Origin of the sequence: Aeromonas sp. 603607 (genome assembly GCF_049171595.1) — a bacterium.
Classification (GTDB): domain Bacteria; phylum Pseudomonadota; class Gammaproteobacteria; order Enterobacterales; family Aeromonadaceae; genus Aeromonas; species Aeromonas veronii.
The window spans coordinates 171,794-284,444 of record NZ_JAAKOV010000002.1; the positions used below are offsets into that span (position 1 = coordinate 171,794).

Annotated in this window: 109 protein-coding genes, 2 tRNA genes and 1 pseudogene (2 of these 112 cut by a window edge); 64 read left to right on the forward strand and 48 right to left on the reverse strand. The window is 58.2% G+C overall.

All coding sequences use genetic code 11. From position 1 onward, the window contains the following. On the forward strand, positions 1 to 131 hold the end of the coding sequence (locus G5315_RS03760; RefSeq protein ID WP_421332490.1) for a TldD/PmbA family protein. Its footprint begins 1,210 nt before the window's first position; 131 of the gene's 1,341 nt are visible here — the last part of the coding sequence; its start codon lies off the left edge, out of view; the stop codon is at positions 129 to 131. Positions 132 to 215: 84 nt separating this feature from the next. Here G5315_RS03760 and G5315_RS03765 read toward each other — a convergent pair whose 3' ends face one another. Further along, positions 216 to 710, reverse strand: a complete 495-nt coding sequence (locus tag G5315_RS03765) for a zinc ribbon-containing protein (protein WP_005348075.1) — start codon at positions 708 to 710, stop codon at positions 216 to 218. Between the two features lie 145 nt (positions 711 to 855). On the opposite strand from G5315_RS03765, the gene leuS reads away from it, so the two are divergent. From leuS to lipA, 14 genes are all read left to right on the forward strand, one after another. Further along, positions 856 to 3,432 (forward strand): leucine--tRNA ligase, encoded by a 2,577-nt coding sequence (leuS, locus tag G5315_RS03770; protein WP_421332491.1) that lies wholly within the window; start codon positions 856 to 858, stop codon positions 3,430 to 3,432. 113 nt (positions 3,433 to 3,545) lie between these two features. Beyond that, on the forward strand, positions 3,546 to 4,028 hold the full coding sequence (gene lptE / locus G5315_RS03775; protein ID WP_421235955.1) for an LPS assembly lipoprotein LptE: 483 nt from the start codon (positions 3,546 to 3,548) through the stop codon (positions 4,026 to 4,028). Next, the gene (gene holA / locus G5315_RS03780) at positions 4,028 to 5,065 is read left to right on the forward strand and encodes a DNA polymerase III subunit delta (RefSeq protein WP_421332494.1); all 1,038 of its coding nucleotides are present in this window, start codon (positions 4,028 to 4,030) and stop codon (positions 5,063 to 5,065) included. Before lptE ends, holA begins: the two co-directional genes overlap by 1 nt. After that, positions 5,059 to 5,709, forward strand: a complete 651-nt coding sequence (nadD, locus tag G5315_RS03785) for a nicotinate-nucleotide adenylyltransferase (RefSeq protein WP_257691315.1) — start codon at positions 5,059 to 5,061, stop codon at positions 5,707 to 5,709. Before holA ends, nadD begins: the two co-directional genes overlap by 7 nt. Positions 5,710 to 5,812: 103 nt before the next feature. After that, complete coding sequence (rsfS, locus tag G5315_RS03790; protein WP_005335165.1) at positions 5,813 to 6,154, forward strand: ribosome silencing factor; 342 nt, start codon at positions 5,813 to 5,815, stop codon at positions 6,152 to 6,154. 19 nt (positions 6,155 to 6,173) lie between these two features. Continuing rightward, positions 6,174 to 6,641, forward strand: a complete 468-nt coding sequence (rlmH, locus tag G5315_RS03795; protein WP_005335166.1) for a 23S rRNA (pseudouridine(1915)-N(3))-methyltransferase RlmH — start codon at positions 6,174 to 6,176, stop codon at positions 6,639 to 6,641. Between the two features lie 103 nt (positions 6,642 to 6,744). Then, positions 6,745 to 8,667, forward strand: a complete 1,923-nt coding sequence (mrdA, locus tag G5315_RS03800) for a penicillin-binding protein 2 (RefSeq protein ID WP_421332495.1) — start codon at positions 6,745 to 6,747, stop codon at positions 8,665 to 8,667. Continuing rightward, positions 8,660 to 9,763, forward strand: a complete 1,104-nt coding sequence (gene rodA / locus G5315_RS03805) for a rod shape-determining protein RodA (protein WP_421332496.1) — start codon at positions 8,660 to 8,662, stop codon at positions 9,761 to 9,763. Before mrdA ends, rodA begins: the two co-directional genes overlap by 8 nt. Next, a complete protein-coding gene (mltB, locus tag G5315_RS03810) occupies positions 9,763 to 10,761 on the forward strand; it encodes a lytic murein transglycosylase B (protein ID WP_064339577.1) in 999 nt (332 codons plus the stop codon). Before rodA ends, mltB begins: the two co-directional genes overlap by 1 nt. Next, the gene (locus G5315_RS03815) at positions 10,703 to 11,683 is read left to right on the forward strand and encodes a septal ring lytic transglycosylase RlpA family protein (protein ID WP_421290205.1); all 981 of its coding nucleotides are present in this window, start codon (positions 10,703 to 10,705) and stop codon (positions 11,681 to 11,683) included. Before mltB ends, G5315_RS03815 begins: the two co-directional genes overlap by 59 nt. 184 nt (positions 11,684 to 11,867) lie before the next feature. After that, a complete protein-coding gene (locus tag G5315_RS03820) occupies positions 11,868 to 13,064 on the forward strand; it encodes a D-alanyl-D-alanine carboxypeptidase family protein (protein ID WP_216953014.1) in 1,197 nt (398 codons plus the stop codon). Between the two features lie 292 nt (positions 13,065 to 13,356). After that, complete coding sequence (gene ybeD, locus G5315_RS03825) at positions 13,357 to 13,620, forward strand: DUF493 family protein YbeD (RefSeq protein ID WP_005348100.1); 264 nt, start codon at positions 13,357 to 13,359, stop codon at positions 13,618 to 13,620. A 62-nt stretch (positions 13,621 to 13,682) separates the two neighbouring features. Next, the gene (lipB, locus tag G5315_RS03830; RefSeq protein WP_216953013.1) at positions 13,683 to 14,360 is read left to right on the forward strand and encodes a lipoyl(octanoyl) transferase LipB; all 678 of its coding nucleotides are present in this window, start codon (positions 13,683 to 13,685) and stop codon (positions 14,358 to 14,360) included. Further along, positions 14,357 to 15,322 carry a lipoyl synthase gene (gene lipA, locus G5315_RS03835; protein WP_139740976.1) on the forward strand — a complete coding sequence of 322 codons (966 nt, stop codon included), beginning with the start codon at positions 14,357 to 14,359 and terminating at the stop codon, positions 15,320 to 15,322. The genes lipB and lipA overlap by 4 nt, the downstream gene beginning before the upstream one ends. 106 nt (positions 15,323 to 15,428) lie before the next feature. On the opposite strand, the gene G5315_RS03840 is transcribed toward lipA, so the two are convergent. Both G5315_RS03840 and G5315_RS03845 read right to left on the reverse strand, forming a co-directional pair. After that, positions 15,429 to 15,989, reverse strand: a complete 561-nt coding sequence (locus tag G5315_RS03840; RefSeq protein WP_227342061.1) for an NUDIX domain-containing protein — start codon at positions 15,987 to 15,989, stop codon at positions 15,429 to 15,431. A gap of 7 nt (positions 15,990 to 15,996) precedes the next feature. Continuing rightward, positions 15,997 to 16,797, reverse strand: coding sequence for a DUF2989 domain-containing protein (locus G5315_RS03845; protein WP_227342060.1), 801 nt, complete (start codon positions 16,795 to 16,797; stop codon positions 15,997 to 15,999). 211 nt (positions 16,798 to 17,008) lie between these two features. On the opposite strand from G5315_RS03845, the gene G5315_RS03850 reads away from it, so the two are divergent. Beyond that, complete coding sequence (locus G5315_RS03850; protein WP_227342059.1) at positions 17,009 to 18,442, forward strand: glyceraldehyde-3-phosphate dehydrogenase; 1,434 nt, start codon at positions 17,009 to 17,011, stop codon at positions 18,440 to 18,442. Positions 18,443 to 18,529: 87 nt separating this feature from the next. Beyond that, complete coding sequence (locus G5315_RS03855; RefSeq protein WP_421263024.1) at positions 18,530 to 18,823, forward strand: YeaC family protein; 294 nt, start codon at positions 18,530 to 18,532, stop codon at positions 18,821 to 18,823. 250 nt (positions 18,824 to 19,073) lie between these two features. Here the strand turns inward: G5315_RS03855 and ansA are convergent, their stop codons facing one another. Continuing rightward, positions 19,074 to 20,081 (reverse strand): asparaginase, encoded by a 1,008-nt coding sequence (ansA, locus tag G5315_RS03860; protein WP_005335195.1) that lies wholly within the window; start codon positions 20,079 to 20,081, stop codon positions 19,074 to 19,076. A gap of 446 nt (positions 20,082 to 20,527) precedes the next feature. Here ansA and gltS point away from each other — a divergent pair, with 446 nt between their 5' ends. Next, positions 20,528 to 21,727, forward strand: coding sequence for a sodium/glutamate symporter (gltS, locus tag G5315_RS03865; RefSeq protein ID WP_005348115.1), 1,200 nt, complete (start codon positions 20,528 to 20,530; stop codon positions 21,725 to 21,727). Positions 21,728 to 21,951: 224 nt separating this feature from the next. On the opposite strand, the gene G5315_RS03870 is transcribed toward gltS, so the two are convergent. Beyond that, positions 21,952 to 23,823: a methyl-accepting chemotaxis protein gene (locus G5315_RS03870; protein ID WP_421332555.1), complete on the reverse strand. Its 1,872-nt coding sequence runs from the start codon at positions 23,821 to 23,823 to the stop codon at positions 21,952 to 21,954. A 256-nt stretch (positions 23,824 to 24,079) separates the two neighbouring features. Here G5315_RS03870 and prfB point away from each other — a divergent pair. The 5 genes from prfB (at position 24,080) to G5315_RS03895 (ending at position 31,255) form a co-directional block, all read left to right on the forward strand. After that, positions 24,080 to 25,178, forward strand: a protein-coding gene (prfB, locus tag G5315_RS03875; protein WP_100645262.1) for a peptide chain release factor 2 whose coding sequence is annotated in 2 segments (ribosomal slippage) — positions 24,080 to 24,154 and positions 24,156 to 25,178 — 1,098 coding nt in all. Because the reading frame shifts where the segments join, the coding sequence is not laid out codon by codon here. 16 nt (positions 25,179 to 25,194) lie between these two features. Then, positions 25,195 to 26,730, forward strand: a complete 1,536-nt coding sequence (gene lysS / locus G5315_RS03880) for a lysine--tRNA ligase (RefSeq protein ID WP_005335201.1) — start codon at positions 25,195 to 25,197, stop codon at positions 26,728 to 26,730. A gap of 226 nt (positions 26,731 to 26,956) precedes the next feature. Next, entirely contained in the window at positions 26,957 to 28,747 is a 1,791-nt protein-coding gene (locus tag G5315_RS03885; RefSeq protein ID WP_421332497.1) for an assimilatory sulfite reductase (NADPH) flavoprotein subunit, read from the forward strand. Further along, complete coding sequence (cysI, locus tag G5315_RS03890; protein WP_421332498.1) at positions 28,747 to 30,471, forward strand: assimilatory sulfite reductase (NADPH) hemoprotein subunit; 1,725 nt, start codon at positions 28,747 to 28,749, stop codon at positions 30,469 to 30,471. Before G5315_RS03885 ends, cysI begins: the two co-directional genes overlap by 1 nt. Next, positions 30,461 to 31,255: a phosphoadenylyl-sulfate reductase gene (locus G5315_RS03895; protein ID WP_421332499.1), complete on the forward strand. Its 795-nt coding sequence runs from the start codon at positions 30,461 to 30,463 to the stop codon at positions 31,253 to 31,255. The genes cysI and G5315_RS03895 overlap by 11 nt, the downstream gene beginning before the upstream one ends. Before the next feature lie 79 nt (positions 31,256 to 31,334). Here G5315_RS03895 and folA read toward each other — a convergent pair whose 3' ends face one another. From folA to G5315_RS03915, 4 genes are all read right to left on the reverse strand, one after another. After that, a complete protein-coding gene (folA, locus tag G5315_RS03900) occupies positions 31,335 to 31,826 on the reverse strand; it encodes a type 3 dihydrofolate reductase (protein ID WP_421263023.1) in 492 nt (163 codons plus the stop codon). Positions 31,827 to 31,844: 18 nt separating this feature from the next. Further along, positions 31,845 to 32,312 (reverse strand): threonine/serine exporter family protein, encoded by a 468-nt coding sequence (locus G5315_RS03905; RefSeq protein ID WP_026035076.1) that lies wholly within the window; start codon positions 32,310 to 32,312, stop codon positions 31,845 to 31,847. Then, positions 32,309 to 33,106: a threonine/serine exporter family protein gene (locus G5315_RS03910; protein ID WP_005348133.1), complete on the reverse strand. Its 798-nt coding sequence runs from the start codon at positions 33,104 to 33,106 to the stop codon at positions 32,309 to 32,311. Before G5315_RS03910 ends, G5315_RS03905 begins: the two co-directional genes overlap by 4 nt. A gap of 235 nt (positions 33,107 to 33,341) precedes the next feature. After that, entirely contained in the window at positions 33,342 to 33,677 is a 336-nt protein-coding gene (locus G5315_RS03915; protein WP_421332501.1) for a DUF3135 domain-containing protein, read from the reverse strand. Between the two features lie 382 nt (positions 33,678 to 34,059). Here G5315_RS03915 and mog point away from each other — a divergent pair, with 382 nt between their 5' ends. Then, entirely contained in the window at positions 34,060 to 34,590 is a 531-nt protein-coding gene (mog, locus tag G5315_RS03920) for a molybdopterin adenylyltransferase (RefSeq protein WP_421332502.1), read from the forward strand. A gap of 83 nt (positions 34,591 to 34,673) precedes the next feature. Here the strand turns inward: mog and G5315_RS03925 are convergent, their stop codons facing one another. The 7 genes from G5315_RS03925 to trmB form a co-directional block, all read right to left on the reverse strand. Beyond that, a complete protein-coding gene (locus tag G5315_RS03925) occupies positions 34,674 to 35,075 on the reverse strand; it encodes a DUF2541 family protein (RefSeq protein ID WP_129503427.1) in 402 nt (133 codons plus the stop codon). A 170-nt stretch (positions 35,076 to 35,245) separates the two neighbouring features. Then, the gene (locus G5315_RS03930; protein WP_129503426.1) at positions 35,246 to 35,455 is read right to left on the reverse strand and encodes a YgdI/YgdR family lipoprotein; all 210 of its coding nucleotides are present in this window, start codon (positions 35,453 to 35,455) and stop codon (positions 35,246 to 35,248) included. 113 nt (positions 35,456 to 35,568) lie between these two features. Next, complete coding sequence (locus tag G5315_RS03935) at positions 35,569 to 36,744, reverse strand: S8 family peptidase (protein WP_421172129.1); 1,176 nt, start codon at positions 36,742 to 36,744, stop codon at positions 35,569 to 35,571. Positions 36,745 to 36,868: 124 nt separating this feature from the next. Then, positions 36,869 to 38,164, reverse strand: a complete 1,296-nt coding sequence (locus tag G5315_RS03940; RefSeq protein WP_139730845.1) for a sulfurtransferase — start codon at positions 38,162 to 38,164, stop codon at positions 36,869 to 36,871. 29 nt (positions 38,165 to 38,193) lie between these two features. Continuing rightward, positions 38,194 to 39,114: a glutaminase B gene (glsB, locus tag G5315_RS03945; RefSeq protein ID WP_421332505.1), complete on the reverse strand. Its 921-nt coding sequence runs from the start codon at positions 39,112 to 39,114 to the stop codon at positions 38,194 to 38,196. Positions 39,115 to 39,236: 122 nt separating this feature from the next. Continuing rightward, entirely contained in the window at positions 39,237 to 39,569 is a 333-nt protein-coding gene (locus tag G5315_RS03950; RefSeq protein ID WP_005348158.1) for a YggL family protein, read from the reverse strand. A gap of 48 nt (positions 39,570 to 39,617) precedes the next feature. Then, entirely contained in the window at positions 39,618 to 40,331 is a 714-nt protein-coding gene (gene trmB, locus G5315_RS03955; RefSeq protein WP_005335228.1) for a tRNA (guanosine(46)-N7)-methyltransferase TrmB, read from the reverse strand. A 274-nt stretch (positions 40,332 to 40,605) separates the two neighbouring features. Between trmB and G5315_RS03960 the strand changes: the two genes are divergently transcribed. Next, the gene (locus tag G5315_RS03960) at positions 40,606 to 41,673 is read left to right on the forward strand and encodes a M28 family metallopeptidase (RefSeq protein WP_144714311.1); all 1,068 of its coding nucleotides are present in this window, start codon (positions 40,606 to 40,608) and stop codon (positions 41,671 to 41,673) included. A 205-nt stretch (positions 41,674 to 41,878) separates the two neighbouring features. Further along, on the forward strand, positions 41,879 to 43,060 hold the full coding sequence (locus G5315_RS03965) for a PLP-dependent aminotransferase family protein (protein WP_144714308.1): 1,182 nt from the start codon (positions 41,879 to 41,881) through the stop codon (positions 43,058 to 43,060). 75 nt (positions 43,061 to 43,135) lie between these two features. Here G5315_RS03965 and G5315_RS03970 read toward each other — a convergent pair whose 3' ends face one another. After that, a complete protein-coding gene (locus tag G5315_RS03970; RefSeq protein ID WP_201946350.1) occupies positions 43,136 to 44,665 on the reverse strand; it encodes an EAL domain-containing protein in 1,530 nt (509 codons plus the stop codon). A 252-nt stretch (positions 44,666 to 44,917) separates the two neighbouring features. Between G5315_RS03970 and G5315_RS03975 the strand changes: the two genes are divergently transcribed. After that, a complete protein-coding gene (locus tag G5315_RS03975) occupies positions 44,918 to 45,823 on the forward strand; it encodes a TIGR01777 family oxidoreductase (protein WP_216953000.1) in 906 nt (301 codons plus the stop codon). 126 nt (positions 45,824 to 45,949) lie between these two features. On the opposite strand, the gene G5315_RS03980 is transcribed toward G5315_RS03975, so the two are convergent. Continuing rightward, positions 45,950 to 48,397 (reverse strand): ABC transporter permease, encoded by a 2,448-nt coding sequence (locus G5315_RS03980; protein WP_421332507.1) that lies wholly within the window; start codon positions 48,395 to 48,397, stop codon positions 45,950 to 45,952. 36 nt (positions 48,398 to 48,433) lie between these two features. Further along, positions 48,434 to 49,129, reverse strand: coding sequence for an ABC transporter ATP-binding protein (locus G5315_RS03985; protein WP_421332509.1), 696 nt, complete (start codon positions 49,127 to 49,129; stop codon positions 48,434 to 48,436). 56 nt (positions 49,130 to 49,185) lie between these two features. Here G5315_RS03985 and G5315_RS03990 point away from each other — a divergent pair, with 56 nt between their 5' ends. Continuing rightward, positions 49,186 to 49,797 (forward strand): arylesterase, encoded by a 612-nt coding sequence (locus G5315_RS03990; RefSeq protein ID WP_421332511.1) that lies wholly within the window; start codon positions 49,186 to 49,188, stop codon positions 49,795 to 49,797. Positions 49,798 to 49,813: 16 nt separating this feature from the next. Here the strand turns inward: G5315_RS03990 and G5315_RS03995 are convergent, their stop codons facing one another. After that, positions 49,814 to 53,269, reverse strand: a complete 3,456-nt coding sequence (locus tag G5315_RS03995) for a NahK/ErcS family hybrid sensor histidine kinase/response regulator (RefSeq protein WP_421332513.1) — start codon at positions 53,267 to 53,269, stop codon at positions 49,814 to 49,816. 346 nt (positions 53,270 to 53,615) lie between these two features. Between G5315_RS03995 and G5315_RS04000 the strand changes: the two genes are divergently transcribed. The 3 genes from G5315_RS04000 to G5315_RS04010 are packed head-to-tail and all read left to right on the forward strand — an operon-like array spanning position 53,616 to position 55,668. After that, positions 53,616 to 54,227 (forward strand): DUF2975 domain-containing protein, encoded by a 612-nt coding sequence (locus tag G5315_RS04000; RefSeq protein ID WP_421205065.1) that lies wholly within the window; start codon positions 53,616 to 53,618, stop codon positions 54,225 to 54,227. Positions 54,228 to 54,234: 7 nt separating this feature from the next. Continuing rightward, positions 54,235 to 54,444 (forward strand): helix-turn-helix domain-containing protein, encoded by a 210-nt coding sequence (locus G5315_RS04005; protein WP_201949611.1) that lies wholly within the window; start codon positions 54,235 to 54,237, stop codon positions 54,442 to 54,444. Positions 54,445 to 54,450: 6 nt separating this feature from the next. Next, positions 54,451 to 55,668 carry a hypothetical protein gene (locus tag G5315_RS04010; protein WP_421332515.1) on the forward strand — a complete coding sequence of 406 codons (1,218 nt, stop codon included), beginning with the start codon at positions 54,451 to 54,453 and terminating at the stop codon, positions 55,666 to 55,668. A gap of 77 nt (positions 55,669 to 55,745) precedes the next feature. Here G5315_RS04010 and G5315_RS04015 read toward each other — a convergent pair whose 3' ends face one another. After that, entirely contained in the window at positions 55,746 to 56,900 is a 1,155-nt protein-coding gene (locus tag G5315_RS04015; RefSeq protein WP_421332516.1) for a 3-phenylpropionate MFS transporter, read from the reverse strand. A gap of 289 nt (positions 56,901 to 57,189) precedes the next feature. Then, positions 57,190 to 59,295, reverse strand: a complete 2,106-nt coding sequence (locus G5315_RS04020; RefSeq protein WP_421332517.1) for a TonB-dependent hemoglobin/transferrin/lactoferrin family receptor — start codon at positions 59,293 to 59,295, stop codon at positions 57,190 to 57,192. 193 nt (positions 59,296 to 59,488) lie between these two features. Here G5315_RS04020 and G5315_RS04025 point away from each other — a divergent pair, with 193 nt between their 5' ends. Genes G5315_RS04025 through G5315_RS04035 form a run of 3 tightly spaced genes read left to right on the forward strand, consistent with a single transcriptional unit; the run spans position 59,489 to position 61,461 of the window. Beyond that, the gene (locus tag G5315_RS04025; RefSeq protein WP_421332518.1) at positions 59,489 to 60,460 is read left to right on the forward strand and encodes a ChaN family lipoprotein; all 972 of its coding nucleotides are present in this window, start codon (positions 59,489 to 59,491) and stop codon (positions 60,458 to 60,460) included. 25 nt (positions 60,461 to 60,485) lie between these two features. Beyond that, entirely contained in the window at positions 60,486 to 61,040 is a 555-nt protein-coding gene (locus tag G5315_RS04030; protein ID WP_005348211.1) for a cysteine hydrolase family protein, read from the forward strand. Between the two features lie 37 nt (positions 61,041 to 61,077). Further along, on the forward strand, positions 61,078 to 61,461 hold the full coding sequence (locus G5315_RS04035) for a hypothetical protein (protein ID WP_421332520.1): 384 nt from the start codon (positions 61,078 to 61,080) through the stop codon (positions 61,459 to 61,461). An 87-nt stretch (positions 61,462 to 61,548) separates the two neighbouring features. On the opposite strand, the gene hutZ is transcribed toward G5315_RS04035, so the two are convergent. Together hutZ and hutX are read right to left on the reverse strand one after the other, a co-directional pair. After that, positions 61,549 to 62,106: a heme utilization protein HutZ gene (hutZ, locus tag G5315_RS04040; RefSeq protein WP_005335257.1), complete on the reverse strand. Its 558-nt coding sequence runs from the start codon at positions 62,104 to 62,106 to the stop codon at positions 61,549 to 61,551. Beyond that, positions 62,103 to 62,615, reverse strand: a complete 513-nt coding sequence (gene hutX, locus G5315_RS04045; protein ID WP_005362516.1) for a heme utilization cystosolic carrier protein HutX — start codon at positions 62,613 to 62,615, stop codon at positions 62,103 to 62,105. The genes hutZ and hutX overlap by 4 nt, the downstream gene beginning before the upstream one ends. 170 nt (positions 62,616 to 62,785) lie before the next feature. Here hutX and G5315_RS04050 point away from each other — a divergent pair, with 170 nt between their 5' ends. The 5 genes from G5315_RS04050 to pepE all read left to right on the forward strand — a co-directional run bounded on the left by G5315_RS04050 (position 62,786) and on the right by pepE (position 68,050). Continuing rightward, positions 62,786 to 63,637, forward strand: coding sequence for a heme/hemin ABC transporter substrate-binding protein (locus tag G5315_RS04050; protein ID WP_040066746.1), 852 nt, complete (start codon positions 62,786 to 62,788; stop codon positions 63,635 to 63,637). Then, the gene (locus G5315_RS04055; protein WP_005335261.1) at positions 63,634 to 64,665 is read left to right on the forward strand and encodes a FecCD family ABC transporter permease; all 1,032 of its coding nucleotides are present in this window, start codon (positions 63,634 to 63,636) and stop codon (positions 64,663 to 64,665) included. Before G5315_RS04050 ends, G5315_RS04055 begins: the two co-directional genes overlap by 4 nt. Positions 64,666 to 64,676: 11 nt before the next feature. Next, a complete protein-coding gene (locus G5315_RS04060) occupies positions 64,677 to 65,489 on the forward strand; it encodes a heme ABC transporter ATP-binding protein (protein WP_216950248.1) in 813 nt (270 codons plus the stop codon). 230 nt (positions 65,490 to 65,719) lie between these two features. Further along, positions 65,720 to 67,081 (forward strand): endonuclease/exonuclease/phosphatase family protein, encoded by a 1,362-nt coding sequence (locus G5315_RS04065; protein ID WP_421332521.1) that lies wholly within the window; start codon positions 65,720 to 65,722, stop codon positions 67,079 to 67,081. 243 nt (positions 67,082 to 67,324) lie between these two features. Further along, a complete protein-coding gene (pepE, locus tag G5315_RS04070) occupies positions 67,325 to 68,050 on the forward strand; it encodes a dipeptidase PepE (RefSeq protein ID WP_335827128.1) in 726 nt (241 codons plus the stop codon). Between the two features lie 120 nt (positions 68,051 to 68,170). On the opposite strand, the gene G5315_RS04075 is transcribed toward pepE, so the two are convergent. From G5315_RS04075 to dnaB, 3 genes are all read right to left on the reverse strand, one after another. Then, positions 68,171 to 68,590: a secondary thiamine-phosphate synthase enzyme YjbQ gene (locus G5315_RS04075; RefSeq protein WP_323907444.1), complete on the reverse strand. Its 420-nt coding sequence runs from the start codon at positions 68,588 to 68,590 to the stop codon at positions 68,171 to 68,173. After that, a complete protein-coding gene (alr, locus tag G5315_RS04080) occupies positions 68,590 to 69,663 on the reverse strand; it encodes an alanine racemase (RefSeq protein WP_204480045.1) in 1,074 nt (357 codons plus the stop codon). The genes G5315_RS04075 and alr overlap by 1 nt, the downstream gene beginning before the upstream one ends. 191 nt (positions 69,664 to 69,854) lie before the next feature. After that, positions 69,855 to 71,249, reverse strand: coding sequence for a replicative DNA helicase (dnaB, locus tag G5315_RS04085; protein ID WP_026035132.1), 1,395 nt, complete (start codon positions 71,247 to 71,249; stop codon positions 69,855 to 69,857). 363 nt (positions 71,250 to 71,612) lie between these two features. Between dnaB and G5315_RS04090 the strand changes: the two genes are divergently transcribed. After that, positions 71,613 to 72,473, forward strand: coding sequence for a Tim44 domain-containing protein (locus G5315_RS04090; protein ID WP_005335275.1), 861 nt, complete (start codon positions 71,613 to 71,615; stop codon positions 72,471 to 72,473). 214 nt (positions 72,474 to 72,687) lie between these two features. Here G5315_RS04090 and ushA read toward each other — a convergent pair whose 3' ends face one another. Continuing rightward, on the reverse strand, positions 72,688 to 74,412 hold the full coding sequence (ushA, locus tag G5315_RS04095) for a bifunctional UDP-sugar hydrolase/5'-nucleotidase UshA (protein WP_421332523.1): 1,725 nt from the start codon (positions 74,410 to 74,412) through the stop codon (positions 72,688 to 72,690). A gap of 268 nt (positions 74,413 to 74,680) precedes the next feature. Here ushA and G5315_RS04100 point away from each other — a divergent pair, with 268 nt between their 5' ends. From G5315_RS04100 to G5315_RS04110, 3 genes are all read left to right on the forward strand, one after another. Further along, on the forward strand, positions 74,681 to 75,025 hold the full coding sequence (locus G5315_RS04100) for a DUF2956 domain-containing protein (protein ID WP_206877835.1): 345 nt from the start codon (positions 74,681 to 74,683) through the stop codon (positions 75,023 to 75,025). A gap of 143 nt (positions 75,026 to 75,168) precedes the next feature. Further along, complete coding sequence (locus G5315_RS04105; RefSeq protein WP_107684268.1) at positions 75,169 to 75,504, forward strand: hypothetical protein; 336 nt, start codon at positions 75,169 to 75,171, stop codon at positions 75,502 to 75,504. Positions 75,505 to 75,616: 112 nt separating this feature from the next. Continuing rightward, on the forward strand, positions 75,617 to 76,486 hold the full coding sequence (locus G5315_RS04110; protein WP_421332525.1) for a hypothetical protein: 870 nt from the start codon (positions 75,617 to 75,619) through the stop codon (positions 76,484 to 76,486). Between the two features lie 54 nt (positions 76,487 to 76,540). On the opposite strand, the gene G5315_RS04115 is transcribed toward G5315_RS04110, so the two are convergent. Next, positions 76,541 to 77,947, reverse strand: a complete 1,407-nt coding sequence (locus G5315_RS04115) for a sigma-54-dependent transcriptional regulator (RefSeq protein ID WP_005348258.1) — start codon at positions 77,945 to 77,947, stop codon at positions 76,541 to 76,543. A 151-nt stretch (positions 77,948 to 78,098) separates the two neighbouring features. Then, the gene (fkpA, locus tag G5315_RS04120; protein ID WP_005335283.1) at positions 78,099 to 78,902 is read right to left on the reverse strand and encodes an FKBP-type peptidyl-prolyl cis-trans isomerase; all 804 of its coding nucleotides are present in this window, start codon (positions 78,900 to 78,902) and stop codon (positions 78,099 to 78,101) included. A gap of 118 nt (positions 78,903 to 79,020) precedes the next feature. Between fkpA and G5315_RS04125 the strand changes: the two genes are divergently transcribed. Continuing rightward, positions 79,021 to 79,989, forward strand: a complete 969-nt coding sequence (locus G5315_RS04125) for a hypothetical protein (RefSeq protein ID WP_421332526.1) — start codon at positions 79,021 to 79,023, stop codon at positions 79,987 to 79,989. Between the two features lie 14 nt (positions 79,990 to 80,003). Beyond that, positions 80,004 to 80,219, forward strand: a complete 216-nt coding sequence (locus G5315_RS04130) for a SlyX family protein (RefSeq protein ID WP_158111350.1) — start codon at positions 80,004 to 80,006, stop codon at positions 80,217 to 80,219. 100 nt (positions 80,220 to 80,319) lie between these two features. On the opposite strand, the gene slyD is transcribed toward G5315_RS04130, so the two are convergent. Both slyD and G5315_RS04140 read right to left on the reverse strand, forming a co-directional pair. Further along, positions 80,320 to 80,991, reverse strand: coding sequence for a peptidylprolyl isomerase (gene slyD, locus G5315_RS04135; protein ID WP_421332527.1), 672 nt, complete (start codon positions 80,989 to 80,991; stop codon positions 80,320 to 80,322). 143 nt (positions 80,992 to 81,134) lie between these two features. Then, positions 81,135 to 81,338, reverse strand: a complete 204-nt coding sequence (locus G5315_RS04140) for a YheV family putative zinc ribbon protein (RefSeq protein ID WP_005335287.1) — start codon at positions 81,336 to 81,338, stop codon at positions 81,135 to 81,137. 39 nt (positions 81,339 to 81,377) lie between these two features. Between G5315_RS04140 and G5315_RS04145 the strand changes: the two genes are divergently transcribed. The 3 genes from G5315_RS04145 to G5315_RS04155 all read left to right on the forward strand — a co-directional run bounded on the left by G5315_RS04145 (position 81,378) and on the right by G5315_RS04155 (position 84,141). Further along, positions 81,378 to 82,037 (forward strand): hypothetical protein, encoded by a 660-nt coding sequence (locus G5315_RS04145; RefSeq protein WP_266134383.1) that lies wholly within the window; start codon positions 81,378 to 81,380, stop codon positions 82,035 to 82,037. A 153-nt stretch (positions 82,038 to 82,190) separates the two neighbouring features. After that, positions 82,191 to 83,090 carry a chemotaxis protein gene (locus G5315_RS04150; protein WP_227342036.1) on the forward strand — a complete coding sequence of 300 codons (900 nt, stop codon included), beginning with the start codon at positions 82,191 to 82,193 and terminating at the stop codon, positions 83,088 to 83,090. A gap of 64 nt (positions 83,091 to 83,154) precedes the next feature. After that, on the forward strand, positions 83,155 to 84,141 hold the full coding sequence (locus G5315_RS04155) for a hydrolase (RefSeq protein WP_337072491.1): 987 nt from the start codon (positions 83,155 to 83,157) through the stop codon (positions 84,139 to 84,141). Here G5315_RS04155 and G5315_RS04160 read toward each other — a convergent pair. After that, entirely contained in the window at positions 84,120 to 85,220 is a 1,101-nt protein-coding gene (locus G5315_RS04160) for a membrane-associated sensor domain-containing protein (RefSeq protein ID WP_421332528.1), read from the reverse strand. The two genes, G5315_RS04155 and G5315_RS04160, sit on opposite strands and share 22 nt — an antisense overlap. A gap of 145 nt (positions 85,221 to 85,365) precedes the next feature. Here G5315_RS04160 and G5315_RS04165 point away from each other — a divergent pair, with 145 nt between their 5' ends. Genes G5315_RS04165 through G5315_RS04175 form a run of 3 tightly spaced genes read left to right on the forward strand, consistent with a single transcriptional unit; the run spans position 85,366 to position 87,061 of the window. Then, positions 85,366 to 85,590: a YheU family protein gene (locus G5315_RS04165; RefSeq protein WP_216952980.1), complete on the forward strand. Its 225-nt coding sequence runs from the start codon at positions 85,366 to 85,368 to the stop codon at positions 85,588 to 85,590. 52 nt (positions 85,591 to 85,642) lie between these two features. Further along, positions 85,643 to 86,512, forward strand: a complete 870-nt coding sequence (locus G5315_RS04170) for a phosphoribulokinase (RefSeq protein WP_157162054.1) — start codon at positions 85,643 to 85,645, stop codon at positions 86,510 to 86,512. 15 nt (positions 86,513 to 86,527) lie between these two features. Further along, positions 86,528 to 87,061: a DUF4136 domain-containing protein gene (locus tag G5315_RS04175; protein ID WP_216952979.1), complete on the forward strand. Its 534-nt coding sequence runs from the start codon at positions 86,528 to 86,530 to the stop codon at positions 87,059 to 87,061. Between the two features lie 159 nt (positions 87,062 to 87,220). On the opposite strand, the gene G5315_RS04180 is transcribed toward G5315_RS04175, so the two are convergent. Then, entirely contained in the window at positions 87,221 to 87,517 is a 297-nt protein-coding gene (locus tag G5315_RS04180) for an MliC family protein (protein WP_216952978.1), read from the reverse strand. Between the two features lie 97 nt (positions 87,518 to 87,614). Beyond that, a complete protein-coding gene (locus G5315_RS04185; protein WP_421332530.1) occupies positions 87,615 to 88,019 on the reverse strand; it encodes an OsmC family protein in 405 nt (134 codons plus the stop codon). A gap of 300 nt (positions 88,020 to 88,319) precedes the next feature. Between G5315_RS04185 and crp the strand changes: the two genes are divergently transcribed. The 4 genes from crp (at position 88,320) to G5315_RS04205 (ending at position 92,140) form a co-directional block, all read left to right on the forward strand. Then, positions 88,320 to 88,958, forward strand: a complete 639-nt coding sequence (crp, locus tag G5315_RS04190) for a cAMP-activated global transcriptional regulator CRP (RefSeq protein WP_005335304.1) — start codon at positions 88,320 to 88,322, stop codon at positions 88,956 to 88,958. 125 nt (positions 88,959 to 89,083) lie between these two features. Beyond that, positions 89,084 to 89,884 carry a putative RNA methyltransferase gene (locus tag G5315_RS04195; protein ID WP_421332531.1) on the forward strand — a complete coding sequence of 267 codons (801 nt, stop codon included), beginning with the start codon at positions 89,084 to 89,086 and terminating at the stop codon, positions 89,882 to 89,884. Positions 89,885 to 90,227: 343 nt separating this feature from the next. Next, positions 90,228 to 91,334 carry a porin gene (locus tag G5315_RS04200; protein WP_216952975.1) on the forward strand — a complete coding sequence of 369 codons (1,107 nt, stop codon included), beginning with the start codon at positions 90,228 to 90,230 and terminating at the stop codon, positions 91,332 to 91,334. 176 nt (positions 91,335 to 91,510) lie between these two features. Next, positions 91,511 to 92,140 (forward strand): murein L,D-transpeptidase catalytic domain family protein, encoded by a 630-nt coding sequence (locus tag G5315_RS04205; protein ID WP_216952974.1) that lies wholly within the window; start codon positions 91,511 to 91,513, stop codon positions 92,138 to 92,140. A 73-nt stretch (positions 92,141 to 92,213) separates the two neighbouring features. On the opposite strand, the gene G5315_RS04210 is transcribed toward G5315_RS04205, so the two are convergent. Beyond that, on the reverse strand, positions 92,214 to 92,645 hold the full coding sequence (locus tag G5315_RS04210; protein WP_216952973.1) for a universal stress protein: 432 nt from the start codon (positions 92,643 to 92,645) through the stop codon (positions 92,214 to 92,216). Positions 92,646 to 92,838: 193 nt separating this feature from the next. Between G5315_RS04210 and G5315_RS04215 the strand changes: the two genes are divergently transcribed. Then, positions 92,839 to 93,588 (forward strand): substrate-binding periplasmic protein, encoded by a 750-nt coding sequence (locus tag G5315_RS04215; protein ID WP_421263018.1) that lies wholly within the window; start codon positions 92,839 to 92,841, stop codon positions 93,586 to 93,588. 18 nt (positions 93,589 to 93,606) lie between these two features. Here G5315_RS04215 and G5315_RS04220 read toward each other — a convergent pair whose 3' ends face one another. Further along, positions 93,607 to 94,059 (reverse strand): RNA methyltransferase, encoded by a 453-nt coding sequence (locus tag G5315_RS04220; RefSeq protein WP_421332534.1) that lies wholly within the window; start codon positions 94,057 to 94,059, stop codon positions 93,607 to 93,609. A 204-nt stretch (positions 94,060 to 94,263) separates the two neighbouring features. Here G5315_RS04220 and G5315_RS04225 point away from each other — a divergent pair, with 204 nt between their 5' ends. Then, complete coding sequence (locus G5315_RS04225) at positions 94,264 to 95,355, forward strand: PfkB family carbohydrate kinase (protein ID WP_421332535.1); 1,092 nt, start codon at positions 94,264 to 94,266, stop codon at positions 95,353 to 95,355. After that, positions 95,349 to 96,257 carry a pseudouridine-5'-phosphate glycosidase gene (locus G5315_RS04230; RefSeq protein WP_421332536.1) on the forward strand — a complete coding sequence of 303 codons (909 nt, stop codon included), beginning with the start codon at positions 95,349 to 95,351 and terminating at the stop codon, positions 96,255 to 96,257. Before G5315_RS04225 ends, G5315_RS04230 begins: the two co-directional genes overlap by 7 nt. Positions 96,258 to 96,343: 86 nt before the next feature. Here G5315_RS04230 and G5315_RS04235 read toward each other — a convergent pair whose 3' ends face one another. Then, positions 96,344 to 97,069: a carbonic anhydrase gene (locus G5315_RS04235; RefSeq protein ID WP_421332556.1), complete on the reverse strand. Its 726-nt coding sequence runs from the start codon at positions 97,067 to 97,069 to the stop codon at positions 96,344 to 96,346. 418 nt (positions 97,070 to 97,487) lie between these two features. On the opposite strand from G5315_RS04235, the pseudogene G5315_RS04240 reads away from it, so the two are divergent. Next, positions 97,488 to 98,465: pseudogene (locus tag G5315_RS04240) on the forward strand (cytochrome-c peroxidase). 52 nt (positions 98,466 to 98,517) lie between these two features. On the opposite strand, the gene G5315_RS04245 reads toward G5315_RS04240, so the two are convergent. The 3 genes from G5315_RS04245 to G5315_RS04255 form a co-directional block, all read right to left on the reverse strand. After that, complete coding sequence (locus G5315_RS04245; RefSeq protein WP_421332538.1) at positions 98,518 to 99,792, reverse strand: alpha/beta hydrolase; 1,275 nt, start codon at positions 99,790 to 99,792, stop codon at positions 98,518 to 98,520. 426 nt (positions 99,793 to 100,218) lie between these two features. After that, positions 100,219 to 100,294, reverse strand: a tRNA-Asn gene (locus tag G5315_RS04250). Between the two features lie 4 nt (positions 100,295 to 100,298). After that, positions 100,299 to 100,374: transfer RNA gene (locus G5315_RS04255), tRNA-Phe, on the reverse strand. 667 nt (positions 100,375 to 101,041) lie between these two features. Between G5315_RS04255 and G5315_RS04260 the strand changes: the two genes are divergently transcribed. The 3 genes from G5315_RS04260 (at position 101,042) to G5315_RS04270 (ending at position 106,162) form a co-directional block, all read left to right on the forward strand. Then, complete coding sequence (locus G5315_RS04260) at positions 101,042 to 102,268, forward strand: tyrosine-type recombinase/integrase (protein ID WP_421332539.1); 1,227 nt, start codon at positions 101,042 to 101,044, stop codon at positions 102,266 to 102,268. Positions 102,269 to 102,312: 44 nt separating this feature from the next. Next, on the forward strand, positions 102,313 to 104,613 hold the full coding sequence (locus G5315_RS04265; protein ID WP_421332540.1) for a DUF927 domain-containing protein: 2,301 nt from the start codon (positions 102,313 to 102,315) through the stop codon (positions 104,611 to 104,613). Between the two features lie 325 nt (positions 104,614 to 104,938). Beyond that, positions 104,939 to 106,162 (forward strand): PD-(D/E)XK nuclease family protein, encoded by a 1,224-nt coding sequence (locus tag G5315_RS04270; RefSeq protein ID WP_421332541.1) that lies wholly within the window; start codon positions 104,939 to 104,941, stop codon positions 106,160 to 106,162. 299 nt (positions 106,163 to 106,461) lie between these two features. Here the strand turns inward: G5315_RS04270 and G5315_RS04275 are convergent, their stop codons facing one another. Then, positions 106,462 to 106,761, reverse strand: coding sequence for a cyclic-phosphate processing receiver domain-containing protein (locus tag G5315_RS04275; protein ID WP_042865034.1), 300 nt, complete (start codon positions 106,759 to 106,761; stop codon positions 106,462 to 106,464). After that, a complete protein-coding gene (locus G5315_RS04280; protein WP_103255213.1) occupies positions 106,758 to 107,543 on the reverse strand; it encodes an SIR2 family NAD-dependent protein deacylase in 786 nt (261 codons plus the stop codon). Before G5315_RS04280 ends, G5315_RS04275 begins: the two co-directional genes overlap by 4 nt. On the opposite strand from G5315_RS04280, the gene G5315_RS04285 reads away from it, so the two are divergent. Next, positions 107,454 to 107,735, forward strand: coding sequence for a hypothetical protein (locus G5315_RS04285; protein ID WP_190285571.1), 282 nt, complete (start codon positions 107,454 to 107,456; stop codon positions 107,733 to 107,735). The genes G5315_RS04280 and G5315_RS04285 overlap by 90 nt on opposite strands. A gap of 306 nt (positions 107,736 to 108,041) precedes the next feature. Beyond that, the gene (locus G5315_RS04290) at positions 108,042 to 108,350 is read left to right on the forward strand and encodes a hypothetical protein (RefSeq protein ID WP_421332543.1); all 309 of its coding nucleotides are present in this window, start codon (positions 108,042 to 108,044) and stop codon (positions 108,348 to 108,350) included. Positions 108,351 to 108,856: 506 nt separating this feature from the next. On the opposite strand, the gene G5315_RS04295 is transcribed toward G5315_RS04290, so the two are convergent. From G5315_RS04295 to G5315_RS04315, 5 genes are all read right to left on the reverse strand, one after another. Next, the gene (locus G5315_RS04295; RefSeq protein ID WP_042865035.1) at positions 108,857 to 109,153 is read right to left on the reverse strand and encodes a hypothetical protein; all 297 of its coding nucleotides are present in this window, start codon (positions 109,151 to 109,153) and stop codon (positions 108,857 to 108,859) included. 548 nt (positions 109,154 to 109,701) lie between these two features. Then, positions 109,702 to 109,881 carry a hypothetical protein gene (locus tag G5315_RS04300; RefSeq protein WP_029304370.1) on the reverse strand — a complete coding sequence of 60 codons (180 nt, stop codon included), beginning with the start codon at positions 109,879 to 109,881 and terminating at the stop codon, positions 109,702 to 109,704. 126 nt (positions 109,882 to 110,007) lie between these two features. Beyond that, complete coding sequence (locus tag G5315_RS04305) at positions 110,008 to 110,901, reverse strand: helix-turn-helix transcriptional regulator (protein WP_421332544.1); 894 nt, start codon at positions 110,899 to 110,901, stop codon at positions 110,008 to 110,010. 323 nt (positions 110,902 to 111,224) lie between these two features. Further along, entirely contained in the window at positions 111,225 to 111,671 is a 447-nt protein-coding gene (locus tag G5315_RS04310) for a hypothetical protein (protein ID WP_421332545.1), read from the reverse strand. A 145-nt stretch (positions 111,672 to 111,816) separates the two neighbouring features. Then, on the reverse strand, positions 111,817 to 112,651 hold the 3' portion of the coding sequence (locus G5315_RS04315; RefSeq protein WP_421332546.1) for an MBL fold metallo-hydrolase. 56 nt of this gene lie beyond the right edge of the window; 835 of the gene's 891 nt are visible here — the last part of the coding sequence; the start codon falls outside the window, past its right edge; the stop codon is at positions 111,817 to 111,819.

Below are 112,651 nucleotides of genomic sequence, written 5' to 3' on the forward strand. Positions count from 1 at the left end.
CGGTGGCGGGCAACTTCTATCGCCTGCTGGGCGAGCTGGAAGCGGTCGGTGATACCCTGCACCACAACGACGGCAAGGGCTTCTACGCCCCGCTGATCCGTTTTGGCGGCCTCTCCGTCGCGGGCAAGTAAACGCCCCGACGAAACCTGCAAGCAAGAAAAAGGCGCCTGATGGCGCCTTTTTGCTCGTTATCTCGTCCACATTGATGGCATGACTCAGGGCGAAAGCGGCTCGCGGTGATACTCGGCGCAGCCACACTCGGGGCAGGTATCGAGCTGCTCGGGGTGCAGCACGGTATGGCGCCAGCCACACTGGTCGCACACCATGACCCCGAGCCCCACCCAGTCACCCGCTTCGTAAACACCCTTATGCTCCAGCTCGTCGGCCAGCTCGCGCCACTCCACCTGGGCGCGGTCGGTCACATCCGCCAGCCAGGACCAGGCGGTGTCTTTGAGGGCCAGCATAAAGGCAGACTCTTCCACCTGCGCACTATCGTCATGGCGCCCCTCGTCATAGTTGCCCAGATCCCGCTTCACGTACTCGGCGATGAGCGCCAGTTCGTCCTGGGTCAGGTCGCTGGCAGCCTCCAGATAGGCCTGCACCTTGGCAATCATCCGGTTGAGGCGCTCCCCCTGGAACTCTTCAGTCTCTTGCCACTGTTTTTGCAGCTCGGCAATGAAGGCTTCGTACCCTTTTTGACGTTTGTCCATGGCTCTAACTCCTCTACTAAACCCTGATCTGGCCCGGCTTAAGGCCCAAGGGACGCTGGCGGTTGTTGCCGCCGCAGGATATGGGTATTCTATTGCGATTTCCCAGCTGATTTATCTATTCATTTCACAGATCCGGATGTCACCAATGCAAGAGCAATACGTTCCCCAATCAATCGAACCAGCAGTGCAAAAGCACTGGGATGCCAAGAAAACCTTCAAGGCCGTGGAGAAGGTAGACAAGGAGAAGTTCTACTGCCTGTCCATGTTCCCCTATCCGTCTGGTCGACTACACATGGGGCACGTTCGTAACTACACCATAGGTGATGTGATCTCCCGTTATCAACGCCTCAATGGCAAGAACGTGCTGCAACCCATAGGTTGGGATGCATTCGGTCTGCCGGCCGAGAACGCCGCGATCAAAAACAATACCGCACCGGCGCCCTGGACCTACGAAAACATCGAATACATGAAGAACCAGCTGAAGATGCTGGGTCTGGGTTATGACTGGGATCGTGAAGTCGCCACCTGCAAGCCGGACTACTACCGCTGGGAGCAGTGGTTCTTCACCAAGCTCTACGAGAAGGGTCTGGTCTACAAAAAGACCTCCTCTGTCAACTGGTGCCCGAACGACATGACCGTACTGGCAAACGAGCAGGTTGTCGACAACTGCTGCTGGCGCTGTGACACCCCGGTGGAGCAGAAAGAGATCCCCCAGTGGTTCATCAAGATCACCGACTACGCCGAAGAGCTGCTCAACGACATCGACAATCTGGAAGGCTGGCCGGAGATGGTCAAGACCATGCAGCGCAACTGGATTGGCCGCTCCGAAGGGGTCAACATCAGCTTCGCCATCGAAGGTCAGGCTGAGCAGCTGGAGGTCTACACCACCCGTCCGGACACCTTCATGGGCGTCACCTATGTCGGTATCGCCGCCGGTCACCCGCTGGCGCTGCAAGCAGCCCAGAACAATCCGGAGCTGGCCGCCTTCATCGAAGAGTGCAAGAACACCAAGGTAGCCGAAGCAGAACTGGCCACCATGGAGAAGAAGGGCATGGCCACCGGCCTCTATGCCATTCACCCGCTGGATGGCCGCAAGGTACCGGTCTGGGTCGCCAACTTCGTGTTGATGAACTACGGCACCGGCGCCGTGATGGCGGTTCCGGCCCACGATCAGCGTGACTTCGAATTCGCCACCAAATATGGCCTCGACATCAAGGCTGTGATCAAGCCTGTTGATGGCAACGTCGACGTGAGCGAAGCCGCTTACACCGAGAAGGGCGTGCTGTTCAACTCCGGCGAGTTCGACGGTCTCGACTTCCAGGGCGCCTTCGATGCCATCGCCAGCAAGCTGGAAGGGCTCGGCAAGGGCAAGCGTACCGTAAACTACCGTCTGCGTGACTGGGGTGTCTCCCGTCAGCGTTACTGGGGCGCCCCCATCCCGATGCTGACTCTGGCCGACGGCACAGTAGTGCCGACCCCGGAAGACCAACTACCGGTGCTGCTGCCGGAAGATGTGGTGATGGACGGCATTCAGAGCCCGATCAAGGCTGACGCCGAGTGGGCCAAGACCACTTACAACGGTCAGGAAGCGTTCCGCGAGACCGATACCTTCGACACCTTTATGGAGTCCTCCTGGTACTACGCGCGCTACTGCTCCCCGGACTACGACAAGGGCATGCTGGATCCGGCTGCTGCCAACCACTGGCTGCCGGTGGATCAGTACATCGGCGGTATCGAACACGCCTGTATGCACCTGCTCTACGCCCGCTTCTTCCACAAGCTGCTGCGTGACGCGGGTCTGGTCAACAGCGACGAGCCGTTCAAGCGCCTGCTCTGCCAGGGCATGGTGCTGGCCGATGCCTTCTACTTCAAGGACGAGAAGGGCGGCAACGTCTGGGTCAGCCCGACCGACGTCAAGGTAGAGCGTGACGAGAAGGGTCGCATCACCAAGGCCATCGACAACGAAGGCCGTGAAGTGCTCCACTCCGGCATGACCAAGATGTCCAAGTCCAAGAACAACGGCATCGACCCGCAGCTGATGGTCGAGCGTTACGGCGCCGATACCGTCCGTCTGTTCATGATGTTCGCCTCTCCGGCAGAGATGACGCTGGAGTGGTCCGACTCCGGCGTAGAGGGTGCCCAGCGCTTCCTGCGTCGCCTGTGGCGCGTCACCTTCGAACACGTCTCCGGTGGCGCCGTTGCCGCGCTGGATGTGGCGGCTCTCACCAACGAGCAGAAAGCGGTACGCCGTGAACTGCACAAGACCATCGCCAAGGTAAGTGATGACGTGGGTCGCCGTCAGACCTTCAACACCGCCATCGCCGCCATCATGGAGCTGATGAACAATCTCTCCAAGCTGGGCAACGACGAGCAGGACCGCGCCCTGATGCAGGAAGCGCTGGAAGCTGTGGTAGTCATGCTCTACCCCATCACTCCGCACATCGGCTTCGAGCTGTGGAAGATGCTGGGCAAGGGCGACGACATCGATCACGCAGCCTGGCCGGTGGCCGATGAAGCGGCCATGGTCGAGACCGAGAAGCTGGTAGTAGTACAGATCAACGGCAAGATGCGCGGCAAACTGACCGTGCCGGCCGAGATCAGCCAGGCCGACGTCGAGAAGCTGGCGATGGCCGATGCCTCCGTGCAGAAGTTCACCGACGGGCTGACCGTGCGCAAGGTGATCTATGTACCTGGCAAGCTGCTCAATATTGTCGCTAACTAATTGGCTGCCAACTGATTGGTTACCAACTGATCATTGCCAATCTGTAACAGCAAACGGATGATAACGGCGGGCCCTGCGCCCGCCGCTTTCCCTTAATGCAAAGAGGATTTTCTATGGGCACCATCTTCACCCGCTGGATGGCCATCGTGCTGGCTGGTCTGCTGCTGCAAGGCTGCGGCTTTCACATGCGCGGCAACGGCATCCCGGCCGAGCTGATGACCATGAAGGTCGTGGGCGACAACAAGAGCGACTTCTACCGGATGGTTACCACCCGTCTGAAGGCCTCTGGCGTGACCCTGGCCGACAAGGAGGGCATTCCGGTGCTCACTCTGGGCGGCGTAGGCAGCACCAGTCAGGTCGCCTCGGTCAACGCGCTGGGGACGGACACCGAATATGTGCTGGGCTTTGGTACCCAGTTCACCATCTCGGTACCGGGCAAGCCGACTCAGGTCTTCCCGATCAACTTCAACCGCAGCTTCCTCAACAAGCCGGATGCAGCGCTCGCCTCCTCCCGTGAGCAGGAGCAGCTCAACCGCGAAATGCAGGAGCAGGCGGCCAATCAGGTGATCCGGCAGTTGAGTCAGGTCAGCTTCTGATGCGGATCTACCCGGAACAATTTGGTGACCACCTCAAAGCAGGGCTTCGGCCCTGCTATCTCGTTTTTGGCGACGAGCCCTTGCTGCGACTGGAGGCCATCGATGCCATTCGTCAGATCGCCCGCAAGCAGGGTTTCGATGAGCGCCACACCTTCGTGGTGGAGCAGGGGCTGGACTGGAATCAGGTCTACGATGCCTGTCAGGCGATGAGCCTCTTCTCCGCCCGCCAGATCATCGAGCTGGAGCTGCCCGCCAAGGTGGACAAGGATCTCGCTGCCCGCATCAGCGAAATTGGCAAGCAGCTTCATCCCGACCTGCTGCTGGTGCTGAGTGGCGGTCGCCTCAACCAGACCCAGATGAAGGCAGCCTGGTTCGACAAGCTCTACCAGATTGGCACCTATGTGCCGGTCAACCATCCGGAGCCCAAGTTCTTCCCGCGCTGGATGAGCGCCCGTTTTGCGCGTTTCGGCCTCAAGGCGCTGCCGGATGCCATCAACTTCATGTGCCACTCCTACGAGGGCAACCTGCTGGCCGCCAGTCAGGAGATCGAGAAGCTGACCCTGCTCTCGCCGCCCCAGCCCATCAGCGTCACCTATCTGCAAGAGACCATTATCCGCCACGCCCACTTCACCCCGTTCCAGCTGGTCGATACCCTGCTGGAGGGCAAGGTGAACCGGGCCCAGCGCATTCTGGCCGCCCTGCGGGCCGAAGGCACCGAGCCGGGGATGCTGGCCTGGACCCTCTGCCGCGAGCTGGAGCAGCTGACCGAACTGTCGCTGGCGATGCGCAACGGCCAGCCGCTGGGTGAGCACTTCAGCCGCCTGCGCATCTGGCAGAGCCGCCAGCAGCTCATTCAACAGGCGCTGACTCGTCTCCCCTTCGCCAAGTTGCAACAACTATGGCAGCTGATGGCGCAACTGGATGGCGCCCAGCGCCGCTTTGATACCGAACAGGCGTGGCTGAAGCTGCAGACCATTGCCCTCGGCTTTCGTGATGGCACCCCGCTGCCGCTGGTGATGGAGAGCAGCCCGTGCTGAAGGCGCCTGTCGGTTTGCTTGGCGGCACCTTCGACCCCATCCATATCGGTCATCTTCGCCCGGCCATCGAGGCGCGCGATGCTCTCGGGCTGGCCGAAATGCGGCTGATCCCGAACCATATCCCGCCCCACCGCGCCAATCCGTTCTGCTCCAGCGAACAGCGTCTCGCCATGGTCAAACTGGCGGCGGCAGAGAACCACCACTTTGTGGTGGATGAGCGGGAGCTGAGACGGGACAAGCCCTCTTACACCATCGATACCCTGATCGAGCTGCGTCATGAACTGCCCGATACGCCGCTCTGTTTTCTGATGGGGATGGATTCCCTGCTGAGCCTGCCAAGCTGGCACCGCTGGCAGGAGCTGCTTGACCATGCCCATCTGGTGGTGAGCGTGCGGCCGGGCTGGCAACCGGATTATCCGGCCGGGGTGGCACAGCTGCTGGCGCGCCATCACACCGCGGATGCCAACGCGCTGCATCAGCGTCTGGCCGGTCATATCTGGCTGGCGGACAACCAGCCCATCGAACTGTCAGCCACCCGACTGCGAGCCTTGCTGGATGCGGGACAAGACACCCGCTACCTCTTGCCCGAGTCGGTTGCGCACTATATTGATCAACAGGGGCTCTACCGCGCCAACCGCCGCTAGCCCCTGTCGTTATCCCGCCCCACCCGATGGGAAACGGGAGTGACCATGATATAATCCGCCGCCCTGACGCAAACGCTGCGCGCCGGAATACAGGAGAGACTCATTGCAAGGCCAAGAATTGCATGCCTTTATCATCGACAAGATCGATGACATGAAAGGCCGCGACATCATCACCCTCGATGTACGCGGCAAATCCAGCATTACTGACACCATGATCATCTGTTCCGGCAACTCCAGTCGTCACGTCAGCGCCATTGCCCACCATCTGGCCAGCGAGGCCCGCCACGCGGGTCTGGATCTGCTGAGCGTGGAAGGGCAACTGAGCGGTGAATGGGTGCTGGTAGATATGGGCTCGGTGATCGTGCATGTGATGCAGGATGAACACCGTGACTTCTACCAACTGGAAAAGCTGTGGAGCGGTGCCGCTCAAATGAATACGCAATAAGAGCACAAGTGTAACGACCATGAAGATCCAGTTGATTGCGGTGGGCACCAAGATGCCCGCCTGGGTAGAGCATGGCTTCGAAGAGTATCGTCGCCGCTTCCCCAAAGACATGCCGTTTGAACTCGTCGAGATCGGCGCTGGCAAACGGGGCAAAAATGCCGACATTCCCCGCATCCTGCAGAAGGAAGGGGAAGCCATGCTGGCGGCTGCGGGGCGCTCGCGCATCGTTACCCTCGACATTCCGGGCAAGCCCTGGACCACGGAGCAGCTGGCCACCCAGCTGGAGGCGTGGAAACTCGATGGCCGCGATGTGGCCCTGCTGGTCGGCGGACCGGAAGGCTTGTCCCCCGAGTGCAAGGCTGCTGCCGAACAGAGCTGGTCCCTGTCACCGCTCACCCTGCCCCATCCGCTGGTACGGGTACTGGTGGCCGAGAGCCTCTACCGCGCCTGGAGCATAACGACCAATCATCCGTATCATAGAGAGTGAGCCATGCGTCTCTGGAGTCTCACCTCTCATATTCACCCCTATCACAGAGAGTGAACAATGCAGTTCCTGCTCTTATTGCCCCCAAGGGTCTTGAGGTAAAGGCATGCTGAAACAACGCATCGAAATGCGCGATCACAGTGCCGAGGGCAATCTGTTCTTCCGGCGCACCCTGGTAGCCTACATCGGCATCGTCGTGCTGATGCTGGTGCTGCTGGGCAATCTCTATTATCTGCAGGTCGAGTCCTACGACACCTACCAGACGCGTTCCAACTCCAACCGCATCCGGGTAGTGCCGGTGGCGCCACCCCGGGGTCTCATCTACGACACCAACGGCGTGCTGCTGGCGGAGAACCGCCCTGTCTACAGTCTGGAAATCGTCCCGGAAGAGACTAGGGATCTTGAAAAAACCGCTGACCAGCTGATCACCCTGCTGGGTCTGCCGGAAGGCACCAAGGAGAAGTTCCTCGCCGAAGTGAAGCGCCAGCGCCGCTTCAAGCCGGTCGCCCTCTACGAGAAGCTGACCGAATATCAGGTGGCCCTCTTCTCGGTCAACCAGCACAACTACCCGGGTGCCAGCATCGAGGCCTACCTCAAACGCTACTACCCGTTTGGTGACACTCTCACCCACGCTTTGGGCTATGTGGCCAAGATCAACACCCGTGACGTAGAGCGCCTCGAGAAGGAAGAAAAACTCGCCAACTACGCGGCCACCAAGGATATCGGCAAGCAGGGGGTGGAGAAGTATTACGAGGATGAGCTGCACGGTGTGGCGGGCTATCAGGAGGTCGAGGTGAACAACCGCGGCCGGATTGTCCGCACCCTCAAGTTCCAGCCACCTATTCCGGGCAAGGATATCTACCTCAATATCGACGTCCGGATGCAACTCAAGGCCCAGCAACTGCTGGCTGGCCAGCGCGGAGCCATCGTGATGATGGACCCGAAAACCGGCGCCATCCTGGCCCTGGAGTCGAGCCCCAGCTACGACCCCAACCTGTTCGTGACCGGCATCTCCAGCGCCAACTACTCGGCGCTCCTCAACGATCCGGCGCGGCCGCTGGTGAACCGCACCACTCAGGGCATTTATGCCCCTGCCTCCACCGTCAAGCCCATGATGTCCATCATGGGTCTCAACGAGGGGGCCATCACCCCGGGCTACCGCTATTTCGGCGGCCCTAGCTTCTCCATTCCCGGTACCACCAAGAAGTTTCGTGACTGGCGCCGCTGGGGTCATGGCTGGCTCGACGTCTATCGCGCCATCGAGGTCTCGGCAGATACCTACTTCTACGATCTCGCCTATCGAGTCGGCATCGACAAGATCCACAGCTACATGACCAAGTTTGGCTTCGGTCAGTACACCGGGGTCGATCTTTATGAAGAGACCAAGGGTGTCATGCCGTCCCGTGACTGGAAAATGGCCCGTTGGCGCCAGCCCTGGTATCAGGGTGACACCATATCTGTCGGTATCGGTCAGGGCTACTGGAGCGCCACCCCGCTCCAACTGGCCAAGGCGATCAGCATCCTGACCCAGAATGGTCACGACGTCACCCCGCACCTGCTCAAGAGCACAGCCTCCCAGGCGGGGGTGGTCGATGCCCCCATCAACCCCAATATCGCCCTCAAGCTCAAGAACGACAGCTTCTGGAAAGTGGCGCAGGATGGGATGTGGCGAGTCAACCATGGCAGTGAAGGCAGTGGCCGTCACTCGTTTGCCAAGGCGCCTTACTCCTCAGGCGGCAAATCGGGCACAGCCCAGGTAGTCGGTTTGAAGGAAAATCAGGTTTACAACATCAAGACGGTCAAGGCGGAGCATCGCGATAACGCTTTGTTCGTTGCTTATGCCCCCTTCGAGGCACCCAAAGCGGTGGTAGCTCTGGTACTGGAAAACTCCATCGGAGGTGGTGGTGGTCGAGCTGCATCGCCCATTGCACGCCAGATGCTGGATGCCTATCTGCTGCCCCCTGATCCGCAACTGCCACCGGCACCGGAAAAGCCGTCCCAACCGAGTGAGGTCGCTCCCAATGAGTAATTCTGCCCGCCAGCAGAGCATCTGGTACAAGCTGCATATCGACTTGCCCCTGCTGCTCGGTCTGCTGGCCGTGATGACCCTCTCCATGGTGGTACTCTACTCCGCCTCCGGTCAGGATATGGACTCTATCGTGCGCCAGCTGGTGCGCGGCGGCCTCGCCTTTGCCCTGATGATCGGCCTGGCCCAGCTGCCCCCCTCCCTCTACGCCCGCTGGTCGGTGCCGCTGTTCGCCGTGGTGGTGCTGATGCTGATTGCGGTGGACGTGTTCGGCCACATCGGCAAGGGGGCCCAGCGCTGGCTCGATCTGGGCTTTATGAAGTTCCAGCCCTCCGAGGTGATGAAGCTCTCCATGCCGATCATGGTGGCCGCCTGGCTCAGTCGCCACTCGCTGCCCCCCAAGTTCAGCCATGTGGTGATCGCCCTCATCATGGTGCTGCTGCCCACCCTGCTGATCGCCGCGCAGCCTGACCTTGGCACCTCCATTCTGGTGGCCGCCTCCGGCTTCTTCGTCATCTTCCTGGCGGGGCTCAGCTGGTGGCTGATCGGCTTGGCGGTCCTGCTGATGCTGGCCTTTATGCCGGTACTCTGGTTCTTCCTGATGCACGACTACCAGCGCCAGCGGGTGCTGATGCTGCTCGACCCGGAGAAAGACCCGCTCGGCCGCGGCTATCACATCATCCAGTCCAAAATTGCCATCGGCTCCGGCGGCGTCTTCGGCAAGGGGTGGCTGCAAGGGACCCAGTCCCAGCTGGAGTTCCTGCCCGAGCGCCATACTGACTTCATCTTCGCGGTATTCAGCGAGGAGCTCGGTCTGGTGGGGGTTGCCCTACTGCTGGTGCTCTACCTCTACGTCATCAGCCGCTGCCTGTTTATCTCGATGCAGGCCCAGAACAGCTTCGAGCGACTGCTGGGCGGCGCCATCACCCTCACCTTCTTCGTCTATGTGTTCGTCAACATGGGCATGGTGAGCGGCATCTTGCCGGTGGTAGGGGTGCCCCTGCCGCTGGTGAGTTATGGCGGCACCTCCATGGTGACCCTGATGGCCGGCTTTGGCATACTGATGTCCATCCAGACTCATAGAAGACTACTCGCCTGATGAGACGGGTTGGATTGCTGCTCTCGCTCGCCACCACGATGGCGACCGCCGCCGTGGCGCCGGATCGGTTGGCCCTGCTCGCCGAACAGCAGCAGGTGCCGCTGGCGGAGTTGCAGGCGGCCGTCGCCCGCGCCCAATTACGGCAGGAGGTGCTCGACACCATCAGCAAGCCGTGGGAGGCCAAACCCTGGCATCGCTACCGGCCGCTGTTCGTTACCCCGGATCGCATCCGTGATGGCCAGCAGTTCTGGCAGCAACATGCCGAGACACTGGCCCGCGCGGAGCAGACCTATCGGGTGCCCGCCTCGCTCATCGTGGCCATCATAGGGGTCGAGACCTTCTACGGTCGCCAGATGGGCCGTCATCCGGTGCTCGATAGCCTCTACACCCTGGGGTTCCACTACCCGGAGCGCAGCGACTTCTTTGCCAAGGAGTTTGCCCAGCTGGTGGTGCTGGCCAAAGAGGAAGGGTGGCAACTCGATGCCCTCAAGGGCTCCTATGCCGGCGCTATGGGGATGGGGCAGTTCATGCCCTCCAGCTACCGCCACTACGCCGTCGATTTTGACGGGGATGGCAAGCGGGACCTGTTTGCCAACCCGGTCGATGCCATCGGCAGCGTGGCCAACTATTTTGCCAGCCACCAGTGGCGCTGGGGCGAATCCGTGGTGGAACCGGCCCAGATTGGGTTGATGGCAGTTGAACCTCTACTCAGGCCTGAGCCCGAGTTAACACAACAGTGGTCAGAACTGGCGGCGGCAGGGATTGAGCTCGCCACGCCGCTGGCCCCACAGACGCCGGTCAAGTTGCTGGCGTTTGCCCAAGCCGATGGACCGGAATACTGGGTCGCACGGCATAACTTTTATGTGATCACCCGTTACAATCGCAGCCCACTCTATGCGATGGCGGTGTATCAACTTAGCCAAGCCATTCAGGAAGCGTATGCATCTTCGTCACAAACTCCTCCCGCTCAGCCTGAGCTTGTTGCTGGCCGCCTGTAGCAGCCAGCCGGAACAGAGCGCCCCCGTCGAGCCGCAAGCACCGGTCAGCAAGCCACCCGTTATCGAGATCCCGCAAGCCACCGGCGCCATTCCGCGCCCCGAGCCCCTGAGTGCCAGCGGCAACCGGGACTACTGGATCGGCAAGCAAAAGCACGAGGTGTGGCGCGATATCAAACACTACAGCGAAGAGGGCACCGCCAGCTGGCTATCGCCGGATCTGGACGGCCAGAAGACCGCCAACGGCGATGTGCTGGACAGCAAGCTGTTCAGTGCCGCCCACCGCAACCTGCCCATCCCGAGCTATGTGAGGGTCACCAATCTGGACAACGGGCTGGAGACCATAGTGCGGGTCAACGATCGCGGCCCCTTCAACAGCTCGCGCCTGATCGACCTCTCCTACGCAGCGGCCAAGCAGCTGGAGATGGTCGACAGCGGTGAGGCCCGAGTACGGCTGGAGCTGATCAGCGACACTCCGGATCAGATGGTGATCATGGAGCCGATGAAGCCCATCGAGATGACCCCGACCACTCCGGCTGCGGCCTCCAACACGCTGTCGCAAGATGGCTTCCTGGGTGAACCAACCGCGCTGGCGATGGCCACTCCCGCTGCCGAACCCGCTCCCGTCAAGGCCCCCGCCGCCAAACCCGCCAAAGCGGCACCTGTCAATCCAGCTCCCGCCAAGGCCGCAGCTCCTGCCAGCAGTGGTGATAGCAAGATGATCCAGGTACTGGCCAGCGGCTCCCGGGATCGGGCCGAGGCGATGGGCAAGGTGATGACCCAGCGTTACGGCGTGCCCTACCGGATCGATGCCCATGGCGCCATTTTCCGGGTGCTGATTGGCCCGGTCGCCGCCGACCAGCAGGCAAGTGTGCTGGAAAAAGTACGTCAGGGCGGACTGGAACAGGCCTTTATCGTGCCCTGATCCCTCCTCTGACAGCGGCGGTGACCAATCTCCCGGCCCCGCCATCACGTCGCTTTATGGCGTGATGGCAGGGATTGATGGATAAAAAACCAGTCATGATCGCCATGTCGGACTATAACCTGCGGGCGCATCTGGTATAGTTAGGCCCGCATTTTATCCCCATCTGGCTCGCAGGAATTTCAAGATGTCCAAATTTGCCCGTTCAGTTCTTCTGGCCTCACTGATCAGCGTAACCGCTCAGGCCAATACGCCGGTGCCGACACCCACGCCGAACGCCAACCCAGTGGTGGTTCCCGCCGCGCCGGAGATCTCCGCCAAGGCCCATATCCTGATCGACTACTACTCCGGTCAGGTGCTGGCCGAGCAGAACGCCGACGAGCGTCTGCCCCCTGCTAGCCTGACCAAGATGATGACCTCCTACATCGTTGGCGACGAGCTGCACAAGGGGAACATCAAGGGCACCGACATGGTGACCATCAGCCAGAACGCCTGGTCCAAGAACTACTCAGACTCCTCCAAGATGTTTATCGAGGTGGGCAAGCAGGTCTCTGTCGATGACCTGAACAAGGGCATCATCATCCAGTCCGGCAACGATGCCTGCGTCGCCATGGCCGAACATCTGGCCGGCAGTACCGACTCCTTCGCCAGCCTGATGAATGCCTGGGCCGCCAAGCTCGGCATGAAGGACACCCAGTTCAAGAACCCCCACGGTCTGGATGAAGAGGGTCACTACAGTACAGCCCGTGATATGGCCCGCCTGGGTCAGGCACTGATCCATGATCAGCCGGAGGAGTACAAGATCTACTCCCAGAAATCCTTCGTCTTCAACGGTATCACCCAGCACAACCGCAACCGCCTGCTGTGGGATCAATCCCTGCAAGTGGATGGCATCAAGACCGGCCACGTCAGCCAGGTCGGCTATAACCTGGTCTCCTCTGCCACCAACAACGAAGGCATGCGCCTGATCGCCGTGGTACTGGGCGCCAGCAGCGAAGCCTCCCGCGCCGCCGAGAGCAAGAAACTGCTCACCTACGGCTTCCGCTTCTTCCAGAGCCTGACTCCGTACAAGGCAGGCACCGAGCTGGTCACCCAGAAGATCTGGATGGGCGACAAATCTGAAGTGAAACTGGGCGTCGACAAGGATGTCTCCGTGCTGGTCACCCGCGGTCAGGGCAACAACCTCAAGGCAGACTTCCAGCTCGACAGCGAGCTGAAAGCCCCGTTGGCCAAGGGTCAACGCGTTGGTACCGTGTTCCTGAAGCAGGGTGACAAAGAGATCAAGCAGGTACCGCTGGTCGCTCTGGAAGAGGTGCAGGAAGGTGGCTTAATGAGCCGTCTGTGGGACTACCTGGTACTGCTGGTCACCAGCTGGTTCAAGTAATCCGACGCACAATCCTCACCAAACAGCGGCGCCAACAGGCGCCGCTGCTGTCTGCGCCGGACAATGGCAGTGAATAACCCTGTAAACTGCAGGTTCCGCCTTACCCTGATTTGTGGTAAAAAGCAGCACTTCCATCCTTGTCTGACCGCTCCCGGCCTTGATCCCGGAGTGTGCGGCGCCCATATAGGGTTTAGCCGCACCCATACAGACTTGAAATGGCGGCCTCCAAGGGCCATCGGCCACTAGCCATCCAAGATGAAGTCATCATGCTGATGACGAAAAAGGTGAGTAAATGAATACCAAGTTTGATGAACTGCTGGAGTTTCCCTGCAAATTCCCGTTCAAGGTACTCGGCATCGCGGATCCTGCGTTGCCGGATATGGTGGTTGAAGTGCTGCAGCAGCATGCTCCGGGCACCTACAGCCCGACCGTCCAGCCCAGCTCCAAGGGCAACTATCACTCGGTTCGCGTGACCGTGACTGCCCAGAGCAAAGAGCACATCGAAGCGATGTACACTGCGCTTGGCAAGATCGAGCTGGTGAAATACGTACTGTAATTTCTCTCTCGCCCCGTTCTGCGGGGCGACTGTTTTTGGCCGCAGCACGCCACGAGGACACCATGTCATCCCAGATCCCCGCTCAGCACAGCCTGATAGTCAGGCAGCTGGGTCGCCGCCCCTACCAGCCGGTATGGGACGCCATGAAAGCCTTCACCGACAACCGCACCAGCGACACCCCGGACGAGTTCTGGGTGGTCGAACATGACCCCGTCTACACCCAGGGCCAGGCCGGCAAGGCCGAACACCTGCTCAATCCGGGCAATATCCCGGTGGTGCAGAGCGATCGCGGCGGTCAGGTGACCTATCACGGCCCGGGCCAGCTGGTGCTCTACGTCCTGGTGGATGTCCGCCGCTGCAAATTCTCGGTGCGCGAGCTGGTGACCGCGCTGGAAACAGCCATCATCAACACCCTGGCCAAAAGCAATATCCAGGCCTATGCCAAGGCAGATGCCCCCGGGGTCTATGTGAAAAATGACCTTGGCATGGAGGCCAAACTTGCCTCGCTGGGACTGCGCATCCGCAAGGGTTGCTCGTTCCACGGGCTGGCCCTCAACATCAACATGGACATGACCCCCTTCCTGCACATCAATCCGTGCGGCTATGCGGGCATGGCCATGACCCAGACCAGCGCCCTGGGCGGCCCGCAGAGCGTGGCCGAGGCGCAATCCATTCTGGTGGCCGAACTGGCCAGCCTGATTGGCTATCAGACAATAACAAACACCGAGAGTGAATCATGAGCAAACCCGTTCGTATGGAGCCGGGCGTCAAGCTGCGCGATGGCGACAAGATGGCCCTGATCCCGGTGAAATTCATGCCGGATCCCAACGAAGAAATCCTTCGCAAGCCGGACTGGATGCGGATCAAACTCCCCCCTTCCAGCCAGAAGATCGAACACATCAAGAGCACCTTGCGCAAGAACAAGCTGCACTCGGTCTGTGAAGAGGCTTCCTGCCCCAACCTGGCGGAGTGTTTCAACCACGGCACGGCCACCTTCATGATCATGGGCGCGATCTGCACCCGTCGCTGCCCCTTCTGCGACGTGGCCCACGGCCGCCCGCTGGCACTCGATCCGGAAGAACCGAAGAAGCTGGCGCTCACCATCAAGGAGATGAACCTCAAGTATGTGGTGATCACCTCGGTGGACCGCGACGATCTGCGCGACGGCGGTGCCCAGCACTTCGCCGACTGCATCCGCGAGATCCGCGAGCACAGCCCGCAGACCCGCATCGAGATCCTGACCCCGGACTTCCGTGGCCGGATGGAGCAGGCCCTTGAGGTGTTCCGCGAAACGCCGCCGGACGTATTCAACCACAACCTGGAAACTGCGCCGCGCATGTATCGCGTCGCTCGCCCGGGTGCCGACTACAAGTGGTCGCTGGAGCTGCTGCGCCGTATCAAGGAGATGCACCCCCATGTACCGACCAAGTCCGGTCTGATGATGGGCCTTGGCGAGACCAACGAAGAGATCGTCGAGGTGCTCAAGGATCTACGCGCTCACGGCGTCAACATGCTGACCCTGGGTCAGTATCTGCAGCCAAGCCGCCACCACCTGCCGGTCAAGCGCTACGTGCCGCCAGCAGAGTTTGACGAGCTGAAAGATGTCGCCATGGAGCTGGGCTTTACCCACGCCGCCTGCGGTCCTTTCGTGCGCTCCTCCTATCACGCGGATCTGCAAGCCAAGGGCGAAGAGGTCAAGTAACCTCGCACGATAGAGCGGCCAGTAACCGCCACCCTCGCAATGAAAAAGAGCGCCTATTGGCGCTCTTTCTGTTGGTGTCACTGACCGTTGCAGCTTGATCTACTCATCAGCCGTGGTCGAAGACCCCCTGCTGATGCCAGCGTTGCAACTGGGCCAACACCCGGGTCTCTCGCGCCGTCCACTGGGGACAGGGCCCCGCCAGCTGGGTCTTGTTGGTCTGCAGCGCTTCGTCGAGGCCAAACCAGCCGGGCACGAAGCCAAGGCGGATCTCGTAGGGCTGTGGCTGTGGCTCCACCAGTTGATCACCAATCCGGCACAAGTAGTACAGCGAGCGGATGCAGTAGGCATCGAACCCCGGCTCGCGGGCGGCGCGGTATTCCCGGGTCTCGCCAAGCAGGGTCCCTACTTCCAGCAACTCGGCACCGCACTCCTCCTTCAGCTCGCGGGCCAGCGCCACATGGTGGTTTTCCCCCGCTTCAACGCCGCCGCCAGGAAACATCAGATCACCGTTGACCCGGGAGTGGACCAGCAGCAACTCGTCGCCACGGAGTACTACGGCACGTACCGTAAGGCGTTCCAGGGTATGGCCATCGGTGATCACCTCGCCATGGACAAACGAGAGGGAAAAAGGTGCGGGCCAGCAGCTGGCCGGGGATAGTGCAATCATCAGAGCCTCAGTGCCGATAGCTGCCATGTTTCAGTTGATCGACTATTTCAGCCGCTCGCACGTCGTAGGCATCCTGATCTGTTTTGCTCAGGGTGTGATAAATACCAAAACGCCTGGCAGAGACCTCTGGCGCATCCTGAAAAGACTCACTCACCTTGCCCCACAGATAGGCCAGCCCGTACTGCTTCTGGCCCATATAGAGGGTGCTGAGGGAGGTGAGCAGGCGGCTGTTTATCTTGTCACCTTCCCGATAGAGGGAGAGGCCGTGATGCATGATGGAAATAGCTTTCTCGGGATCGCTCTTGGCGTAGGCTCCGCCAAGGGCCAGCTGAAGTTCCGGTTCGTCGAGCACCTTGTTACCTTCCAGCGCCATAAACTGCTGACGGGCCAGCTCGTTGGTGTTGTTGGTCCAGTGCCAGAGCAGCAAGTAGGGATCCTGCGAGTTGCGGGTGGCCACATCGAGCTGGGCCAACTGTTCGCCAGCCGCCAGCATCCCCTCCACCCGTGGGCTCTTCTGCTCGCGGGCATTCTTATACTCGATGTTGGTAGAGCGCTCGGCACACTTAAGATAGCGCTCAAGGTTGCGCATCAGCTCGTACTTGCGCCGATCCGTTCCCTCCTCCTTGAGATAGAAGCGGCTGCGGATCACATCGGTACGCTCGTAGCGACACCAGCCATCGTCCACCAGATCCTGACAGAGCTCGGCATGGTTGCTGCAGATATTGTGGATCCGATCGTCATTGCAGCCAGCTACGGCAAGGCCGACTGAAAGCATGATGAAGGTCTGTCGCAGGGGGAAATTGGCCATGATTCACATCTTGTTGGTAACGCGGGTTGGTAACAACTGAAGCCTCTGTCGGCCACCACCGGCTAGCAAACCGGTTACATATCCATTACAATGCGCGCGCCATATAAGGCCGCGATTGCAGAATAATATAACGAAATATAGACCCCTACACTGATCTGCATTCGACGAATTTTCTATTTACACCAACAACGTGAAATAAAGGATCTGGTCAATGACCCACGAGCACTACTTGCAAGCGTGGCAGGAGAGCCAGGAGCTCGCCGAAGCCATGCAACCCTTGATTGGTCGCCTCTACCGACAACAAGGGGTCGAGATCACCCTCTACGGCCGCCCACTGCAAAACGCCTCCACCATCGATATCCTCAAGGCCCACCGGGTCGTCCGCCGCCACCAGGGCGCTCCCCTCCCCATCCAGCAAAGCTTCCCCCTGCTTCAGGCCATCGTTGCCCTCAAACCCACCGCTGCCGAGGTAGACCTTGGCAAGCTGGCAGTCGGCTACTGGCAGGATCATCAGGATGAGGCGGGGATCGAGGACTATCTGCAAGCGCGACTGGCACCGGCCCTTGGCCGCAACCAGATGCCGCAGCCGACCGACGTGGTGCTCTACGGCTTTGGCCGTATCGGCCGCCTGCTGGCCCGCCTGCTGATCGAGCGTACCGGCGCCGCCAATCCGCTGCGCCTGCGCGCCATCGTGGTACGCGGTGGTCGCGACGGGGATCTGGAAAAACGCGCCAGCCTGCTGCGCCGCGACTCGGTACACGGTCCCTTCAATGGCTCCATCGAGGTGGATGTGGAGCGCAGCGCCATCATCGCCAACGGCACCTTCATTCAGGTGATCTACGCCAATAGCCCGGCTGACATCGACTACACAGCTTACGGCATTCACGATGCGCTGATCGTCGACAACACCGGGGTCTGGCGCGATGAGGCTGGCCTCTCCGAGCACCTGAAAGCGCGCGGTGCTGGCAAGGTGCTGCTGACCGCCCCCGGCAAAGGGGAGATGAAGAACGTGGTGTTCGGGGTCAACCATGAGGTGATAGGCCCGGATGACAAGATCATCTCCGCCGCCTCCTGCACCACCAACGCCATCACCCCGGTGCTCAAGGTGATGCAGGAGCAGTACGGCATCCGCCACGGCCACGTGGAGACGGTCCACTCCTACACCAACGATCAGAACCTCATCGACAACTATCACAAGGGGGAGCGGCGCGGTCGCAGCGCGGCCCTCAATATGGTGATGACCAGCACCGGCGCCGCCAAGGCGGTGACCAAGGCGCTGCCGGAACTCAAGGGCAAGCTGACCGGCAACGCCATCCGGGTGCCCACACCCAATGTCTCGCTGGCCATCATCAACCTGTCGCTGGAGCAGGCCACCGATCGGGAGAGCCTCAACGCCTATCTGCAGCAGATTGCGCTAAGCTCGGAGCTCCATCGCCAGATCGACTTCAGCGCCAGCACCGAACTGGTCTCCTCCGACATGGTGGGTTCCCGCTATGCGGGCATCGTCGACTCCCAGGCGACCATCGCCGAGGGGGATCACTGTGTGCTCTACGTATGGTATGACAACGAGTTCGGGTACAGTTGTCAGGTAGTGCGGGTGATGGAGCAGATGGCTGGCGTAGTCCGCCAGGATCTACCTGCATAGACCCCGATAGGGTTTACCTGCACAGCCCGCCAGGATCTGCCGGGCTAACCCCGCAGTTTATGGCTCAATAGTTCAAGGAGAGGTCGAATGTCGTTTCAACAGGGTGAGTTTTTGCAAGCAATCAGGCAGATGCCCGCAGAGGTGTACGAGCGGCTCAAGACCGCAGTCGAGCTGGGCAAGTGGCCCGATGGCAAGCCCCTGACCGACGAGCAGAAGGCCACCTCCCTGCAAGCCGTGATGGCCTGGCAGGCGATGCACCTCGACAACCCCGAACATATGAACATCGGCCGTGACGGCGAGATCGTGATGAAGAGCAAGAGCGAGCTCAAGCGTCAGTATCGCGACGAGGAAGAGATAGTCCGGGTCGACCTCCACCACTGAGGCAGGCCACACGTCACTGATCGCGGTAACGAAACGAATGAGGGGAGCCATAATGGCTCCCCTCTTTTTCCACTCTCCCCATGGTGGGGAGGTCAGAAGCTGTTCACGACCTGTAGCGAGAAGACGTCAGCAAGGTGAAGAGCAGCGCAGGAAGCGGAGCGTATAGATATACGTGAGCCTCTGGTTCACAAACACGCGAGCAGCACATGAGCCTTGATCACGGCTTCGCAGTAAGATCGTGGACAGTTTCTCAGGGAGTCAGCTCCCCACGCAGGGACTGCTGCATCAGCTCGCGAATGCGGTGGGATGGCAAGTCTTGGCTCAGCAGGAAGTGCAGCTTGGTGAGTGCAGCTTCAGCGGTCATGTCAAAGCCCGAGATCACCCCAGCCCGCGACAGGGCGTTGCCGGTGGCATAGCCCCCCATATTGACCTTGCCGTGCAGGCACTGGCTCAGGTTGACGATGATGACGCCGCGGGCCGAAGCCTCGGAGAGCAGCGCCAGCATGGCCGGGTTTTGCGGCGCATTGCCGACCCCGAATGACAGCAGGATCAGCGCCTTCACCGGCTGTTGCAGGATGTTGGCGATCACCTCGCTGGAGATCCCCGGATAGAGGGTCACCACGCCGATGGGCTGGGGGGTGATGTCGTGCAGCACCAGCGGCCGCTCGGAGGGCACGCCCAGCTCGCCCGCCTCCAGCGAGATGGCGATCCCGGCATTGAGCAGCGGCGGATAGTTGGGGGAGTCGAAGGCGTGGAAGCCGTCTGCATGCACCTTCTTGCTGCGGTTGCCGCGATAGAGCTGGTTGTTGAAGAACAGCGTCACCTCGTGGATCGGGTAGTTGGCCGCGATATAGAGGGCGTTGAGCAGATTCTGCTGACCGTCGGAGCGCAACTCGGCCAACGGGATCTGGGAGCCGGTGATGATGACCGGCTTGTGCAGATCTTCCAGCATGAAAGAGAGCGCCGAGGCGGTGAACGACATGGTGTCGGTGCCATGCAGGATCACGAAACCATCGTATTTCTCGTAGTTGTCGCGAATATCCTCGGCGATACGCTGCCAATCCGCCGGGGTCATGTCGGAGGAGTCGATGAGGGGCGCATATTCGTGGATATGGTAATCCGGCATCTCGGGGCGGTGGAACTCGGGCATCCGCGCCAGACAGTCTTCCATAAAGCCCGCCATCGGCACGTAGCCGTGATCGGAACGCTGCATCCCAATGGTGCCGCCTGTGTAGGCAATGTAGATAGACTTCTTCACACCCTCTCCTCTTGATGAAGTGAACACCTCCGGAACATGAACCATGTCGGAGTGAACCACAATGTCAACGCCCGCCAGCGCCTCTGCGTGCAGCGGAAACCGGCGAATTATAGAGACTGGCGCCCCAAATGACAGCCGTTCCATGCACCCTTTTCGGCTTTTCTGCCCTCTACCCACATAGTGTTAAATGTCACAATAAACCACTAAAACGAGCATTAATACGACAAAGATGGAATTAAACGATGCTTTTTGCTACAATCCGCCGGATTTTACTAAAATCTCATCTGGATGCCTGAGCATTTCAGGCCCGCACAAGCCCCATCTTTCCTGGGGCGGGGAGATGTTTCCCCTTCTTTGCTGGCACATAAGCCACACTGTTTTCATCCCGGCTGAATCTGTAAGTCTTTTGCTATGAAAGACACAGCCAATCAACATGGGAGTACTGAATGTTACAACTTGATTCCTACGCAACGCTGGTCGCTGCCACTCTGGTATTGCTGCTTGGCCGGGTGTTGGTTACCCGAGTCGGGCTGCTGCGTACCTTCAACATCCCCAAACCGGTAGCCGGCGGCCTGGTGGTAGCGCTGGTACTGCTACTGCTGCGCTCCACCCTGCAGATGGAGCTGCAATTTGATACCAGCCTGCAAACCCCGCTGATGCTGGCCTTCTTCGCCTCCATCGGTCTCTCCGCCGATCTCGCCAGCCTGAAACGCGGCGGCAAGGCGGTGGTTACCTTCCTGATGGTGGTCACCGGCCTGCTGCTGGTGCAGAACAGTCTGGGTGTCGGTCTGGCGACCCTGCTCGGTCTGGATCCCCACATGGGGCTGCTGGCCGGCTCCATCACACTCTCCGGCGGCCACGGCACCGGGGCTGCCTGGAGTGCCACCTTCTCCGAGAAATATGGCGTGCAATCCGCCGCCGAACTCGCCATCGCCTGTGCCACATTCGGTCTGGTGCTGGGCGGCCTGATCGGCGGCCCGGTGGCTCGCTATCTGGTGAAGAAAGTGCAGGTGCCCGGTGAGGAGCACAATCAGGATGAGGCCCCCCAGGGCTTCGAAATGCCCGACATGGAGCGCCCCCTCACCACTTTCAGCGTTATCGAAACGCTGGCGCTGATCGCCATCAGCCTCAAGGGCGGCGAGTTGCTCTCTGCTTCCCTCAAAGGGGGTGCCTTCGAGCTGCCGATCTTTGTCTGCGTGCTGTTTGTCGGCGTGCTGCTGCGCAACGTCCTGACCCTGCTGAACTGGCATGAGGTGAGCGATCGAGAAGTTTCCCTGCTGGGCAACGTCAGCCTGTCGCTGTTCCTCGCCATGGCGTTGATGAGCCTGAAACTGTGGGATCTGGCCAGCCTGGCGCTGCCCATCTTCATTTTGTTGGCCGCCCAGACCGTGGCGATGGCGCTCTACGCCATCTTCGTCACCTTCCGGGTGATGGGTAAAAATTACGATGCAGCCGTGCTGGCGGCGGGTCACTGTGGCTTTGGCCTGGGGGCCACCCCGACAGCCATCGCCAACATGCAGGCCATTACCCAGCGCTTCGGTCCCTCCCACCTGGCGTTTCTGGTGGTGCCCATGGTGGGCGCCTTCTTTATCGACATCATCAACGCCATGGTGATCAAGCTGTTTATGGCGATGCCATTCCTGTAATTCCCTTTCCGTCAGACGTATATGATCAGAGCCCACCTTTCGGTGGGCTCTTTGTTTGTTCTCTACTCGCCAGCTGACGCAGGCAGAGCCGGGGCTCGTATCCGCCATCAAGGTGACCCGCGAGCAACCCGAACTACCCGGAATCCCCCGGACAACAAAAAGCCCCGCACTCGACAGAGGGCGGGGCTTGTTTATCTCAGCCGGAACAGGCCGTGAGTTGCACCTTACAGGATAAAGGTCGACACCTGCTGGTTCAGGTCAGCAGCACGCCCTTTGAGGCTGTGGGCCTGATCCAGATCGCGCATGGCGGCGGCGGTGATCTCGTCACTCACATCCTTGATGGCGGTGGTGTTCTGGGTGATCTCGCCGGTCACCTGAGTCTGCTCCTCGGCGGCAGTGGCGATCTGACCCGCCATGTCGGAGATGAGGGAGATGGCGCTGGTGATCTCTTCCAGCGCACGCACCGCCTGATCGGCATCCTGCACGCTGTTGTCCGCCAGCCCCTGACTGGTCTGCATCAGGCTCACCGCGCGGGCAGTGGTCTGTTGCAGGGTCTCGATGGTGGACTGGATCTGCTGGGTGGAGTCCTGGGTACGACGTGACAGCACCCGCACCTCGTCAGCGACCACCGCAAAACCACGACCCTGCTCACCGGCGCGGGCCGCTTCAATGGCCGCGTTCAACGCCAGCAGGTTGGTCTGCTCGGCAATCCCCTGAATGGTGGAGAGGATGCTGGTGATGGCCTGCGCGTGACGGCTCAGCTCGCCGATCACCTCGGTCGCCTGCCCCACCTCTTCAGCCAGACCATTGATGGACTGGCGGGTCTTGTTCACCAGCATCTTGCCCTGCTCACTGCTCTGTGCAGATTGCTGGGCAGCGGCGGCGGTGTTCTCGGCGTTGCCGGCGATCTCCATGGTGGCGCTCGCCATCTCGGTGACCGCAGTGGCGACCATGGTCACCTCCTGCTGCTGACGCTGCAACTCGTCCACCGCGGCCTGGTTGGTAACCAGACTGCGCTCGGCATCGGCGTTCAACTCGTTGGCCAGCTGACGGATATTGCCGATCAGCTGATGCTGGCTGCCGACGAAACGGTTGAAGCTGTTGGCCAGTTGGCCCACTTCGTCGTTGGCGTCGATCTTGATGCGCTGGGTCAGATCGCCGTTACCATCGGCAATGCGGGCCAGCGCCTGGGAGACCTTGGTGAGCGGGCCAAGCAGCATGCTGACCAGCCAGGAGATAGCGAGGATGCTGCCCACCAGCACCAGCAGCGCCATCCCCAGCTGGGTCATCAGCAGGGAGGAGAGCGGCGCTTCCAGCGCTGCCTTGTCCAGCACCAGCACCAGTTCCCAGTCTGTGTCGGGAATATCAGCCGCCCACAGCAGCTTGTCGCGACCTTCGCTGTCGAAGTAGGCCGGAACCAGATCCTTGCTCGACTTGCTCTGCTCAATCAGCGCATTGGTCAGATCGTTGTCGATCTCGCTGGCCGGTTTCATCGCCTTGGCGGCATCCTTGTAGGCGATGATGGTGCCATCCTTGTGCATCATGATGGCGAAACCATCGGCAGGCAGTTGCATCTTGGTCACGTCTTCCACCAGCGAGGCGATGGAGAGGTCACCACCGACGACCCCGCCAGAAACCGGCTGGGCCAGGGTCACCACCATGATGTTGTAAGCCACATCGAGATAGGGTTTGGTGACAATCAGGCCACCTTTGCTCATCGCCTCCTGATACCAGCCACGGGAGCGCGGGTCGTAGCCATCGCGGTTGATGGAGGGATCGGAGTCATTCATCTTGCCGCTGCTCTCACCGAAATAGGTGAGCTGGAAACGGCCGGAAACTTGTGCCTGTTGCAAGGCATTGAGGGGGTCGACACCGGCCTTGTTGCCAAGCGCCTGAATGACGTCGCGACGGGCGGCGAGCCAGTCGCTGACACGCTCGGCCTGCTGGGTGCCCAACCGCTGCAACTGCTCCTGGCTGCCTTGCAGCAACAGACTCTTCTGGCTGCTATAGCTCTGCCAGGAGAGCAACGAGATCACCAGCGAAAGGGCGATCACCACTGACAACAGTATCTTCTGCTTGAGTGACAGGTTTTTCATCATGTGTTCTTCTTATTGAGGTGAGGAGCGGGTTTTTCCCTAAATTGCACAACACTACACGTAGTCATTAGCGACCCGAATGGCCAAAACTGAACCTGAAAATGGGTCGGCGGGCGATATTTTCTACCGAGGTGGAGAAAAGTGCACCAGAAATTGACGGCATGAGCCGCACAAGCCAAGGCAACCCTGTTTATTCCTTCCACAATTGGCTAGAATATCCCGTTTTTAAATCACATCGACCCTGAGAGTTTTCACGATGTTCGAAGTTAATCCCGTATTAAATAAACTTAAGGAGCTGTCTGAGCGGACCGAGCTTCTTAGGGGGTACCTTTGACTATGACGCCAAGAAAGAGCGTCTAGAAGAGGTCAACGCCGAGCTGGAACAGCCGGACGTATGGAATGAACCCGAGCGCGCACAGGCGCTGGGCAAAGAGCGCGTCGCGCTGGAAAACGTAGTCGGCACCATCGACACCCTGACCCAGGGCGTGGATGACGTCGAGATGCTGGTGAGCCTGGCCGTGGAAGGAGAAGACGAAGAGACCTTCAACGAAGCCATCGCCGAATCCGAGCAACTGGAAGCCAAGCTGGTGGACCTCGAGTTCCGCCGCATGTTCTCCGGTCAGCACGACGGCTCCGACTGCTATATCGATATTCAATCCGGCTCCGGTGGTACCGAAGCGCAGGATTGGGCCAACATGGTGCTGCGCATGTACCTGCGCTGGGGCGATGCCCACGGCTACAAGCCCGAGCTGATTGAATGCTCCGAAGGCGACGTGGCTGGTATCAAATCCGCCACCATCAAGTTCACCGGCGAATATGCATTCGGCTGGCTGCGTACCGAAACCGGCGTACACCGTCTGGTTCGCAAGTCTCCGTTCGATTCCGGTGGCCGCCGTCACACCTCCTTCTGTTCTGTGTTCGTCTACCCCGAGATCGACGACGATATCGATATCGAGATCAACCCGGCGGATCTGCGGATCGACGTCTACCGTGCCTCCGGTGCCGGTGGTCAGCACGTTAACCGAACCGAATCCGCGGTACGTATTACCCACGTTCCGACCGGTGTCGTGGTACAGTGCCAGAACGACCGTTCCCAGCACAAAAACAAAGACCAGTGTATGAAGCAGCTGAAAGCCAAGCTCTACGAGCTGGAAATTCAGAAGCAGAACGCTGAGAAACAAGCCCTGGAAGAGACCAAGTCTGATATCGGTTGGGGCAGCCAGATCCGTTCCTATGTGCTGGATGACTCCCGTATCAAGGATCTGCGCACCGGCGTCGAAACCCGTAATACCCAATCGGTGCTCGACGGTGACTTGGACAAGTTTATCGAAGCCAGCCTGAAATCAGGTCTGTAAACAAGCAGGAATCACCATGTCTGAACAAACCATCACTCCGGAAGTCGACCAAACTCTCGAACTCAACAACGAGATGACCGAGCGTCGTTCCAAGCTGGCCGCCCTGCGCGCCCAGGGTAATCCTTTCCCCAACGACTTCCGTCGCGACAGCCTCTCTGGCGATCTGCACGCAGAGTTCGACGACAAAAGCGCCGAGGAGCTGACGAGCCTGGGTAAACGGGTGAAGATTGCCGGTCGCATCATGACCCGCCGGATCATGGGCAAGGCTTCTTTCGCCACCCTGCAGGACATGGCCGGCAAGATCCAGGTCTACGTCACCCGTGACGACCTGCCGGAAGGTTTCTACAACGAGCAGTTCAAGAAGTGGGATCTGGGCGACATCGTGGGTGTCGAAGGTACCCTGTTCAAGACCCAGACCGGTGAGCTCTCCGTTCACGTTTCCGATATCCGCCTGCTGACCAAGGCACTGCGTCCGCTGCCCGAGAAGCACAAAGGCCTGACCGACCAGGAAGCTCGCTGCCGCCAGCGCTACCTGGATCTGATCGCCAACGAAGAGTCCCGCAAGACCTTCATGATCCGCACCCAGGTGGTTGCCGGTATCCGCAAGTTCTTCAACGAAAAGCGCTTCATGGAAGTGGAAACCCCGATGATGCAAGTCATTCCGGGTGGTGCCTCCGCGCGTCCGTTCGTCACTCACCACAATGCGCTGGACATCGACATGTACCTGCGTATCGCTCCGGAGCTCTATCTGAAGCGTCTGGTAGTCGGTGGCTTCGAGCGTGTCTACGAGATCAACCGCAACTTCCGTAACGAAGGTATCTCGGTTCGTCACAACCCCGAGTTCACCATGATCGAGTTCTACATGGCCTACGCCGACTACATCGATCTGATGGACCTGACCGAAGAGCTGCTGCGCACCCTGGCGCAGGACATCCTGGGCGACACCAAGATCCGTTACGCCAAAGAGGGCGAAGAGGGCCTGACCATCGATTTCGGTCAGCCGTTCCAGCGCCTCACCATGGTCGAGTCCATCCTGAAGTTCAACCCGGATGTGACCCTGGATGATCTGGCTACCCTCGAGAGCGCCAAGGCCGTTGCCAAGCGTCTGCACATCGAGCTGATGAAGGGGTGGGAGCTGGGCCACGTGATCACCGCGATCTTCGAAGAGACCGTGGAGCACATGCTGCTGCAACCGACCTTTATCACCGAGTACCCGGCAGCCGTTTCTCCGCTGGCTCGTCGCAACGACGTGAACCCGGATGTAACCGACCGCTTCGAATTCTTCATCGGTGGCCGCGAGCTGGCCAACGGCTTCTCCGAGCTGAACGATGCAGAAGACCAGGCCAAGCGCTTCCAGGATCAGGTTGATCAGAAAGAAGCTGGCGACGACGAAGCCATGTTCTACGACGCCGACTTCGTCACCGCGCTGGAACACGGCCTGCCGCCGACTGCCGGTCAGGGTATCGGTATCGACCGTCTGGTGATGCTGTTCACCAACAGCCACACCATCCGTGACGTCATTCTGTTCCCGGCCTTACGTCCACAAAAGTAAGATCCGCAGAAGTAAGGCCCACAGAAGCCAGCTACATCCCTTGGGTCAATCCCGAGCGTGATAGCCAATAAAAACGCCCCGCAACAGCGGGGCGTTTTTCTATCTCCTTTACCGCAAAATCACTTTCAAAATTCAATAATGGAATAAAGAAGATATTTTTATTCTTTGTTGTTAGCCAACACGCCCTTTAATCTGGCCAAAAATCAGACCATGGAAGACGCGTGTGATGCAATTGAAGGATTCCCCATTCAACCTCTCCCCCCTCTCTGACGAGCAGCAACGTCAGCTGGGTCAGGTACTCTCGACCCTCAATACCCAGCAACTGGCCTGGGTGAGCGGATATCTCTACGGCCTCTCCCAGACCGGTCAGCAGAGCGTTGTAGCCAGCGCCGCCGTGGCTGCGCCCAGTGGCAGCCTGACCATACTCTACGGCTCCCAGACCGGCAACGCCAAAGGTGTAGCCAGTGCCATCAAAGCGCAGGCCGAGGCCCGCGGTCTACCGGTCACCCTCGCATCGATGGCCGACTACAAACCCAAGCAGCTCAAGAAAGAGAGCCACCTGCTGGTGGTAGTGAGCACTTACGGGGAGGGTGAACCGCCGGAGAGCGCCGTCGACCTGTTCGAGCAGCTTAAAAAAGGCAAGATCGGCAAGCTGGACGGCCTCAAGTTCGCGGTGCTGGGGCTGGGTGACAGCTCCTACGAATTTTTCTGCCAAACCGGCAAAGATTTTGACAACTTCCTCGCCAGCGCTGGAGCCGAGCGCATTTATGAGCTCGCCAGCCTCGATGTGGATTATCAGGATGCCGCCAAGAGCTGGAGCGAACAGGCACTCAATGCCATTGCCGCGACCCTCTCCGCCGGTACGGCCAGCAGCAGCGTGACAAGCGCTGTGCAGCAGGCGGTTGGCCACAGCCAGTACAGCAAGGAGAATCCCTTCCCTGCCCGCCTGTCGGTCAATCAGAAGATCACCGGCCGGGATTCCACCAAGGATATCCGCCATATCGAGATCAATCTGACCGACTCCGGCCTCACCTATCAGCCGGGAGATGCCCTCGGTGTCTGGTTCGACAATGACGCCGAACTGGTGGGCGAAGTGCTGGCCCTGACCGGCCTCTCTGGTGATGAAGCCACGGCCCACGGCACCTTGCGCGCCGCCCTGACCACTCACTTCGAACTGACCCGGCTGCACGGCGGCTTTATCACAGGACTCGCTGACATATCGGAGAACGCGGCGCTGAAAGACTTGGCAGGTGACAAGGCCCAGGTCAATGCACTGGTGGCCTCCGCTCAGGTGGTGGATGTGCTGAAACGCTTCCCGACCGCGCTCACTGCCGAGCAGCTGGTTGGCCTGCTGCGCCCCCTCACCCCGCGCCTCTACTCCATCGCCTCCGCCCAGAGCGAAGTGGAAGAGGAGGTGCACCTGACCGTCGGTGTGGTACGTTACCCGCAGGAAGATGGCACTGTGCGCTCTGGCGCAGCCTCCTCCTATCTGGCGGATCGGCTGATTGAGGATGGCGAGGTGCGGGTATTCGTGGAGCACAACGACAACTTCCGCCTGCCCGCCAATCCCGACACACCCGTCATCATGGTGGGCCCAGGCACCGGCATCGCCCCGTTCCGCGCCTTTATGCAGGAGCGGGAAGCTCAGGGCGCGGAAGGCAAGAACTGGCTCTTCTTCGGCAACCCCCACTTTACCCAGGATTTCCTCTATCAGGTGGAGTGGCAGCGTTATGTGAAATCGGGGCTGCTGTCGAAGATCTCCCTGGCCTTCAGCCGGGATCAGGCCAACAAGATCTATGTGCAGGACCGCCTGCGCGAGGCCGGGCTTGAGCTCTACCAGTGGCTGGAAGCAGGCGCTCACTTCTATGTGTGTGGCGACGCCAACAAGATGGTCAAGGATGTGCAGGAAGCCCTGCTGGATGTAATTGCCGAACACGGTCACAAGAGCCGTGAGGAAGCAGAAGAGTATTTGAGCGAATTGCGTCGTGCCAAACGTTATCAAAGGGATGTCTATTGATGAGCAAACAACCTCTTTCTCACCCAAAAGCGGGACCGGTCGAAGGACCGCTGGCCGACAACGAGCGCCTCAAGCGCGAGAGCAACTTCCTGCGCGGCACCATAGAGCAGGATCTGCAGGATCCGCTCACCGGCGGCTTCAACGGCGACAACTTCCAGCTGATCCGCTTTCACGGCATGTATCAGCAGGATGACCGCGACATCCGCCCGGAGCGCGCCGCCCAGAAGCTGGAACCGCTGCACAACGTCATGCTGCGTGCCCGCCTGCCGGGTGGGATCATCACCCCGGCCCAGTGGCAGATCATCGACAAGTTCGCCGAAGAGCACAGCCTCTACGGCAGCATCCGCCTGACCACCCGTCAGACCTTCCAGTTCCACGGGGTATTGAAGCGCGACATCAAGCTGATGCACCAGACCCTTCACAGCACCGGCATCGACTCCATCGCCACCGCCGGCGACGTGAACCGCAACGTGCTCTGCACCAGCAACCCGGTGGAGTCCGAGCTGCATCAGGAAGCCTACGAGTGGGCCAAGAAGATCTCCGAGCATCTGCTGCCCAAGACCCGCGCCTACGTGGAAATCTGGCTGGACGGTGAAAAACTGGGGCAGGACGAGGAGCCGATCCTGGGTTCCAACTACCTGCCGCGCAAATTCAAGACCACTGTGGTGATCCCGCCTCACAACGACGTGGATATCCATGCCAACGATCTCAACTTCGTGGCGATTGCCGAACACGGCAAGCTGGTGGGCTTCAACGTGCTGGTGGGCGGTGGCCTGGCCATGACCCACGGCGACACCAGCACCTATCCACGCAAGGCCAGCGACTTTGGCTTTATTCCGCTCTCCCACGTGCTGGAGGTGGCGGCTGCAGTGGTCAGCACCCAGCGCGACTGGGGTAACCGGGTCAACCGCAAGAACGCCAAGACCAAGTACACCCTTGAACGGGTTGGCGTCGAAGCCTTCAAGGCCGAGGTGGAGAGCCGCGCCGGCATCCAGTTTGGCGAGGTGCGTCCCTACGAATTCACCAGCCGTGGCGATCGCTTCGGTTGGGTCGAGGGGATCGACGGCAAGCACCACCTCACCCTGTTTATCGAGAATGGCCGCCTGCTGGACTTCCCGGGCAAGCCCCTCAAGACCGGCATGCTGGAGATCGCCAAGGTGCATCAGGGGGATTTTCGCCTGACCGCCAACCAGAACCTGATCATCGCAGGGGTGCCTGCCAGCGAGAAGGCCCGCATCGAGGGGCTGGCGCGCCAGTACGGCCTGCTGGATGACGGCGTGAGCGAGCAGCGCAAGCAGTCCATGGCTTGTGTGGCCCTGCCCACCTGCCCGCTGGCGATGGCCGAGGCGGAGCGCATGCTGCCAGCGTTTGTCACCGACATCGAGGGCTTGCTCACCAAGCATGGGCTGGCGGATGACGCCATCATCTTCCGGGTCACCGGCTGCCCCAACGGCTGCGGCCGCGCCATGCTGGCGGAAGTGGGTCTGGTGGGCAAGGCGCCCGGCCGCTACAACCTCCATCTGGGGGGCAATCTGGAGGGGACCCGCATTCCGCGCCTCTATCAGGAGAACATCACCGAGCCGCAGATTTTGGCCGAACTCGACGTGCTTATCGGCCGCTGGGCCAAAGATCGCCACGCTGGCGAGTGCTTTGGTGACTTCGTCATTCGCGCCGGCATCATAGCCCCGGTCATCGACTCCGCGAGGGACTTCTATGCCGCTTAATCAGCCGCTTAATGTCACTGAAGATGGCCGCCTTGACCTGCAGGCGCTGCTGGCCCTCGGCCGTGAGGAGCAAGTCGAGGCACTCGCGCCCCTCAACCGGGAGCTGGATACCATGAGCTCCCCCGAGCGGGTGCGCTGGGCTCTGGCCAATCTGCCAGGGGAGCATGTGCTCTCATCCAGCTTCGGCATTCAGGCGGCACTGATGCTCCATCTGGTAAGCCGCGAGCGGGCCGATGTGCCGGTGGTGCTGACCGATACCGGTTATCTCTTCCCCGAGACCTACCGCTTTATCGACGAGCTGACCGAGCGGCTCGCCCTCAACCTCAAAATCTACCGGGCCGAGCTCAGTCCGGCCTGGCAGGAGGCCCGCTTCGGCCTTCTGTGGGAACAGGGAGTAGAGGGGATCACCCGCTACAACCAGCTCAACAAGGTAGAGCCGATGGACCGCGCCCTGAACGAGCTGGGTGCCCGCACCTGGTTCTCCGGCCTGCGCCGGGAGCAGTCCGGCAGCCGGGGCAAGCTGCCGGTGCTGGCCATCCAGCGCGGCCGCTTCAAGTTCCTGCCGGTGATCGACTGGAGCAACAAGGACGTCTTCTACTACTTCAAGGAGTTCGACCTGCCCTACCACCCGCTGTGGGAGCAGGGCTACCTGTCGGTGGGCGACGTGCACACCACCACCAAGTGGGAGCCCGGTATGAGCGAGGAGCAGACCCGCTTCTTCGGCCTCAAGCGCGAATGCGGTTTGCACGAGGAAAATGGCGAGAACGACGGCTCAGGCATCTAATTCCGTCTTGAAAACCCAACAGAACAACAAGGGCATCCGAAGATGCCCTTGTTGTTATTTGCCCATTAGCATTCGTCCGTCAGCGGCGCTGCCAGGTCTCAAAGCTATAGGGGCACGGGTTCTTCTCATCGGCAGGGTGGCTATCGCACTCAATCCGTTGCCACTGGCCATCGTCAAAAGCGGGGAAGCGGGTATCCCCCTCCACCGCCAGATCGATGCGGGTCAGGTAGAGACAATCCGCGCTCGGCAACATCTCGGCATAGAGATGACCACCACCGATCACCATCAACTCCTCCACCGAGCTGCCTGCCAACAGCGCCAGCGCCGCCTCGACGGAGCCCACCACCTCAATGCCCTCAGCCTGATAGTCGGGATTGCGGCTGATCACCAGATTGCGCCGTCCGGGCAGCGGTCGTCCGATGGATTCGAAGGTCTTGCGCCCCATCAGCACCGGCTTGCCCAAGGTAACTCGCTTGAAGTGGGCTAGATCCGCAGGCAGATGCCAGGGCATCTGATTGTCCAGACCTATCACCCGATCGTGGGCCATGGCGGCAATCATGGAAATCTTCATGGGGCCTCTCACCGTCTGTCAGATTATGGGGCGGTTACGGTACACGACCAGAGAGGGGATCGCCAAACCGAAACTGAGGGCACCGACGATAAAGAGCGCCTTGAGGCCGTTCTCCACCGCACTCTGGATCAACTCCATGGTCACGCCGTTGATGTTGAGCTCTACCACCGCAATCATGGTCTTGAAGGCATAACTGCCCGGGATCATCGGAATGATGGAGGCAACGCTGAACACCGGACGCGGCGCCAGCAGACGGCGCGACCAGTAGACGCAGACAAAGCCGACCGTGGTGGCCGCCGCCAGCGTCGCCCACTCGATGGGCATACCATAGTGGATCAGCAGGGTACGCAGGCTGTGGGCCAGCGCGCCGCCCATGGCGCAGTACTTCAGCATCCGTGGTGGCACATTGAACAGCATGGCAAACCCCACCGCCGGAATGGAGGACCAGAAGGCATCCTTGGCCAGTAGCCAGAGCAAATCCATCATACTTTCCACCCCCAGATACCGGTGACCGACATGGCCAAAATGATACCTATGGCGGCGCTGATAGTCAGCAGGGTCGCGGTCCCCCAACGGGCCAGCCCCATGTTGAAGTAGCCCTTCACCATGTCTGAGACCGCATTGATCAGCGGAAAGCCCGGCACCAGCAGCAGCACGCTGGCCGCCATGGCGAGATAAGGCTGGTCACCCCAGTTAAAGAAGGTGGCGCTGGAGGAGAGCAAGGTGGCGATAAAGCCGGTAGCGGCAAAGTTGATGAGCGGGCTATGGTGATGGCGGGCCATCAGCTGGCGCACCCGCATCGCCACGGCAGACGAGAAACAGGTCACCAGGAAGATGGGCCAGTCACCGCCAAACAGCAGGCTAAAAGCACCACATGAGAGCCCCACCATGGGGACCACCAGCCAGGGGTGATAGTGAAAGGGGACGATGGCCTCGAGGCGCTGGCGCACTTCACGGGCACCGATCAGCTCTTTCTCCGCCATGATGCAGATCCGCTGGATCTCGCACACCACCTGCATGTTGATGCCATGTTCGCGCACCCGCCGGGTAGTGGTAACACAGCCCCCCTGATAGAGGCTGGTGAGCACGATGGCACTGGAAGAGATGGCCATCTCGACACTCTCCAGCCCCAGCGCCATCCCCAGCCGCACCGTGGTCTGCTCGATGATCCTGCTCTCCGCCCCGAACTGGGCCAACATCTGACCCACCTTGACGATAATGCGGGTGATCTCTGTCTGTTGCTCCCGCGACAACACCCGTCTTGGTGTGATACTTCTCATAATCCCTTCGAGTCGTAGCAATAAAAATTTCGGCCATATTAGCCTAACTTTTACTGTTATTCATCCACCCCTATCACAACCTGACTAATTAGTTATTACAAGAAGGAGAAAAGAAATTACATCACAAATACATTACGACTAACATTAAAAATCATAACAATCAGGTCGCCAGCAATTCCCTTTATTATGGCCTCACCGATTTGGCTGAAATATCAACCAAGGGGGTTATTGCAGATTATTTGCGACGTCGATAGTCAGCCAGATGGATTATTTTACCACTGCCATCGCTTTCAGGCGGAGGGTCCCCCTCTTCTCTGAACTGGCTCATTTCGCTGCGCATCAAATAAAAAGATTCCCGCATCATGTTGGTAATCCGGATACAGCTATCAAGATTGTTTTTCGCCAGACGGCGCTGACCATCAATCTTGAACTGCAACCCGCGCAGACGGCGCTGCTGATCGGGGCTCGCTCGGGCCATCAACTGGTCGATCTGCTGCTCCAGAATCGCATCCAGCTGGGAGGGCTCACTCGCGGCCAACTCCTTCAGGGTGTCAAAATCAGGCAACTCCATATGCCCTCCTTGGCGACTATTGCTGGCTCTACAACTTGAGGAACCAGCCATATAAAACTTTATATACGACCGAGCGGCAAAGAGCTCACCACACCACTCAGGTAATCGTTATTAAAATGGCAACCATGATGAAAATCATCCATTGAAATAACATGCAGAAACAAACATTTGCTTAAAAAAGAAAGAGCATGCAAAACACTTAGACATTTTAGGCTGCTTTTTTATGTTTTTTATTTCCAATAAAAGTCGGGATAAATTAATTTTGCTTCATTCGACTCTTTATCATCCATAAAATGACCAGTAGCTCCTTCCGACGATTTAACATATCTCACTGATTATGTTATTTTAATTGCCACTTTTATCGGACATTCAAGAGCAGACCATGAGCAAGGCAAAAATCGGTATCGTCACCGTCAGCGATCGCGCCAGCGCGGGCATCTATGAAGACCTCTCCGGCAAGGCCATCATCGACACCCTGAACGCCTATCTGACCTCGGAGTGGGAACCTGTCTATCAGGTGATCCCCGATGAACAGGATCAGATTGAAGCGACCCTGATCCGGCTGGCGGATGAAGAGCAGTGTTGTCTCATCGTCACCACAGGCGGCACCGGCCCGGCCAAGCGGGATGTCACGCCGGAAGCGACCGAAGCGGTGTGTGATCGAATGATGCCGGGCTTTGGCGAGCTGATGCGGGCCGAATCCCTCAAGTTTGTGCCGACCGCCATTCTGTCGCGCCAGACTGCCGGGCTGCGCGACGATACCCTGATCGTCAATCTGCCGGGCAAGCCCAAATCGATCTGCGAGTGTCTGGATGCAGTATTCCCCGCCATCCCCTACTGCATCGATTTGATGGAAGGGCCGTATCTTGAGTGCGATGAAACTGTCATCAAGCCATTTCGGCCGAAAAAATAGCAAAGCCGACCATAAAAAATAATGGCGAGCCACGGCTCGCCATTATTTTTAGCTCATCTGTTTGCGCAGACAAAATGCATCGATTATTTACGGCCGAATACTTTTACGCCCGCTTTGCTGCGCTCTGAATTACCGTACACTTCGATCTTTTTCACACAACGACGCGAACCCAGTGATTTCCACTCGGTCTCTTTATCACTGCTCATCTCCCGATCGAAGCGAATGGTTTTGGTACGATCACCACCATAGGTCACCACCACCCGATCCAGGGTCAAATCACGTTCCGCCTTCACCTTGATATATTTGGTCTGACGGCAAATCACCAAAGGAATTGTCGCACCATGATCACCGGCCCCCAGCAAAATAGTCCGCCCCAGCGTGAACTGATCATCGCCAGCATGGCTGGCTGACGCCACCACCAGCAAGACACCACCCAGCAGGGTGCGCGCGGAAAAACGGGAATTCCAGATAGACATCAGGGACATAACACCTCCAATAAAAAACGGAGTGCAATAATACGGACCGAACCATAACGGAAGCTGTACCCGAACGCGCATTTGCGGCGAAAGAGGGGCGATTGCCTGGAGAAAATGGAGGAATTTGCCGGTAAAAATGTGAAGGGCCGCATATTGCGGCCCTGACTGCATATGAGCGCTCAACGCTCCATGATCTGGGTCACATCTTCTTTATTGATCATCACCTCACGCCCTTCATGATCGTAATAGCGATACATACCGGTACTCTCGTCCAGCTTGGGCTTGCTCTCTGTGGTGATCATCTTGCCATCCTTGGTGCTCATGATGTATTGGGAGCTGCATGCTACCAGCCCCAGGGCGCACACCAGGATCATCATCAGTTTTTTCATAGGCGCACTCTTCTCCTTTCACCCTCACCACGAGGGTGTCATATCCAGCCTACTCCAATCCGGCAGGCAGTCGGAAACTTGCACAATAAAGTGAGATCACCATCAAAAATCAGTTACTTGCGACCACCCGGTTTGCCACTGCTACCGGTACCGGAACCACAGCCAAGTGCCAGCCGATCTGCCGCGGCTCTGGCCTGCACCAGACCATAGCCATAGCTGTTGTCCCGTCCGACAGCCCCCAGATCCTGGGCGCTGCTGCGCAGGGTCTGGCGCAGTTGATCATTGCTGCACTCCAGCCGCTGTGACCAGGCCAGGGTGGCGACCCCGACCACATGAGGGGTCGCCATCGAGGTACCGCTGTAGCTGGCGTAACCACTCGGCACGGTCGACAGCACAGCAACACCGGGGGCCGCCAGCTCCACCTGATCGTTGCGTTGCGAGAAATAAGCCAACTGCTTGCTGCCATCGATAGCAGCCACGCTCACCACACTGCTGTAAGAGGCGGGATAGGACTTGCTGGTGTTGCCCGCATTGCCCGCCGCCGCCACACTCAACACATTCTGGCTGTAAGCCTGATTGAACGCCTGCTCTTCCGTCTTGCTGGGCACATTGCCCCCTAGGCTCATGTTGATGACCATGCGAGTAAAGCCACGACTGCTCATCCCCTGCTTGCAGGCATTGAGAGCCCCCACCAGGTTGGAGGTATAGGCCCAGCCGTTGGCGCCAAACACCTTGATGATGTGCAGCGGGACACTCTGATTCGGCAAGACACCGACCACGCCCATGTCGTTCCCCCCAATGGCGGCTATGGTGCCTGCCACGTGGGTGCCGTGACCGTTTTCGTCACTGCTCCAGCTGCCTGTACCTGCGTTGTCACTACCCTGCACCTGCGCCCCATGGGGCAGATCCGGGTGATTGCCGCTATAGCCAGAGTCAATGATACACACCAGCACCTCTCCGGCCATACCATCGCTCAGTTGTGGCGCCTGTACCATGGGAATGCCATAAGGCAGGGTCTCGGCACTGGCATAACGCTTGGCATCCGGCTCCACCCACAGCACGTTGGGGTTGCGCGCCAGCGCTGTCGCTGCAGCAGCTGGCAACCAGAGCGCCAGCGCATGCTGCTCGGGCAGTTGCAGGGCCAGCTCGCCCCCCATCCCTTTGCTTTGGGCCAGCACAGCGGCCTCCGCCCCCGGCTTGAGTTGCACCAGATAACGAGCCCGTTCGGCAGCCATTACCCCCTGTGTCAGTACGCCTGCCACCAGCAGGCCTGTCCATATCCGTCTCATCAGTCACTCCTTCCATCGACCTGATAGCCACCAGCAAAGTGTAGTGGCAGGCTGGCGCAGGCCCGAGCGGATACAAAAAGGCCGGACATCTGTCCGGCCTCTTCTTTGAAGCGCAAGAGCGCAATCATGACTTGGCGGGCTGGCGCTCACCGGTCACGGTCGGGTTCTTGGGATCGGAACTCCACTCATACCAACCGCCGTCGTAGACGCTGATCCGTTTCCAGTCCATCAGCCAGGCGTAGAAGAAGGCCTCGGAGGCGCGCCAGCCGGTACCGCAGTAGAATGCGGCCTGCTGAGTTGGCTCGATATTCCACTGCTCCCACATGGCGAGGATCTCGCGGGCCGGCTTCATGGTGCCGTCCGGGTTGTGGAAGTCGCTCATGCTGTTGGCATCCACCCCACCGTGACCCCACTTGGCCCCCGGAATATCGCCCTTCGGCTTGATGTAGCTGTAACCTGAGGTGTTGCCGACAAACTCGTCCCAGGTACGCACGCTGACCAGTGCGCTATCGGGCTGCTTGAGCAGCTCTTTTGCCTGACTTAACGTGGTGTAGTACTCGGGGTGAGCGGGAATGGCCACGCCAAACTCCTTCACCGGCTCATATTTGTTGGGCAAACCCGTTTCGGTACGCAGGTGCTGGATAAACCAGGCATCCAGACCACCGTCCAGCAGGCGCACATCTTCCACCCCCGCATACATCATCAGATGCGCGGCACGGGCAGCCGCCATGGTGTTGCGACCATAGAGGATGACGGTGGTGTCGTGACGGATGCCGTTATCCAGCAGCAGCTTCTTGAGCGCTTCGTCAGAGACCTTGTTCCACAGCGGCTCCTCCTCGAGGCTGTTGGTATCGATATAACCTGCCCCCGGGATGTGGCTGATGAGGTAGGCCTTGGGTGAACCCCAATCCACTTCAAACAGCTTCCAGTCGCCCTTGGGCGCCGCGGCAACTGGCTTGCCCTCTTGCAGATCCGCCAACCAGCGCGGATAGACCAGCTGCTGCCAGCGTGCCAGCGACTCGCGCGGTGCAGCTTGCCACCCTTGCAGCTCGAACAGCTGCTTGATCCCCTGCTTGCGCAGCAAACGGGCCACCTCGGCCACTTCGCGGGACGCACCGTAGAGGGCAACCGGACGATCGGCCTTCAGCCCCTTGATCTCGAGCGCCTTTGGCCACTCTTCATCGCTGTATTTCCACTCGGCAGAGAGGTTCTCGGCACCCGCCACATGGCCGCCCTGCTTCTCCCCTTCCATCGGCCACCCCTGATAGAAGTAGCTGGCGCGGGTATCCAGGATGACCGCCTGTTTGGCCTTGGCATCGGCCAGCGAAAGCGGTGGCAACTCCCCAGCCACGGCGGGCAGGGCACACCAGAGCAGTAAGGTCGCCAGCGCGGCCTGCAGGAAGCGAAGATGTCGTTTCATGGTGATTTCTCGATTCATAGTGAACAAGGTTAAAAAATGGAGCGACCCAGCCGCTCGGCCAGCAGCTCCAGCGCCGCCGTGCCCGCCAGCGAGTTGCCGGCTTTGTTGAGCTCGGGCGACCAGACACAGACGCAGAGCTCGCCCGGGATCAGGGCGATGATACCGCCGCCGACCCCCGATTTGCCCGGCATGCCGACCCGATAGGCAAAATCGCCCGCCTCGTCATAGAGGCCGCAGGTGGCGAGCAGGGCGTTGACCTGTTTGGTGGTGCGGGCGGGCAGCAGCGGCACGCTCTCGCCCAGTGGCACACCACGGTTGGCAAGATAGATGAATGCCCGCGCCAGATCGACGCAGCTCATGCGAATGGCACAGGCATTGAAGTAGCTTTGCAGCACCTTGTCCACTTCGTTTTCGAAGTTGCCATAGGCCTTCATCAGATAGGCGATGGCGGCGTTGCGGGCAGAGTGCTGATATTCGGAGCGGGCGACCACCTGATCCGCCATGATGGCCGGATTGCCGGAAAGGCGGCGAGCCAGCTCCAGAGTACGCTGACGCGGTGCAGTGAGGCGGGTCTCCAGCAGATCGCTCACCACCAGCGCTCCGGCATTGATAAAGGGGTTGCGGGGTATCCCCTGCTCGAACTCGAGCTGTACCAGCGAGTTGAAGGGCTGGCCGGAGGGCTCCTTGCCCACCCGGGCCCAGATCTCCTCCTCCTGATAGAGAGTGAGTGCCAGGGTCAGGCTCAGGGCCTTGGAAATACTCTGGATGGAGAAGGGTTCGAAAGCGTCACCGGCGGTGAACAGCTCCCCCTCGACGGTACAGACTGCGATACCAAGCCGATCGGCCGGTACCTGAGCCAGTGCCGGAATGTAGTCGGCCACCTTGCCTTGTCCCAGCAACGGGCGCACCTCTTCAAGGATGCTGGCCAGTAATTCGGATGACAACACCATAAGCAATAAGCGATTCCATGACTAAAACAGCGGTGGAGATCCCATCCCCACTGACAAAAACCCCGCCAGCGGCGGGATTTTTCAGTTACCCACAACAAGGCGCCAGATGCGGCAGCCTTGTATCAGGCCGGTTCACCGTACCAGAGATCGAACAGCTCGGTAACGACCACGGCTTCCATCCCCTTGCCTTCCAGCCAGGATTTGACGGCGGCGCGGTCTTCTTCGGTACACTTGCCCAGTTGCTGGGTGCAGATCATCCCTTCCCAGGCCAGGTGACCGGAGCCGGCAAAAGCCAGTTTACGGGGTTCAACAACCTCATCGATCATCGCATCGACTACCGCATCGATGGTCTCTTCGGCAGTGCCGACCGGGAAGTTGAAACTGATGTCGAAACCCATTTCCTGGAATTCATCGACGCGCAGTTTCTTGCGCAGGCGGCGGCTACGATTGGCCATGATAGCTCCTCAAGTTAGTTGATACGCTAGGTGTGTTGACGTGCCAGCTTAGCTGACACGCTTGAAAATCAGATCCCAAACCCCGTGGCCGAGACGGTGGCCACGTTGTTCAAATTTGGTCAGCGGACGCCAGTCCGGACGAGGCACCCAGTTGCCGGTGGCAGAGGTGTTCTCGTAACCCTCGGCGGCGCTCATCACTTCCAGCATGTGCTCTGCATAGTTTTCCCAGTCGGTCGCCATGTGGAACACGCCACCGATGGCCAGCTTCTGGCGAATATCCTGGGCAAACGCAGGCTGTACGATGCGGCGCTTGTGGTGACGGCTCTTGTGCCAGGGATCCGGGAAGAAGAGTTGCAGGCAGGAGAGTGAACCGTTCGGGATCATGTGCTCCAGCACCTCGACCGCATCGTGGCAGATCACCTTCAGATTGGTGACACCCGCTTCCTGAGCGGTACCCAGACAGGCGCCCACGCCAGGGGAGTGCACTTCAATGCCAATGAAGTTCTTCTCGGGGGCATTCTTGGCCATCTCCACCAGAGAGGCGCCCATGCCAAAGCCGATCTCCAGCACCACAGGTGCTTCACGGCCAAACAGTGCGACCAGATCGAGCTGCTTTGGCTCGAAATCGATGCCCATGACCGGCCAGAGCTCTTCCAGGGCCTTCTCCTGCCCTTTGGTCAGGCGGCCTTCGCGACGGACAAAGCTGCGGATCTTGCGCATGAACTTGCCGTCTTCGTTAAATACATCTTGGGTCACAGGCATAATGGTCTCGTTATTTCATCAATCCGGGTAATACATCTTGTGTCCGATCCCGAGCGGGACCGCGCGCGGCTCATCATTTCATCAACCCGCGAAAACAGGGGAGCGAATTATCCCAAGATAGGCCCAAGGCGCAAGTGTTTCGCGAAACAAATCCCTCATCTCTCACCATTTCATTGACAACAGTTGACAAATGCCGACCCGTTCACAGAATCGGTCACGCGTCGAGTACATGCTGCCTGCGCAAATAAAACCATACACAACAAAGGATTGCAGTATGAAATACAGAGCATTGGCGTTTGCCATCACCACTTTGCTTGCGGGATGCGACACATCAACAAATGACTCACAAACCCCTGCTGCCGCCGAGCAGGCCTATGAGTATCTGGTGCAGTTGAGCTCAACCGCAGAAGGGATTGGCGCGCGCCCCACGGGGACAGAGGCAGAAACTCGTGCCGCGGCATGGATCCAGGACCATCTGACCGGTTGGGGCTACGATGTGCAACGCCAACCCTTCACCTACACCAAAAGCGGCGCCAGTAAAAACTCCCAAAACCTGATCGCTGAGCTCAAGGGCACAAGTGACAAGGTGATCCTGATCGGCGCCCACTACGACAGTACGGGCGACAAGAAAGGTTCTGAAGGAGCCACCGACAACGGCGCTGGCGTCGCAGCCCTGCTGGCAGTGGCTGAGGCGCTTAAAGGACAAACCTTGCCCTACACGGTTCGCTTTGCATTCTTCGGGGCGGAGGAGAACGGTCTCAACGGCTCCAAAGCCTATGCCGCCAGCCTCGACAGCACCGCCGTCGCCAAGCTGCTGGCGATGGTGAACTACGACACCATCGCCGGGGGCGACATCGTCTACGTCCACTCAGCCCACTCGGACGTCGCCGAATACAACTGCACAGATCCGAGCCGCTACAGCTTCGATCCCAAGGTGCGGGATCGCCTGCTTACCCTCTCCAAACAGACTGCGACCCCGTTTGCCATTCATCCCAGCTACAGCGGTTATCCGGAAGGGGAGACTGGCAGCTGGTCAGATCACGCTCCCTTTGCCTGCCTGGGGGTGCCGATCGCCTACGTTGAAGCGACCAACTTCACCATCAACGGCGCTGATGGCTATGACGGCTACTCCCAAAGCACCAATCCAGCGCTGTGGGACTGCTATGACGCCACCACCAAGAGCGCCTGCGATCGTGACAGCGAAACCCAGTGGGGAAAAATCTGGCACACCCAGTACGACCGCCTCGACAAGATGGCGGAACTATTCCCTGGCAGAGTAGAAAGCCAACTTGGCGCCAACACCGACCTGATGATCCGCTTCCTCAAGGAACCGGGTTTGTAAGGTCAGTTGCTTGTCCACAAAACAAGATCGCCCTAACTCATTTCAATTCATGGGAGCCACACGGGCAGGTAAAATTCGGGCAGGTGCCAAACCTGCCTTTTTTGGCGATTTTTGTGACAATCATTGCCTCATTTCTGAAATCTGATACAAACGGATAACCTGGCGGTCGAATGGAGCGACCGCCCACATGCCGAGAGAATTGTCTATGCAGCCGTTTTTTGCCCAGCGCTTCGAGAAGGTTGAACCTTCCTTTATCCGTGAAATCCTCAAAGTTGCCGCCAATCCGGAGATCATCTCCTTCGCTGGTGGCCTGCCCAATCCCCACCTGTTTCCGGTCAAGGCGATCGATCAGGCCTGTCAGGATGTGCTGCGCGAGCAAGGGGCTGCCGCCCTGCAATATGCGGCGACCGAAGGCTTCGCCCCGCTGCGCCAATATATTGCCGACCGCTATCTGACCCGCCACGGCATGCAGGTCAATCCGGACAACATCCTCATCACCAGCGGCTCCCAGCAGGCGCTGGATCTGCTGGGCAAGGTGCTGATCGACGAGGGTCAGGATCTCATCATCGAAGAGCCGGGTTACCTTGGCGCCATTCAGGCTTTCTCTGTCTATCAACCCACCTTCAAGCCGATCACCCTTGAAGAAGAGGGTCTGGATCTGGCGGCGCTGGATGCGCTGCTGGCAAGCGGATCCAATGCCAAGCTGCTCTACGGCGTGCCCAACTTCCAGAACCCGAGCGGTGTCTCCTACAACCGTGCCAACCGCGAGGCACTGGCCGAGCGACTGGTGCGCCACGAGCTGTTGATGGTGGAAGATGATCCCTACGGCGAGCTGCGCTTCGAAGGGGAGCATCTGCCCCCCATTGCCAAGCTGGCGCCAAACAATACCGTGCTGCTCGGCTCGTTTTCCAAAACCGTGGTGCCCGCCTTCCGTCTGGGCTGGATGCTGGTGCCGGAGTGGCTGCGCAAGAAGGTGACCATCGCCAAGCAGGCCACCGATCTGCACAGCAACGCCTTCAGCCAGCAGGTGCTGCACCGCTTCCTGACCGACAATTCACTGGATGCCCATCTGGAGAAGATCAAGGAGGTCTATGGTCGCCAGCGTGCTGCCATGGAGGCTGCACTGGCCCGTCACTGCCCGCCCGGCGTCAGCTACACCAGACCGGAAGGGGGCATGTTCCTCTGGCTGACTCTGCCAGCCCACATCAGCGCCATGGCCCTGTTTGATGAGGCGATCAAGGAGAAGGTAGCCTTCGTGCCCGGCGCCCCCTTCTATGTACGCCCCGAAATCAAGAACACCCTGCGCCTGAGCTTCTCCTGCGTCGATGAGGCGACCATCGAGGAGGGGGTCAAGCGGCTGGCCCGCGCCCTCCAGCGGATGCTCTGAACGCCCAAGCCAAACCGTATTAACAAAAAACCAGCGAGCGCTCGCTGGTTTTTTTTATGCTCCCCATTCACCCGTTCAGCCAAACAGGGTCTTGCAAAACTGCTTCATCGGAATGGGGCGGCCGTAGCGATATCCTTGCAGATAGTCAACGTGGCGAGCCCGCAGGTAGTCCGCCTGCGACTGCTTCTCGACCCCCTCCGCGATCAGGATCAATTCAAGTCGCTTCGCCAGATCAATCACGTTTTCAACGATATGGCTGGAGAGTGCATCCGTACCGATCATCTCTACAAAGCTACGGTCAATCTTGATTGCATCGACCTGAAACTGCTGCAGATAGGTGAGACTGGAGTGACCGGTGCCAAAGTCATCGATAGCGATCAACACGCCCAGTTTGCGCAACTCGGCAAACATCCGGGCGGTTGTCTCATCAGCCACCAGCAGCTCCCGCTCCGTCAGCTCCAACCCCAAATCAACGGGATTGTCCTTAAACGCGTCGAGAAAGGCCTTGCAGTCAGCCAACAGGTCGAGATCCTGGAAGTGCTTGGCGCTGATATTGAAGCAAAAATGAAACTTTGCCGGCAGCTTGCGGGCATAAGGGGAGAAGTGGTCACGCACCTCGGCCATCAACAGGCTGGTCATGGGCACGATCAGGCCGCTATCTTCCGCCAGCGGGATAAAGCGATCCGGCGAGATCATCCCCTGCTTGGGATGCTGCCAGCGCATCAGCACCTCACAACCACGCCACTGCTCATCCTCACCGGAGACCACCGGCTGCAGGTAGGGGATAAACTCCTCCTCGATCAACGCCCGCTTGAGCTCCTCCGCTGGTGAGCTGCTACGCCCCATCAGCCTGAAGGTGCCGAATCCAATCAGCAGCGCCAGCAGTGGAGAGAGGATCAAGGTATCTCTGGAGTAGCGCCATGCGTGGCTCAAGTAATCATGCACCGTGATCCGGGTGACGACCTGATAGGGGAAATCGGCCGAAGCGAGGGCAATATAACCCTCTTCTGCCGGAGAGGGCGCCGCCCCGAACTGACCTGAGCCAAACAGTGCCCTCTGCCCCACCACCAGAGCCATCGGGGAGTTCTTGCTGGAGATCTCCAGGGTATTGCGCAGGTAGTAGCCATCCACACCGATCAGCACACTCCCCTTGTCCGTTTCGTGGCGCAGCACGATCAGGGGGCGATCCGGTGTGACCTCATTGCCTGGCAGCAGTTGCAGCCTGCCATCCACATAACTGTCAGGGTTGAAGGGGCCATCGTAGTCACCATAGAGCGAGGTGCAATAGATACGATTTCCTATAGCCAGATTGGCAGAGCGGACATCAGGCACAGTGGCCACCTGTTCGCGCAGCAGTTGTGCCGCCTCCTTGCAGGGGTGACCAAGCATCCCCTCCACATTGATGGCCGCTTGCCGGGCATGGCCGATGGAGCGATCAAACATCATCCGGGCATGCTGCAAGCGTGAATCGGAATCATGCTCTATCTCGGTCACTGTCTGCCAGATAACGGCAACAACCCCCAGCAGCAGGATCCCGCCCCCCATCAGTAGTGCCACCAGAATCCTCGAGTAAAGCTGGCGAAGTTTCAAACGACGAAATGGCATGGCGGCCTCTTTGATGCTCGGATGGTGGGTGACAGCCCCGGTGGACAGGCGAAAGGGTCGCCATAATAGCGATTGAACAACAAATGTCCACCCGACAAAAATCAATCAATTCAAACTATTGTTCAACAATATGTCGCAAGAAGAGGATAGAGTTAACATCAGTCGAATGAACAAAACGTGTCAAACTCGTCCACTTGTTGAAGGAGGACGACGCCATTAGAGTAGAGCAAACGGCAGCAGGAGCGTGCAACGATGAAGATTCTGATTACCGGAGGAACCGGCTTTATCGGCCGCAAGCTGGTTGCCCATCTCAAGGTCAATCACGAGGTCGTGGTCTTGAGCAGGCAGGGGAGCCGCGCCTACTCCCTGCTCGGTCACGATATCAAGGTATTGGATAACCTTGACCGGCTCGATGACCTCAATGACGTGGATGCGGTGATCAATCTGGCGGGTGAACCCATCGCCGCCGGACGCTGGAGCGAATCGCGTAAACAGCTGCTCTGCGACAGCCGCTGGCTGCTGACCGAGCAGCTGGTTGATCTCATCAAGCTCTCCACAACGCCGCCCAAGGTGCTGATCAACGCCTCCGCCATCGGCTGGTATGGCAGACAGGGCACCGAAACCCTCGACGAGCAGTGCCGCTCTCCCAACGACGAGTTCACCCACCAACTCTGCCAACAGTGGGAGACCCTGGCACTGGAAGCACAAAGCAAGCAGACCCGGGTCTGTATCGTGCGGATCGGGCTGGTGCTCGGCATGGATGGGGGAGCGCTACCCAAAATGCTCCCCCCATACCGACTCGGACTCGGCGGCCCCATGGGGTCGGGCAGCCAGATGATGAGCTGGATCCATGTGCAGGATCTGGTGCGCGCCATCCTGTTTATACTGGAGCACGAAGAGTGCAGCGGCATCTTCAACGGCACTGCGCCCCATCCGGTCAGCAACCGGGAGTTCAGCCAGACCCTTGCCACCACGCTGCACCGTCCACACCTCTTCTTCGTCCCGGCGCCGCTGTTGCAACTGGTGATGGGGGAGGCGGCAGATCTGCTGCTGACCGGACAAAAGGTGATACCAGTTCGGCTACAACAGGCCGGTTTCCACTTCAGCTATCCCGAGCTGCCGAGTGCCCTCGCCAATCTGCTGCGCGAGCCCCGCTAACTCACACCTGTTCGCTGCGTCCACTCGTCAGCACCTCGCATAGCAAGCAGCCCGACCAAGGCCGGGCTGCTTGCTTATTGCGGCTGCGCTATTGCACCTTGTGTGTATCGGCTCGCGCTGGCCGGATTACAACAGTCCCTGACCCAGCCCCCGCAGCCGATCGCTCAGGGTGCCAGCCAGCAGCTGGCGCTGCATCCCCTGCCCCGCCAGCGTCACCAACAGCGCCCCCAGAGTCGGCAGGCCAAGCCAGATGGCCCAGTGGAACTGCCACAGCCCCTCGAACCACCACCACTGCAGGCCACAGGAGCAGAGCTCCACCACCATGGCGGCGCAGAGCCCCGCCAGCGCACCACTGGCCACCAGCTCCCAACGCAGCATCTTTTTCAGCAGTTCGCTGCTGGCACCCAGGGTGCGCATCAGCAGCAGTTCGCGCCGACGCTGAGCCATGCTGGCTTGGGTCTGGGTCAGCAGCACCAGCAGCGCGGCCACTGTCACCAGCCCCAGCATCAGCGCCAGTGCCCGGCTCACCTGCTCCGATACCTGAGTGAGCCGCGCAATCAGGTCATCCACATCGATAAGACTCACCGTGGGGTGGCGGCGGATCAACTCCACCTCGGCAGTGCGCCCCGCCTCGGGCAGCCGGTAGCTGCCAAGCCAGGTACGGGAGAAGGGTGCCAGCAGATCCTCGGAGAAGATCATGTAGAAGTTGGGGCGCATATTGTCCCACTTGATGCTGCGCAGACTGGTGACCCTGGCGCCAAAGCTGCGCCCCTCGATGGTAAAGGCGAGCATGTCCCCCAGCTTGATATCAAGCCGCTTGGCCAGCTCGCTATCCACCGACACCTCGCCGGGCCCAGCGAGCCATTTCCCGGCCACCAACTTGTTGTCGATTGGCAGGGTTGTTGTGGTAGTGAAGTTGAGCTCCCGATCGACCCCTTCACGGCCACTGCTGGCCCCCTCGCCCACCGCCTCACCGGCGATATGGGTCAGCCGGCCACGCACCATGGGATAGAAATCGGAAGTGGTGGCCCCAGCTGCCGCCAGTTCGCTCAGGATCCCCTCCCGCTCGTTCTCGGCCACATTGACCAGAAAACGGTTGGGCGCATCAACCGGGAGACGGGCCGAAAACTCATCCAGCAGATCGACCCGGGCCGCCCAGAGCAAGCCAAAGAGCATCAATGCCAGCGCAAAGCCCGCCAGCTGAAACAGGCCACTGCTGCGCTCGCGCGACAGGTGGGCGAGCGCCAACCGCAAGGCATGAGGCCCGCTCACTTTTACTCCCAGCCGCAACATCAGCGCCGCCAGCAGGGCCAGCAGCCCCATCAGCAAGCCCATGCCACCCACCAGACCCAGCGCCAGCCGCACATCGGCGGTAAAGCCCCAGACCAGCGCAAACAGCCCGAACAGGCCGACCGGCAGGGCCAGCCAGGGGGGAATACCCGCCTCCAGCTCCCGGCGCAATACCCGCAGCGGCGGCACCTTCAGCAGACGCAAGAAGGGCACAAAAGCGAGCAGCATGGTGATAAAGAGCGCTACCGCCACCCCCAGCGCAAAGGGGCGCCAGGAGGGGGGTGGCAGATCCGGCGGCAGCAGGTCCCCCAGCAGTTGCAAGGTGATCCACTGCATGGCTGTGCCCGCCACCAGACCCAGCAACGCACCGATCAGCGTCAGCGACAGCAACAGGGTTCCCATCAGTTGCCAGAGCGAGCGACGAGATGCCCCCAGGGTCTTGAGCAGCGCCACCATATTGGTCTGGCGCTCGGCAAAGTGGCGCACAGCAATCCCCATCGCCAACGCCCCCAGCAACACCCCGCTTAACGAGGCAAGCCGGAAGAAACGCTCGGCATTGGCCAGCGAGCGACCCACTTGGGATTCGCTGTCATCCGGTTTGATCCACTTCTGTCCGGCCTGTAATTGCGGCAGCAGCCACTGTTCGTAACGGGCCAGCGATTCCCGCGGCCCCTTGAACAGATAGCGCCACTGCTGGCGGCTGCCGGGGAGCAGAGCACCGGTCGCCTCGATATCGGCACTGTGGATCAGCGCACGCGGCGCCAGCAGGAAGGGGCTGAAGCCCTGATCCGGCTCCTCGCCAAGCAGGCCTGCCACCTTGAGCACCGTATTGCCCACCTCCAGCTCATCCCCCGTTTTGGCCTTAAGCAGCTGCATCACCCGGGCGGAGAGCCAGATCTCGCCGGGGGCCGGGGCACGGGCAGGTTCCAGAGTGAGCTTGCCGTAGAAGGGAAAACCATCGGGCACCGCCCGAATGGAGGCAAGCTGCAGCGCGTCGCCGTGAAACAGCATGCTGTTGAAGCTGACGGTGGTCTGCACCGCCAAGCCATCCTGTTTAGCCCGGGCTAGCCAGCCATCCGGCAGGGCGGCGGCGGTGCGCAGCACCCGATCCGCTCCGATAAAGTCGCGGCCCGACGCCTTGAGTCCGGCATCGAGCCGATCCGCCACCAATGCCACACTCAAGACACACGCCACGCTAAGCGCTAGCGCCAGCACAAACCAGCGCAGCTCGCCGCTGAAACCTTCCCGGCGCAGCAGTCGCCATCCCAATCGCCACTGCATCATCCCTTGCATCTCCCGCCTGACCCGCAGCTCACCCCGTTACACCACATCATGGGCCACCTCGCGATCCAGCCGACCCGCCGTCATGACCAGTTGCCGCTGGCAACGCTCGGCCAGCTGATGGTCATGGGTCACTACCACTAGCGTGGTGCCGTGCTTGCGATTGAGTTCAAACAGCAGCTCGATCACCTTCTCGCCGGTCTTGCTGTCGAGGTTGCCGGTCGGCTCGTCCGCCAACAGCAGGCTGGGACGAGTCATAAAGGCGCGGGCAATGGCCACCCGCTGCTGCTCACCGCCGGAGAGCCGTGGCGGCAGATGATGCAACCGCTCGCCAAGCCCGACCGCCGCCAGCAGCTCGCGGGCTCTTGGTTCGCAATCCCGCTCGCCGCGCAGCTCGGCGGGCAGCATCACATTCTCCAGCGCCGTCATGGTCGGGAGCAGCAGGAACGACTGGAACACAAAGCCGATCTGCTCGGCGCGCAATCGGGCCCGCCCCTCCTCATCCAGCTCACCGAGAGATTTGCCGAGGATCTCGATCTCCCCCTGACTCGGCATATCGAGCCCGGCCAGCAATCCCAGCAGGGTGGACTTGCCGGAGCCGGAGGCACCGACCAGAGCCACCGTCTCGCCGCTATTGACTTGCAGATCGATCCCTTCAAGGATGGTGAGGCTTTCCTGGCCGAGGCGAACCGATTTGCCGAGGCCCTTGACGACAATAATGGGGGTTGAACTCATGCTCTGTATCCTTTGTTCCAATCCCTTGATGACAATCCATAGCGGGAGTTGAATTGATGGTGCGTATTCTGTTTGTCTTGTTGGTTGGCCTTGGCAGCCTGCTCTCGTCGGCTCAGGCCCAGACCCTGCTTGTGCTGGGAGACAGCCTGAGCGCCGGCTATCAGATGCAGGTTGAGCAGAGCTGGCCCGCCCTGCTCAACCAGAAATGGCAGGAGGAGGGGGGCAAACACACCCTGCTCAATGCCAGCATCAGCGGTGAAACGACACAAGGGGCGCTGGCCCGTCTGCCCGCTCTGCTGAAGGAGCACAAGCCGGACTGGCTGCTGATCGAACTGGGGGGCAACGATGGCCTGCGCGGCTTCGCACCGACCATTACCCGCCAGAATCTGGCCAGCATGATCGCGCTCGCCAAGGAGCAGCAGACCCGTGTGGTGTTGACCCAAATCCAGCTGCCCCGCAACTACGGTGCCCGCTATCTGCGCCAGTTCGAACAGATCTTTCCCGAGTTGGCCCAGGCTAACGATCTGCCCCTGCTGCCCTTCTTCATGGATGATATTGCGCTGCGCCCTGAACTTATGATGAACGATGGTATTCATCCCACCCCTGCGGCCCAGCCCAAGATCCGCGACAAGGTAGCCGGTTTTATTGAGCCCCTTATGGAGCCATAAGAAACATCTCCCCTGTTTAACTCAGCAGCAGGCTGTTCATCAGGGCCCGCAGTTTGAGCGGTTTGACCGGTTTGCTGATATAGCCATACCCCCGATCGCGGATCTGCGCCTGCAACTCGCTCTTGCGATCGGCACTGATGATGATGCCTCCCAGCTCGTCGCCACACACCTGTTGCAGGACAGCGAGCGCCTCCAACCCGGTCTTGCCATCATCGAGGTGGTAGTCGGAGAGCACCAGCCGCGGCACAAACCCTTCTGTCACCAGCGCCTCGGCTTCGGCCAGATCGACGGCGCAGCGCACCTCGCAGCCCCAACGGCAAAGCAGGGTGCTCATGGCGGTCAGAATGTCCCGCTCGTTGTCGATGCAGAGCACGGCCACCCCTTCCAGTTGGCTGTCGCGCGCCACCGGCGCCGCCAGCTGATGGGCCGTGACCGGCCGGGTCGCCAGATTGAGGGTCACCGCAAAGACCGATCCCTTGCCCGGCCAGCTCTGCAATGTGAGCTGATGACCGAGCACCTGCGAGATGCCACGGGCGATGGCGAGCCCCAGACCCAGCCCCTGCTCCTTGGCGGTGCGGGAGTGATCGAGGCGGGAGAACTCGTCAAAAATAGCCTCCTGCTTGTCCTGCGGGATGCCGGGGCCGTTGTCCCATACCTCGATGCGGATCTTCTCCCCCATCCGGCGACAACCGAGCAGCACCCGGCCACCCGGGTTGTAGCGAAACGCATTGGTGAGGAAGTTCTGCAGCACCCGACGCAGCAGCCGCACATCGCTGTGTACCGCATGCTTGCTCTCCACCACCGAGAAGTGGATCCCCCCCGCCTGCGCCAACACGCCAAACTCAGCCTTGAGGTTGTCGAGCAGATCGCGCAGGGCAAAGTCGAGCTTCTTGGCCTTGAACTTGCCCGCTTCGAGCCGCGAGATATCGAGCAGATCGGTGATGAGATCCTCGGTCGCCCCCAGCGCATCGTCGATATGGCGGGCGATGCGGGCCTGCTCGCCAGCATCGGGCAACATCTCCAGCAGGGAGGAGGTAAACAGCTTGGCCGCATTGAGGGGCTGGGTCAGATCGTGGCTGACCGCCGCCAGAAAACGGCTCTTGGATTGATTGGCCCGCTCCACCTGCTGGTTCACCAGCAATAGTTGGCGGTTGAGTTCGGAGAGCTCACAGGTACGCTCGGCCACCCGCGCCTCCAGATGTTCGTTCGCTTCGCGCAGCACCCGCTCCGCATCACGAAACGGGGTGATGTCGGTAAAGGTCATGACGAAACCACCGGCGGGCATGGGGTTGCCCTGCATCTCGATCACCCGCCCGTCCGGGCGCTCCCGCGCCGAGATATGGGCGCTGCCGCGTTTCATAAAGGCGACCCGCCGCGCCACGTGATCCTCGATATCGCCGGGGCCACAGAGCCCCTGCTGGGCGTTGTAGCGGATGATCTCTTCAATGGGGCGCCCAGCCTGAATAAGCCCCGGCGGATAGTGGAACAGCTCGATGTAGCGGCGGTTCCAGGCCACCAGCCGAAGCTCCCTATCCACCACCGAGATCCCCTGCCCGATATGCTCGATCGCCCCCTGCAACAAGCCTCGGTTGAAGCGAAACACGTCGGAGGCCTCATCGACTATGGTGGCGATCTCCTCGAGCTGCATGTTGCGCCCCTGCAGGGCAGAGGCAAGCACCAGCCGTGCCGACGAGGTGCCAAACACCCCCGCCAGCAGCCGTTCGGTGTGGGCAATCAGCTCGGCCGAGGCCTGCATCTGGGGCGCCAGGGTGCCGCCCCGCTCACCGGCGAAGCGACCAAAGGCGCGCTTGACCCGGCTTGAGCCGACAAAACGAGCCGCCAGCATCTCCAGCTCCTTGACCGAGACCCGCGCCTGATAGAGGGCGGCGGTATCGCGGCTCGGCTTGCCGACAAAGTTGGCCGCCTGCAGCCGCTCGCTCACCGCAGGGCGCGACAGAAGCGAGCCTGCCACATAGCCGAGCAGGTTGAAGAGCAGGCTCAGGAAGATGCACCAGGCCCCGAGACTCAGCTCGCGAAACGCGGGCCAGTCCGGCGGCGCCAACAGTTCAGCCAGCGGTGAACCGGCCAGCAGCCCGCTCTCCACCAGCAGGGTCACGAACCAGAGGCTCACCCCGAGGCTCAACCCAAGATAGACCCCCTTGCGATTGCCGTGACGCCAGTAGAGGCCGAGCAGCAGGGCCGGCGCAAACTGGGCCACCGCGCCAAAGGAGAGGTAACCGATGCGCGACAAGCTGGTGAGATCGCCGAGCCAGAGGTAAAGCCCCCAGGCCGCCAGCAAGATCAGCAGGATGGCGCCACGGCGCACCTGCAACAGCAGCCGCACCAGCCGCTCGTCACGCCCCTGCCGCCAGAAGCGGCGCAGCAGCACCGGCAGCACCAGATCATTGCTCACCATGATCGCCAGTGCGATGGTGCAGACGATCACCATGCCGGTGGCCGCCGAGGTGCCGCCGAGAAACGCCAGCATCGCCATGCCATCGAAACCGAGGGCCATCGGCAGGCTGATCACATAGGTGTCGGAGGCCATGTCAGCCCCCACCCACTGTTTGCCCGCCAGTGCCAGCGGCCAGATAAAGAGCCCCATCACGAACAGGTAGAGCGGGAAGATCCAGCGCGCCCAGTGCAGATCCTGCCCCTGATTGTTCTCCACCACAGTCACATGAAACTGGCGCGGCAGGCAGATAACGGCGCACATCGCCAGCACCGTATAGATGGCAAGCTCCAGCAGGTTACCGGGGCTCACCGCCACCACCTGCGCAAAAAAGTCGCGGGTCACCTGTTCGTGAGCCTCGCCCGGTTTGCTCAGGATCAGCCAGAGGGCAAAGCCCCCCACCGCGATAAAGGCCAGCAACTTGACCACCGACTCGAAAGCAATGGCCACCACCATCCCCCTGTGGTGCTCGGTGGCATCGAGATGGCGGGTGCCAAACAGGATGCTGAACAGCGCCAGCAGCAGAGTGACCCCGAGCGCCAGCTCGCTGGTATTGCTGGTCGGGCTGATGCCGCCGCTGTTGACCATCAGCAGATCCAGCCCGGTGACGATGGCTTTGAGCTGCAACACCAGATAAGGGAGGATCCCCATGATGGCGATGAGGGCGATCACCATGGCGAGCCGCTGGGATTTGCCGTAACGGGCGGCGATAAAGTCGGCGATGGAGGTGATGTGCTCGCGCTTGGCCACCAGAATAAGGCGGGCCAGCAGCCGCCAGCCAAAAAGGAAGACCAGCATGGGGCCAAGGTAGATGGGCACCGGCGACCAGGGCGATTCACTCGCCTGCCCCACGGTGCCGAAGAAGGTCCAGGAGGTGCAATAGACTGCCAGCGACAGGCTGTAGAGCAGCGGTTGCCCCTTGAGACGGTGCCGTTTGTGCTTGTCTGCCACGAAGGCGATCAGAAACAGCAGCCCCAGATAGGTGAGCGACAATCCGATCAGCAGCCATCCCTGGTGCATCGATAACTCCTTGTCCATGTTGAGTTTTTGTATACAACCTCGCCAGTCTAGAGAGGCTGCTGCCAAAAGTCATCCCCTTCGGACAGATTGAAATTATCGTTTTTCAATAAGTTTAGCCTTGACTCTATATCGCAAAACGATAAACACTAGCGTCTGTTTATTGATAAACAATAATTTCATGCGCGCACGCTCCATCTTTTTTCTCTTTCAAGCAAGAGGTGAAACGATGAAACACCATACGCTCGGACACATCAGCGACCTTATCGAATGGTGCCTGCTGCTGACCCTGCTGGCAGCACCGTTCATAGCCCTAATCTTTCTGTCACATTCCATCTGGAGATAAACGATGAAACACAACAAGCTCGAACGAATGAGCGGCCTAATCGAGTGGGTTCTGCTATTTGCACTGGTGGCCACCCCACTTATGACCGTCATGGGAGCCTGGTCACACCTGTTGGGTGGCAACGACTATCTGCATCAGGAGCTGGTCGATGCCCTGGCAGTGAATGACGGTTCCACACTCAGTAATGTCCCACTGAACATGCCCTCACCAGTAGTGACCACTACGGCCCCCTCGATTGCCGACTACCCCCTCAATATGGGTACCCGCCTGCTGGCGACCTTGGTCATGCTGCTGCCTGATGTAGTTTTCATGCTCATCCTGTGGCAACTGCTCCAGCTGTTTCGTGGCTATCGATGCGCCATGCTGTTCACCTTCGACCAGATCCGTCGTTACAAAATGATCGGACTGCTGCTGTGTGCCAGTTTCATCGCCGAGATCATCACCACGCCACTGCTGGATATAGCGCTCACTCTGCAAGGCCCTGAACTGCACGGCACCATCAATATCAGCTCCTCAAACTTTCAGTTGCTGCTGGCCGGATTGATCGTCTCGGCGCTGGCACTGGTCATGCGCGAGGCCAAACTGCTGGCCGATGAACAGCAACTGACGGTGTGAGGATCCTATGCCCATTATCATCCGCCTCGATGCCCTGCTGGCCGAGCGCAAAATGACCGCCCGCGAGCTGGCCCAGCGCATCGACATCACCGAGGCCAATCTCTCGATCCTCAAGAATGGCCACGCCAAGGCGGTGCGCTTCTCCACTCTGGAGGCCATCTGCCGTGAACTCAATTGCCAGCCCGGCGATCTGCTGGGCTACGAGCAGGAGCACTAACCCCTTATGAGTCGTCATATCACCCTGTTTGCCCTGTGGCTGCTGCCGCTGTGGGCCTGCGCTGGCAATGACGCGAGCGGCCCCCGCTATCTTATCGAGCGGGGCGCCAGCGCCAATGTGCTGCAAGTGCGCCTCACCATGCAGGGCAAGCCCCCTTTTACCCTGCTCCCCGCTCGTCAGTTGCCGGGCAGTGCCACGCCGGTTTCCCCCGCGCTGGTCTGCCTTGCAGACAACCAGCCGGTTGCCCTCAACCAGCCCTTCTCCTGCAAAGAGGTTGGCTGGCAGATCACGCTCACACCGGCTCCGACAGTGGGTGCGGATGCCTCGGCCCAACAGTCGCTTCTGTTCGCTCCCAACCAGTGGCTATTGACCGAATGGGGTAACTTTGTGCGCCAGCAGGGGAGCCGCCAAGGGAAGGTATGTCTGCCGGATGGCAGCTGCCAACCGTTACCGGATGTCAACCAGCCACCGCTGATCTTGCCATTTGGTCTGCAAACTGTGCCCGTCACCAAGCCGGATCCGCGGCTGGTGCTGAGCCATGACGAGACCGCCAATCAGCTCGATCTGCCGGCCTTGCAGCAGCAACTGAATGAGATCATCGACTATCTGGCCTTCCAGCTCGATGTGGATCCACCCACTCACCCGTGGCAACTGGTGTGGCTGGGACGGGATGTGGCGACCCGCTCTCTCGGCGGCGCCGCCGGAGATCAGGTGTTTGTCGCCAACTACCCCACCGAGGCTGGCAAACCGACGCCACAGGCCCCCTTGCGCCTGCTGCGCACCTCGGCCCACGAGGCGGTGCATATCCTGAGCGCTCGCCACTCTGCTCCACAACCCACCTGGGTCAACGAGAGCCTCGCCGAGTACCTCGCCATCAAGGCGCTGCGCCGCTTTCGGCTGCATCAAGTCACGGCGGTCAACGAGCTGGCCGAGCGGGGCAAACAGCTGCCCCATAGCGAGAGTGGTCTCTATCGGGCGGCCCGCGAGGTGATGGCTGGCGATCGCTCCTACTACCCGCTCTTTTACGTCAAGGGGAGCGCCTTCTGGGAAGCGCTGGAGCGGGAGCTGCAACACAATGACGTGACGCTGGCCCAACTGCTGCCCCAACTGGGCTGGCTGCTGGATGGTCGCTTTGATGCCGCCTCCAATGAACTACTTGCCGGCACCATCGGCTCGAACACCTGGCGCCGTCTCAGCCGCCTCTATCTTGGCGAGCAGCAGTAACGCCGCAAACCGCAGCAACGAAAAAGGGAGAGCCGTGGCTCTCCCTTTTGTTAGGTGATGATTCAAATAGACAAATATCAAGCTGGAGCCCTCTCCTGCGCAGAGGGCGCAAAGGGGCGCAGCCGCAGGAAGAACACCGGCAACACCACCAGCACCATCAGGAAGAAGATGCCGCCGCCAAGTGGCTCGAACAGCACGCCGCAGACAGCCATCAGGGCCGCCACCGTCATGCCGAGGCCAAGGGCCGCATAGAGCGCCTGGGTCGGGATCAACTGCTCGGCCGGTAGCTGACGGGTCATAAAACGCACCGCCCCGAGATGACTCATGCCGAACGTCACCGCGTGGAGCAGTTGCCCCAGCACCAACACCCATAGCTCGGTCGAGGCACCCAGCAATACCCAGCGCACCACACAACCGATGGCACCGGCGATAAAGAGACTCTGGGCGCCAAAGCGCTGCAAAAAACGCTTGTCGGCGGCAAACATACAGATCTCCGCCACCACTCCGAGCGCCCAGAGATAGCCGATGATGGTGCCGCTATATCCTTGCGCCTTCCAGTAGATTGCGCTGAAACCGTAATAAGCGGCGTGGCTCCCCTGCAGCAGCGCGGTCAGCAGCAGGAAACGGCGCACCGGTGCGCTGCGCAGGGTTGCCAGCAAGGACGCCTTGGCGCGCTCGCCCTGACTATCCTGTGGCGCCGGATAGAGCGGCAGCCAGCTGAGCAGCAGCATCAGCACCAGCCCCGCCACCATGGTGTGCAAAATCCAGTCACTACCGAAGTTGCCCACCAGCGCCCCCACCAGAGTAGAGGCGACGATAAAGGCAAAGGAACCGCATAGCCGCACCTTGCCGTAATCGAGGTGAGCCTGCACCACGATGCGGGTCGCCAGCGCCTCACCCACCGGCATCAGGGTCGGATAGATAAAGTTCGCCAGCAGAGTCAAGCCCACCAGCCACCAGAGGTTATGACTGAGGTAGAAGCCGAGAAACGCCAGTAGACTGAGCAGGGAGAGCAAGCGGGTAACTGGCAGCAGATGCCCTGCCCCCTTGATCTGCCCCATCACCATCAGGTTGCCGGCAAAACGGATCGCCATCCCCGCCCCCAGCAGGAGACCGATCATCTCGGCGCTGACGCCCACCCCCTCCAGCCAGAGCGACCAAAACGGCAAGTAAGCACCGTAGACAAAATAGAAGGCGCCGAAAAAGAGCGCTAACCAGGAAAACGCGGGCATAGATCCTCTGCAACCGGATGACGGGAGCAGAATGATAACCCATCCTCCCCCGCAGATCCCGATGGAAACTCTGCGCAGAAAACGAAAAAAATTCAATAAAATTGAACTATTACCGAAGAGGTGGGGTCTACCTGGTAACACCTCCTCCTGGTTAGTGTTGCAATCCTTCCACCCGCCCACGGCGGGTTTCTTTTTTAGGCAAACATTTGCTCTGCTCCATCGTCACAACATGGCGGCGACAAAAAAGGGGCCGAAGCCCCTTTGATCATCTGCGTCTGTTGTTTGCTCTTTAGAATACGTATTTGACCCGTGCACTCAGGTTGCGGCCCGGTTCGGTCATCATGCTGTTATCGGAGCCCTCGGCACGACCGGCGATGCGCTCGTAGCTGGTGTACTCCTTGTCAAACAGGTTGAAGACCCCGACGTTGAGCTGCAGATCGCTCATCGGGTTGAACTGGGCGTACATATCCACCACACCCCAACCGGCGCTCTTCACGTAATCGTTGCCTTTGCTGTCTTTACGGACTTTGTCCATGTCGTCAGCAAAGCGCAGCGCGGTGTTGAAGTTCCATTGGGACTGTTCCAGACGCACACCGACCGAGCCGTTGAGCGGGCTCAGGCTGTTGATGTAGTTGCCATCCCCATCCTTGCCTTCGATGTAAGCAAGGTTGCCCCAGACATTGACGATGTCGTTGAGCCAGTAATCCGCCTTGGCTTCGACCCCTTTGGTGGTCGCCTTGCTCAGGTTCTGGTACTGGTAGACGGCGGTGCGCCCCTCTTTGCCCACTTCCACCATCTCGATGAAGTCTTCAAACTTGTTGTAGAAGCTGGCTACTTCATAGCTGAAGCCGTTGCTGCTGCCACGTACGCCAAGATCGATGCCGTCGCTGCTCTCCGGATTGAGGTTCGGGTTGGGCTCGATGCGATAGCCGTAAGCCTGATGGTTCAGGGTGGAGAAGGCGCTGTCATACATGGGGGCCTTGAAACCGTGGCTGTACTGGGCGAACAGGTTGGCCGCCTCGTGGGCCTTGAACACCAGACCCAGCTTGGGTGACAACTCCCCTTCGGAGAACTTGTGCAGCTTGTCGCCTGTGTAGGCCGGATCGTTGTCCGGGGTCATCCGGTAGTAGTCATAACGGGCACCCGGGGTCAGCACCCAGCGCTCGCCAAACTTGATCTCGTCAAAGGCCCACAGGGCACTGCGCTCGCTGGTGGTAGCCGGGAAACTCAGCTCGTTGTAGCCGACAAAATCACCGGGAGTCGTCGGCCCCTTGTAACGGGTACGTTCGTTATCGGTGTGCTCGTATTCAGCCCCCCAGGCCAGGCGGTGGTTGGCGACCGCCTTGTGGAACTGCAGCTGGGCGCCGATGTTCTTCTGATCGAACACGTTGTGATCCAGCGAGTTTTTGGTCACATAGGGGTTGCCGGGGCTGACTGGATACTTGGATGAGGCGTACTGATCCAGCGTCTGCTTGGTGCGGGCGAAATAGACCTTGCTATCCATCCGATCGGCCCAGCCTTGATTCAGCGCGATGCCGTGATCCAGCACCACTGAGAGGTTGTCGGTCTGCTTGTCGGTGATGGGCTGATCAAAGACACGGGCAGTGCCGGTACCGACCTTGTTGAGCTTGACCGCATCCGGCTCCTCGCCATCGGTCAGGTAGTCAACGGTCAGCTTGAGGAACTGCTCATCGGAGAGGTTCCACTTGCTCTTGAGCAGCAGGGCGTGGGTACCGATATCGAAGTCGTTCTTGGTGGAGTCGAAATTCTGGGTCACACCGCCATCGCGCCAGGTGTAGCGCAGCAGGTTCTCCACTTCACCAGTGCGCAAGGCGCCGGTAAAGCCCGCCATCTTCTGGTGGCTGCTGGAGGCGTAACCGCTGGTCACGTCCAGATAACTATCCTTGCCCTTGAGGAAATCGCTGGCATCCTTGGTGGTGATGGCAATCACGCCACCCAGCGCATCGGAGCCGTAGGCGGCAGAAGCGGGCCCCTTGGCCACTTCTATCTGCTTGATCATATCGGTATCAAAGTAGCTCTGGCCAACCCCGCCCTTGCTGTAGGCATCGTTCTGGCGCACACCGTCGCGCACCACCTTGACCCGGTTTTCACCCATGCCGCGGATGATAAAGGTCTGCGCATCCCCCTGACCGCCGAGCACAGTCACACCGGGTTCATAGCGGAACAGGTCGGCGACGTTGGTGACGACCTGCTCTTCAATCTGCTTGGCGGTGATCACCGAGATGGGGCCGGAGACATCTTCCAGTTTTTGCTCCATCCGTGAGCCGCTGACGACCACGACTTCATCCGCCTTCTGGGTGGCAGCAAAGACCTGGGAAGAGAGACCGGCCGCCACGGCGAGGGCAACCAGAGAGAGTGCGTTATGATGGGTCACAGCGAATCCTTATTGAGAACTGTTATCAAACAGGCCGCATATTACCCGGCTCTCGACAAAGATCAACAAGAAACGAAATCATTCTCATTTGTTTTGAACCAAATTGGTTTTACACTGTCGCCCTGTGTTGCCCTTATTCTCTATTAGCCCCCCGAGATGCAACGGCATCCGGGCATATCAGCCGTGAGATCCCATGATTAGACGACTTCCTCTGCTCGCCCTGCCGCTGCTGCTGGCAGCCTGTGCCACCCCCATCCAACCGACCCAGTCATCACAGTTGCAGACGCTCTATGACTACCGGCTAAGCAGCGAGGGAGACGCAGACCTGACGCTGGAGCAGGCGATCGCGCGCATTGCCGACGCCGACATCATTCTGGTGGGTGAGCTGCACAGCCATCCCGCCGTGCATCTGTTGCAATCGCGCCTGTTGAGCGGGCTCTACACCGCAGGTCAGCAGCACGGGCGGCCATTGGCCCTCTCCATGGAGCAGTTCAGCCGCGCCGATCAGAAAACGCTGGATGCCTATCTGGCGAACCAGATTGGTGAAGCGGCCTTGATCCGCGAAGGCAACGCCTGGCCCAACTATCCTAGCGACTACCGCCCGCTGGTGGAGTTTGCCAAGGCTCACCAGATGCCGGTGATCGCCGCCAACGCCCCCAAGCCCCTGGTGATCTGTGTCGGTCAGGAGGGGGCTGAGTGGCTCGACAAACTGCCAGCCACACGTCGCAACCAGCTGGCCCGCCAGCTGACGCTGGGGGATGACCCCTACCGCCAGAAATTTATGGCCTCCATGCACCACGGCGATGCCGACAGCAACGCCCGCCGCTTCGCCGCCCAGACCAGCTGGGATGACACCATGGCCGAGAGCATGGTGGATTATCTCGCCAAGCACCCGGGCCAGCAGATCATGCATATCGCCGGCAATTTCCACGTCGAGGGGGGGCTTGGGCTCGCCAGTCGCATCGCCAGCCGCAATCCTGCCCTCAAGGTGGCGCTGGTCGTGCCCCGCACAGATGAGACCTCTGTTGCAGATCCCGCAGCCGATGTGCAGGTAACCATCATGCCGCTGCCTAAGCGCTGGCAAAACAGTGACGAGATGAAGCAAGATATGGGCGCGCTGCATCAATCCCGCAGTCGTGACTGCAGCCAGTGGCTGCAACCCTAATCTTCCAGGAAACGGCGGGTAAAATATGGATGTGTTACTGATCATCGATGTGCAGCAAGGCTTGTTCAACGAGCCCCGTTACCGCCAGGAGCAGGTGCTGGCCAATATCAATCGGGCTGCGGCCCATGTCAGGCAGCAACAGGGACGGGTCATCTATATCCAGCATGACTCGCCCCCCGGTACCGAACTGGAACCGGGCACCCCGGGTTGGCAGCTTCACAGTGCGCTGCAACCGGCCAAGGGAGAGAGCCGGGTGCGCAAAACGGCCTGTGACAGCTTTCTCGATACCGAGCTTGCCTTCCTGCTGGCCGAGCAGCCGGTCGATCGACTCATTCTCTGTGGCTGCGCCACCGATTTTTGCGTCGATACCACGGTGCGCAGTGCCGCCTCCCATGGGTACGAGGTGCTGGTGTTGAGCGATGGTCACACCACCGCCGATCGCCCCCACCTGAGCGCGGCCCAGATCACCGAGCACCATCACTGGATGTGGCGCCACCTCAGCCTGCCGGAGGGGCGCAGTGTCACCCTGCTCACCACCGACGAGCTGCTGGCAGTAACACCCGCCCTGCAGCCGTGCTAATCTGCGAACCTCGCCTCGTTTCTCACTGGAGTCTGTCGTGCGCCTGTTGTCTGCCACCCTGTTGTTGATTGTTCCCCTGCTGTCGGCCTGCTCCAGCTTGCCCGGACAGAAGTATGACGGGCCGGAACCGTTGTTTCTGACCCACATCAACGAGGAGGGGAGCAAGCGGTTCACCTTTGAAGCCGCGCCCAACGACACCTTGCCGCGCGGCCTCTCGGCGGCCCAGAGTCAACGAGTGCTGGAACAGCGGGAAGCCTTGCAGGAGAACCTTCTGACCGAGACCCTGACGACCAAGCAGTATTGCCGCCAGGGCTACATAGTGCTGAGCCAGACCTCCTGGAAGGTGCGGGGAGAGTGCAACGAAACGGCCACCGATGCCGATCGTCGCGCTTTTCCCAACAAGGCCAGCTGGCAGGATTGATCAGGCCGGATGAGATAACGCAATAAAAACGGGCAGCCCAGTGGCTGCCCGTTTTGTTATGACGGCTGTCGTGGTCGACAGGGAGCGTCAGACCGGCGCATCGGCCGGGCTGGTGAGCTCGGCACCGTTGTCGATGCGCTTGTGCCCTTCCACCAGATGGACGAAATCCACCAGCTCGTCACCGGAGACCGCGAACGCCTGACCGAATCCCTTGACGAACAGCCCCTGCTCCGGCTTGAGGCGGAACAGTTTGAAATCCTTGAGGTTGGAGAGACCCTTGATGATCTCGCCAAAACGCCCCTCCAGCGCCGCCACCGCCTTGCTCCAGCGAGCGTCGTCACGGGCAACCACTTCGGCCACGGCATCGAAGGTCAGACGCTTGCGGGCAAACAGCTCGCGGGCACCGCTCTCATCCTCGATCAGCATCAGGGATACCCGGGGTACCTGTTGCAGATTGCGGGCATGGCGGGCGATCTCGGAGATCAGCACATAGTAGCCATCTTCCTGCAGCACGAACGGGGCATAGCTGGCGTTGGGATTGCCTTCGCCATCGACGGTGGCGAGCTGCAGGGTACGGCAGCTGTCGCGAAACTCGCGGATCTCCGGTTGCAGGCGGTTTTGCAGACGCTCCTGACGTTCACTCATGCTTTGACTTCCTCTTGAGAGTTGTGGCGCAGCGCCATGAAACGGGTGACCTGATCGGCCAGCAGCTGGCGTTTCTCGTCGCGACCCAGATAGACCTTGAAAATGCAGCGGCCGGAGTGACCGAAGAACTGGAAGGAGTGCCCCTCCTTGCCCATGAACAGCTTGCTGACCAGCGCAATCCCCGCCACGTTGTCGAGCTTGAGGTGACCATGCAGCTCACCGTCGCGGCCCATCAGGTTGTAGTAACCGCGTGCATCCTTGCCTTTCGGGAAGGGGGCTTTTACCTCGAAGATGGAACCTTCTGATTCGACGATGGTGGTCACCGGGCCCCAGTCGGCCAGATCTTCCAACAGACCTTGTGCGCGATCGGCGGGCAGCAGGGTAACCAGCTCGGCGGGCAGATGGCGAACCACCTCCCATTCGCTGATGGCAAGCTGGGCAGCTAGGGTGGACGGATGAGCGCCGGGATCCTGCTCCAGCAGCGCGTGAATGCGTTGTGCAATGCTCATGTTTTCTCCCTCTGCGGGACCAGGTCGTCCCGCTGTTTATCATGGCGGCTACTCTAATAAAGCACTGGAATCAATGCAATTGATAATTGCTATCATTATCAGTGCATTTTTTCCAAAGCCTTGATATTCTCGGCGGCACACCCGTTTCATTCACCCCTTCGGAGGTTAGCATGGGCCGTCGTCTTGCCCTCGCCATCACCCTGCTCTGCAGTTCACTCTCTCCCTTCTCTGCCGTTGCCGCCGACGGACAGAAAGAGCGTATCGTCAGTATCGGCCCCGCCACCACAGAACTCATTCTGGCCCTTGGCGGTGAATCGAGCCTGATCGCCACCGATGTCAGCAGCCCCTTGCCAAAAGGGTTGCCCAAGGTGGGTTATCACCGAGCACTGGCCGCCGAAGGGATCCTGAGCCTATCCCCCACCCGACTGGTGGGCAGCGACGAGATGGGCCCGGCCCCGACCCTGGATCAGCTGCGTCGTGCCGGGGTCAAGGTGGAGGTGCTGGATACCGCGCCGACCCTCGCTAACCTCAACCAGCGTATCGACACCCTCGCCAGCCTGCTGGGCGACAAAGCCGCTGGCGATCGCCTGAAGGCAGAGATCCAGGCCCAGACCGATCAGCTGGCGGCGCAAGCCAAACAGAACAAACCGCTCAAGGTCGCCTTCCTGCTGCTGCACAAGGGGCAGCCCACCAGCATCGCCGGGGGGGACACCACCGCCAGCGCGCTGATTTCGCTGGCAGGCGGCATCAATCCGGTCGCCGAGTTGCGCAACTACAAGCCGGTATCCGCAGAATCCCTCATCGAGATGCAGCCCGATCTGGTGCTGGTCAGCGGTCGTGACTGGCAGCAATATGCCGATCCGGCCAAGGTGCTGGCGGAAGTGCCCGCCCTGGCCGCCACCCCGGCTGGCAAGCGTAACGCCATTCACGCCATCGACGGCCACGCCCTGCAAGGGGGCCTGAGCCTCAACTCCCTGCAACAGGCGAACCAGATCGCCCAGTGGATCAAACAGGGGTCATGATGCGCTTGCCCCTCTCCTGGCTGCTGGCCTTCACCACGGCTGCACTGGCACTGTTGCTGCTCGGTTCGCTGGCAACCGGCCCTATGACCCTCACCCTGGGCGAGAGTCTGCGGGCGCTGTTTGCCGGGCAGGAGAGCGGGATAGAGTCACACAAGCTGCTGATCGTGCAAGAAATTCGCCTGCCGAGAACCCTGCTCTGCATCGCAGTGGGGGGGATCCTCGGGCTCTGTGGCGCCGTGATGCAGGGGCTGTTTCGCAACCCTCTGGCTGACCCCGGCATCATAGGTGTCTCCGGCGGTGCGGCACTCGGTGCGGCGCTCGCCATCGTGCTGCTGGCCCCCCTCGGCCAGCAGCTGCAAGCCACCATCGGGGTTGGCCTGCTGCCGCTGCTCGCCTTTCTCGGCGGCGCGCTGACCACCACCCTGGTCTATCTGCTCGGCACCCGTGAGGGCGGCACCTCGGTGACCGTCATGCTGCTGGCCGGGGTCGCCATCACTGCGCTCTCCGGTGCGGTGATCGGCCTGCTCACCTATCTGGCGGACGATCAGATGCTGCGCAACCTGAGCCTGTGGCAGATGGGAACGCTGGCGGCAGGCAAACCGGCCGATGTGGCGCTGGCCCTGCTCACCCTGGCGGCCCTGCTGTGGCTCTTTATGCGCGATGCCAATCCCCTCAATGCCCTGCTGCTGGGTGAAGGAGAGGCCCGTCATCTGGGGGTCAATGTGCAATCCCTCAAACGTCGCCTGATTCTGCTCACCGCGGCGGGCGTCGGGGTGGCGGTGGCGGTATCGGGGATGATCGGCTTCGTCGGGCTGGTAGTGCCCCATCTGGTGCGCCTGCTGGCGGGCCCCAACCATGTCAGGTTGCTGCCGCTATCGGCCCTGCTTGGCGCCGCCCTGCTGCTGGCAGCCGATATGCTGGCACGTACCCTGCTGGCCCCGGCCGAACTGCCGGTGGGCATCATCACCGCCCTGCTCGGCGCCCCCTTCTTCATCTGGCTGCTGGTAAAAGGCCGCCGCGCCCTGTGATACGGACTGTTATGCAACCACTCTCATCCTCACTCTCCTCCCCCCTGTTGAGCTGTACCCGACTCAGCCTGCGCCGTGGCCAGCGCCAGATCCTGGATGGGTTCAATCTCGACCTCGAGAGCGGCACCCTGACCGCGCTGCTCGGCCCCAACGGGGCGGGCAAGAGCTCGCTGCTCAAGTGCCTGACCGGCGAGCTGGAATATGAAGGCTCCATCACCCTGTTTGGCGCGGATCGCCAGCAGTGGGACAGCAGCCAGCTTGCCCACCGGCTCGGGGTATTGCCGCAAAGCTCATCCCTCAACTTCCCCTTTCTCTGCGAGGAAGTAGTCGCCATGGGGCGCTTGCCCCACAGTGAACCGGCGGCGCGGCGTGACGAGATAGTGGCGGCGGCCATGACCCATGCCGGGGTCGAGCATCTGGCCAAACGGCTCTATCCCGGGCTCTCTGGCGGCGAGCGGCAGCGGGTGCAGTTTGCCCGGGTGCTGGCGCAGATCTGGCAGGCCCCCTCCCCGACCGAGCAAGCCGAGCAACCCCGCCTGCTGCTGCTCGACGAACCCACCTCGGCGCTGGATCTGAAATACCAGCATCAGCTGCTCACCATGGCGCGCGCCCTGGCCAGCCGCAATACAGCTGTGCTGGTGGTGCTGCACGACCTCAATCTGGCGGCGCGCTATGCCGATCGGCTGGTGATGCTGGAGCGGGGCAAGCTGATGGCCGATGGCACACCTGCCGAGGTGCTCACCCCTGAGCTCATCGCCCGTCTCTATGACTATCCGGCACAGGTGATCCACCATCCCGAGAGCGGCCTGCCGATGGTGGTGTGACAAATTCAGAGTGCGGTAACGGCAGGAAGTGCGCCATTCATCCCGGAAACTGCAGCGTATAAACCGGTTTTTCACACCCCATATCGCCCTGCTAACATTCATCATCGCCAGATATGTGGTGTGAATATCCTCACACTTTGCTCAGGCAAAACCCCCGCAGCATCGCCGTCTACTTATAATGGCGCCGCCTCACAGAAGGCATAACTCATTGATGCTACGGAACAATTACAATGAAAGATATCAACAAGACCCTACTAGCCGCCGCCATATCCCTCGGGATGCTGGCAGGCTGCAACAGCGACAACGACTCAAAAGCAGCTGATCCCATGGTTCGTTTTGCCACCTTCAACCTCTCTTTTGACCGCACTGCCGCCGGTATGCTGACCGGTGAGCTGGCCTTGACCCGCACCGAGCAGGATGCCCTGCTGGCCCGCCTCGCCGAAGGGAGCCTGAGCGGCGCCACTGAAACCAAAGCCAAGAACGTGCAGCAGATCCGCAACGTGGCGGAGATCATCCAGCGCACCCGCCCGGATGTGTTCCTGCTCAACGAGTTCGACAACGACGGCAAAGGCGAGAGCACCGCCGATCTGAAAGCCTTCAACGACAACTATCTGGCCCATGCCCAGCATGCCGAAGTGACCGCCATCAGCTATCCGGTGATGCAGAACTTCGCCACCAACACCGGCCTGATGAGCGGTTATGACCTCAATCTGGATGGCAAGGTTAACAGCGGCCCCGACGATGCCTGGGGCTTTGGCAACTACCACGGCCAGTACGCCTTTGCGGTGATGTCCAAATACCCCATCGACACCAAGCAGATCCGCACCTTCCAGCACTTCAAGTGGAAGGATATGCCGGGCGAGCAGAACCCCATCATCGATGACTGCAACAATCCCAAGGTCAAGATCCCGGCCAGCCGCCAGTGTGGTGATGCTTGGTATTCAGACGCAGCCTGGCAGCAGTACCCGCTCTCCTCCAAGAACCACGCCGATGTGCCGGTACGCATCAAGACCGAGAAGGGTGAAGAGGTGATCCACTTCCTGATCTCCCACCCGACCCCGCCAATCTTTGCCAACGCGGCGCGCCACAACGTCAAACACAACCGCGCCGAGATCGCCTTCTGGAACGACTACGTCAAGGGTCTCAACTACATGACCGATGACAAGGGCACCAAGGGTGGACTGGCCAAAAACGCCAAGTTCGTCATCGCGGGTGATCTCAACGCCGATCCGCTCACCGGTGACGGTGACCTGACCGCCATTCAGGATCTGCTAAACAACCCGCTGATGAATCAGGCCATCACCAATGGCCCCCTGATCCCGGTCAGCGAAGGGGGCCCGGAGTGTGTCAGCAAGGGGACCGACTGCAAACGCAACCTCAATCGTCCCAACCCGGAGCGGATCACCAATAGCAGCGTACTGCAGCTGGATCACGTCATCCCCTCCGCCAACCTCAACGCGGTCAAGAGCGGCGTCTTCTGGCCTGCCAGCTTCGAGGCCGGCTATCACCTGGTCTATGATGCGAAACTCGGCATCGCCAAGGGAGTCAGTTCGGATCACCGCATGGTGTGGGTCGATCTCAAACTCGACTAACTCTGCCATGACCCCGCTGCGGCGGGGTCTTTTATTGGCGATGGCAGCGAGCGGAGCGCTGCTTATTAATCCACCACTTGGCAGTGAGTTATCCATCCATAGCTCCTCAATGGCCGTTGAATGGGCCTCGCGATCACAGAACCGCCACTCCAATGGTGGTAGCATGCCCGCTCTTGCCATCCGGCCGCACGGCGGTTCCGGTGGCCCTCCCTCCTCCGCTTTCACTTTTTGAGGACGTATCTGATGGAACTGCTTCTGCTTAGTAACGGTAAAGCCAACGAATTTCCGGGTCTGCTCGGCTGGGCCCGAGATCGGGTTCAAAGCCTGCTCGCGCGCAAACAGGTCAAACGCATCCTGCTCATCCCCTACGCGGTGATCCGCAGCGACTGGGATGCCCGTGCCAACGAACTTACCGAGAGCCTCGGGATCGAGACCATCAGCATTCATCACTTCGATGATCCGGTCGAGGCCGTCAATCAGGCCGACGCCATCTTTATCAGCGGCGGCAACACCTGGCGCCTCAACCAGATGTTGCATGAAAATGGCCTGATCGTGCCGATCCAGCGTGCCGTGCGCGAACGGGGCGTCCCCTATGTGGGCTGGAGCGCCGGTTGCAACGTGGCGACCCCGAGCATCCGCACCACCAACGACATGCCGGTCTGCAACGCCGCCGTGCTGCCCGCGCTGGGCCTGTTCCCACTGCAGATCAACCCGCACTATCTGGACGCCAGCATCAGCGGCCACATGGGCGAAACCCGCGACGAGCGTCTGGCAGAGTTCTGCGCCATCAACCCGAGCGAATATGTGGTGGCCCTGCGCGAAGCGAGCCTGCTGCAGATCAGCGGCGATATCGTTGAGTACTGGAGCGCCCGCGAGCAGGACTTCAAGATCTTCAAACATGGCCAGGAGCCGCAAGCCTTTATGGACGCCGCCCCGCTGGCCGAGCTGACCCCCTTCAAGGTCGCCTGAGCCACGCAGAGCGCTTCACTACTGGCAAACAGATAGCTCGCGAAATCGTAAAAACAAAAGAGGGATGGCTCGGCGCCATCCCTCTTTTTTATCTTCATCTTTCAGCTAGTTGTAGTCTGATTACTCCCCCTGCAGGGTCACCAGCACCTTGCGGGCGCCGCCATCGACACGATGCTCGCCAAGCCAGATCCCCTGCCAGGTGCCGAGCGCCAACTGACCATCACGGATCGGCAGTTGCAGGCTCACCCCGAGCAGAGAGGATTTGATGTGGGCGGGCATGTCATCCGCCCCCTCATAGGTGTGGCGATAGTAGGGGGCATCCTCCGGCGCCAGCCAGTGCAGATGAGCCTCCATATCGCTGCGCACGCTGGGGTCGCAGTTCTCGTTGAGGGTGAGCGAGGCGGAGGTGTGTTGCAGCAGCAGGTGCGCCATGCCAATTCGGTAATCGGCCAGCATCGGCAGCTTGGCCACCAGCTCGTCCGTCACCAGATGAAAGCCCCGCGAACGGGGCTTCAACGTCAGCAGGCACTGCTGCCACATCAGACGTACTCCATAAAGACGCGGGAGGTGAGCTTGGTGATGAGCTCGTAGGGGATGGTGCCAATCTCGTCGGCCACCCGCTCCACCGGCAACCCCTCGCCCCACAGTACCGCCTCGTCACCGGCCTTGTCGGTTGCGCCGGGCCCAAGATCTACCGTGCTCATATCCATGGAGACACGCCCCACCAGCGGCACGATGCGGCCGTTGATCAGCACGGAAGTGCCATTGGGGGCCATGCGTGGATAGCCGTCACCGTAGCCGATGGCGATCACCCCGAGCCGGGTATCGCGCTCTGACACCCAGTTGGCGCCGTAGCCCACCGGCTCGCCCGCCTTGTGATCCCGCACCGCAATCAGCTGGGTCTTCAAGGTCATCACCGGCTGCAGGTCGTAATCGGCCGCCACCGTGTTGGGGAACGGCGACACGCCATAGAGGATGACACCGGGGCGCACCCAGTCGCAGTGGGAGTCTGGCCAGGCCAGAATGCCCGCCGAGTTGGCCATGGCCCGCTCGCCCAGGAGCGGTGCGGTCAACTTGCTGAACAAGTCGATCTGCTCGCGGGTGGTGGGCTGCTCCAGCTCATCGGAGCGGCTGAAGTGAGTCATGATGTTGAACGGCTGCACCACGTTCTTGCACTTGCCGAGGCGCTCGATAAAGGCGGGCATCTCGTCGGCACGTACCCCGAGGCGATGCATGCCGGTGTCAAGCTTGAGCCAGGCCACCACGGGCGCTGGCAGCTCGACCTGCTCCAGCGCTTCGAGCTGCTCCCAGGTGTGAACCGCCGTCTGCAGGTTGTTGGCCGCCAGCACCGGCAGATCGTCGGCGGAGAAGAAGCCCTCCAGCAGCACGATGGGCTTGACCACGGCGCAGGAGCGCAGCATCAGCGCCTCTTCGATACGGGCCACCGCATAGGCATCCGCATCCACCAGGGTGCGGGCGACCGGCAGCAGTCCGTGGCCATAGGCGTTGGCCTTGACCACAGCGATGATCTTGCAAGCGGGAGCGTGGCGCTTGACCACGGCGAGGTTGTGGCGCAAGGCCGCAGTGTTGATTTGGGCAGTAGCCGCTTTCATGGTTTTCCCTTACGAGGGCACAAATGGTCTCCCCCTCATCGGGCAGAAGACCGCCACTCACTTATCGTCGTCGAAGGCCGGACCGGCATAATTGTCGAACCGGGAAAACAGGCCCTGAGCGGCAGCCAATGACTGGCTATCGATCAGGGCAGTCGTGGTAATGGCAAAACCGCCATCACCTTGGGTTTACATCAATAATCGTCATCAAACGCAGGACCGGCATAGTTGTCGAACCGGGAGAACTGACCCTGGAAGGTGAGACGCACTCTTCCGATAGGGCCGTTACGCTGCTTGCCGATGATGATCTCGGCAATCCCCTTGTCCGGGCTGTCATCGTGATAAACCTCATCACGATAGATAAACATGATCAAATCCGCATCCTGCTCGATGGAACCCGATTCACGAAGGTCCGAGTTGACCGGGCGCTTGTCGGCCCGCTGTTCCAGGCTTCGGTTCAGCTGGGAGAGCGCCACCACCGGGCACTGCAGCTCTTTCGCCAAGGCCTTGAGGGAGCGGGAGATCTCGCCGATCTCCAGGGTACGGTTGTCAGAGAGCGCCGGCACCCGCATCAGCTGCAGGTAGTCCACCATGATCATGGATAGGCCGCCATGCTCGCGCGCCACCCGACGGGCACGGGAGCGCACATCGGTCGGGGTGAGGCCGGAGGCGTCATCGATATACATCTTGCCCTTCTCCAGCAGCAATCCCATGGTGGAGGAGAGGCGCGCCCAATCCTCGTCGTCGAGCTGACCGGTACGCACCTTGGTCTGATCGATGCGACCGACCGAGGCGAGCATACGCATGATGATCTGCTCGGAGGGCATCTCCAGCGAGAAGATAAGCACCGGCTTGTCGGCAGTGAGGGCCGCATGCTCACAGAGGTTCATGGCAAAGGTGGTCTTGCCCATGGAGGGACGGGCCGCCACGATGATCAAGTCCGAACGCTGCAAACCGGCGGTCATCTTGTCGAGATCGTTGTAACCGCTCGATACCCCGGTCACCCCGTTGTGCGGGGTCTTGAACAGCTCTTCAATCTTGTCGACGGTCTGCTCGAGGATCAGCTTCAGGGGCTGGGGCCCCTCGTTGGCGCTGGTGCGCTGCTCGGCAATCTTGAATACCTTGCTCTCGGCAAGATCCAGCAGATCGCCGGAGGTACGGCCCTGTGGCTCGTAACCCGCTTCGACGATCTCGTTGGCGACCGAGATCATCTCCCGCACTACCGCCCGCTCGCGCACGATTTCGGCGTAGGCGTTGATGTTGGCGGCACTCGGGGTGTTCTTGGCGATCTCCACCAGATAGGCGAAGCCACCTGCCTCTTCCAGCTGTTCGGAGCGCTCCAGCTCCTCCTGCAGGGTGATGAGGTCGATGGGGTTGCCCGCGTTGGAGAGGCGGGTCATGGCCTGGAAGATCAACCGGTGCGGACGGCTGTAGAAATCCTGATCGATAACCCGTTCGGCAACCCGATCCCAGGCATCATTATCCAGCATCAGGCCGCCCAGTACGGACTGTTCGGCCTCAAAAGAGTGGGGAGGAACTTTCAGCTGTTGTGTCTTGGCGTCTTTTTTCGCCGTCACTTGCTCTGCCATACACATAAAAACCGCAGCGGGAAGGGGACGGGAATTTTACAAAAGAAAGCCAACTACGGCGAGCCCTATCTGGCGGTTCATACCACCATAAAGGGCCAAACCAGAGTCTGCTCTACCTTGACCATTTTGATTTTGCTTCGCATTTTGCGCTCCTTGCGACTCAATCTTCTGCTTTTCATCCGGTTTACTCCTCTTGTTTGACGCCGCATCGCGGCAACCTCGTTCATGAATAATTCATGCCAGAGGTGATATTGATGAATACAAGCTGCGACACAATTAGGGACAGGCAGCCTGCCATGCGCCTTGCTGAGCTTGCCAAAGCGGAGCATGCCCCACCCACAGACGAGAGTGAAAAGAGTCAAAATGAAAAAGATGCTGACCCTGTTTGCCGTGATCCTGGCCATTGGCCTGGGGGCACCTCACGCCGAAGCCAAGAAATTTGGCGGCGGCAAATCCTTTGGTAAAAGTTACAAAACTGCGCCGGCACAGCCTGCGGCCAAACCGGTCGACAACAAGAATCCGACACTGAATGCCCAGACTCCGCCGAAAAAGAGCGGCATGATGGGTGGCCTGCTGGGCGGCCTGCTGGCTGGCGGCCTGTTTGCCTACCTGCTGGGCAGCGGTGCCTTTGAAGGTCTGCAAGGAATGGACTTCCTGCTGATCGCCCTGTTGGCGCTGGGGGCTGTCTTCCTGATCCGTACCCTGCGCAAAGGCAAGGTCGCGACGCCACAGCCACAACAGGCGGCCTATGCGGGCTATCAGCCACCGCAATCCGCGGCCCCGCAGCAGTTTGAGCAGAGCAACAGCGCACCGCAAGCCACCGGCTTTGCCGACAGCGACGTGCCGTTCCGCCTGCCGCCAGGCTTTGACATGAACAGCTTCCTGGCCGGTGCCCGTGATCACTATCGCACCCTGCAAGAGGCATGGAACAAGAACGATCTGGAAAAGGTGCGCGAGTACGTCAGCCCCGAGCTGTTTGAGCAGCTCAAAGCCGAGCGCGCCGAACTGACTGGCGACCAGCATACCGAAGTGATGTATGTGGATACCCAGCTGGTACGCGCCGACTACGGCAGCGACTGGGCTCAGGTGAGCGTGCGCTTCAGCGGCCGCTACATGGACCGTCAGGAGCAGGTCGAAGAAGACATCAAAGAGGTGTGGCACCTCGAGCGCGATCTGGCCAAGAACAATGCTCCTTGGCATATCGTCGGTATCGAGCAGCTGTAAGGTTTAGATTGTCACTACGCAGGAGGCGGCCCATGGGCTGCCTCTTTTCATTTCATCCCCTCACCTGACCTCATACAGGCGATGGCTATCGTCATTGATAATTGAAGAGTTGTGACCAATCCCAAGATGACATGTCACCACGCACATAACGACAAAGGGCAGCCACCGGCTGCCCTTTCGCATCACATCTGGAGCTATGCGCCCCGCTGACGAATCAGTTGCACCCTTCGGCAGATGTTGAGTTCAGATAGGTCACCTCATTGGACGGTTGATAATCGGCCACGTTGATCACCTTCTTGATCTCGATGTACTCCTTCAGCACGGCTGCATCCACCAAGCCGGCATTGATGGTATCGATCTTCGGATAGCCGTCACCACCGGAGGCGCTGAAGCTCGGGATCGCGAAGCTGTAGGTTGCTGACGGATCAAACGCCTTGCCACCGATGCTGGTGATATTGACGCTCTTGGCCTGGCAATCCACCGCCATATCGATACCGCCAAACTGGGCATAACCACCGGTATTGCGGGTCTTGGTTGCCACCTGACCCAGATAGGTCGCCAGATCGCTTCCCTTCATGGCCGCCTTGTTGACCGTGTTGCCAAACGGGTGCACCAGCAGCACGCTGCGGTAGGTGATATCACCGGCCGGGATGCTGTCACGCACACCACCTGAATTGACGATACCAAAGTCGACCCCCAGCTTGATGCTGGTCGCCGTGGTGATGAGACGACCCAGGTTGGTCTGCTTGTTGCGAACCGAGTTGCGATCACCAACCAGCAAGCCATCTGCCGAGCCAATGACGACATTCAGCTCTTGCTGACCTTTCTCCTGATAACCCAGCAGGGTGTTATACAGCTCGGGATCCTTGGTGATCTCGTCCTGTACGAACTGCATCTTGGTCGGGTCCTTGGTTACGACGCCGTTAGCATCGAGCGCCTCGCCCTTGGCGTTGCGCTTGATCAGGTTGACCGGGATCAGCTCATAGCTGGTCAGGGTCAACTTGCCATTCTGATACTCAAACTGGGCACGGCCCACATACTTGCCCCACTCGTGAGCCTGCATGATCCAGGTGCCGTTTTGCTGGTCCGGTTGGCAGTTATCACCCGGTTTGAAATTGGCGTACTTGTTGGTGGTGCCCGGTTCCATACAGACCGGATTCTGGGAGTGGCCACCAATGATGGCATCCAGAGTCCCTGCCGGCAGTGCACGAGCCATCTCTACATCGCCCGGCGCATTGCTGCCGTGCTGACCATTCTCGTAATGGCCCATGTGGGTGATGGCGAAGACCAGATTGGCCTCCTTGTTGCTGCGGATCTGCTGGCCCAGTTTGGCCGCTTCCGTAGTCGGATCGCGGAACTCCAGAGTCTGCACGTTGTTGGGGTCAACCAGCTGGGCGGTATCTTCGGTGGTCAGGCCCAGTACGGCGACCTTGAGACCGCTCTCCAGCTTGAACACCTTGTAGGGGTCAAAGTAGTGTTTGCCACTCGCCTTGTCATAGATGTTGGCCGAGAGCATGGGGAACTGGGCCCACTTGCGCTGCTTCTCCAGTACGCTGAGGGGGTTGTCGAATTCATGGTTGCCCACTGCCATGGCATCGTAGCGAATGTTGTTCATCGCCATGAAGTCAGGCTCGGCATCCTGCAGATCGGACTCCGGCACCCCGGTATTCACGTCACCACCAGATAGCACCAACACCTCGCTGCCAGCAGCCTTGGCCTCGCTACGCAGCTGCTCGACCAGAGTCTTCTGGGCAGCCATACCATACTCATTTTCAGCGTTGTGCCAGAAACGGCCGTGGGTATCGTTGGTGTGCAGGATGGTCAGTTTGCAGACATTTTCGGTGCAGGGTGCAACGGTGTCATTGCTCGAGGTATTACAGCCAGTCAGTGCAGCAAGCACGGCCAGTGCCACGCCGCCTTTGATAAAGTTATTATTCATTTCCATATCACCTTGATTGTTTTGTTATTTATCAACCCTGTCCAGCGGGTCGGGCGCCAATATAACAAACAACAGATGACCGTTTTTCATCGATGACTCACAAATTCTGCTAATTGTGATCTTCGGCCCAACATCCGGCTTCCTGCTGATTTGTCAGGTTTTTTGTTGAGCTGTCACTCACTTGATCCCCTCCCGCACCAAGGAGACGCCAACCGGACGCGCCTTTATGGCATACTCCCCAGCCAGCCATGCCCGAGGAGATGATTTGATGGCCAAGTACGACAAGATTTCCCCCGAGACCCAGCAGGAGGCGATGAAAATTGCCCGTGCCAACCAGAAGCCGGGGCAGACCAAGGAACAGACCCAGCTTATCGCGCAAGGGATCCAGAAAGGCATCGACGAATACAAGAAACAGATGAAGGCGCGGGCCCGCGAAGCGAGCCGCCAGAAAAAAATGCAGGCCAAAGCCAGGCAGCCACAGGGCGCGCCACAAACCGAAGAACAAGACGATCAGCTGGAGCTGGTTGAAGTAAGCCATCAGCATCCCCTGCCCTGGATCTTGCTAGTGTTGAGCTGGCTGGGATTTGCAGCAGCCTGGTTCTGGTCGCACTAAGACGCGCTAGCAAACCTTTATCCGGGATCCTCTTCACAGCCCGGGCCCGGGCTGCTGGTGATTACCTGCGAAGAGTGGTTAAATCCCGCGCCTCTTGCACCGGACTCCCTGTTTTTTGACGATCAGTTTTCAGGAAAGATGTTATGAACCCCGCTCCGCTCTATCTGCTGGCCCCTTTTGTTCTGTTCCTTGTGACCATGCTGCTCTATCGCATTTCGCCGCTGCGGGCGGTCGCCGCCGGCGGGGTACGCTGGTTTATCCTCCCCGCCTTCACCCTGTTTATTTTGCTGATCATCATCAATGGAGCCGCCAATCCCGCCCTGCGCGATCCGGCATTCCACTGGTTGATGCCGGGGCTTGGCTTTGCCCTGAGCCTGTTTCCGGCCCTGCCCAAGGCGCTGGTGCCACGGCTCGCCATCAAAGAGGGGGCCTTTGCCGCCCTCGGTCTGATGCTGATGAGCCTGGCTATGGTCTACTGAGCAACTGGCCACAGCCGTTAACATGACTCAAGGGGCGCTCTGTGACGGGCGCCCTTGTACAAACAATGGCCTGCAGGCATCTTGGTGACAGGATAACCAGCAAGGAGGCCAAATGGACAATCCGCCCGATTTCATGGCGCTGTGGGATTATCAGGATCCCGCCGCCAGTGCCCTGCGTTTTCACACCCTTCTTCCCGAAGCACGCGCCGCCGCCGACCTGCAACTCGAACTGGAGTTGCTGACCCAAATTGCCCGTACCCATTCGCTGCAGCGCCAGTTTGCCGAAGCCCACCAGCTGCTCGACGAGATAGCGCCTCGTCTCACCGATAAAACCCCCAGAGCACGGATCCGGACCCTGCTGGAGCGAGGCCGCACCTTTAACTCGGCGGGCGACAAAGCCAGTGCCAAACCGCTGTTTGAACAAGCCTGGCAGTGGGGGCTCAAGGAGAAGGAGACCTATCTCGCCATCGACGCCGCTCACATGATCGCCATCGCCGCACCACTGGAAGAGCAGAGCCGCTGGCATCAACTGGCGATGGAGCTGGCGGAGCGCAGCAGTGACGAGAAGGTGCGTAGCTGGCTGGCCCCCCTTTACAACAATCAGGGCTGGACCCTGTTCGAACTGGGCCGCTTTGATGAGGCGAAAATCCAGCAGCAGAAGTGTCTGGCCTGGCATCTGCAACATAACCAGCCGGCCAAGGCGTTTATCGCTCGCTGGAGTCTGGCTCGCCTGACCCGGGCCCAGGGTCAGCACCAGCAGGCGCAGGCAGAGCTGCACCAACTCAAGGCCGATATGGCCGAGGCAGGCGAACCTGAGGATGGTTATCTGTTCGAGGAGCTAGGGGAGAATGCCTTGGTGCTGGACGATCCGCTGGCCGCGGAATACTTCTCCCGTGCCTGGTTTCTGCTATCGCAGGACCGCTGGTTCAGCGCCAACGAGGGGGAGCGACTGGCCCGCCTCAAGCGCCTCGCCAAACTCTGATCCCCAAAATAGCAAGGGCGGCACGCTAGCCGCCCTCTCTGCTGGCAAGATGGTTCAGGCCCGATTGGACTCCTCCCACCCCTGCTTTTTACGGTAAATGGTGGAGGGACTGATCTCGAGCAGGGCCGCCGCCTTGGGAATATTGCCGTCACAGCTGGCGATGGCCTGTTCGATCACCTCTTTTTCCACCAGCCAGAGCGGACGAATTGGCCCGTTAGCCACCCCGGTGGCGGCCGGAGCCGATGCCACCGCTGCCGCAATCGCAGCCGGCAACTGGGGACGAACCCCATTGAGCGGTGGCGGCAGAATATCCGGGCTCACCAGCTCCTTGTCATTGAGCACCACGATATTGCGCACCACGTTTTGCAGCTCGCGTACGTTGCCAGGCCAGGGGTAGTCAAGCAGCACTCGCGCCGCCTCGACATCGAAATCCTTGAAGCGTTTGTTCTCCTCCTTGGCGTAGCTTTGCAGCAGGGTGCGCGCCAGCAGCAGGATATCCTCACCCCGCTCCCGCAGTGGCGGCAGGGTAAGCGGAATGACGTGGAGCCGATAGTAGAGATCCTCGCGAAAACGGCCTGCTTTCACCTCCACCAGCGGATCCCGGTTGGTGGCGCAGATAAAGCGCACATCCACCGTCTCGAGCTTGCCGCTGCCGACCCGCTGCACTGTGCCGGTCTGAATAAAGCGCAGCAACTTGCTCTGCAGATCCAGGTCCATCTCGCAGATCTCGTCGAGAAACAGGGTGCCACCATCAGCCAGGCTGGCCGCCCCTTTGCGATCCCCCTGGGCACCGGTAAAAGAGCCCTTCACATGACCAAAGATCTCGCTCTCCATCAAATCGTGGGGAATGGCGGCGCAGTTGAGGGCAATAAAGGGCTGTTCGCTGCGGGGACTGCACTGGTGAATCGCCTCGGCACACACCTCTTTGCCGGTGCCGCTCTCGCCAGTGATAAAGACGGTCGCCTTGCTGGGCGCCGCGCTCTCGATGATGCGATAGACCGCCTGCATCGACATGGAGGCACCGATAAAACCGAAGAAGGAGCTGCGCTCGAAATTCTCCCGATAGTGGGCAACCAGCGAGCTCAACTGCTGGTGTTTCAAGGCATTGCGAACAGTCGCGCAGAGCCGCTTGCTGTCAAACGGCTTGGTCAGAAAATCGAAGGCTCCGAGGCGCATCGCCTCCACCGCCACATCCACCGAGCCGTGGGCGGTGATCACCACCACCGAGCAAGGCAACTGCTGTTCGGTGATCATCTGCAGAATATCCATACCGGACATATCCGGCAGCTCCAGATCCAGCAGCACCACGGGGGGAGGACTTGCCAGCAACTGTGCCAACGCCTGCTGACCACAGTCGGCCAGCACTACCTCGTACCCCTCCTGGCGCAGGTACTGTTCATAGACCACCGCCAGACTACGGGTATCTTCCACCAGCAGGACACGCGATTTATTTTCAGCCACTGGACTCATCCTTGTATTTGATTCTGCGATCTATTTTGCCTTATTTTCGCGCGCAAACCCAACGCCAAGACAACTCTGTTATCCCGCGATTGCAGGGAATACACAAGTAAAAACGGCTCCTTAAGGAGCCGTTTTTAACTACAAGAAGGGATTACTTCTTGGCGTCGTCAGCAGTCGGCTTCTCGATAGCCAGCAGCTCAACGTCAAACACCAGCACGGCGTTCGCCGGGATGGAGCCTGCACCGTGCTCGCCATAGGCCAGCTTGGACGGCAGGAAGAACTTGAACTTGGAGCCAACCGGCATCAGCTGAACACCTTCGGTCCAACCCGGGATAACCTGGTTGAGCGGGAAGGTAGCCGGCTCGCCGCGATCGACGGAGCTGTCGAACTTGGTGCCATCGGTCAGGGTACCGGTGTAGTGCACCTTGACGATATCGGTAGATTTTGGCTTGGCGCCAGTGCCCATCTTCTCGACCACGTATTGCAGGCCGGATTCAGTGCTCTTCACACCCTCTTTCTTGGCGTTGGCAGCCAGGAACTCTTCGCCCTTCTTCAGATTCTCAACGGCGTCTTTCTCGGCCTTGGCCTTGGTCAGCTCGTTGATCTTGGCGTCGTAATCCTGCAGTACCTTCTGGATCTCTTCATCAGTCATCTTGGCTTCTTTGCCCAGACCGTCAGTCACCCCTTTCAGGATCACGGCGTTGTCCAGTTTGATGCCCAGTTCCTGCTGACGCTCCAGGGTATTGGCGATGTAACGACCCATGGAGAGGCCAATTGCGTAGCCAGATTGCTCTTCAAAGCTCTTGGCTTCGGCCTTGGTCGCCTCTGCCGGCTTGCTGGCTTCTGCCTTCACTTCGGCGGTATTGGCCGCAGCAGGCTTCTCGTCTTTTTGGCAAGCAGTCAGACCGACGGCAACGGCCGCCGCCAACAGGGACACCTTCAGAAATTTGTTCATCAGTTTCTCCAAACTCCAAATACCGCTCTCGGTTCCATCGTGAAATGAGAGGTTTATCGTGATAAGCGCCTTATACTAACGCCGTGATCGCAGGTAACAAAAGCGTGAGACCGCAAAAATGATAAAAAGTGCCATTTATCTGGTGAGCCTCTGTTTAATGCTCACCGGTTGCGAGCAGAGCTCCCAACCCAACCAGCAAATGCCCCTCGCCAGCACCAGTCTGCTAACCGCAGACCTCTCCAGTGATGGCCAGCAGGCCATCGTCTCCAGCATCGGTCAGGGCATCATCGTCTGGGACTTGGCACAAAACCGCCAGCGCTGGCGCTGGAAACAGTCCGATTCACCGGATGATCTAGTCTCCATCGTCCGTTTTGCCCAAGGAGATGGTTTCGCCGTTACCGCCACGGCGACCACCTTTGCCACCTGGCGGCTTCAGGACGGGCAGTCACAAGGCTACTACTCGCTTCCTGAATCCAGGCTGAGGGACATCGCGCTCTCTGCCGACGGTCGTTATGTGCTGATCGGGCGGGAAGATGGCAAGGCCGAGTGGCTCGATACCCGAAGCGGGCGGCGCCTGCAGTTTCTGGGGCATACCGAACAGATCAATACGGTGGATCTCTCCGCCAACGGTCGCTACGCCCTGACCGGCGGCAACGACTACAGCGCCTATCTGTGGGATACCCGCAGCGGGCAGGTGATCTGGCGCTTCAACCATGGTGGCCGGGTCGTGATGGCTCGACTGGAGCCGAGCGGCCGCTACGCCTTCACCGCCGACAGCAGCCGGGCCAGCATCTGGGATCTGAAAACCGGCAAAGAGGTGAGTCAGCTGCAATATGATCACCGCTTCGAGGTCTACACCAGCGCCCGCTTTGCCAACGATGGCAAGTGGCTCATCACCGGCGCCCCTTCCCGTCAACTCTCCCTATGGCAAGTGAGCGATGGTGCCCTGCTGCAGAGCTGGCGCGTCTCGCCGCAACCCAAGGTGAAACCGCCCAGCGCAGTGGTCTACGGCGTCGCTTTGCGCGACAATAGCCATCTTGTCAGTGCCAGCTCCAGTGGTCTGGCCGAAATCTGGACAATCAAGTAAGGACCCGAAGGCCCATGAGTCAGCATTTAAACGAACGCATCGAAACCCTGGAAACCCGTCTCGCCTACGCGGAGTACACCATAGAGCAGCTCAATGACGAGGTGACCACCCAGGGCCGTGAACTCGATCGACTCAAATACCAGATCCAGCTGCTGATCGATAAACTGCAAAGCGTACAACCCAGCCAGATTGCCAGCATGGCCGAAGAGACCCCTCCGCCGCACTACTGAACCGGCGCCATCTCAGCTCAGGCAATATGGCTTAGCATAGCTGTCAGCCAATAAAAAACCCGCGATTATCGCGGGTTTTTTATCATCGGCCTGGCCGTGATCAGTGGTGATGACCCTTGCCACCACAACCGCCACCACCGCAGCAGCCGCCGTGACCATGGTCGTCGCCGTGATCGTGGCCATGATCGTGACCGTGGCCAGCACCACCGCAGCAACCGCCGTGGCCGTGATCCTCATCGTGGTCGTGACCATGACCGCCACAGCAACCGCCGTGATCGTGGTCATAACCGTGATCGTGACCGCAACCACCGGCACCGTGAACATGGCCGTGAGCCAGCTCTTCGGCAGTGGCAGCACGCACATCCTTGATCTCGACCTTGAAGCCCAGAGTCACGCCAGCCAGCGGATGGTTGCCATCCACCTTGACGAACTCTTCGGACACTTCAACCACGGTCACCGGACGGTGGCCATCGTCGGTTTCAGCCACAAAAGTATCCCCTTCGGAGACTTCCATGCCGTCGAACAGCTCGCCCGGTACTTCTTGTACCAGTGTCTCGTCGTATTCGCCGTAGGCCTGGCTCGGTGCCAGAGTCACTTCGAAGGCTTCACCTACCGCGCGACCTTCCAGCTCGGCTTCCAGGCCAGAGACCAGGTAACGGGTGCCGTGCAGATAGACCAGCGGCTCTTTGCCGACAGTGCTGTCGATGACTTCACCGTGCTCGTCGGTGACTGTGTATTCCAGCGTAACCACGCTCAGAGGAGCTACTTTCATGTCAGGATCCTGCGGATAGAAAAAAACGGGCTCAGAATACCCTAAAAAGCGGGCCGCGCATATGCCGTGCGGCGCCACGGAGTGACGAAAAAAACGGCAACAGCGTCAGCGAGGAGACCCGCACTCCACCCGCCGTTGCCACATCAGGGGCGAAACACCCCGATCACCTCTTCCGCCTCGCGAGTCTGCTTGTCGACCTCGGCAGGCGTTTGTACCTGGGTATCGCCACAGGCGACGCAGGTCACCTTCTCGACTCCATGCTCCAGATACAGCATCATGTTGTCCAACTTGCCGCACGCCGGGCAAACCGCACCGGCAATGAAGCGTTTTTTACGTCTGGTTTCCATATTTGTTACCTCCAGGCAGCATCATATCAGGGTTTTTACATGCATCACGCCATCGAATACCACCATTTTTCCTGTGAGGGATTGCACGCCGGCAACCGCAAACGGACCCCGGTCGGGCAGCTGTTGCGGATCACCCGGGGCGCCGCGCTGCTGAGACTGGGCCAACATGAGCTGTTGCTGCCGGCAGGCAGCAGCTTCTGGCTCTGCGCCGATGCCCTCGCGGCCTTCAGCCCCCTCAGCGGTTGCGAGTACGATCAGCTGAGCGTCTCTTTGCGCGTGGCTCAGCCGCAGCAGGCAGGCTGGCTACAAGCCACTCCGCTGCTCGATGCCCTGCTCGACTCTCTGGCCCGGTGGCAACGTCCGAAAGAGTGGCAAGGGGCCTACGGTCAGCGACTGCAGGTGATCCTGGATGAGCTGCAACAGTGCGCCATCAGCCAGCAGGATAACGAAGCGCTACAGCAATGCTGGCAGGCTTTGGCCCGCGGCGAAGCACAAGCCCTGGTACAGTGGCAGCAACTTGATGACGTACCGCTGGCAGGGGAAGAACTGCAACAGCAGTGGCAACTGCTGCAGGCGCTCAGATTGCTCAAGGGCGGCAGCAAACCCGCGCAGGTGGCCAGCAAGCTGGGTTATGCCGATGAGGCCGCATTGCAAGCGACCTGCCAGCTGTGGGGTGTTGGCGAAGATGGAGCTCAATAACCGGACACAGGTATGAATGCGCCAACTAAATTGGCTGAACGAGTCCAGTTTTTTGCCAGATGGTCGTTAACAAGGAAGGGCCATCCCCCCCGTAATCCTTTATGCTAAAGGCCTGAAGTGACTGCCAACCTTTCGACCAACAGGACATCTGCCATGACGAGCAAAGCCAATCAATCCCAGGGCATGTTGCTGTTTCACCTTTCAGCCCAGCAATCCTTTGCCATAGGCACCCTCAAGGTAAAGGAGATAGTCCCTTACACCCAGCTGACCGCCATGCCGCACTCGCATCCGACCGTGCTGGGGGCCGCCAATATGCGCGGCGCCACCATTCCGGTGATCGACATGGCAATGGCGGTGGGTTATCGCCCCATCAGCAAGGAGGAGATGCCGCACTGCTTTATCATCATCACCGATTGCCGCCGCACCCTGGTGGGCTTTCTGGTACGGGGCATCGACAAGATCACCGAGTGCAACTGGCGCGATATCGAGTCACCTCCCGCCGCCCTAGGCCACAATGTGTTCGTAACCGGCGTCACCCGGGTCAATGACCAGCTGATCCAGCTGCTGGATGTGGAGCTGATCCTCTCCCGGGTCTATCCGGACGATCCGAGCCACCTCTATCCGGTGCTGACCGATGTGCAGCGGGAGCGGATCAAGCCGATGCGGATCCTGCTGGTTGATGACTCCTCGGTCGCCCGTCGCCAGCTGATGGCCGCCCTCGATTACATCAATATCCCTTATGAGGTCTGTACCAATGGCAAGGACGCACTGACCCTGATGCAACAGCGTGCCAGCCAGCAGACCCCCATCGATATTCTGGTGAGCGATATCGAGATGCCTGGGCTCGATGGCTACGAGCTGGCCTTCGAGGTACAGAGCGACAGCAAACTGGCGGGGGCCTACATCATCCTGCACACCTCCCTCTCCAGCGAGATCAGTGTGGAGCGTGCCCATCAGGTGGGGGCCCATGAGGCGCTGACCAAGTTCGAGGCCAACGAGCTGATCCAGGCCATGCTGCGCGGCGCCGAACATCACGATCGCCTGCTGAAATAAACCAATGACTGGCGGGAGGTCACTTCTCCCGTCCCCTCTATCTTCGACCCAGACCGACGACGCCATGCTGACCGAAAGCCACTTCCACGCCCCCTGGTGGGCCCGCAATCCTCATCTGCAGACCATATTGCCCAAATGGCTGCGCCGGACTCCGGCCCGATTTGTGGCCGAGCGCTTCGAACTGACTGACGGGGATTTTGTCGATCTCGCCTGGAGCGGCGAGATCACGACAGATTCGCGACCACTGGTGGTGGTCTTTCACGGGCTGGAGGGGAGCATTCACTCCCACTATGCCAAGGGATTATTCACCCATCTGCAGCAAGAGGGCAGAGAGGCCGTGCTGATGCACTTTCGTGGCTGCAGCGGCGAGCCCAATCGCCACCTGCATGCCTATCACTCCGGCGCCATCGGTGATGCGCAGGAGCTGATTGCCGAGCTGAGCCAACGCTTCCCGGGCAAACCGCTGATCGCCATCGGCTTTTCACTGGGTGGCAATATGCTGGTCAACTTGCTGGCACGGGCCTGTCCTGCGGCATTGAAAGCGGCAGTGGTAGTCTCGGCCCCGCTGCAACTGGCCAGCTGTGCCGAACGGGTCAATCAGGGTTTCTCAAAGGTCTATCAGAACTATCTGCTGCGTACCATGCGCCGCAATTTGCTCAGCAAGATCAGCCAACAGCAGAAAGCGAGTGAACGCTGGCAGCCCCGGCAAGTGGAGCAGATTGCCACCCTGCGTGATTTTGACGAACTGGTCACCGCTCCGCTGCACGGCTTTCACAGCGCCAGCCACTACTACCAGAGCTGCTCCGGCCTGCCCATGCTGCGCCAGATCCCGATCCCGACCCTGGTTATCCACGCCGCCGACGATCCCTTTATGTCACACGCGGTCATTCCCCGGCCGGATCAACTCTCGCCCACGGTGCGCTATGAGCTGAGCAAGCGCGGCGGCCATGTCGGTTTTCTGCATGGCACGCCCTGGCGGCCAAAGTTCTGGCTGGATGAGCGGATCAGTCACTGGATTGCCGAACAGACTCAGGGAGCGGTGCAGAACTGATTGCGCCCCCCAGCCTTGGCCATGTAGAGGGCCTGGTCGGCCCGCGCCAGTAGCTGCTCACCACTCTCCCCGCCTTCCAGTGTCGCGATCCCCTGACTGATGGTCACCCGACTGGCAACATCGGATGCCAGATGCTCAAGCTGCAATTCGGCCAGCCCATCCTGCAGCCGCCGCGCTACCGCAGCGGCGCTCTGCCTGTCGGCATCGGGCAGTAGCAACACAAACTCCTCGCCGCCATAACGGGCGGCCAGATCCGCCTCACTGCGCACCGAACGCATCATCAACTGCGCCACCTCCCGCAGGCAGACATCCCCCGCCTGATGGCCATAGTGATCGTTAAAGCGTTTGAAGTAGTCCACATCGATGAGGATAAGGGCAAGCGGGGCGCCGCTCGACTGACTATGGGCTTTGCAGCGTTCGAGCTCCTGACTGAAGTGGCGCCGATTGGCAAGACCAGTCAGTGGCTCCTGCTTGGCCAGTGCATCGAGGCGCCGCAACAGGGCCAGATTGTCATGCTCACGCATCACGGCCAATTCAAACCAGCGATGCAGCATCCGGCGACCAACCTCCAGCGCCATTATGGTACATACCACCTCAAGCAGATAAAGCTGCGGAAAATCCACCTCCAGCCACCACAAACGCGCAACGCCAAATAGCAACGGTACACTGAGATAGGCATACAACACGCGTCGGTCGGGATAAAACGCGATCAGCGCAGCCAGTAAATTGAGGCGCATGATCCCGTTGGCATAGCTTGCCCCTCCCCGCAGCTCAACTTCACCAATGGTGAAGATATGCAGCGTCCAGACGCCCCCCCAGACCAGCATTACGACCAATGCGCACCATAGCCAGACTCGATCCTGCAGATGATTGCAGAGCAGGGCTGCAACCGGCAGCAGCAGCACGACCATGACAAAGCCCAGCTCACTCTGAAAGCGCCATGGCAGAGTACCGTCACTGGCCAGGCCTGCCTGGCTGTAGACCTGGTAGCGTATCGCCAGAAACAGCACAACCAGCCAGTTCAGCAACCAGAACCAGACCATGCCGCGACTGATGGCCTGGCGACGAGCAAGATCCATGTGAGCCGATATCGTTGAGGGGGCCCGGCGTTGCTCTTCAGACAACATGTCTCACACTCCACGAAACGCGTAAAAAGAGGTTGCACTCATTTTATTGCGCACAACAATAGCTGACGGTTATACCCTTTTGCATCGAGATCCCTTCATGATAATCCCCTGGCAAGCGTTGGATGCCGATACCCTGACCAACCTGATCGAACAGTTTGTGCTGCAAGAAGGCACCGAATATGGCGAGCATGATGTTTCGCTTGAAGCCAAAGTCGCTATGGTAAGGACTCAATTACAGCAAGGCATCGCCGTGATCGTCTATAGCGAGTTGCATGAATCGGTCAATATTGTGCCACGCGATCGTTTCAACGAGCCGTCTTGACCATCTCGGGTTCACGCCCGTATAACGAAACTCCCAAGGAAGAGAGCATTCTATGTCGGCCAAGCATCCCATTATCGCCGTCACCGGGTCGTCCGGTGCCGGTACCTCTACCTCCACCATCGCCTTTCGATCCATGTTCCACCAATTGGGTTATCAGGCAGCCGTGGTGGAAGGTGACAGTTTTCACCGCTACACCCGCCCCGAGATGGATGTGGCAATCCGCAAGGCGCGTGAACAAGGACGCCACATCAGCTATTTTGGCCCCGAGGCCAATGACTTCGGCTTGCTGGAGAGCTTTTTTCAGGGCTATGGCCAGGATGGCACCGGCCAGTATCGCCGCTATCTGCACAGCTTTGACGAGGCGGTCCCCTTCAACCAGATGCCCGGCACCTTCACCCCCTGGCAGCATCTGCCGAGCGACACTGACCTGCTGTTTTATGAAGGGCTGCACGGTGGTGTGGTCACTGAGGATCACAACGTAGCCCGCCACGTGGACTTTCTCATCGGCGTGGTGCCCATCGTCAACCTGGAGTGGATCCAGAAGCTGATCCGCGATACCTCGGAGCGCGGCCACTCTCGTGAGGCCGTAACCGACTCCATAGTCCGCTCCATGGATGATTACATCAACTTCATCACCCCGCAGTTCTCGCGCACCCATATCAACTTCCAACGGGTGCCGACAGTGGACACCTCCAATCCCTTCAGTGCCAAGGTGATCCCGAGTCTGGACGAGAGTATGCTGGTGATCCGGTTTCGCGGCATAAAACAGGTCGATTTTCCCTATCTGTTGTCGATGATCGACGGCTCATTCATGTCACGAATGAATACCATCGTCGTGCCGGGTGGCAAGATGGGGTTTGCCATGGAGTTGATCCTTAAGCCACTCATCCAGCAACTACTTGAAACCGGCAAGATCACTTAAGCCAAGGAGTTCACAATGCGGTTAGCGTTTATCTCTGTGGTATTGGCCGCCCTGCTTGGCGGCTGCAGCAGCGGGCCGACGGCCCCCACGCTGGAGTCCGGCACCATGCTGGTTCGTCCGATTGGCAACTGGACCTATGGCGCAACCCCGCGCTACGCCCTGGCCGAGCAGTATCAATTCGCCGGTGAGCTGGCGGAAGGGTGGCTGGAGCCGATGCAGCAGGCGGTGAGCCGGGAGCTCAATGGCAAGGGGTGGCAGAGTGCGCCGCTCGACGAGGCGGATCTGTGGGTCGCCATAGGCGTCGCGGGCGGCAAGGATATGAGCGATGGCGAGATTTTCGCCCGCCTCGGCATGACGCCCGGGGTCTATGCCTCGGCCAACCAGCGCAAAGGCTCGCTGGCCATAGTGCTGCTCGATCGCAAAACCCAGAAAGCAGTCTGGAGCAGCATCATCCAGCTGACCAGCGATGTAAGCATTGCTGATAGCCAACGTCAGGCGCTCAGCCAGCAGCTCGCTGCCGAACTGCTTCATAGCGTCCCGACCAATTAACAGTTAATGCTGGCTTATTGAAAAGGGATGGATAGAAAAACGGCTTGCCTCACGGCAAGCCGTTTTTTGTGGTCTCACAGTTGTCTCACAGTTTTGTCCCAGTCTGGTCTTGGCCAGACTGGGACACGAAGCTGCACGCCTTCAGATATCTGTGGTCACTTATTTGAGCGTACAGGTCAGCAGCGTAACCCCTTTCTGGGTGAGGAGCGCCTGTTTCTCCTGATTCCAGAAGGTGGTCAGGCCGTCAGAATATTTGGCGCCAGACTCTGACTCCACACGCGCCAGTTTGTGGTAAACCCCGGCATAGGGGAACTGCACCATGTCAGCCTGGGCATCATAGGTAATGGCCAGCATCTCTTCGCCACACTGGTATTGGCTGTATTGATACTGGGTAGGTTGCGGGCTGCTGCACGCCGCCAGACCCAACAGGGGAAGCAGAGCGATCAATTTTTTCATTGCACTTTCCTTATGTGATGGCCTTATGTAATGGCCTTGTGCAGAGGCCTCATGTGACGGCCTTATGCCAGGGTACCAACGAAACAATCGTCAGTTATCAAGCTTCAACAATTTGATAACTATGGGTAATTTGTACCGCTTTTTCCAACATCAGGGAAACAGAACAGTATTTTTCCATCGACAGATCGACCGCTCTGGCCACCTGTTTCTCTGCCAATCCCTTGCCTGTCACCACGAAGTGCAGATTAATCTTCTCGAAAACCCGGGGCACGCTATCAACCCGTTCGCCACTGACCTCGACATGACAAGCGGTCACCGACTGGCGCGCTTTTTCTAGGATGGAGACCACATCAATAGAGCTGCAGCCACCGACCGCCAGCAGGATCATCTCCATCGGGCTGGCCCCCTCACCGGGGTTGGCTCCATCCAGGATCACCTTGTGACCGGATTCACTCTCACCCACAAACTTAATCCCTTCCACCCAGCTGACCTTGGCTTTCATCTCGCACTCTCTCCTGTTAATCGTGATGATGGATCCCTAGCATAACCCAGTCGCTTATCTCTGCCGAACAGGGGGAGTTGGGATGGAAATAGATCAAAATCAACATCTCCGACCTCTATCTTCCCTAGAATGGCCGAAGCAGCGCAGCAGGCATTACCCAAAGGGCTCTTGCAAAAGGGCGCAAAGCCTTGTCAGCACAGACAAAGGCTCTTATCCTACTGCGACTAATACAAGGAATGGCAAGATTGGCAGCTTGCCCGGACGCACAAGTCCATAAAAAGACACTACAGAGGAATTCTCATGGTTATTGGCAAACCGCAAAGCGATCCCACCCTGGAATGGTTCTTGTCGCACTGCCACATTCATAAGTATCCCGCGAAGAGCACCCTGATCCATGCGGGTGAAAAAGCGGAGACCCTCTACTACATCGTCAAGGGCACTGTGGCCGTCTTGATCAAGGACGATGAGGGCAAAGAGATGATCCTCTCCTATCTGAACCAGGGTGACTTCCTGGGCGAGATGGGGATGTTCGAGGAGAACGAGAATCCCGAGCGTTCCGCCTGGGTTCGCGCCAAAGGCTCTTGCGAAGTGGCCGAGATCTCTTACAAGAAGTTCCGCCAGCTGATCCAGGTCAACCCGGACATTCTGATGCGTCTCTCTGGCCAGATGGCCAAGCGCCTGCAGCACACCAGCCAGAAAGTGGGTAACCTCGCCTTCCTGGATGTGACCGGCCGGATCGCCCAGACTCTGCTCAACCTGGCCAAGCAGCCAGATGCCATGACCCACCCGGATGGCATGCAGATCAAGATCACCCGTCAGGAGATCGGCCAGATCGTCGGCTGTTCCCGTGAAACCGTGGGCCGCATCCTCAAGATGCTGGAAGAGCAGGAGCTCATCTCCGCTCACGGCAAGACCATTGTGGTATTTGGTACTCGCTGATGCCCCATCAACAGGCCTAACTGAGGCCTTGGGATAAAAAAGGCTGCTACGGCAGCCTTTTTCGATCCTCTCCCCTATAATCCCGAACGCCCTTCACTGTTCCGGCATTCGCCCAGAGAGTTACTATGCATCTTCAATGTCCCCGCTGCCGCAGTCCGCTCCATCTTCATGAAGCCTCCCAGGGGCGCTATTGCGACAACAAGCATCACTTCGATCCGGCACCGGAAGGTTATCTGGACCTCATCCCCGGCAAGAAAAACCCCAAAGACAGCGACAGCCGCGCCCTGATGCGCGCCAAGCACCATTTCCTGGAAGCCGGCAACCAACTGCCGCTGGTCGAGGCCATGGCCGCCCTGCTCTCTCCCCTTGCCGCGCAAGAGCTGGTTCATCTGGGATGTGGTGAAGGCTACTACTGCCGCGCGCTGGCAGAGCGCCTGCCCGGCTGGCAGTTTGCTGGGGTTGATATCGCCAAGAACACCATTTTTGCCGCCAAAAAAGCGCAGCCGGACGGCCAGTTTGTCATTGCCGATCCCGCTCGCGCGCCGTTGCAACCGGGCTCTGCTCAGGTGCTGCTGGTCAACGATCTCAAGGTCAAGACCGAACAGCTGGTCAGCTGGCTGGCCCCCGGTGGCTATCTGCTCTATCTGCAGCCAGGCCCGCGTCATCAGTGGCAACTGCGGGTCAGCCTCAATCCGGTGAGTATGGAACACCCTTTAAGCTGGCCCTCGCTTGCCGGTCTCCGACTGGTAAGCCAGGAGCGCTGCCAGTTCCCTATCTCTATGGATCAGACCATGCGCGCCTTTATTCTGGAGACAAGCCGTCTCGGCTGGCGCGCCAACGGCGAACAGCGCCATGCCTTTATCCAGCAAGGCCCGGCACAGCTGGAACAGGATTTGCTGATGACACTGTGGCAAAAAGCAAGCTGACCGCCAGACAGGAGCACGGCAAGTGCTCCTGTCCCATTTTCCTCCCGCCACTCTTCTCCCCCTTCGTGATACGCCTCACAACTTGAGTCATCGACCTTATTGGTCAGGCCAGTTTTAATGTCAAAACAGCCAATAGAGAATAATTCATTGAATTTAATCTCTTTTTAACCTGTCAAAAAACGTCATATCCAGTATCAACAGCGCCCTTCAGCACCAAATTAAACGACGACAGATTCAGGCCCAGTCAAGGTTCAAGCGCCTACCGTGTGGCTATCGGACCCTTTCCGATTTCCATAGAACCGACCACAGGTTCGGAAGTGTTTACATCAGAGGAAATAAGGATATGAAAAAGTCTGCACTGACTATGGCCATCTCCAGCTTGCTGCTGGCCAGTGGCGCCCACGCTGCTACCGTTTACAACCAGAACGACACCAAGCTGGATATCGGTGGCCGTGCCCAGGGTGCCTACTACGGCACTGACAACAACAGCGCCGAAGGAGATCAGAGCTACTTCCGTCTGCACGTTGCTGGCGAGACCAAGATCGCTCCCGAGATGAAGGCATTCGGCTTTGCCGAATACAACCTGCCGACCTCCGGTTCTGACAACGATGAACTGCGTTACGCCTATGCCGGCATCCAGCACGATCGCTTCGGTGCCTTCAGTTATGGCCGTCAGGATGGTCTGTTCACCAAGGCCGTAAACAACTATACCGACGTACTGCCCGAATGGGGTGGTGATGGCCTGGGCAAAGATACCGAAGTATTCGGTACCGGCCGTACCAACGGTCTGGCTCAGTACATCTTCAACTACGAAGGTCTGACTCTGGGTGCCCAGTTCACTGGTAACAATAACCCGCAAAATGCTGGCCGCAGCGCCATTGCCGAGTCCTTCAACGGTAACCTCTACAACGGTGAGAGCTGGAACAGCACTGGTTCCAAAGAGGGCTTTGCCTTCTCTGCCAACTATGACTTCGATATGGGTCTGAGCCTGGGCGCTGCATACAACCAGGCTGGCAAAACTGCCGAACAGGCCCGCTACGCAGCCTTCGGCGGCGAGAAAGATGCCAAGCTGATGGGCTTCGGTGCCAAATATGCTGCAGGCGACCTCTATCTGGCGGCAACCTATTCCCACGGTGAGAACCACCTGTTCGTCAACAACGGCTACGCCGAGAAGATGGATGGTTACGAAGCCGTTGCCCAGTACACCATCGGCAAGTTCAAGCCTTCTCTGGCTTACCTGCGCACTGACGTCAAAGATACTGCCCACGGCATTGACGACACCTACACCGAGTACGTATCCATCGGTGCCTGGTACAACTTTACCGAGAACTTCAACGCCTACGTTGACTACAAGCTGAACCTGCTTGACTCTGTTGATGGCAAGTCCACCAACTCTCTGGGCAAGAACACCGACGACGTTGTTGCTGTCGCCCTGCAGTACAACTTCTAAAAGGTTGACTGTCGGTTATACCCTGTGAAACCAATGTCTACTGTTTGAATTTCTTCCGGCCGCTCTGCGGCCGGTTTTTTATTGCCCGTTTTCAGCACCTTGCATATAACTATCGAGCGGATAGCTGTAATTTCAGCCCGTTGGACAAGCAAGGATGCGCAAAGAGGGGAGCAGGGATGACAGAGTTACTCGGAAAACGATGGGGGCCACTGTGGCCAGTGTTACTGTTGCTGGTGAGCATCGGCTGGAGCGGGAATAGCGCCGCCAGTAGTGAGCGCAACCTCTATCAGCAGCTTGGGCTGGCCGGCAAACTCGACAGACAAACCTTTCAAAAAGCCCTTGTCAGCTATCAAAGCGTACGCAGCAAGCAAAAATCCATCCTGACCATCATTGATTACAGCAAGCCTTCGACTCAGCGCAGGCTGTTCGTCATCGACATGAAACGTCACAAACTGCTTTATCACACCTGGGTCAGTCATGGCCGCAACTCTGGTGAACTGGCCGCAGAGCGCTTTTCCAACCAGCTCAACTCCCGACAAAGCTCCCTCGGCGTCTATCGTACCGCAGAAACCTACTTGGGCAAGCATGGCTACTCCCTGCGGCTGGATGGGCTAAGCCCCGGCAAAAACTGCAATGCCCGCAAACGTGCCATCGTGGTGCATGGCGCCGCCTATGCCAGCCCAAACCATCTGCGCAAATATGACAAACTGGGCCGCAGCTGGGGCTGCCCCGCCCTGCCAAAGGAACAAGCCAGGGCCATCATAGATACCATAAAAGGGGGCAGTGTCATCTACGCCCACGGCTAGCAACGACACCATAAAATACAAGGCCAGCAATCGCTGGCCTTGTTTGTCACGCTCTCACACTAAACGGGACGAGTTATTGGCGCACCACCAGGACCGGGCACGGAGCATGACGCACCACGGATTCGGCAACGCTGCCTACCAGCAGATGGCTGATGCCGGAGCGGCCATGACTCCCCATAACGATCAGTTCAACCTCGTCTTCCTTGGCCTGGATAATGATTTCATCCGCCGCCCTGCCAAAGCGAATATCAAACGTTGCCGGGATAGGCAGGGTGGCAATCAGCTCTTTGAGTTGGGCTCTGGCCTGACGCTCCATTTCGTGAGTGATCTCAACTGCTGTCATATGAAGAATTTTGTAACTGTCAAAGCCGTGCAGTTGGTCTACGACATGGATCAGCTTGAGCTGGGCCTCATGGCTCTGCGCCATGAATACGGCATAGTCGAGTACCGCCCGGGACATTTGGGAAAAATCGACAGGACAAAGCAGAGTTTTGATCGATGGCATAATGCAGTCTCCTCTACTGATTGGGGTACTATTGAATCTTGAGATCATCATAACCATCAGATTGAAAATAACTCTCGACCCTGTCGCAAAATGAACATCAGGGATTTTTTCTGTACGCCGTCGCCATCAATGCCATGGTATAAAGTAGGGTATCAGTGTTTTTCCCTCTGCCCCAACGAGGCCAGCTCTGACCATGCTACGCATCTGTCTGTTGCTCTGTTGTCTGTTCACTGCGGCGAATTGCCGGGCAGAGTCTATTGACGTTTATTGCGATGATTGGCCCGGTTTTTGTCAAAAGGATGGCAAAGGCCTCTATCTGGATCTGGTGCGAGCCATCTACCAGCCTCACGGCTATCAGGTAACCCCCCATATTGTGCCCTATAAGCGCGCTCTCGCTGTCATTGCAAAAAAAGGGGGAGATATCGCCATGGGGGTATATCGCGATGAAGTCTCCGGCGTCCAGCAATCTCGCTATCCGGCATCAGCGGATGACCTGACCGTGTTCATGCTCAAGAAATGGCAACCCCAGTGGCAAGGGGAGAAAAGTCTGGAAGGGCAAACCGTGATATGGCGGCGGGGCTGGGCATTCGACAAGTACATTGCGGTCACCATGCAGTGGCATGAAATTGACAGCGATGAGCTGGCCCTGCAACTGCTTGGTAAAGAGCGATATCGCTATTACCTCACTGCCGGCGTGCTCTATGTGGATGAGGCTATCCCTCCCGAGCTGCATCGCGTCTTCCTGCGCTGGATCCCGACCTATCCCATTTTTGCCGATACCCAGCAAGGCAACCGGATGTTACAGCTCTGGGATAAGGGAATGATTGAGTTGATCCGCAGCGGGGGTCTGGCAGAGATCTATAAGCACTATCAGCTCTATGACTACTATCAGGGTTTTATCGAAGAACTGGAACAGAAAGTGGCTGCCAGTCCTGCAGACTGAATGATAACGTTGCGCTAATTACTCTCCCCTCATTCCCTTGGCCAAGCGGTCGTAGAGGATCACATTGACCGAGGCCGCCAGATTCATACAGCCACTGGTCGGTACATAGACCACATCTTTCACCGCGCCATAGAGCTTGGGATCCAGGGTGCCATCCTCCGGTCCGAAGATATAGAAGGCACGCTCCGGATGAACATAGTCTGGGAGTGGCGTAGCGTCGTCGATCAGATCGACCACCACGGGCACACAACCTTGCGGGATAAACGCCATCAAGTCATCCACCCCGAGCAGCGGGATCTTCTCCACCATCTGCTTGGTATCGGTGGCAAAGCGGCGCGCCAACTCGAAACGGTTGCCGGTGTAGTAGACCTCGTCTACCCCGTAACAACCCGCAGCCCGCATCACGGAGCCGACATTTTCCGGAGACTTGGGATTGACCAACCCCACGCAGCAGAATGCACTCTTTTCCATCATCTCTCCTCATCTTGCGGCGGCCATTATAAGCCGTTGCAGGGCCACCGACCCGTTAAAAGTCCCCTCCCCGGCTAAACCACTTGCCAACCCAGCTTTGAGTGTCGTTTTTTTGTGCGCAAGCCGACAAATTTTGTACAAGCCGGTAGCCAGCAAACGTTTCCCAGCAATAATGGACAAACGTTTGCAAATGGATGTTTGTCTATGACTGAGCGTGAACAAGAGATCCTCGCCCTGCTGCGTCAGGATCCCATGATTGCCCAGCAGGAGCTGGCCGATCGCCTCGGCATCAGCCGCTCCGCGCTGGCCAGCCACATCTCCAGCCTGATCCGGCAGGGATATGTGCAAGGCAGAGGTTATGTACTGCGAGAGGGTCCCTACGTGGTGGTGATCGGCGGTGCCAATATGGATATTTGCGGCACCAGCCACGACAACCTGCTGCTCGGCGACTCCAACCCGGGCAAGGTGCGCACCTCGGCGGGTGGTGTCGGCCGCAATATCGCCGAGAATCTGGCGCGGCTCGGCAGCGACACCCGGCTGCTGACCGCGGTCGGCAACGACCAGTATGGCCACCATCTATTGGAGGTGAGCCAGCGGGCCGGCGTCGATGTGCGCCAGACCCTGGTGCTCGATGGCCACACTACCTCCTGTTATCTCAGCCTGCATGATGGCAGCGGCGAAATGAGCTGCGCCATCAATGACATGGCCATTATCGAGCAGCTCACTCCTGCCCGCCTGAGCCCGCTTAGCGGCTTTCTCGGCGGCGCCCTGCTCTGGGTGCTCGACACAAATCTGGCCATTCACACCCTCGACTGGCTGTTCGAGCGGCAAGGTGAGCACGCCATCTTTGTCGATACCGTTTCGGTGGCCAAGGTGGAGAAGATCCGCCCCTGGCTCGGCAAGATCCACACCCTCAAACCCAATCGCAGCGAAGCCGAGCAGCTGTGCGGCATGACCATCGCCGGGCCCGAAACCTGGCCCATGGTGGCTGCCTGGTTCCACCGCGCCGGGGTCAAGCGACTGTTCCTCAGTCTGGGTGAACAGGGGATCTTCTACAGCGATGGCGAGCAGCAGGGCCACCTGCCGGTGCTGGGCAGTCCGGTACTCAACGTCACCGGCGGCGGGGATGCCTTTATGGCTGGCCTCGCCCACGCCTGGCTGCAAGAACTCGACATTGCCCAAACCACCCGCTTTGCCCTGGGCTGCGCCGCCCTCACCGTCAATTGTTCCGATACCGTTTTTTCCGGTCTGAGCAAGACCGCCGTTGACCGCATACTGGAGGAGTACTCATGCTGAACGCTTACCTCGATATCCAACCGGAAGTTGCTGCCGCGCTGGCCGCCGGCAAACCGGTCGTCGCCCTCGAATCAACCATCATCTCCCACGGCATGCCCTATCCGCAGAACGTGGAGACGGCCCGTCAGGTTGAACAGGTGGTGCGCGATAACGGTGCCATTCCGGCCACCATCGCCATTCTAGACGGCCGCCTCAAGGTGGGGCTGGATGGTGGTGCGCTGGAAGCGCTGGGCCGGGCTGGCCACAGCGTGACCAAGTGCAGCCGCCGCGACATTCCGTTCGTACTGGCGCGCAAGGGGATGGGAGCCACCACGGTCGCCTCCACCATGATCATCGCCGCCATGGCGGGGGTCCGGGTCTTTGCCACCGGTGGCATTGGCGGGGTACATCGCGGCGCGCAGGAGACCTTCGATATCTCGGCCGATCTGCAGGAGCTGGCGCAAACGCCGGTGGCCGTAGTCTGTGCCGGTGCCAAATCAATTCTCGATATCGGGCTGACTCTGGAATATCTGGAGACGCAAGGGGTGCCGGTGATCGGCTATCAGACCGAAGAGTTGCCCGCCTTCTACACCCGCGAGAGCGGCTTCAAGGTTGATTATCGACTGGAGAGTCCGGCAGCCATCGCCGAGGCGCTGCGCCTCAAGTGGGAGCTGGGACTGGCGGGCGGCGCCGTGGTGGCCAACCCCATCCCGAGCGCACACGCCATGCCAAAAGCCGATATCGACGCAGCCATTGCCCAAGCGCTGCGTGAAGTGGATGAGCAGGGGATCAAGGGCAAGACGTCAACCCCCTTCCTGCTGGCCCGCGTCTGCGAGCTGACTGGCGGCAACTCGCTGGCGGCCAATATACAGCTGGTACTGAACAACGCGGCCCTCGGTGCCCGGATCGCTGCCAGCCTGTGATCGCACGCCAATACCTCGCCATGTAAAAGAGGGCCTGACGGCCCTCTTGTTGTTTTTGCTATCTGCAGCGCTATTGCAACACAGTGTTATTGCAGTACCACGCGTCCATTGAGCGGTTGCACCGGCCGGTTGTTGGGATGGTGCATCACCGCCTTGAAGGCGTCGATCTGGGCCTGACTGACCTCGACCGGCTGCTTCATCACCAGCCAGCGCACTCCTTCCGAGCAGGGGGGCGTAGTAAGGGAACCGCTGAAGCGATAGTAGTCACGATTCTCGGGCAGCAGTTGCTCAGCAGAGAGCGGCGCCTTGAGGGCCTGGGTCTCCCCCACCTTGGCCGGTAATGCACTCCAGGCTGCCGCCAGCGCCGGATTGGCCTTGCCAACCTCGAACATCACCGCCACCACGGCGATCTCTCCCTTGTCACTGACGTGCACCAGATGCCCTTCCAGCGGATAGGATTTACCCTCGATGAGGTTTTCGCTCGGGGCGTGGAAGTGAAACTGCTTGAGCTCAAACGTGGTGCCATCGAGTTGCAAGGTGCTGCCCGGGTTATAACCAACCTGCACGGTATGACCGTTATTGACCACGGTCTTGCCACCCGCCTGATAGTGGAGCGCCAGCGGGGCCAGTTTGGCCTCGACCAATCCGCTCAGGTCAACCGGCGACTGATTGCTGCCCGCACACTGACCAAACTCCGGGGTCAGCTTGGCCCAGTGGGCCGGTCCCGCCTCACCGCTATATTCCCAATGGGGGGTGGCAGCAAACACGACAGGGCACAGCAACAGGGAGCAGGCCAACAGAGACTTTCTCATCATACATCCTTATCTTGATTGAAAAGCACGACCATCCGGCGCCGCTCCAAAGAACAAGACGACAGAGGGTGTTGAAACGCAGGGTACAATTTGCTCATCCTGTCGGTTTATTATTAATGATGCATTTGATAGGTATTTATTTAACGGCAGAATGGCAAAGCATATTGAATAATCGCTTTATTCAATGACAGCAATCTAATTAATCGCCTGTTCATTTTCTTTGCTTCGCACATAATCCAGACATGATGCTAATTCCATACTCTCCTCTTAATTATCCTGCCCCCATTTTGCCAACAAATCATATGTGATTGTTTTTATTGTAAATAATCAAGCAAGCCTGATTTTGATCAATTAATAAGCAGCGCTTTGACGTCATCCTTGTCTTGCTGGCATAAACAGCATCAAGGGAGATGACGCAATGAGAAAATATTGTTTGCTAGTGGCACTGATATTACCCGGTGCCGGTTGGGCGAATGAACCCATACAGCCCGTGGAACCAGCCAAGGTGACAAACCCGGAAAAAGTCGAGTTGGGCAAGATGCTGTTTTTCGAACCAAGACTCTCCAAATCCGGCGCAATCTCTTGTAACTCTTGCCATAACCTGGCGACCGGTGGGGTGGATAATCAAGTCAGCTCACTCGGCCATAAATGGAAAGTGGGTCCCATCAATTCCCCGACCGTACTCAACTCCAGCCTCAACTTCGTGCAGTTCTGGGATGGTCGCGCCAAGGATCTGAAAGAGCAGGCGGCAGGCCCCATCGCCAACCCGCTGGAGATGGCATTTACCCACAATCTGGCGGTCGAAACTCTGCATACCCTGCCTGGTTATCGCACCCGCTTCAGCGCTGTTTATGGCAAGGACAATTTCGGCATTGACGAAGTCACCGATGCCATCGCTGCTTTTGAAGAGACCCTGGTTACCCCCAATGCCCCGTTTGACCGCTGGTTGAAAGGGGATAGCAAGGCACTGACCGCACAACAGCTGAAAGGGTATGAACTGTTCAAAGCCTAAGGATGCACGGCATGCCACAACGGGGTCGCTATCGGCGGCAACTCTTATCAGAAGATGGGACTGGTCAAGAGTTACAAAACGGACAACCCGGCTCAGGGTCGCGGGGCAGTCACCGGATAGAAGCAGTTCATCGGCTGGTTCAAGGTACCCACCCTGCGTAATATCGAGCTGACTTATCCCTACTTCCACGATGGTGCAGTATGGGATCTGAAAGAGGCAGTCCAGATCATGGCTGATATCCAGCTGGGGCAGCGCCTCACAGATCAGGAAGCCGAAGATATGACTGCCTACCTCAAGAGCCTGACCGGTGAGCAGCCGCAGATCGTGTTGCCACAACTCCCACCGTCACAACCTGATACCCCCAAACCAGAGGTAAAAAGCTGATAAAAAACAACAGGGGCCGTGGCCCCTGTTGTCTGCTACCTTACCGGACGATTCAGCGATCCCGATTCAGGGCGATCAGACGATCAAGAATCGCTTCACCATCGGCACGCAAACCGTTGTGCTCATACTCATTGGTGATCCAGGCGCGACTGTTGCCAAGGCCACGCAGGGTTTCGCGGCTGTAGTCAAACTCCACATACATATCCTCGGCATAGACGGCGCAGGCTACCGGCACCTTGTTGCGGGCCAGCTGGGCCGGATTATAGAGCGCCCCCCAGTCCGCCTTGTTGGCCAGCAGATGGGCCGCCTCTTTCAGGGGCAGCAACTCGCGGAACTGCTCGAACATCCAGGGGTAAACCATCTCGCCGGTGAAGGCGAAATCCTTGCCAGGCGCCCAGTTCACCGCAGGAAACTCCCCTCTGACCCGATCCGCCGCCCAGCGAGTCGCCTCCCCTTCGGCGTAGATAGCCTCGTGCAGGATGGCAAACAGCGGGTTGGTATTGAATGGCTGCATGCTCTGCACCTGATAGAGAAAGGCCGGGCTCAGCTTGTCGCCGATAAAGGCCTCTTCCAGCAGGTAATAAAGCTCCTCGAAAGCACCCGTAGCGCCGAGATCCAGCCCTTGCTGCTGGAACTGCTCCACCGTCAGGCGCTGGCCGTTGGGCAGCCGCACATCGTGCTGGTGCAGATGGTTAGCCAACCGGTTGGCAATCCCCTGAGCGTGGGGGAAGCGGGCGAAGAAGGCTCGGTTCTTGTCAGCCACCCGCTGATAGGTGGCGCGGTAAACCTCCTCGGCGCTGCGGCCAATCGGCGCGATACCGCCGGTGATATAAACCTCCCGCAGGCTATCGGGGAAGAGCGAGAGATAGGTCAAGCAGCAAAAACCACCAAAGCTTTGCCCCAGCAGGCTCCAGCGATGCTTGGGACTGAGCTCCTGCCGGATGAACTCGGCATCTTGCACTATGCTGTCGGCGCGAAAATGGCTGAGATACTCCGCCTGCTCGGTCGGGGTCATTTTGGCCAGACTATGCCCGTGGATGGGGCTCGACATCCCGGTGCCACGCTGATCCAGCAGCAGCACTCTGAACTCCTGCAACGCCCGCTTGAGCCAGCCACTGTTGGCCGTCGGACGCGGCGCGCCGAAACCGGGACCACCCTGCAAAAAGAGCAGCCAGGGGAGCTTGTCATCGAGTTTGTCTTTGCGGCAGAGGGTGCGGGCAAACAGGGTAATGCTGTCACCATCCGGCTCATCATGATCGAGGGGAACGGTAAAAAAGTGCGGCTCGCAATGAATGCCGTCCAGTACATAGCTCAAGGGGCTGTTCATCTGGGGTCTCTCCGTCAGGATGGGAACATCATTGACCCCATCATAGCCCCGCCCAGCCACAGGGTCACTCCGGTTTTCCAAAATGTTAACAATGGCTTAAAGGTCGAAACATCACCAGACAAGCCGCTCTTCAACGGTGCTGAATTAATTGTTTTGCGGGGGAGATTGACGCCATGGCGCCATTCAACAAAGATGGCTCGCCTGCACAGGAGTGCAGCCATTCAGGCCGACAAAATAGATAAGGGAATGTGATGAAACCGAAGTGGATCAGGGCCAGAAAAAGAGAGAAGAAGCCATGCCCTGGCAGCATGCTGCAGACCGGAATGCTGCTGTTCAGTGCCACCTGTGGCGCAACGCTCTTTTTGGCAGCATGCAACAGCAACTAGAAATGAAAAAGCCCGCTCGATTGAGCGGGCTTTTCGAATTTGGCTCCTCCTACTGGACTTGAACCAGTGACATACGGATTAACAGTCCGCCGTTCTACCGACTGAACTAAGGAGGAATTGTGGTGCCCAGAGACGGAATCGAACCGCCGACACGGGGATTTTCAATCCCCTGCTCTACCGACTGAGCTATCTGGGCAACGGCGCGCATTAAACCCTTTCTGGACTGGGGTGTCAACCTTGCACCCCCAGTTTCTGGCATGTTTTTGCATAGGGTGAACCAAGTGGCGAGATAGTGTGCAAGGAGTCCCTCACTCAACACCGGGATCCGGTTGCCGGTATGTTCTCCTATCGAGGTTTTTTCCCTTTATGGAATTACCTTTTCGCTCTCTCACCCATCCCGAGCTTCCAACACGTGAGCCCATTTTTTGTCAAAAAACTGATGAACTAACGTGCATGTTTTTTGTGCGCTGAAAAGTTACCAGAAATTGACCAGACAGGTGGAATGTGTCGGTGCCTCTGTACCTCCGGTTGCCAGATCGTCTAAGTGTCAGCCCTGAAGACAATTCATGAGGAATAATCGAAAAAATAACCATGATTTTTTTAGATTGAAATTTAAAAATCAATTTACTTTGTAGATTAAAAGTTATTTCGTGACATAGATTTTACCTGTGGATAAGTCACGATTTCCCTTCAAATGAGGGCTGTTTATCGCTGGCTTTCAAAAGTCCTTAATTTGCTGGGGGATCCGATTTTACTTTTTGAATCGCCAGTCTTTGACTGCCTCCAGAGTCTTTACACATAAAAAACGCTCAAAATATCAATGCTTTGCTCATTTTCTGTGCAGTTGTTATTTGGATATGGAAATGCAAAATGCGTCCCAGAACAGCCATCCGGCGGTTCGTATCAAGGGGGCCGTTGTGGAAAAACAACTAACAACTTCGAATGCCAAGGTGCAGAAAAAAACCTCTCGTGGAGTGGATGGCACTCTAAGAGGGCGTAAACAAACACAGGTAACTGATAAGAAGATCCCACAGCTCAAAGTGATTACATATGAATCTGGTCGTTCATATGCACGTCTTTGTTTTTCGCATCTGTGCGAGCGTTACTCAATCGGACTCGGTTGTGTGGCGGCGGTTGGATTAACAGCCATTCGTGATAATGCGCGACGACTACTGGCTGATTGTTATTCCAATCCGGAAGGATTCAGGCTGCGATACCGTGCGCTATTGCCGCTGGCGACGTATGTACATGAACGGTATTTACCGGATGTGCATATCACTCATCGCTATCCCAGAACGATTGAATCGAGAGTCAAGCCAATAGTAGCGGTTCTCGGGCATAAGCCGTTGAATCAGATCACTCGCGCCGATTTTGAGGACTTTCTGACTCAACTATCCGACACATGCTCTGTTGCTACTTGGAACCGTTATCTGGCGCAGTGCAAGGCCATAATGACGCATGCTGTTGAGCATGGAGTTCTCCCTTCGTCTCCCGCAGCAGGAATCCCCACCAAATACGAGCCTGTCCTGCCTCCCAAAGGCTTACCCGATGAGGCAGTCAATAAGCTGGTCGCTCGCTTGATGGAAGACATAGACGAGGAAAAGGCTCGTATGTTGCTCTTCCTGTTTGCAACTGGCTCCCGGATGGGAGAGGCAAGAGCTCTAAAGCTGCAAGATTGCGATCTCAATCGACAAATAGCGTACCTACCTACCAGTAAGTCTGGTCGGGAAAGGCTCATACCGCTTAATCAGTTCGCGCTGGAGTTAATTCGACTTCAACTCCAGCGCCATGGCACGACTGGTCTGCTGTTTCGAGGCCAGGACGGTGTCTCTCAAATTTCAGAACCACGTCGGTATTGGTACCGAGTCTGCAATGATTGTGGGCTAACAGAGGTACGCATCCACGATGCCCGTCATACCGTCGCGACTTCACTGCTGAACAAGGGCTGTTCGCTCGATGTCTTGCAGAAAGTCTTGGGCCACAGCTCTCCTCGGATGACTGAAAGGTACGCCAGGTACCACGATAAGACGTTGGTCAAGGCCGTCGACGCACTTCACACCGTCTGGGACCTCCCCAACCTCACCTGCTAACCAACTTTAGGAGATGGGGGAGGGAGCCTCCCCCATAGAGAATTATGAGTCTTTCAAAAACAAATGATAACTGCAAACAGAATCGTTTCTGTTCTATTGAGGAGTCCCGTAATGGGTCTCTAGGAGCCCCCAATAGTGCTGGTCAGGGTTTATCGCCGACAGGTTCGGCATTAGGCCCCATTCAGGAGGCATCCGCGCCAGAATCAGTGCCTGTCTCTGCTATCGCTCCGGTAGTTCGGCCATCAGAGTCAGCTTTATTAGTGCCCAACGAACCCTATTGCAGCCATCAAAACTTAGCGCTGCAAGAACTGGCGCGTATCCATCAGTGGTCTCAAGAAGCGACCTATCTGGCATCCGAAGAGGGGCTAGCCCTTAATCAGGGGAAGGGCTCTTCTGAGCGTCCCATCAGGTCGGATGGTACTCATCTGTCGTATAACATTGATGAACTCCAAACATGGATGAAATCCAGTCTGTTACCCGAGCACTACGTTGTTAGCCCTGACCTGAAAGTGGTGAACCTTGAAGGAAGGAAGCCCGTTGAGCTGTTCGATACGTTAATCCTTCCGCTCAATTGCATTATTGATAATAACAATCAGTTCAAAGGGTTGGTGTTGGTCTGCATTGGCTATGATGGTAAGCCACATGTCTTTACAGTCCTGCTTGATGATGTCCTGCATGACTTGAAAAGGGTCAAGGTCCAGTTGGGTGAGCTACGTGTTGGGTATTATGGTCATGACGATCGGCAGCTTTCTCGGTTTATGAACCACTGCTCAAGATGGAACTCAATTGAGCCAATTTATCGCGTTGAGCAGGCTGGATTTATCTCTGGAAAGTTGATCTATATATCGCATGAGACCGTGCTACAGCGGAACATTGGAACCCCGGAAACCAAGCTCAGTTATCAAATCCGTAAAGCATTGCCGCAACTGAGAGCACAAGGCACCTTGCTGGAATGGCAAGAGCATGTGGCTGGGCCTGTCCGGCAGCTCCCTAACATGATTTTTCCGATTTTGGCGATGCTTGGGAATGTATTGTTGAACCTCCTGAAGGAGGGGACGGTTATTGTTCACTTGCATGGGCTCAGCTCAGGCGGCAAGACGACTCGGGCGCAGATGGCACAGAGTGTCGTAGGACGAGCTACTGACCCAAGCAAAGATGGTGGGTCTGCTATCAGGAAGTGGCATGGCACGACGAATTGGCTGTTTGCTGTGGCAAAAAGTCACCACGGTATGGGGTTAGTACTGGATGAGCTTGGGTCACACAACAGCAAAAATTTCGACGGAACCATCTATGCCCTATCCAATGGGAAAACCAAAGGAAGGTGTGAAACGGGTGGGGATGAGAAGGAGGATCAAGACTCAGCCATCCTCTGTATTATATCCACTGGTGAACTCAGCACAGATGACTATCTGAGGAAAACGGGTGGCAGCGCCAATTCCGGTGTCTATGTGCGGATGCTCAACATCGAGGTTCACCCCGATGATGCGAAATTGCCCGACGAAACCCTGGCCCAAGCCAAAGCCCGGATTGACCAACTCAAAGCGGCCTGTGGTCAATACTACGGCACAGCCCTTCCGGCTTTGGCACAAGGGCTGTTGAACTTGCCGGAGGCCACTTCTTATAAGGCTTTGCAAGAGTTAGTTCGCAACCGGGTTCATGAGTGTGCCGAGCGCCTGATGCAGATGGTCAATGGCGCGATGGATTCACCTCTGGTTCGTCGTGGCCTGGATTTCTTCGCTATCACGCTGGCTACCGGCTTGTATGGTATCGAGCTGGGTGTGTTGCCCTATACCGAGAATGAGGTGGAGGCCGCCGTGCTTGAGGGTGCCAATCGCTGGGTTGCGTCCTTGGAGGAGCAACTGGATGACGTCACCCGAGCCGCTACCCAATTCAAGAATACGGTAGCGCTCCAACGACATAAAATTCACCTTGGCAAGCCAGCCGTTGTAACGAGGGAGCTCCTAGGCTTCATAGAAGGCGAACGGTGTTACATCTTTAAGGAGCAGTTCGACAAACTGGTTCCGAGCATGGGTGAAGCTGTTAAAGCATGGTTGTTCGATAACCAGTATCTTGAGAGGTATGCACCAGACCGCTATGTAAGAAAGATCAAGGTAGCGGGTGTGGATAGTGGCGTTTACTCGTTCTATTTGAATCGATTGTTTGGCAGTACTGGTGAGGTCGTCAGTAGCCGTGCCGGAGAGAGTGACAGCCTGAAGGGGTCGCTGCCAAAATGCGAACCATCAAAGCGAATTTTTAGCCGATTCTCAAACAGCAAGGCGGGCAGCATCAGCGCCCCCCCCACATCGGAAACACCGGAGGAGACGACACACATCGAGCAGTTTTAAGAGTAAGGGGGGCCAGTGCGAACTGGCCCCTTTGCTTTTATGGGATCCGGTGGCAAAAGCAGGCAGCAAGGGGAGGAACGTTTTAGCAGGCCGAGAAGGCCAGGATGATCTTGTTGCGGAGGTTTGGAGGGCGGCGCAGCCAAAACGGCTCATTGGGTCGCTAAACCGCGATACAGGTGCCTCGCCGGGGGGCCTCAGAATGAACTCAACAACGCAGCCCCAAAATCCCCTGGCTTGATGCTGGTCAGATATTTTATGGCTTGTGCTTGCCCAAATGATGACGTGCGTTATTCTGCCGTGCAGATTCTGCAAAAAGGATAACGAAATGAACGGCATACATCAGAAGGCAGCAGCACTTCTTGAGAACGTTGTTCGCTGGACAGAGGTAACTCGTCGAGCGAAATCACGATATCAGGCTGAGCTAGCACCGGACTTTAGCTTGATGGACTGGTTGAAGAATGACGAGCTAGCACTGTCCCGTTATCTGCGTTTTTTGCTATCCCCCAATGAAAGCCACGGACAGTCAATTTTATTTCTAAAAGGATTCCTCTCCCTTATTGAAAATTTAGGGCATAACAGTCCTATCGCCACGGAAGACTGTTTTCATAAAGCCAGAGTAGATTATGAAGTCATAATTGAAAACGGGAGAAAAATAGACCTCCTATTGACGACACCTAAAGGCATTATTGCTATAGAAAACAAGCCATGGGCAGAGGATCAAGATAACCAGTTAAGAGATTACGCACAATGGCTTAACAAGCTTGGAAAGCCATGGAAGTTAATTTATTTGTGTAATCATGAACCTAGCGAGTCTAGTCTTCCCAGAGACACACCAGACGTACTGAAGCAACACATCCTAACAGTATCTTGGTATAAAGTTGTAGAGTGGCTAAGTGATTGTTTACTGTACGTCCGAGCTGGAACGGTCAGAGTATTCATTGAATCCCTAATCAAGTATGTAAACCAATCAATTAATGGCGAATATATCATGGATAACAGCGACGAACTATCTGAAATTATTAAGAAAGATAGTCACACAATAGAATCTGCATTTGTCATTTATAATCAAATTGAAGTTGTGCGCAAACAATTGTATGGAAATCTAATCAAAGATTTAAATGGGAAGCTAACAAACCATAACTTAAAGATTAAAATTTCTGATACCGATACATCAAGTCGCTGGGCTGGCTTTTACATATCATTAGATTCAAGCGACACGCATCATCTTAGCTGGCAATTTGATCGAGCAAATTTTAATGGTTTGTATTTTGGCATATCAGGGATAAGCGAAAAGGCAGGTCGAACTGAAAAAATATCAGCTGCCATGTCAGCACTTTTCCCGCACATGCAAGGTAAATCAAATAAATACTGGTCATGGTGGAGCTGGGACCTCGACCCACAGGGGAAAAACCGAATCCCTCATAATTGGGGCAATGACGGCTCTGTGTGGGCAAAGCTCAGTGAGCGTGATGAAGACAGTGTTTTTGCTGCACTATATGAAGTCATCATTACCGTTCAGGATAAAATGGATATGAAGCTATTTAGTTAATAAAATTAAGCCATAACTAAACTTAACCTAGTGAGTGCGGAAGGGAATAGCAAAAGACCGCCACTATCCTCCTAACCGAAAGGTATCTAGAAAACAGCAAATATTTTGTTTTAACTCAGCCAGATTGATATCCAATCTGGCTGAGTGCTTATCGATTTTAGAAGTCTTTTACTTTCAGGGGATGGCTTTTAACTGTTGGAAAATCATTGCAGATATCATTTCTTCACTAAGAGCCAGAGGGCTTTATACATAGTGGCATGACATACTATATCTGAAGTTTAGTTACAGCTCTGGAGTTGTCATGTTGACTTCCCTAAAAAGCTATTTATGGCCATAATGCCCAGTTCCATTTTTCTTCTTGCGGAGACATTTGCCGAATGAATATGAATTTTGGGAGGAATGAAGTAATTTGTCATTACTTCATTTTCTATCCAGAGAATAACATCGTATCCGGTTCCTCTACCATCATCACCGAGGTCATGATCAAGACTAATTTCAGTCACCATCTCTGTTTTTAGCCATGCAATCGCCTCATCAGGCCAGAATACGCGAATCCACCCTGCCGGGGTTTCTCTTTCATCGTCCAAATATAATTTCATGCCATTTTCTCCATGGTTAGTTCCAATACGTGAGCAATACCGCGATTGGCCCCATCAACAATCAGCTCACCGGGAAACGGTAATCTGGATGACAAACCAAGATCGGGATCGATGTAGTAGACACATGCGCCAGGGTTGATGTTTTGTAACAAAGAACTCGCAGGCTCAACAAGCAAACTGGTGCCGACAACTACTACGATATCAGCCTCGCAGAGCCAGCGACGAGCTTGTTGATACTCATAAACATTTTCGCCAAACAGCACGATATCTGGACGCAATTGTGAGCCAGTGGATGGGCAGCGCTCACCGATCGCCACATCCTCATGCCAAGGCTGCCGATATTTTTTGCTACGAAAACCTATGGGGACCAAAAACTGGATTGAACCATGCAGATGAAGGACTTCACGGCTACCTGCTCTCTCATGTAAGTCATCAATATTTTGGGTGATGACCCTAACAGTACATTTCTGTTGTAGCAGGGCTATCAGATAATGCGCCTGTGAGGGGGCGGCTTCTAACATGGTTTGACGCCGTTTGTTGTGAAAGGCCAAGAAGCCAGCCAGATCCGTACTCATGCTATTAGCGTGGGAATAGCACCAGTTCTCATGATTACGCCAAATGCCCTCACTTCTAAACGTGGGCACACCGCTTTCCGCTGACAAGCCCGCCCCGGTAAAGAAGAGGATTGTGGGATGGTAGTGCTGGCCCGTTATCGTGGCTTGCGCTCGTTTTTCTCTATGACGGCGCTGATGTCTAAGTGCTCGGGAAGATATTGGTTGCATACGATCACCTTTCGTTATGGCACGACTGACGAAACCATGGATTTGCAGGACTTTTCTTGTGGAAATCATGGTTGCTTACTCACACATTATTTAGCGCAAGCACACTCGGGTAAGGAAGGTTTAGAAGCCTTGAAGGGCGGAAGTAATGTGGATGCCGTAGGCAGAAGATGGAGTATCATTTCAGCAGGCTGAGAAGGCTAGGATGATCTTGTTGCGTAGGTTTGGAGGGCGGCGCAGCCAAAACGGCTCATTGGGTCGCTAAACCGCGATACGGGTGTCTCACCGTGGGGGACAATTCCCATGCTGTGCACTGGTGTGCTCCCTGTCGGTCTCCTCGCAGATCAGTAGGTGTTGTCGAACGATCCCAAAAGACCGCCCCTGATCTCTGTGTTGGCCGGAATGGCTGCTCAATTTCGCCGGAATACGCACAATTGGAAATAGGATAGATTGAAACTGCTATGTTTAATCGATGTTGCATTACTGAATCAGGGATCAGATATGGAAGCAGTCACCGCATCTTTGCTGGCAACCGGCACCGTTACAGAGACCATGACCACCACAGCTGCAGGTACGATAACTCATACTGTTGTGCGGAAATTGGTCGTTGATGTTAGCAGGAAAGAGGGTTTCGCTCTGATGAGCAAATTTCTGGCTCCTACAGCAATCAACCCGGTGCTGCTCTCAGTTGGTCTTGCTCTGGGGGTTGGTTATCTCGTATATCGTCTACACAACACAACACAACACAACACAACACACCACGTGAACGAGTGGTCTATGATACGTAAGCCGCCTTTCGGGCCGAATTGATGTAGCAGCTTTTCGAACAGAGCAGTCCTTCAGCGTCTGCTCATCGGTTAATGTGCTGGCCCACTGGCTAAATAGCAGATTGCTAAACCGCGATACAGGTCGTTCCACCGTAGAGAGTACACTCTGGCGTGATCACAGCCTGTCTCCTCCTGCATCAGCGGGTGTTGTGGAACGGTCCCCGCCCCAAAAAAAGAGGGCGAAGTCAATTGCCCTCCCCTGTATTTTTTGCGCTATCGTGCCGGACTACTGACAGGTTCCCCATAGTTTGGGACAAAATGGTTATGGCTCGCTTACCACCGAGTGGATATTGATATTTTACGCCATAAACCTGAGCGAAACTGGTAGGTATTTGTTCAGCTTGATGTATATAGGGGGGCTTTACAGCGTGGCTTTTGCCATGGTTTCACACGATTAATTGAGCAAATTGCTAGCAACTTAAAATTTATTCTGATAGTTGTGTGTTGATAATATTCTTACAATTGCTCACTATATGAAAATATGCTTTTTTATAAACAGATTTTCAGGGTATTAATGGAATAATCTTTAACGTCTGCCAACTCCCCTGAAAATAACGTTTTTTCATGGCGATCTTCGTTTTCATAATAAAACTCAATGACTTCATAGCATTCTCTATCCTCATTTTCAAAGATAACAACCCCATTATTTTTACTCCCGCTTATCAACCATGTCTGGAAGATCCAATCAGCGGACAAACCGATCATGGGAAAGTTTTGGTTTAGAATGTCAATTTTATTTGTGTTGCCCATTTTATACCCTTTTGATATCAACTTATAGTTTAACATGTTTAATCATTAATGAAGAGGAAAGGAGTCATGAACCCTCTAGCGTTTACAACGCCTATTGTAACAAATATTCATCGATAATTACCGTACCCTTTTCCTGTTTCAGGATGTTTGCCATCGCCCAACTTGGACGCGACGGAGCACTTCCAGGCCCATCACTGGAGGGGGGATTGGAAGTTTTCACTGTGCTAGTTGAAACGGTCCTCCAACTCAGTGATACGGTCCAGCAGCTTATGTATCAGCCCGTAGGGCTGGGCGAGAGTCAGAGAAGAGATCATTGGTGCAGATTGATTTTTGGTCATACCACCGAGCATGCCCCATGAGCTGGGTCATGCTACAGGCAAACTGGGATTAAGAGACGATCGTCCTATTTATTCATGCCAACCCGCTCTCGGTGAACGCTAACATCTCATCCTGCATCAGCAGGTGTTGTCAAACGAGTTAAAAAAGAGGCCAGTAGAACTGGCCGCTTTGTCGTTACGAGCGTTTCGTGGCAGATATCGCTCACAGGAGTCAACTAATGACCAACTAACATGTACGCGTTGACGTTATCGATACACTTCATATCCAGCAGGAACGCGGTCTTCATTATCGACTTCCTCTCGGGATTCACCGATCACCCGGTTCACCCGATCCCAGAAAGCCTGGCCATCCGTTTCGGTCAGGCCGTATTCCTGCTTCACCTCGCGCTTTGCGGTGGACTCTTTCATCTGGATCATTTTACTCATGCATCACTCCTTGGATTGCTACTGCTTGATGGTTGACGACAATGCAAAACAGCGGCGACAGGTGGTGTCGCGGCATGTCAGGCGCTGTCGCCAGATGTATAAACTGGGATCTTTGTCACAAATGAATCAGGGGGGAGCCTGACTCATCAGGGTCAATAAATGGCGTAAATCACGGACGATCTGCTCATGGATAAAGCCGGGCGAGATCACGGTGAGTTCCGGCATCCAAGATTTGACGACGGGCAGAATCTGATTGGCATCGAGTACGCGACTGCTCAATAACAGCGCACCGTCATCCAGGGTTTTGACAATCTCCTGCTCGGGCAGCAACGGGCGATGCTGAAAGTTGATGGCGATGGAGGCACTGGCCTTGAGTAGCACCTCGATCATGCCGGAGCGCCAGAGCGTCGGATCGGTATCGATCTGTCGCGCAATGAGCGCATCACGGGTGAAGGTCTGTTGCGATAGCTCAACCAGCGCGATGGAGCTCAGCGGATAGGCTTGCAACCGCCCCTCGCTGACGCCGACCAAGTGCCAGGTGCCCTTGTAGTTGACAAGCTGATAGGGGCTAAACAGTTGCTTGCGCTGGTCTTTGGTGATGAGCCAGCATTGCAGATGCTGGGTCATTGCCTGCTCTAATACCGGTAGCTGGTGACTCAGTGAGTCGGTGGAGTGGGCATCGAATCCCTTGATGGCGAAGAGGCTTGGGGTGTCTCTGTCCAGCAGCTGACCCAGACGATGTTCACTGGCGCGGGGGAACAAGTCGGTGATACCCAACTGTTCGGCCAGCTTGCGCAGCTTTCCATCGCTCTTGTGATTGAGAAACCCAGGATCCAGCCAGTATTGCTGGCTGCGGTGCTCTATCGGTAGATAACTGAGGCGTTGATTGAAATCCCGCTGCAGGGTGCGCACGGTGACGTTGTACTCGGTGGCCAGATCACCCAGGTGCAGCTTCTCACCACTGTACAAGCGGGTGAGGAGCATACCGAGGCGCTGAGCAATCTTGTCGTGTTCGTGCATACCATCAAGCAAGGGGAATAACCGTGTCGTGGATTATCCAAACAGACCGCGACACGGCGTGACGAATTGGTTGGTAGGCAGTTTTTCGCAAGATCCATCATTGGCGATGGGCTTTTGTCATTAGGTGAGGGGTTTTGTTATCAACCGGCGAGAAGCGGTTGAGCGGGCCAGGAAGGCCCGTTCGGTGAGGTGTTGCTGCTTGCCCAGAGATGGGGCTAAGTTGATGCTATTGAGCCGCTTAGCTGCGATACCGGTATCTTATCGCTGAGGGAGATACCGGGTTGCTGCTCATCTTGATACCTGAGGAGGAGTTGACTCTAGAGCTATGCCGCTGTAAGTGCGTCTTCAGAGCCATCCCGTAAGGCAACCACTCCCAAATAGAGGCAGATAGGGACCGTCTTTCTAAAAGCAGGGCCTTGTAAATCGTAAGCAAGCCACACACCCGACAGCACCCACATCACAGGGCCGAGCGCATTGAGCATCGGGTTCCGCTTACTAACTTCCTTGACCAATGCTTTGGCGGCTTCACGCCCGACGATCTGGGTAATCAAGCTAATGATGATGGTCTCTATTAGGCCGAGAGCAACCTTGGGGCCAAGGATCTGGATGATAACGGGGAGAATGGCCACCTTACCGTTTTTGGCGAGATGCTCCTTTATTAAATCCGCATCGGCATTTCCTATGCCCATTTTTTTGAACGCCTCGGCGAGTTCAGTTGGTGTTTTTGATAGCAGTTCTTTCTCAACAACTGCCGATACTAGTCGCTCCAATCGGCCTTCTACGGATCCCCCAAACAGGTAGGATTGTTCTTCCTTTAACCAAATTTACGGCATCATCTTATGGCTGCAAGTGACAACAACCGGTATCTCACACCTAGGCGAGATACCGGCTGTTGTTAGCTGATATTGACTTCCATTAAAACGCCAGCGACTCACCGTCTTCCGGGATATCAACGCGGCTCTCGATACCCTGCTTCTTGACGTAGGTCCGCAATTCTTCACGGGTCAAGGACATGTGATTGACTGCGTCCATGTGCACCGCAACAATTTTTGCATTTTTCGCAGCCTGTGATGCACGCAGCACATCTTCCTCGCCCATGATGATCGCACCTTCGTACCCGATCAATTTTGCTTTCCCGGCATTGAGTACGATGACCTCGGGGTTATATGTCTCAATGGCCTGGTCAACCTCTTTACGCCAGATAGTGTCACCGGCCAAGTAAAGGGTCTTATAACCTTTCGCTTGAAAAACGACGCCCATGGCTTCACCAAGCAGTTGTGCGTGAGTGGGATCGGCATACATTTTGTCTGTGCCATGCTGACCACCGGTCTTGGTAATTTTAACTCCGCCAAATTCAGCTTCGTCAGTCAGTACGCGTACGTTCTTGAAACCCTGAGAGCGGATCAGTTGTGCATCAGCCTCATGTTGTGCAAACAGCGGAATGTCTTTTGGCAGTACTTTTTGTGCGGCATCGTCCCAGTGGTCAAGGTGGGTATGAGTAACGATGACCGCATCAACACCGGAAATGACGTCCTCTACCGATCCGGGTAATTCCACCATCGGATTGCGGAGGTTGCTGCGATAGGTACCTTCAAACCCAGGGTAAGTGCCCTTTTTAGCCAGCATCGGATCGATCAGGAAGGTAGTGCCTGCGTAAGTGATTTTCACTGTCGCATTACGAACCTGCTGCATTTCAACTTTATGAGTTGAAGTGGAAGCCTGAGTGTTGCTTTCTCCCGCAAACACCGGG

Excerpts from the sequence above, each read along its gene's own strand:
- G5315_RS03765 (WP_005348075.1), bottom strand. The coding sequence starts at position 710 with ATGGACAAACGTCAAAAAGGGTACGAAGCCTTCATTGCCGAGCTGCAA.
- leuS (WP_421332491.1), top strand. The coding sequence starts at position 856 with ATGCAAGAGCAATACGTTCCCCAATCAATCGAACCAGCAGTGCAAAAG.
- lptE (WP_421235955.1), top strand. The coding sequence starts at position 3,546 with ATGGGCACCATCTTCACCCGCTGGATGGCCATCGTGCTGGCTGGTCTG.
- holA (WP_421332494.1), top strand. The coding sequence starts at position 4,028 with ATGCGGATCTACCCGGAACAATTTGGTGACCACCTCAAAGCAGGGCTT.
- rlmH (WP_005335166.1), top strand. The coding sequence starts at position 6,174 with ATGAAGATCCAGTTGATTGCGGTGGGCACCAAGATGCCCGCCTGGGTA.
- mrdA (WP_421332495.1), top strand. The coding sequence starts at position 6,745 with ATGCTGAAACAACGCATCGAAATGCGCGATCACAGTGCCGAGGGCAAT.
- rodA (WP_421332496.1), top strand. The coding sequence starts at position 8,660 with ATGAGTAATTCTGCCCGCCAGCAGAGCATCTGGTACAAGCTGCATATC.
- mltB (WP_064339577.1), top strand. The coding sequence starts at position 9,763 with ATGAGACGGGTTGGATTGCTGCTCTCGCTCGCCACCACGATGGCGACC.
- G5315_RS03815 (WP_421290205.1), top strand. The coding sequence starts at position 10,703 with ATGCATCTTCGTCACAAACTCCTCCCGCTCAGCCTGAGCTTGTTGCTG.
- G5315_RS03820 (WP_216953014.1), top strand. The coding sequence starts at position 11,868 with ATGTCCAAATTTGCCCGTTCAGTTCTTCTGGCCTCACTGATCAGCGTA.
- ybeD (WP_005348100.1), top strand. The coding sequence starts at position 13,357 with ATGAATACCAAGTTTGATGAACTGCTGGAGTTTCCCTGCAAATTCCCG.
- lipB (WP_216953013.1), top strand. The coding sequence starts at position 13,683 with ATGTCATCCCAGATCCCCGCTCAGCACAGCCTGATAGTCAGGCAGCTG.
- lipA (WP_139740976.1), top strand. The coding sequence starts at position 14,357 with ATGAGCAAACCCGTTCGTATGGAGCCGGGCGTCAAGCTGCGCGATGGC.
- G5315_RS03840 (WP_227342061.1), bottom strand. The coding sequence starts at position 15,989 with ATGATTGCACTATCCCCGGCCAGCTGCTGGCCCGCACCTTTTTCCCTC.
- G5315_RS03845 (WP_227342060.1), bottom strand. The coding sequence starts at position 16,797 with ATGGCCAATTTCCCCCTGCGACAGACCTTCATCATGCTTTCAGTCGGC.
- G5315_RS03850 (WP_227342059.1), top strand. The coding sequence starts at position 17,009 with ATGACCCACGAGCACTACTTGCAAGCGTGGCAGGAGAGCCAGGAGCTC.
- G5315_RS03855 (WP_421263024.1), top strand. The coding sequence starts at position 18,530 with ATGTCGTTTCAACAGGGTGAGTTTTTGCAAGCAATCAGGCAGATGCCC.
- gltS (WP_005348115.1), top strand. The coding sequence starts at position 20,528 with ATGTTACAACTTGATTCCTACGCAACGCTGGTCGCTGCCACTCTGGTA.
- G5315_RS03870 (WP_421332555.1), bottom strand. The coding sequence starts at position 23,823 with ATGAAAAACCTGTCACTCAAGCAGAAGATACTGTTGTCAGTGGTGATC.
- lysS (WP_005335201.1), top strand. The coding sequence starts at position 25,195 with ATGTCTGAACAAACCATCACTCCGGAAGTCGACCAAACTCTCGAACTC.
- G5315_RS03885 (WP_421332497.1), top strand. The coding sequence starts at position 26,957 with ATGCAATTGAAGGATTCCCCATTCAACCTCTCCCCCCTCTCTGACGAG.
- cysI (WP_421332498.1), top strand. The coding sequence starts at position 28,747 with ATGAGCAAACAACCTCTTTCTCACCCAAAAGCGGGACCGGTCGAAGGA.
- G5315_RS03895 (WP_421332499.1), top strand. The coding sequence starts at position 30,461 with ATGCCGCTTAATCAGCCGCTTAATGTCACTGAAGATGGCCGCCTTGAC.
- folA (WP_421263023.1), bottom strand. The coding sequence starts at position 31,826 with ATGAAGATTTCCATGATTGCCGCCATGGCCCACGATCGGGTGATAGGT.
- G5315_RS03905 (WP_026035076.1), bottom strand. The coding sequence starts at position 32,312 with ATGATGGATTTGCTCTGGCTACTGGCCAAGGATGCCTTCTGGTCCTCC.
- G5315_RS03910 (WP_005348133.1), bottom strand. The coding sequence starts at position 33,106 with ATGAGAAGTATCACACCAAGACGGGTGTTGTCGCGGGAGCAACAGACA.
- G5315_RS03915 (WP_421332501.1), bottom strand. The coding sequence starts at position 33,677 with ATGGAGTTGCCTGATTTTGACACCCTGAAGGAGTTGGCCGCGAGTGAG.
- mog (WP_421332502.1), top strand. The coding sequence starts at position 34,060 with ATGAGCAAGGCAAAAATCGGTATCGTCACCGTCAGCGATCGCGCCAGC.
- G5315_RS03925 (WP_129503427.1), bottom strand. The coding sequence starts at position 35,075 with ATGTCCCTGATGTCTATCTGGAATTCCCGTTTTTCCGCGCGCACCCTG.
- G5315_RS03930 (WP_129503426.1), bottom strand. The coding sequence starts at position 35,455 with ATGAAAAAACTGATGATGATCCTGGTGTGCGCCCTGGGGCTGGTAGCA.
- G5315_RS03935 (WP_421172129.1), bottom strand. The coding sequence starts at position 36,744 with ATGAGACGGATATGGACAGGCCTGCTGGTGGCAGGCGTACTGACACAG.
- G5315_RS03940 (WP_139730845.1), bottom strand. The coding sequence starts at position 38,164 with ATGAAACGACATCTTCGCTTCCTGCAGGCCGCGCTGGCGACCTTACTG.
- glsB (WP_421332505.1), bottom strand. The coding sequence starts at position 39,114 with ATGGTGTTGTCATCCGAATTACTGGCCAGCATCCTTGAAGAGGTGCGC.
- G5315_RS03950 (WP_005348158.1), bottom strand. The coding sequence starts at position 39,569 with ATGGCCAATCGTAGCCGCCGCCTGCGCAAGAAACTGCGCGTCGATGAA.
- trmB (WP_005335228.1), bottom strand. The coding sequence starts at position 40,331 with ATGCCTGTGACCCAAGATGTATTTAACGAAGACGGCAAGTTCATGCGC.
- G5315_RS03960 (WP_144714311.1), top strand. The coding sequence starts at position 40,606 with ATGAAATACAGAGCATTGGCGTTTGCCATCACCACTTTGCTTGCGGGA.
- G5315_RS03965 (WP_144714308.1), top strand. The coding sequence starts at position 41,879 with ATGCAGCCGTTTTTTGCCCAGCGCTTCGAGAAGGTTGAACCTTCCTTT.
- G5315_RS03970 (WP_201946350.1), bottom strand. The coding sequence starts at position 44,665 with ATGCCATTTCGTCGTTTGAAACTTCGCCAGCTTTACTCGAGGATTCTG.
- G5315_RS03975 (WP_216953000.1), top strand. The coding sequence starts at position 44,918 with ATGAAGATTCTGATTACCGGAGGAACCGGCTTTATCGGCCGCAAGCTG.
- G5315_RS03980 (WP_421332507.1), bottom strand. The coding sequence starts at position 48,397 with ATGATGCAGTGGCGATTGGGATGGCGACTGCTGCGCCGGGAAGGTTTC.
- G5315_RS03985 (WP_421332509.1), bottom strand. The coding sequence starts at position 49,129 with ATGAGTTCAACCCCCATTATTGTCGTCAAGGGCCTCGGCAAATCGGTT.
- G5315_RS03990 (WP_421332511.1), top strand. The coding sequence starts at position 49,186 with ATGGTGCGTATTCTGTTTGTCTTGTTGGTTGGCCTTGGCAGCCTGCTC.
- G5315_RS03995 (WP_421332513.1), bottom strand. The coding sequence starts at position 53,269 with ATGCACCAGGGATGGCTGCTGATCGGATTGTCGCTCACCTATCTGGGG.
- G5315_RS04000 (WP_421205065.1), top strand. The coding sequence starts at position 53,616 with ATGAAACACAACAAGCTCGAACGAATGAGCGGCCTAATCGAGTGGGTT.
- G5315_RS04005 (WP_201949611.1), top strand. The coding sequence starts at position 54,235 with ATGCCCATTATCATCCGCCTCGATGCCCTGCTGGCCGAGCGCAAAATG.
- G5315_RS04010 (WP_421332515.1), top strand. The coding sequence starts at position 54,451 with ATGAGTCGTCATATCACCCTGTTTGCCCTGTGGCTGCTGCCGCTGTGG.
- G5315_RS04015 (WP_421332516.1), bottom strand. The coding sequence starts at position 56,900 with ATGCCCGCGTTTTCCTGGTTAGCGCTCTTTTTCGGCGCCTTCTATTTT.
- G5315_RS04025 (WP_421332518.1), top strand. The coding sequence starts at position 59,489 with ATGATTAGACGACTTCCTCTGCTCGCCCTGCCGCTGCTGCTGGCAGCC.
- G5315_RS04030 (WP_005348211.1), top strand. The coding sequence starts at position 60,486 with ATGGATGTGTTACTGATCATCGATGTGCAGCAAGGCTTGTTCAACGAG.
- hutZ (WP_005335257.1), bottom strand. The coding sequence starts at position 62,106 with ATGAGTGAACGTCAGGAGCGTCTGCAAAACCGCCTGCAACCGGAGATC.
- hutX (WP_005362516.1), bottom strand. The coding sequence starts at position 62,615 with ATGAGCATTGCACAACGCATTCACGCGCTGCTGGAGCAGGATCCCGGC.
- G5315_RS04050 (WP_040066746.1), top strand. The coding sequence starts at position 62,786 with ATGGGCCGTCGTCTTGCCCTCGCCATCACCCTGCTCTGCAGTTCACTC.
- G5315_RS04055 (WP_005335261.1), top strand. The coding sequence starts at position 63,634 with ATGATGCGCTTGCCCCTCTCCTGGCTGCTGGCCTTCACCACGGCTGCA.
- G5315_RS04060 (WP_216950248.1), top strand. The coding sequence starts at position 64,677 with ATGCAACCACTCTCATCCTCACTCTCCTCCCCCCTGTTGAGCTGTACC.
- G5315_RS04065 (WP_421332521.1), top strand. The coding sequence starts at position 65,720 with ATGAAAGATATCAACAAGACCCTACTAGCCGCCGCCATATCCCTCGGG.
- pepE (WP_335827128.1), top strand. The coding sequence starts at position 67,325 with ATGGAACTGCTTCTGCTTAGTAACGGTAAAGCCAACGAATTTCCGGGT.
- G5315_RS04075 (WP_323907444.1), bottom strand. The coding sequence starts at position 68,590 with ATGTGGCAGCAGTGCCTGCTGACGTTGAAGCCCCGTTCGCGGGGCTTT.
- alr (WP_204480045.1), bottom strand. The coding sequence starts at position 69,663 with ATGAAAGCGGCTACTGCCCAAATCAACACTGCGGCCTTGCGCCACAAC.
- dnaB (WP_026035132.1), bottom strand. The coding sequence starts at position 71,249 with ATGGCAGAGCAAGTGACGGCGAAAAAAGACGCCAAGACACAACAGCTG.
- G5315_RS04090 (WP_005335275.1), top strand. The coding sequence starts at position 71,613 with ATGAAAAAGATGCTGACCCTGTTTGCCGTGATCCTGGCCATTGGCCTG.
- ushA (WP_421332523.1), bottom strand. The coding sequence starts at position 74,412 with ATGAATAATAACTTTATCAAAGGCGGCGTGGCACTGGCCGTGCTTGCT.
- G5315_RS04100 (WP_206877835.1), top strand. The coding sequence starts at position 74,681 with ATGGCCAAGTACGACAAGATTTCCCCCGAGACCCAGCAGGAGGCGATG.
- G5315_RS04105 (WP_107684268.1), top strand. The coding sequence starts at position 75,169 with ATGAACCCCGCTCCGCTCTATCTGCTGGCCCCTTTTGTTCTGTTCCTT.
- G5315_RS04110 (WP_421332525.1), top strand. The coding sequence starts at position 75,617 with ATGGACAATCCGCCCGATTTCATGGCGCTGTGGGATTATCAGGATCCC.
- fkpA (WP_005335283.1), bottom strand. The coding sequence starts at position 78,902 with ATGAACAAATTTCTGAAGGTGTCCCTGTTGGCGGCGGCCGTTGCCGTC.
- G5315_RS04125 (WP_421332526.1), top strand. The coding sequence starts at position 79,021 with ATGATAAAAAGTGCCATTTATCTGGTGAGCCTCTGTTTAATGCTCACC.
- G5315_RS04130 (WP_158111350.1), top strand. The coding sequence starts at position 80,004 with ATGAGTCAGCATTTAAACGAACGCATCGAAACCCTGGAAACCCGTCTC.
- slyD (WP_421332527.1), bottom strand. The coding sequence starts at position 80,991 with ATGAAAGTAGCTCCTCTGAGCGTGGTTACGCTGGAATACACAGTCACC.
- G5315_RS04140 (WP_005335287.1), bottom strand. The coding sequence starts at position 81,338 with ATGGAAACCAGACGTAAAAAACGCTTCATTGCCGGTGCGGTTTGCCCG.
- G5315_RS04145 (WP_266134383.1), top strand. The coding sequence starts at position 81,378 with ATGCATCACGCCATCGAATACCACCATTTTTCCTGTGAGGGATTGCAC.
- G5315_RS04150 (WP_227342036.1), top strand. The coding sequence starts at position 82,191 with ATGACGAGCAAAGCCAATCAATCCCAGGGCATGTTGCTGTTTCACCTT.
- G5315_RS04155 (WP_337072491.1), top strand. The coding sequence starts at position 83,155 with ATGCTGACCGAAAGCCACTTCCACGCCCCCTGGTGGGCCCGCAATCCT.
- G5315_RS04160 (WP_421332528.1), bottom strand. The coding sequence starts at position 85,220 with ATGGATCTTGCTCGTCGCCAGGCCATCAGTCGCGGCATGGTCTGGTTC.
- G5315_RS04165 (WP_216952980.1), top strand. The coding sequence starts at position 85,366 with ATGATAATCCCCTGGCAAGCGTTGGATGCCGATACCCTGACCAACCTG.
- G5315_RS04170 (WP_157162054.1), top strand. The coding sequence starts at position 85,643 with ATGTCGGCCAAGCATCCCATTATCGCCGTCACCGGGTCGTCCGGTGCC.
- G5315_RS04175 (WP_216952979.1), top strand. The coding sequence starts at position 86,528 with ATGCGGTTAGCGTTTATCTCTGTGGTATTGGCCGCCCTGCTTGGCGGC.
- G5315_RS04180 (WP_216952978.1), bottom strand. The coding sequence starts at position 87,517 with ATGAAAAAATTGATCGCTCTGCTTCCCCTGTTGGGTCTGGCGGCGTGC.
- G5315_RS04185 (WP_421332530.1), bottom strand. The coding sequence starts at position 88,019 with ATGAAAGCCAAGGTCAGCTGGGTGGAAGGGATTAAGTTTGTGGGTGAG.
- crp (WP_005335304.1), top strand. The coding sequence starts at position 88,320 with ATGGTTATTGGCAAACCGCAAAGCGATCCCACCCTGGAATGGTTCTTG.
- G5315_RS04195 (WP_421332531.1), top strand. The coding sequence starts at position 89,084 with ATGCATCTTCAATGTCCCCGCTGCCGCAGTCCGCTCCATCTTCATGAA.
- G5315_RS04200 (WP_216952975.1), top strand. The coding sequence starts at position 90,228 with ATGAAAAAGTCTGCACTGACTATGGCCATCTCCAGCTTGCTGCTGGCC.
- G5315_RS04205 (WP_216952974.1), top strand. The coding sequence starts at position 91,511 with ATGACAGAGTTACTCGGAAAACGATGGGGGCCACTGTGGCCAGTGTTA.
- G5315_RS04210 (WP_216952973.1), bottom strand. The coding sequence starts at position 92,645 with ATGCCATCGATCAAAACTCTGCTTTGTCCTGTCGATTTTTCCCAAATG.
- G5315_RS04215 (WP_421263018.1), top strand. The coding sequence starts at position 92,839 with ATGCTACGCATCTGTCTGTTGCTCTGTTGTCTGTTCACTGCGGCGAAT.
- G5315_RS04220 (WP_421332534.1), bottom strand. The coding sequence starts at position 94,059 with ATGGAAAAGAGTGCATTCTGCTGCGTGGGGTTGGTCAATCCCAAGTCT.
- G5315_RS04225 (WP_421332535.1), top strand. The coding sequence starts at position 94,264 with ATGACTGAGCGTGAACAAGAGATCCTCGCCCTGCTGCGTCAGGATCCC.
- G5315_RS04230 (WP_421332536.1), top strand. The coding sequence starts at position 95,349 with ATGCTGAACGCTTACCTCGATATCCAACCGGAAGTTGCTGCCGCGCTG.
- G5315_RS04235 (WP_421332556.1), bottom strand. The coding sequence starts at position 97,069 with ATGAGAAAGTCTCTGTTGGCCTGCTCCCTGTTGCTGTGCCCTGTCGTG.
- G5315_RS04245 (WP_421332538.1), bottom strand. The coding sequence starts at position 99,792 with ATGAACAGCCCCTTGAGCTATGTACTGGACGGCATTCATTGCGAGCCG.
- G5315_RS04260 (WP_421332539.1), top strand. The coding sequence starts at position 101,042 with ATGCAAAATGCGTCCCAGAACAGCCATCCGGCGGTTCGTATCAAGGGG.
- G5315_RS04265 (WP_421332540.1), top strand. The coding sequence starts at position 102,313 with ATGAGTCTTTCAAAAACAAATGATAACTGCAAACAGAATCGTTTCTGT.
- G5315_RS04270 (WP_421332541.1), top strand. The coding sequence starts at position 104,939 with ATGAACGGCATACATCAGAAGGCAGCAGCACTTCTTGAGAACGTTGTT.
- G5315_RS04275 (WP_042865034.1), bottom strand. The coding sequence starts at position 106,761 with ATGAAATTATATTTGGACGATGAAAGAGAAACCCCGGCAGGGTGGATT.
- G5315_RS04285 (WP_190285571.1), top strand. The coding sequence starts at position 107,454 with ATGGTAGTGCTGGCCCGTTATCGTGGCTTGCGCTCGTTTTTCTCTATG.
- G5315_RS04280 (WP_103255213.1), bottom strand. The coding sequence starts at position 107,543 with ATGCAACCAATATCTTCCCGAGCACTTAGACATCAGCGCCGTCATAGA.
- G5315_RS04290 (WP_421332543.1), top strand. The coding sequence starts at position 108,042 with ATGGAAGCAGTCACCGCATCTTTGCTGGCAACCGGCACCGTTACAGAG.
- G5315_RS04295 (WP_042865035.1), bottom strand. The coding sequence starts at position 109,153 with ATGTTAAACTATAAGTTGATATCAAAAGGGTATAAAATGGGCAACACA.
- G5315_RS04300 (WP_029304370.1), bottom strand. The coding sequence starts at position 109,881 with ATGAGTAAAATGATCCAGATGAAAGAGTCCACCGCAAAGCGCGAGGTG.
- G5315_RS04305 (WP_421332544.1), bottom strand. The coding sequence starts at position 110,901 with ATGCACGAACACGACAAGATTGCTCAGCGCCTCGGTATGCTCCTCACC.